At 40.1% G+C, this 115,343-nt stretch carries 102 protein-coding genes, 1 tRNA gene and 1 other RNA gene (2 of these 104 only partly in view); 63 read left to right on the top strand and 41 right to left on the bottom strand.

Translation table 11 applies throughout. From position 1 onward, the window contains the following. Together argS and BC659_RS01035 are read left to right on the top strand one after the other, a co-directional pair. On the top strand, nt 1–1,030 hold the 3' portion of the coding sequence (gene argS, locus BC659_RS01030; protein WP_133472725.1) for an arginine--tRNA ligase. 782 nt of this gene lie to the left of the window's left edge; the window shows 1,030 of its 1,812 coding nt (coding positions 783–1,812); the start codon falls outside the window, past its left edge; its stop codon occupies nt 1,028–1,030. A gap of 63 nt (nt 1,031–1,093) precedes the next feature. After that, nucleotides 1,094–1,182, top strand: a tRNA-Leu gene (locus tag BC659_RS01035). Between the two features lie 932 nt (nt 1,183–2,114). Here BC659_RS01035 and BC659_RS01040 read toward each other — a convergent pair. Further along, nucleotides 2,115–2,708 carry a hypothetical protein gene (locus BC659_RS01040; RefSeq protein WP_133472726.1) on the bottom strand — a complete coding sequence of 198 codons (594 nt, stop codon included), beginning with the start codon at nt 2,706–2,708 and terminating at the stop codon, nt 2,115–2,117. 49 nt (nt 2,709–2,757) lie between these two features. Further along, nucleotides 2,758–3,309 (bottom strand): hypothetical protein, encoded by a 552-nt coding sequence (locus tag BC659_RS01045; protein WP_133472727.1) that lies wholly within the window; start codon nt 3,307–3,309, stop codon nt 2,758–2,760. A 225-nt stretch (nt 3,310–3,534) separates the two neighbouring features. Between BC659_RS01045 and BC659_RS01050 the strand changes: the two genes are divergently transcribed. Together BC659_RS01050 and BC659_RS01055 are read left to right on the top strand one after the other, a co-directional pair. Continuing rightward, nucleotides 3,535–4,788: a DUF2130 domain-containing protein gene (locus tag BC659_RS01050; RefSeq protein WP_133472728.1), complete on the top strand. Its 1,254-nt coding sequence runs from the start codon at nt 3,535–3,537 to the stop codon at nt 4,786–4,788. Then, the gene (locus tag BC659_RS01055) at nt 4,781–5,887 is read left to right on the top strand and encodes a hypothetical protein (RefSeq protein ID WP_246027060.1); all 1,107 of its coding nucleotides are present in this window, start codon (nt 4,781–4,783) and stop codon (nt 5,885–5,887) included. The genes BC659_RS01050 and BC659_RS01055 overlap by 8 nt, the downstream gene beginning before the upstream one ends. An 87-nt stretch (nt 5,888–5,974) precedes the next feature. Here the strand turns inward: BC659_RS01055 and BC659_RS01060 are convergent, their stop codons facing one another. Beyond that, nucleotides 5,975–6,559, bottom strand: a complete 585-nt coding sequence (locus tag BC659_RS01060) for a 4'-phosphopantetheinyl transferase family protein (protein WP_246027061.1) — start codon at nt 6,557–6,559, stop codon at nt 5,975–5,977. A gap of 112 nt (nt 6,560–6,671) precedes the next feature. Between BC659_RS01060 and dcd the strand changes: the two genes are divergently transcribed. After that, the gene (gene dcd, locus BC659_RS01065; RefSeq protein WP_133472730.1) at nt 6,672–7,208 is read left to right on the top strand and encodes a dCTP deaminase; all 537 of its coding nucleotides are present in this window, start codon (nt 6,672–6,674) and stop codon (nt 7,206–7,208) included. Between the two features lie 70 nt (nt 7,209–7,278). On the opposite strand, the gene BC659_RS01070 is transcribed toward dcd, so the two are convergent. Together BC659_RS01070 and BC659_RS01075 are read right to left on the bottom strand one after the other, a co-directional pair. Continuing rightward, nucleotides 7,279–7,752, bottom strand: coding sequence for a TspO/MBR family protein (locus BC659_RS01070; protein WP_133472731.1), 474 nt, complete (start codon nt 7,750–7,752; stop codon nt 7,279–7,281). Further along, nucleotides 7,739–8,860, bottom strand: coding sequence for a DUF3810 domain-containing protein (locus BC659_RS01075; RefSeq protein WP_133472732.1), 1,122 nt, complete (start codon nt 8,858–8,860; stop codon nt 7,739–7,741). The genes BC659_RS01070 and BC659_RS01075 overlap by 14 nt, the downstream gene beginning before the upstream one ends. Nucleotides 8,861–8,984: 124 nt before the next feature. Between BC659_RS01075 and BC659_RS01080 the strand changes: the two genes are divergently transcribed. The 11 genes from BC659_RS01080 (at nt 8,985) to smpB (ending at nt 17,541) form a co-directional block, all read left to right on the top strand. Next, complete coding sequence (locus BC659_RS01080; RefSeq protein ID WP_133472733.1) at nt 8,985–9,530, top strand: YceD family protein; 546 nt, start codon at nt 8,985–8,987, stop codon at nt 9,528–9,530. 28 nt (nt 9,531–9,558) lie between these two features. Further along, on the top strand, nt 9,559–9,753 hold the full coding sequence (gene rpmF / locus BC659_RS01085) for a 50S ribosomal protein L32 (protein ID WP_078830450.1): 195 nt from the start codon (nt 9,559–9,561) through the stop codon (nt 9,751–9,753). A gap of 34 nt (nt 9,754–9,787) precedes the next feature. Continuing rightward, nucleotides 9,788–10,732, top strand: a complete 945-nt coding sequence (gene plsX, locus BC659_RS01090; protein ID WP_133472734.1) for a phosphate acyltransferase PlsX — start codon at nt 9,788–9,790, stop codon at nt 10,730–10,732. 299 nt (nt 10,733–11,031) lie between these two features. Further along, nucleotides 11,032–11,214 (top strand): hypothetical protein, encoded by a 183-nt coding sequence (locus BC659_RS01095; protein ID WP_133472735.1) that lies wholly within the window; start codon nt 11,032–11,034, stop codon nt 11,212–11,214. 140 nt (nt 11,215–11,354) lie between these two features. Next, nucleotides 11,355–12,737, top strand: a complete 1,383-nt coding sequence (locus BC659_RS01100) for a pyridoxal-phosphate dependent enzyme (protein WP_246027062.1) — start codon at nt 11,355–11,357, stop codon at nt 12,735–12,737. A gap of 97 nt (nt 12,738–12,834) precedes the next feature. Further along, the gene (locus tag BC659_RS01105; RefSeq protein ID WP_133472736.1) at nt 12,835–13,734 is read left to right on the top strand and encodes a LysR family transcriptional regulator; all 900 of its coding nucleotides are present in this window, start codon (nt 12,835–12,837) and stop codon (nt 13,732–13,734) included. 59 nt (nt 13,735–13,793) lie between these two features. Further along, nucleotides 13,794–13,985 (top strand): hypothetical protein, encoded by a 192-nt coding sequence (locus BC659_RS01110; protein ID WP_133472737.1) that lies wholly within the window; start codon nt 13,794–13,796, stop codon nt 13,983–13,985. Between the two features lie 32 nt (nt 13,986–14,017). Next, the gene (locus BC659_RS01115; RefSeq protein ID WP_133472738.1) at nt 14,018–14,836 is read left to right on the top strand and encodes an ABC transporter substrate-binding protein; all 819 of its coding nucleotides are present in this window, start codon (nt 14,018–14,020) and stop codon (nt 14,834–14,836) included. A 146-nt stretch (nt 14,837–14,982) separates the two neighbouring features. Further along, entirely contained in the window at nt 14,983–16,050 is a 1,068-nt protein-coding gene (fbaA, locus tag BC659_RS01120) for a class II fructose-bisphosphate aldolase (protein WP_133472739.1), read from the top strand. Nucleotides 16,051–16,151: 101 nt separating this feature from the next. Then, nucleotides 16,152–17,069 carry an acetyl-CoA carboxylase, carboxyltransferase subunit beta gene (accD, locus tag BC659_RS01125; protein ID WP_133472740.1) on the top strand — a complete coding sequence of 306 codons (918 nt, stop codon included), beginning with the start codon at nt 16,152–16,154 and terminating at the stop codon, nt 17,067–17,069. Nucleotides 17,070–17,100: 31 nt separating this feature from the next. Next, nucleotides 17,101–17,541: an SsrA-binding protein SmpB gene (smpB, locus tag BC659_RS01130; protein WP_133472741.1), complete on the top strand. Its 441-nt coding sequence runs from the start codon at nt 17,101–17,103 to the stop codon at nt 17,539–17,541. 96 nt (nt 17,542–17,637) lie between these two features. Here the strand turns inward: smpB and BC659_RS01135 are convergent, their stop codons facing one another. From BC659_RS01135 to BC659_RS01145, 3 genes are all read right to left on the bottom strand, one after another. After that, complete coding sequence (locus BC659_RS01135) at nt 17,638–18,870, bottom strand: NADP-dependent isocitrate dehydrogenase (RefSeq protein ID WP_133472742.1); 1,233 nt, start codon at nt 18,868–18,870, stop codon at nt 17,638–17,640. Nucleotides 18,871–18,960: 90 nt separating this feature from the next. After that, on the bottom strand, nt 18,961–20,844 hold the full coding sequence (locus tag BC659_RS01140) for an Nramp family divalent metal transporter (RefSeq protein WP_133472743.1): 1,884 nt from the start codon (nt 20,842–20,844) through the stop codon (nt 18,961–18,963). A gap of 1 nt (nt 20,845) precedes the next feature. Next, entirely contained in the window at nt 20,846–21,502 is a 657-nt protein-coding gene (locus BC659_RS01145) for a metal-dependent transcriptional regulator (RefSeq protein ID WP_133472744.1), read from the bottom strand. 107 nt (nt 21,503–21,609) lie between these two features. Here BC659_RS01145 and BC659_RS01150 point away from each other — a divergent pair, with 107 nt between their 5' ends. The 4 genes from BC659_RS01150 to BC659_RS01165 all read left to right on the top strand — a co-directional run bounded on the left by BC659_RS01150 (nt 21,610) and on the right by BC659_RS01165 (nt 26,067). Then, nucleotides 21,610–22,569 (top strand): hypothetical protein, encoded by a 960-nt coding sequence (locus BC659_RS01150; RefSeq protein WP_133472745.1) that lies wholly within the window; start codon nt 21,610–21,612, stop codon nt 22,567–22,569. A 187-nt stretch (nt 22,570–22,756) separates the two neighbouring features. Next, nucleotides 22,757–24,409, top strand: coding sequence for an alpha-glucan family phosphorylase (gene glgP / locus BC659_RS01155; RefSeq protein ID WP_133472746.1), 1,653 nt, complete (start codon nt 22,757–22,759; stop codon nt 24,407–24,409). Between the two features lie 125 nt (nt 24,410–24,534). After that, nucleotides 24,535–25,419 carry an HAEPLYID family protein gene (locus BC659_RS01160; RefSeq protein WP_133472747.1) on the top strand — a complete coding sequence of 295 codons (885 nt, stop codon included), beginning with the start codon at nt 24,535–24,537 and terminating at the stop codon, nt 25,417–25,419. A 69-nt stretch (nt 25,420–25,488) separates the two neighbouring features. Then, the gene (locus BC659_RS01165) at nt 25,489–26,067 is read left to right on the top strand and encodes a UbiX family flavin prenyltransferase (RefSeq protein ID WP_133472748.1); all 579 of its coding nucleotides are present in this window, start codon (nt 25,489–25,491) and stop codon (nt 26,065–26,067) included. Nucleotides 26,068–26,204: 137 nt separating this feature from the next. Here BC659_RS01165 and BC659_RS01170 read toward each other — a convergent pair whose 3' ends face one another. Continuing rightward, on the bottom strand, nt 26,205–28,760 hold the full coding sequence (locus tag BC659_RS01170) for an ATP-dependent Clp protease ATP-binding subunit (RefSeq protein ID WP_133472749.1): 2,556 nt from the start codon (nt 28,758–28,760) through the stop codon (nt 26,205–26,207). A gap of 92 nt (nt 28,761–28,852) precedes the next feature. Between BC659_RS01170 and BC659_RS01175 the strand changes: the two genes are divergently transcribed. Continuing rightward, nucleotides 28,853–29,251 (top strand): STAS domain-containing protein, encoded by a 399-nt coding sequence (locus tag BC659_RS01175; RefSeq protein ID WP_133472750.1) that lies wholly within the window; start codon nt 28,853–28,855, stop codon nt 29,249–29,251. Between the two features lie 78 nt (nt 29,252–29,329). After that, nucleotides 29,330–29,971 carry a J domain-containing protein gene (locus BC659_RS01180; protein WP_162847311.1) on the top strand — a complete coding sequence of 214 codons (642 nt, stop codon included), beginning with the start codon at nt 29,330–29,332 and terminating at the stop codon, nt 29,969–29,971. Here BC659_RS01180 and BC659_RS01185 read toward each other — a convergent pair. The 5 genes from BC659_RS01185 to BC659_RS01205 form a co-directional block, all read right to left on the bottom strand. Continuing rightward, nucleotides 29,968–32,466 (bottom strand): MG2 domain-containing protein, encoded by a 2,499-nt coding sequence (locus BC659_RS01185; protein ID WP_133472752.1) that lies wholly within the window; start codon nt 32,464–32,466, stop codon nt 29,968–29,970. The two genes, BC659_RS01180 and BC659_RS01185, sit on opposite strands and share 4 nt — an antisense overlap. A gap of 69 nt (nt 32,467–32,535) precedes the next feature. Beyond that, complete coding sequence (locus BC659_RS01190) at nt 32,536–33,303, bottom strand: DUF4397 domain-containing protein (protein ID WP_133472753.1); 768 nt, start codon at nt 33,301–33,303, stop codon at nt 32,536–32,538. Nucleotides 33,304–33,326: 23 nt separating this feature from the next. Beyond that, entirely contained in the window at nt 33,327–34,973 is a 1,647-nt protein-coding gene (locus BC659_RS01195) for a SusD/RagB family nutrient-binding outer membrane lipoprotein (RefSeq protein WP_133472754.1), read from the bottom strand. Nucleotides 34,974–34,994: 21 nt separating this feature from the next. Next, a complete protein-coding gene (locus BC659_RS01200) occupies nt 34,995–38,150 on the bottom strand; it encodes a SusC/RagA family TonB-linked outer membrane protein (protein ID WP_133472755.1) in 3,156 nt (1,051 codons plus the stop codon). Between the two features lie 313 nt (nt 38,151–38,463). Continuing rightward, nucleotides 38,464–39,210 (bottom strand): DeoR/GlpR family DNA-binding transcription regulator, encoded by a 747-nt coding sequence (locus BC659_RS01205; protein WP_133472756.1) that lies wholly within the window; start codon nt 39,208–39,210, stop codon nt 38,464–38,466. A 170-nt stretch (nt 39,211–39,380) separates the two neighbouring features. Here BC659_RS01205 and dnaG point away from each other — a divergent pair, with 170 nt between their 5' ends. Next, nucleotides 39,381–41,315 (top strand): DNA primase, encoded by a 1,935-nt coding sequence (gene dnaG, locus BC659_RS01210; RefSeq protein ID WP_133472757.1) that lies wholly within the window; start codon nt 39,381–39,383, stop codon nt 41,313–41,315. Nucleotides 41,316–41,421: 106 nt separating this feature from the next. On the opposite strand, the gene BC659_RS01215 is transcribed toward dnaG, so the two are convergent. Together BC659_RS01215 and BC659_RS01220 are read right to left on the bottom strand one after the other, a co-directional pair. After that, nucleotides 41,422–42,783, bottom strand: a complete 1,362-nt coding sequence (locus BC659_RS01215; protein WP_133472758.1) for a sensor histidine kinase — start codon at nt 42,781–42,783, stop codon at nt 41,422–41,424. 9 nt (nt 42,784–42,792) lie between these two features. Continuing rightward, a complete protein-coding gene (locus BC659_RS01220; RefSeq protein ID WP_133472759.1) occupies nt 42,793–44,157 on the bottom strand; it encodes a sigma-54-dependent transcriptional regulator in 1,365 nt (454 codons plus the stop codon). Between the two features lie 240 nt (nt 44,158–44,397). On the opposite strand from BC659_RS01220, the gene BC659_RS16770 reads away from it, so the two are divergent. The 8 genes from BC659_RS16770 to BC659_RS01255 all read left to right on the top strand — a co-directional run bounded on the left by BC659_RS16770 (nt 44,398) and on the right by BC659_RS01255 (nt 56,009). Next, nucleotides 44,398–44,550: a hypothetical protein gene (locus BC659_RS16770; RefSeq protein WP_162847312.1), complete on the top strand. Its 153-nt coding sequence runs from the start codon at nt 44,398–44,400 to the stop codon at nt 44,548–44,550. Between the two features lie 16 nt (nt 44,551–44,566). Beyond that, entirely contained in the window at nt 44,567–45,823 is a 1,257-nt protein-coding gene (locus BC659_RS01225; protein ID WP_133472760.1) for an efflux RND transporter periplasmic adaptor subunit, read from the top strand. A 94-nt stretch (nt 45,824–45,917) separates the two neighbouring features. After that, a complete protein-coding gene (locus BC659_RS01230; protein WP_133472761.1) occupies nt 45,918–46,595 on the top strand; it encodes an ABC transporter ATP-binding protein in 678 nt (225 codons plus the stop codon). A 53-nt stretch (nt 46,596–46,648) separates the two neighbouring features. Further along, a complete protein-coding gene (locus BC659_RS01235; protein ID WP_133472762.1) occupies nt 46,649–49,006 on the top strand; it encodes an ABC transporter permease in 2,358 nt (785 codons plus the stop codon). Between the two features lie 21 nt (nt 49,007–49,027). Next, nucleotides 49,028–51,457 carry an ABC transporter permease gene (locus BC659_RS01240; RefSeq protein WP_133472763.1) on the top strand — a complete coding sequence of 810 codons (2,430 nt, stop codon included), beginning with the start codon at nt 49,028–49,030 and terminating at the stop codon, nt 51,455–51,457. 22 nt (nt 51,458–51,479) lie between these two features. Beyond that, complete coding sequence (locus BC659_RS01245) at nt 51,480–53,870, top strand: ABC transporter permease (RefSeq protein ID WP_133472764.1); 2,391 nt, start codon at nt 51,480–51,482, stop codon at nt 53,868–53,870. A gap of 30 nt (nt 53,871–53,900) precedes the next feature. After that, nucleotides 53,901–54,569, top strand: coding sequence for an ABC transporter ATP-binding protein (locus BC659_RS01250; RefSeq protein WP_133472765.1), 669 nt, complete (start codon nt 53,901–53,903; stop codon nt 54,567–54,569). Nucleotides 54,570–54,587: 18 nt separating this feature from the next. Continuing rightward, complete coding sequence (locus BC659_RS01255; RefSeq protein WP_133472766.1) at nt 54,588–56,009, top strand: TolC family protein; 1,422 nt, start codon at nt 54,588–54,590, stop codon at nt 56,007–56,009. A 51-nt stretch (nt 56,010–56,060) separates the two neighbouring features. Here BC659_RS01255 and BC659_RS01260 read toward each other — a convergent pair whose 3' ends face one another. Together BC659_RS01260 and BC659_RS01265 are read right to left on the bottom strand one after the other, a co-directional pair. Next, the gene (locus tag BC659_RS01260; protein ID WP_162847313.1) at nt 56,061–56,516 is read right to left on the bottom strand and encodes a DinB family protein; all 456 of its coding nucleotides are present in this window, start codon (nt 56,514–56,516) and stop codon (nt 56,061–56,063) included. A 111-nt stretch (nt 56,517–56,627) separates the two neighbouring features. Continuing rightward, nucleotides 56,628–57,377: a zinc-dependent metalloprotease family protein gene (locus BC659_RS01265; RefSeq protein ID WP_133472768.1), complete on the bottom strand. Its 750-nt coding sequence runs from the start codon at nt 57,375–57,377 to the stop codon at nt 56,628–56,630. Between the two features lie 171 nt (nt 57,378–57,548). Here BC659_RS01265 and BC659_RS01270 point away from each other — a divergent pair, with 171 nt between their 5' ends. Next, nucleotides 57,549–57,995 (top strand): acyl-CoA thioesterase, encoded by a 447-nt coding sequence (locus BC659_RS01270; protein ID WP_133472769.1) that lies wholly within the window; start codon nt 57,549–57,551, stop codon nt 57,993–57,995. Between the two features lie 56 nt (nt 57,996–58,051). Here the strand turns inward: BC659_RS01270 and BC659_RS01275 are convergent, their stop codons facing one another. The 3 genes from BC659_RS01275 to BC659_RS01285 all read right to left on the bottom strand — a co-directional run bounded on the left by BC659_RS01275 (nt 58,052) and on the right by BC659_RS01285 (nt 60,269). Continuing rightward, on the bottom strand, nt 58,052–58,777 hold the full coding sequence (locus BC659_RS01275; RefSeq protein WP_162847314.1) for a TlpA family protein disulfide reductase: 726 nt from the start codon (nt 58,775–58,777) through the stop codon (nt 58,052–58,054). Nucleotides 58,778–58,876: 99 nt separating this feature from the next. Further along, complete coding sequence (locus BC659_RS01280) at nt 58,877–59,068, bottom strand: hypothetical protein (protein WP_211340683.1); 192 nt, start codon at nt 59,066–59,068, stop codon at nt 58,877–58,879. 202 nt (nt 59,069–59,270) lie between these two features. Beyond that, entirely contained in the window at nt 59,271–60,269 is a 999-nt protein-coding gene (locus BC659_RS01285; RefSeq protein ID WP_133472772.1) for a fatty acid desaturase, read from the bottom strand. A 156-nt stretch (nt 60,270–60,425) separates the two neighbouring features. Here BC659_RS01285 and BC659_RS01290 point away from each other — a divergent pair, with 156 nt between their 5' ends. Genes BC659_RS01290 through BC659_RS16775 form a run of 4 tightly spaced genes read left to right on the top strand, consistent with a single transcriptional unit; the run spans nt 60,426 to nt 62,052 of the window. Beyond that, the gene (locus BC659_RS01290) at nt 60,426–60,827 is read left to right on the top strand and encodes a DUF4878 domain-containing protein (RefSeq protein WP_133472773.1); all 402 of its coding nucleotides are present in this window, start codon (nt 60,426–60,428) and stop codon (nt 60,825–60,827) included. 34 nt (nt 60,828–60,861) lie between these two features. Continuing rightward, nucleotides 60,862–61,410 carry an inorganic diphosphatase gene (locus BC659_RS01295; protein WP_133472774.1) on the top strand — a complete coding sequence of 183 codons (549 nt, stop codon included), beginning with the start codon at nt 60,862–60,864 and terminating at the stop codon, nt 61,408–61,410. A gap of 5 nt (nt 61,411–61,415) precedes the next feature. Then, entirely contained in the window at nt 61,416–61,856 is a 441-nt protein-coding gene (locus tag BC659_RS01300; RefSeq protein WP_133472775.1) for a sulfite exporter TauE/SafE family protein, read from the top strand. Nucleotides 61,857–61,899: 43 nt separating this feature from the next. After that, the gene (locus tag BC659_RS16775; RefSeq protein ID WP_162847315.1) at nt 61,900–62,052 is read left to right on the top strand and encodes a hypothetical protein; all 153 of its coding nucleotides are present in this window, start codon (nt 61,900–61,902) and stop codon (nt 62,050–62,052) included. A gap of 51 nt (nt 62,053–62,103) precedes the next feature. Here the strand turns inward: BC659_RS16775 and BC659_RS01305 are convergent, their stop codons facing one another. Then, nucleotides 62,104–62,868 carry a C40 family peptidase gene (locus BC659_RS01305; RefSeq protein WP_133472776.1) on the bottom strand — a complete coding sequence of 255 codons (765 nt, stop codon included), beginning with the start codon at nt 62,866–62,868 and terminating at the stop codon, nt 62,104–62,106. 71 nt (nt 62,869–62,939) lie between these two features. On the opposite strand from BC659_RS01305, the gene BC659_RS01310 reads away from it, so the two are divergent. Together BC659_RS01310 and BC659_RS01315 are read left to right on the top strand one after the other, a co-directional pair. Next, nucleotides 62,940–63,503 (top strand): RNA polymerase sigma factor, encoded by a 564-nt coding sequence (locus BC659_RS01310; RefSeq protein WP_133472777.1) that lies wholly within the window; start codon nt 62,940–62,942, stop codon nt 63,501–63,503. Further along, the gene (locus tag BC659_RS01315; protein WP_133472778.1) at nt 63,503–63,862 is read left to right on the top strand and encodes a hypothetical protein; all 360 of its coding nucleotides are present in this window, start codon (nt 63,503–63,505) and stop codon (nt 63,860–63,862) included. The genes BC659_RS01310 and BC659_RS01315 overlap by 1 nt, the downstream gene beginning before the upstream one ends. Nucleotides 63,863–63,867: 5 nt before the next feature. On the opposite strand, the gene BC659_RS01320 is transcribed toward BC659_RS01315, so the two are convergent. Then, nucleotides 63,868–64,365, bottom strand: coding sequence for a cupin domain-containing protein (locus BC659_RS01320; protein WP_133472779.1), 498 nt, complete (start codon nt 64,363–64,365; stop codon nt 63,868–63,870). A gap of 9 nt (nt 64,366–64,374) precedes the next feature. Further along, nucleotides 64,375–64,806 (bottom strand): polymer-forming cytoskeletal protein, encoded by a 432-nt coding sequence (locus BC659_RS01325; RefSeq protein WP_162847316.1) that lies wholly within the window; start codon nt 64,804–64,806, stop codon nt 64,375–64,377. A gap of 212 nt (nt 64,807–65,018) precedes the next feature. Here BC659_RS01325 and BC659_RS01330 point away from each other — a divergent pair, with 212 nt between their 5' ends. The 3 genes from BC659_RS01330 to BC659_RS01340 all read left to right on the top strand — a co-directional run bounded on the left by BC659_RS01330 (nt 65,019) and on the right by BC659_RS01340 (nt 68,155). Further along, nucleotides 65,019–65,615 carry a bactofilin family protein gene (locus tag BC659_RS01330; RefSeq protein WP_133472781.1) on the top strand — a complete coding sequence of 199 codons (597 nt, stop codon included), beginning with the start codon at nt 65,019–65,021 and terminating at the stop codon, nt 65,613–65,615. 165 nt (nt 65,616–65,780) lie between these two features. Then, on the top strand, nt 65,781–67,223 hold the full coding sequence (locus tag BC659_RS01335; protein ID WP_133472782.1) for an MBOAT family O-acyltransferase: 1,443 nt from the start codon (nt 65,781–65,783) through the stop codon (nt 67,221–67,223). Between the two features lie 5 nt (nt 67,224–67,228). Beyond that, nucleotides 67,229–68,155 (top strand): hypothetical protein, encoded by a 927-nt coding sequence (locus BC659_RS01340; RefSeq protein WP_133472783.1) that lies wholly within the window; start codon nt 67,229–67,231, stop codon nt 68,153–68,155. Nucleotides 68,156–68,227: 72 nt separating this feature from the next. Here the strand turns inward: BC659_RS01340 and BC659_RS01345 are convergent, their stop codons facing one another. After that, entirely contained in the window at nt 68,228–68,869 is a 642-nt protein-coding gene (locus tag BC659_RS01345) for a PepSY-associated TM helix domain-containing protein (RefSeq protein ID WP_133472784.1), read from the bottom strand. Continuing rightward, complete coding sequence (locus BC659_RS01350) at nt 68,859–70,382, bottom strand: DUF2271 domain-containing protein (protein WP_133472785.1); 1,524 nt, start codon at nt 70,380–70,382, stop codon at nt 68,859–68,861. Before BC659_RS01350 ends, BC659_RS01345 begins: the two co-directional genes overlap by 11 nt. Nucleotides 70,383–70,624: 242 nt before the next feature. Here BC659_RS01350 and ssrA point away from each other — a divergent pair. The 4 genes from ssrA (at nt 70,625) to BC659_RS01370 (ending at nt 73,398) form a co-directional block, all read left to right on the top strand. Further along, nucleotides 70,625–70,997: a transfer-messenger RNA gene (gene ssrA, locus BC659_RS01355) on the top strand. A 136-nt stretch (nt 70,998–71,133) separates the two neighbouring features. Next, nucleotides 71,134–71,346, top strand: coding sequence for a hypothetical protein (locus tag BC659_RS01360; RefSeq protein WP_133472786.1), 213 nt, complete (start codon nt 71,134–71,136; stop codon nt 71,344–71,346). Nucleotides 71,347–71,351: 5 nt separating this feature from the next. Beyond that, nucleotides 71,352–72,152, top strand: a complete 801-nt coding sequence (locus BC659_RS01365) for a Fic family protein (protein WP_133472787.1) — start codon at nt 71,352–71,354, stop codon at nt 72,150–72,152. A 79-nt stretch (nt 72,153–72,231) separates the two neighbouring features. Then, nucleotides 72,232–73,398, top strand: coding sequence for a hypothetical protein (locus BC659_RS01370; RefSeq protein WP_133472788.1), 1,167 nt, complete (start codon nt 72,232–72,234; stop codon nt 73,396–73,398). A gap of 104 nt (nt 73,399–73,502) precedes the next feature. Here BC659_RS01370 and rseP read toward each other — a convergent pair whose 3' ends face one another. From rseP to BC659_RS01385, 3 genes are all read right to left on the bottom strand, one after another. Further along, entirely contained in the window at nt 73,503–74,855 is a 1,353-nt protein-coding gene (rseP, locus tag BC659_RS01375; RefSeq protein ID WP_133472789.1) for an RIP metalloprotease RseP, read from the bottom strand. A 70-nt stretch (nt 74,856–74,925) separates the two neighbouring features. Continuing rightward, nucleotides 74,926–76,083, bottom strand: a complete 1,158-nt coding sequence (locus BC659_RS01380) for a 1-deoxy-D-xylulose-5-phosphate reductoisomerase (protein ID WP_133472790.1) — start codon at nt 76,081–76,083, stop codon at nt 74,926–74,928. Between the two features lie 98 nt (nt 76,084–76,181). Continuing rightward, nucleotides 76,182–77,681, bottom strand: coding sequence for a GH3 auxin-responsive promoter family protein (locus tag BC659_RS01385; protein WP_133472791.1), 1,500 nt, complete (start codon nt 77,679–77,681; stop codon nt 76,182–76,184). Nucleotides 77,682–77,946: 265 nt separating this feature from the next. Here BC659_RS01385 and BC659_RS01390 point away from each other — a divergent pair, with 265 nt between their 5' ends. The 6 genes from BC659_RS01390 to BC659_RS01415 all read left to right on the top strand — a co-directional run bounded on the left by BC659_RS01390 (nt 77,947) and on the right by BC659_RS01415 (nt 84,371). Next, nucleotides 77,947–78,810, top strand: coding sequence for a GLPGLI family protein (locus BC659_RS01390; RefSeq protein WP_133472792.1), 864 nt, complete (start codon nt 77,947–77,949; stop codon nt 78,808–78,810). 4 nt (nt 78,811–78,814) lie between these two features. After that, the gene (locus tag BC659_RS01395) at nt 78,815–81,514 is read left to right on the top strand and encodes a TonB-dependent receptor (protein ID WP_162847317.1); all 2,700 of its coding nucleotides are present in this window, start codon (nt 78,815–78,817) and stop codon (nt 81,512–81,514) included. 190 nt (nt 81,515–81,704) lie between these two features. Then, nucleotides 81,705–82,010, top strand: coding sequence for a 50S ribosomal protein L21 (gene rplU / locus BC659_RS01400; protein WP_133472794.1), 306 nt, complete (start codon nt 81,705–81,707; stop codon nt 82,008–82,010). A 56-nt stretch (nt 82,011–82,066) separates the two neighbouring features. After that, on the top strand, nt 82,067–82,333 hold the full coding sequence (gene rpmA / locus BC659_RS01405; protein WP_133472795.1) for a 50S ribosomal protein L27: 267 nt from the start codon (nt 82,067–82,069) through the stop codon (nt 82,331–82,333). A gap of 73 nt (nt 82,334–82,406) precedes the next feature. Next, nucleotides 82,407–82,604, top strand: coding sequence for a hypothetical protein (locus tag BC659_RS01410; RefSeq protein WP_133472796.1), 198 nt, complete (start codon nt 82,407–82,409; stop codon nt 82,602–82,604). Nucleotides 82,605–82,697: 93 nt separating this feature from the next. Next, entirely contained in the window at nt 82,698–84,371 is a 1,674-nt protein-coding gene (locus BC659_RS01415; protein ID WP_133472797.1) for a DNA polymerase/3'-5' exonuclease PolX, read from the top strand. A gap of 10 nt (nt 84,372–84,381) precedes the next feature. On the opposite strand, the gene BC659_RS01420 is transcribed toward BC659_RS01415, so the two are convergent. From BC659_RS01420 to BC659_RS01430, 3 genes are read right to left on the bottom strand one after another with little or no spacing between them, the layout of a single operon-like run. Then, a complete protein-coding gene (locus tag BC659_RS01420) occupies nt 84,382–88,125 on the bottom strand; it encodes a sensor histidine kinase (protein ID WP_162847318.1) in 3,744 nt (1,247 codons plus the stop codon). Nucleotides 88,126–88,129: 4 nt separating this feature from the next. After that, nucleotides 88,130–88,897 carry a nucleoside triphosphate pyrophosphohydrolase gene (gene mazG, locus BC659_RS01425; RefSeq protein WP_133472799.1) on the bottom strand — a complete coding sequence of 256 codons (768 nt, stop codon included), beginning with the start codon at nt 88,895–88,897 and terminating at the stop codon, nt 88,130–88,132. Nucleotides 88,898–88,918: 21 nt separating this feature from the next. Continuing rightward, entirely contained in the window at nt 88,919–90,043 is a 1,125-nt protein-coding gene (locus BC659_RS01430; protein ID WP_133472800.1) for a DUF3667 domain-containing protein, read from the bottom strand. A gap of 99 nt (nt 90,044–90,142) precedes the next feature. Here BC659_RS01430 and BC659_RS01435 point away from each other — a divergent pair, with 99 nt between their 5' ends. Further along, the gene (locus BC659_RS01435; RefSeq protein WP_133472801.1) at nt 90,143–90,976 is read left to right on the top strand and encodes a hypothetical protein; all 834 of its coding nucleotides are present in this window, start codon (nt 90,143–90,145) and stop codon (nt 90,974–90,976) included. A gap of 2 nt (nt 90,977–90,978) precedes the next feature. Here the strand turns inward: BC659_RS01435 and BC659_RS01440 are convergent, their stop codons facing one another. Both BC659_RS01440 and smc read right to left on the bottom strand, forming a co-directional pair. Beyond that, nucleotides 90,979–91,416, bottom strand: coding sequence for a hypothetical protein (locus BC659_RS01440; protein WP_133472802.1), 438 nt, complete (start codon nt 91,414–91,416; stop codon nt 90,979–90,981). 102 nt (nt 91,417–91,518) lie between these two features. Beyond that, nucleotides 91,519–95,040, bottom strand: coding sequence for a chromosome segregation protein SMC (gene smc / locus BC659_RS01445; protein WP_133472803.1), 3,522 nt, complete (start codon nt 95,038–95,040; stop codon nt 91,519–91,521). A 236-nt stretch (nt 95,041–95,276) separates the two neighbouring features. On the opposite strand from smc, the gene BC659_RS01450 reads away from it, so the two are divergent. Both BC659_RS01450 and BC659_RS01455 read left to right on the top strand, forming a co-directional pair. Further along, on the top strand, nt 95,277–96,362 hold the full coding sequence (locus tag BC659_RS01450; protein ID WP_246027063.1) for a glycosyltransferase family 4 protein: 1,086 nt from the start codon (nt 95,277–95,279) through the stop codon (nt 96,360–96,362). After that, nucleotides 96,362–97,492 carry a glycosyltransferase family 4 protein gene (locus BC659_RS01455; protein WP_133472804.1) on the top strand — a complete coding sequence of 377 codons (1,131 nt, stop codon included), beginning with the start codon at nt 96,362–96,364 and terminating at the stop codon, nt 97,490–97,492. Before BC659_RS01450 ends, BC659_RS01455 begins: the two co-directional genes overlap by 1 nt. Nucleotides 97,493–97,617: 125 nt before the next feature. On the opposite strand, the gene BC659_RS01460 is transcribed toward BC659_RS01455, so the two are convergent. Continuing rightward, complete coding sequence (locus BC659_RS01460; protein ID WP_133472805.1) at nt 97,618–98,298, bottom strand: cell division ATP-binding protein FtsE; 681 nt, start codon at nt 98,296–98,298, stop codon at nt 97,618–97,620. A 73-nt stretch (nt 98,299–98,371) separates the two neighbouring features. Then, the gene (locus BC659_RS01465) at nt 98,372–99,550 is read right to left on the bottom strand and encodes an AIR synthase related protein (RefSeq protein WP_133472806.1); all 1,179 of its coding nucleotides are present in this window, start codon (nt 99,548–99,550) and stop codon (nt 98,372–98,374) included. A 174-nt stretch (nt 99,551–99,724) separates the two neighbouring features. Here BC659_RS01465 and BC659_RS01470 point away from each other — a divergent pair, with 174 nt between their 5' ends. Beyond that, entirely contained in the window at nt 99,725–100,657 is a 933-nt protein-coding gene (locus tag BC659_RS01470) for a bifunctional riboflavin kinase/FAD synthetase (RefSeq protein ID WP_133472807.1), read from the top strand. Nucleotides 100,658–100,718: 61 nt separating this feature from the next. On the opposite strand, the gene holA is transcribed toward BC659_RS01470, so the two are convergent. Next, nucleotides 100,719–101,717 (bottom strand): DNA polymerase III subunit delta, encoded by a 999-nt coding sequence (gene holA / locus BC659_RS01475; RefSeq protein ID WP_133472808.1) that lies wholly within the window; start codon nt 101,715–101,717, stop codon nt 100,719–100,721. Between the two features lie 136 nt (nt 101,718–101,853). Beyond that, a complete protein-coding gene (locus BC659_RS01480; protein ID WP_133472809.1) occupies nt 101,854–102,570 on the bottom strand; it encodes a ribonuclease H-like domain-containing protein in 717 nt (238 codons plus the stop codon). 42 nt (nt 102,571–102,612) lie between these two features. Here BC659_RS01480 and BC659_RS01485 point away from each other — a divergent pair, with 42 nt between their 5' ends. Further along, the gene (locus BC659_RS01485) at nt 102,613–103,587 is read left to right on the top strand and encodes a coiled-coil domain-containing protein (protein WP_133472810.1); all 975 of its coding nucleotides are present in this window, start codon (nt 102,613–102,615) and stop codon (nt 103,585–103,587) included. Nucleotides 103,588–103,775: 188 nt separating this feature from the next. After that, nucleotides 103,776–104,927, top strand: coding sequence for a sensor histidine kinase (locus BC659_RS01490; RefSeq protein WP_133472811.1), 1,152 nt, complete (start codon nt 103,776–103,778; stop codon nt 104,925–104,927). Here BC659_RS01490 and BC659_RS01495 read toward each other — a convergent pair. After that, nucleotides 104,905–105,198 (bottom strand): hypothetical protein, encoded by a 294-nt coding sequence (locus BC659_RS01495; RefSeq protein WP_133472812.1) that lies wholly within the window; start codon nt 105,196–105,198, stop codon nt 104,905–104,907. The two genes, BC659_RS01490 and BC659_RS01495, sit on opposite strands and share 23 nt — an antisense overlap. A 98-nt stretch (nt 105,199–105,296) precedes the next feature. Here BC659_RS01495 and BC659_RS01500 point away from each other — a divergent pair, with 98 nt between their 5' ends. The 3 genes from BC659_RS01500 (at nt 105,297) to BC659_RS01510 (ending at nt 107,672) form a co-directional block, all read left to right on the top strand. After that, nucleotides 105,297–105,818, top strand: a complete 522-nt coding sequence (locus BC659_RS01500) for a GNAT family N-acetyltransferase (RefSeq protein WP_133472813.1) — start codon at nt 105,297–105,299, stop codon at nt 105,816–105,818. A gap of 69 nt (nt 105,819–105,887) precedes the next feature. Continuing rightward, on the top strand, nt 105,888–106,838 hold the full coding sequence (locus BC659_RS01505) for a helix-turn-helix domain-containing protein (RefSeq protein ID WP_133472814.1): 951 nt from the start codon (nt 105,888–105,890) through the stop codon (nt 106,836–106,838). A 69-nt stretch (nt 106,839–106,907) separates the two neighbouring features. Continuing rightward, nucleotides 106,908–107,672 (top strand): SDR family NAD(P)-dependent oxidoreductase, encoded by a 765-nt coding sequence (locus BC659_RS01510; protein ID WP_133472815.1) that lies wholly within the window; start codon nt 106,908–106,910, stop codon nt 107,670–107,672. Nucleotides 107,673–107,799: 127 nt separating this feature from the next. Here BC659_RS01510 and BC659_RS01515 read toward each other — a convergent pair whose 3' ends face one another. Both BC659_RS01515 and glgB read right to left on the bottom strand, forming a co-directional pair. Continuing rightward, nucleotides 107,800–108,468, bottom strand: coding sequence for a head GIN domain-containing protein (locus tag BC659_RS01515; RefSeq protein WP_133472816.1), 669 nt, complete (start codon nt 108,466–108,468; stop codon nt 107,800–107,802). 105 nt (nt 108,469–108,573) lie between these two features. Further along, nucleotides 108,574–110,589 carry a 1,4-alpha-glucan branching protein GlgB gene (gene glgB, locus BC659_RS01520; protein WP_133472817.1) on the bottom strand — a complete coding sequence of 672 codons (2,016 nt, stop codon included), beginning with the start codon at nt 110,587–110,589 and terminating at the stop codon, nt 108,574–108,576. Nucleotides 110,590–110,719: 130 nt separating this feature from the next. Between glgB and BC659_RS01525 the strand changes: the two genes are divergently transcribed. The 3 genes from BC659_RS01525 to BC659_RS01535 all read left to right on the top strand — a co-directional run. Beyond that, the gene (locus BC659_RS01525) at nt 110,720–113,488 is read left to right on the top strand and encodes a TonB-dependent receptor (protein WP_162847319.1); all 2,769 of its coding nucleotides are present in this window, start codon (nt 110,720–110,722) and stop codon (nt 113,486–113,488) included. Beyond that, complete coding sequence (locus tag BC659_RS01530; protein WP_162847320.1) at nt 113,478–114,236, top strand: GLPGLI family protein; 759 nt, start codon at nt 113,478–113,480, stop codon at nt 114,234–114,236. Before BC659_RS01525 ends, BC659_RS01530 begins: the two co-directional genes overlap by 11 nt. Before the next feature lie 221 nt (nt 114,237–114,457). Beyond that, a protein-coding gene (locus BC659_RS01535) for an outer membrane beta-barrel family protein (protein WP_133472820.1) crosses the window boundary here: on the top strand, nt 114,458–115,343 show its 5' end (the start). 1,883 nt of this gene lie beyond the right edge of the window; 886 of the gene's 2,769 nt are visible here — the first part of the coding sequence; it begins with the start codon at nt 114,458–114,460; its stop codon lies beyond the right edge, outside the window.

Here is a 115,343-nt window from a genome sequence, read left to right on the forward strand (position 1 = left end):
TTTCAACGCCACTTATCAGCGAATTGGCAGCGACTTTGATAAAACTTATTACGAAAGCAATACCTACCTCCTGGGTAAAGACCTGGTGGAAACCGGTTTACAAAAAGGCGTGTTCTACCAGAAAGAAGATGGTAGCGTATGGATTGACCTCACGGCAGATGGACTGGATGAAAAACTGGTAAGAAGAAAGGACGGTACTTCTGTATACATAACACAGGACATTGGCCTGGCCGAACAAAAACAAAAAGAGTTCAATGCCAGTCAGAGTATTTATGTAGTGGGAGATGAACAGAATTATCATTTTAAAGTACTGAAACTGATCTGTCAGAAGCTTCAATTACCTTCTGCTGATGGTATTTATCATCTCAGCTATGGCATGGTTGAATTGCCATCCGGTAAAATGAAGAGCCGTGAAGGCACCGTGGTGGATGCGGATGATCTAGTGGAGGAAATGGTGAATATCGCACGCCAGAAAACAGAAGAACTCGGCAAGGTGAAAGATTTTACGGCAGAAGAACTCACCGATTTATATGACACCATTGGTTTGGGTGCGTTGAAGTTTTTCCTGTTACGGGTGGATCCCAAAAAGAAAATGATCTTTAACCCGGAAGAAAGTATCGATTTCCATGGATTTACAGGGCCCTTTATACAGTACACCCATGCAAGAATCAAAAGCATTCTGCGGAAGGCGGGCGTGAATGGAGAATGGTCAATGGTCAATAACAAGGAAAATTCACCATTGACCATTCATCATTCACCTCTCCTCCCTCTGGAAAAAGCCCTGCTCCTCACCCTTGAACAGTTTCCGGCTGTATTAAGGGAAGCGGCTGCAGAACATGATCCGTCTAAAGTGGCCATTTTTGTATTTAACCTGGCTAAGACCTTTAATTCATTTTATACAGAGCATTCGATTGCCAATGCAGAAACGGAGGAAAAGAAACAGCTTCGTTTACAACTGTCTCAGTTAACGGCACAGAGTCTGCATAATGGTATGTCAGTTTTGGGCATCAGGGTTCCGGAACGGATGTAAATAAAATCTTCGGAAGGCTTTGTATTAATTTCCTGAATACTGTACATTTGCCGTCCCAAAGATGCGGAGGTGGCGAAATTGGTAGACGCACTACTTTGAGGTGGTAGCGCCTTTTACCGGGCGTGGGAGTTCGAATCTCCTCTTCCGCACCAAACCCAGATATGTTTACATAGCTGGGTTTTTTATTGATATTATTCTACTTCGTTCGCTAATGATACAGTTTTAATAAAAACTACTTGTAGTGGTAGTCCCCACAGTACTGTGGGGATGGGAGTTCGAATCTCCTCTTCCGCACCAAACCCAGATATGTTTACTTAGCTGGGTTTTTTATTGATATTATTCTACTTCGTTCGCTAATGATACAGTTTTAATAAAAACTACTTGTAGTGGTAGTCCCCACAGTACTGTGGGGATGGGAGTTCGAATCTCCTCTTCCGCACCAAACCCAGATATGTTTACTTAGCTGGGTTTTTTATTGATATTATTCTACTTCGTTCGCTAATGATACAGTTTTAATAAAAACTACTTGTAGTGGTAGTCCCCACAGTACTGTGGGGATGGGAGTTCGAATCTCCTCTTCCGCACCAAACCCAGACATGTTTACATAGCTGGGTTTTTTATTGATATTATTCTACTTCATTCGATAATGATACAGTTTTAATAAAAACTACTTGTAGTGGTAGTCCCCACAGTACTGTGGGGATCGGAGTTCGAATCTCCTCTTCCCCACCAAACCCAGATATGTTTACATAGCTGGGTTTTTTATTGATATTATTCTACTTCATTCGATAATGATACAGTTTTAATAAAAACTACTTGTAGTGGTAGTCCCCACAGTACTGTGGGGATCGGAGTTCGAATCTCCTCTTCCCCACCAAACCCAGATATGTTTACATAGCTGGGTTTTTTATTGATATTATTCTACTTCATTCGATAATGATACAGTTTTAATAAAAACTACTTGTAGTGGTAGTCCCCACAGTACTGTGGGGATGGGAGTTCAAATCTCCTCTTCCGCACCAAACCCAGATTAGAATAAACGAAACCTGTGCACTGCAAAAGTGAACCTCAGTTCAGCCTGTAATTATTTCAATGTAACTTCCACTATCTCCCCATCCGCTTTAATTTCAACAAACTGTTCCAGCCGGTGATTTTTAGATTTACTGTATCGCTGCTTCTGGTAATATTTTGTGCCATAGGAATTGGTTCCCACTTCCACATCTGATGTATAGTTTTGTGTTGTAGTCATGAAAGTCTGGATAAAATATTTTCCTGGCTTTAGCTGACCGAATGTAAACCTGCCGTAAGCATCTGTTTTTGCTTCTATCCTGAACCTGGCGGCTATTTCTGATAAATACACTTTTGTTCTTTTATCTTCTCTTTTTTCTCTTAACTTATGCCAATCCATCAGGTAATTGGTTACAGGAAACAGCGTTACCACCACATTGGATCCATATTGCTTTCCGCCAACAAGTGCCAGCTTATTGGTTTTTACATATACCAGGCCTTTAATCGTTGCATTTCCATAAGCGATGAGTTTTTTTGCTGCAACCGAATCAAATACAGTTTCCGGGTAAACGATACGTTCCTGTTGTTTATTTGCCAGCCGATCTGCCTGCTTAATAGAATTACATGCCATCCCGGCCATCACTAAGCATAAAATGAAATAATTTTTCATAAAACTGATACTATCCGGTTATGAAATTTAATGACGTATTATCGGATTATTAGAACACTGATTTACAGGTAAAAGAGTAGCTGTTAAGTGCGCCGGCAACCCCGCCGTTTACATCCAGCTTTTTGTTTAAGGTTATGCCATTATCGATGGTAACCCTGTATTGATTATTCACTTTCGTAACCTGCGCCTTGGCAGTACCTGATGCATAATTATACAATGTACTTCCTGTAGAAGTGGCCGTACCAATAGAGCAATCTATAGAAAGGATTTTATTAGCCGCGTTGGCGGCAGTAAATGCGGTTTCAGATACCAGCGTATATTCACCCGGACCCTGATCAAAAAACTTAACGGTAAGTGCACTGCCGGAAAAAACACCCTGTGTAGGGGCACCGGCTGTTGTTGCCTGAATAATGTAGAGATTGGCGCCTGCTACATTCGAACTGCTCTGACTACTCGCTCCCCTGGCATAGGTATAAGTACCCATATTCCAACTGCTTTCAGGTGTTCCGGGTGTGGTTCCAGAACCTGAGTCTGATTTTGAACAGGACATCATCACTGCAAAAAGAGCACTAATGGCATACAATGTTTTTACGGTACGCATAGATATTGGTTTTAAATACTGAAATAATAATGCAGGGTAAAACTATACACTACCTATGCGATTTTTTCTTAATTTCAACCAGTTGATTTTATAGGTCTACAAACAACAGGTTTGGGGCTTTAGATGACATCCGAAAAAATTTGGCCAGTTAAAAAACAGGCTTGCTGATGCGAAACGAAGTTTTTTCTTCTCTATCCGAATAGTATTACTTTGTAAAAAAATTCCATGGCTGATTTTATTATACATTGTCCCAATTGCAACCACCAGTTTGAGCCCGGAGATTCCATCCGTGAAGAAGTGCAACGTGAACTGCGTGGACAAATGGTGGACTGGCAAAAAAAGAAAGACGAAGAATTCAGACAAAAAGAACAGGCTTTTCAACAACAGCTTCAATTAAAAGAAGAAGAAACCAGCAAAAAGATTGCGGCTGAAAAAAAGAAACTGGAAGAAGAATTAAAGGAATCGCTCCGTAAAAATATCAGTGCCGATTTTGAGAACCAGTTGAAAATGTTGCAGGAAGCCGATAAAGAAAAAGAAGAAAAACTAAAAGAAGCGCGCAAAAAAGAACTGGAATTTCTGCAGAAAGAACAGGCTCTCAAAACCAAAGAGGAAGAACTGGAATTGTCTTTGCAGCGACAACTCATAGAAGAAAGAGAAAAGCTGAAAGAACAATTGGCAAAAGAAGAAGCAGAAAAACTCAGCATCAAGGAACAGGAATACCAGTTGCGGATGAAAGAAATGGAAAAGCAGATTGAGGACCAGAAAAAACTGGTAGAAGAAATGCGCCGAAAATCTGAACAGGGCAGTATGCAGTTACAGGGTGAAGTGCAGGAATTGATGCTGGAAGCTTTATTACAAACCACTTTCCCTTTCGATAAGATTGAAGAAGTGGGCAAAGGTGTAAGAGGCGCCGACTGTATTCAAACCGTTCGCAACCAGTTTGGAAATGAATCAGGCAAGATCATTTATGAAAGTAAGCGAACCAAAGATTTTGCCAATGACTGGATCGAGAAACTCAAAACCGATATGCGTAACCTGGGTGCTGATGTAGCTGTGATCGTTACACAGGCATTACCAAAGGATATGGAACGTTTTGGAGAAAAGGATGGCGTATATATCTGCACATTCGCTGAAGTAAGAAGCGTTGCCTTATTGTTACGTAATGCATTACTGAAAATTGCAGATGCCAAAAAAAGCCAGGAAAACAAAGGCGATAAAATGGTGATGTTATACGATTACCTGATCGGCTCTGAATTCAGTGAGCAATGGAAAGCCATCCGCGAAGGATTTATGACCATGAAACTCAGTATACAGAAAGAAAGGGATGCTATGGAGAAACTCTGGAAAGCCAGGGAAAAACAACTGGAAAAAGTTTTACTGAATGCGGCCCATATCAAAGGATCTATTGAAGGTATTGCCGGCGCAGATGCCGTAAACCTGAACCTGCTGGAAGACAATGAACCCCTGATACTTGAGTAATGTATTCGGACATATCATTTCATCGGGCGAAGCTGAAAAACCTTCAAAAAAGAAGCCCATCTTTCCCGTTAATGATCAATTACGCAAGTACCTCTTACATTACAGCCGTGAAGTAAAGTTACCGGTGAGTTACCGCGACCTGCAACGATATACCTATTCTGTTCCATTGAAAGACAGACAGGGGAAAGAAACTTCCTGGGAAAAGGTTTCTTACGATATGCGTGAATGGGAATACCTGCGTGAAAACCTGGTACGCATTTATGCCATTCTGAAAACAGAAGGTGACATGAGTTTCATTAAACACCTCGATGTAGCCAGGATCGATTTTTGTTATTTCGGCAATAGTCAGCCTTTCCGCATTCGCATTGTCAATAAATTCAACGACAATTACGACCACTATTATATAAAACAGGCAGATGCCAGTCGTGTGTATGGCCTCGAACTGGAACACCTCCTCTCCCCTAACCGTATGACCTATTTTACGGATCGTGACACATTGATAGAGGAACATATACCCGGTATTCCGGGTGATATTTTTATTGCTGATCATCTCCATAGTTCCAATACCAACCTTATCCGTCTGGCGAAAGAATTCGTAAAATTCAATGAACGCTGTTTTGTACAGTTACTGGGCGATATGCGTTCCTATAATTTTGTGGTAAACATTATTCCCGATATAGAAGATTTCCAATACCGTATACGCGCGATAGACTTCGACCAGCAATCGTATGAAGGCAGAAAGAATTTATACCTGCCACAATTCTTCAAAGAAAATAAGGCCCTGGTGGATATTGTATTGCAACACCTCAATACCGCTTCCATTGCACAATACCAGGCAGAAGAAAGAACCATGATGACCTATCGTCTGGTATCATCACGCTACAGGGTAAAAGAGCTACTGGATATTATGAGTAAGGATACCATTTCTACCAAAGAAAAACTCGAACAACTCAAGCTGGAACTCGCTCAACATTTCAATGCATCCGCTTCTTTCAGCAAAGCCCGCACCATGGGACAGCTGGTAAAACGTCAACTCAAACAAACCCTTCAAAACAACCTGCTCCTGATACCAAAATCAAAAAGCAGGTTTGATGACTGAAGAAACAGAGAAATAAGGAATAAGAAATAAGGAAGTAAAACATCGTTCACTTTCACATTTCATATTTCATATTTCTTATTCCTTATTTCACCCCTCTCCTTTCGTCCAAACAAGCGTAAGGTTACCATGCAACTGATAGTGCAGTATGAGCGGATAGGTTTGTTCTTTTACAAAGCTGGTTTTCAGGGTTCCTTCCGGTTTATCGGGGAGCTCGTAAATGCGAAGAACTTCACTGAAATCTACATCGCCATTGCCCCACCATTTAAACATGGCTTCTTTGGCACTCCATAATAAGGTAAGTAATGTTATAGGGTCGACTGCTGATTGTTGTAACATCAGCAGTTCATCGGGATGCAGAAATTTATGTTTGATCTTTTCTACCCTTGGTGTGAGCAATTCAATATCAATGCCTACCCTGTCTGTCCGGCTTACAATTGCGGCTGCATAATCGCCACAATGTGAAATAGAAAAATGGTATTGTTCATCCGGCAGAAAAGGTTTTCGTGTATCGGCAATAGCAATGGCTTCTGAAGGAAAATCAGGAAAGAGGTAACCTAACAAATAACGGCCTGCCAGGTGCTGCAAACGTTTATGCGGATGGGTGATTTCTTTGGTGAGACTTACTGTTTCCAGAAAAAATGATGCCGGTTCAACAATCTTCCAGACTGCCAAACGGGTTTCTTCGTTGATATCTTGTTGATAAAACAGCGGCACCCTGAACGTTGAGCGTTTTAGATTGCAGATTTAAGATTTATTTGCATCCCAACCCAAAACAAATTCAGGAATGATTCTCACCGACAAGCGCATTTTAGAGGAAATGGACAAAGGCACCATTAAAATTGAACCGTATAACCGTGCCGATCTGGGTAGCAACAGCTATGATGTACACCTCGGTAAAACACTGGCTGTATATGTAGATAAGGTACTGGATGCAAAAAAGCATAACAAGATCGAATACTTCGATATACCTGATGAGGGTTTTATTTTGGAACCCGATAAATTTTACCTCGGTGTAACGCTTGAATACACCGAAACCCATGCGCATGTGCCTTTTCTGGAAGGAAAATCATCAACAGGTCGTTTGGGTATCGACATACATGCCACTGCCGGTAAAGGTGATGTAGGTTTCTGTGGCAACTGGACCCTTGAAATTTCCTGCAAACAGCCGGTACGTGTGTACCATGGTATGCCCATCGGACAACTCATCTACTTCCCCGTAGAAGGAGAAATAGAAGTAAAATACAACCAGAAATCCAACGCCAAATACAGCGGCCAACCCAATAAGCCGGTGGAGAGTATGATGTGGAAGAACAAGTTTTAAAAGTGAGTAGTGAGTAGTCAGTATTGAGTAAAACACCCCTGCTCACTACTGACTACTCACTACTCACTAACTAATTCAATCTCCAAATCGCCCCATTCAAAAGCATGGCGAAGCTTACCCAGGATATGTAGGGTACCAGCAGCCAGGCAGCTGTTTTGGAAAACCTGGCAAAGGAAAATATGGTGATGAGAATTGTGATCCACAAGAGTATCATTTCAGCCAGCGCCCATCCGGTCGCATGCATGCCGAAGAAAATAAAGGACCAGCAAAAGTTCAGTACAAACTGAATGATAAATACAGACAGGGCTCTGTTACGCTCAGGTGATGGTGGCTGTTTCCATACCAGGTAGTAACTGATACCCATTAAAATATACAGGGTTGTCCAAACCGGCCCAAACAGCCAGTTCGGTGGATTAAAAGAGGGCTTGGTTAATCCTGCATACCAGGTGGGTATTTCGGGTGCCGTTACCAGACCACCCACAGCACCTAACACCACTGTTACACTTACTGCTGAAATTAATTTTATCAGATCATTTCTTTTCATATTTCTTATTATAGGCGATTAACCAACCAATGACTTCGTCATAACTTTTCAATCCGGCTTCCTGATTATTGATGCGCAGGTACTGATCGTAAAGATTATTCAGTGTTGCAGAACTTTTATGCTGTCTTTGCTGAAAAAATTCACGCACTTCTTTCCTGTCTTTTCTTACCAGTGTATCCAATCTTTCCCGATTCAGTTGTATCACCTGCTGAAACCGGGTTGAATCTTTATCCATAGCCAATAGAAACAATTCCTCTCGTTGTGCATAACTGAACAGATCATTATAAGCCGAGTACCTGAAAAAAGGATCATCTGTTGCCAGCGATGCTATAAAGCCTACCATATTAGCTTCGCTTTCACTCGCATAACCCAGTTGATGCGCTATTTCGTGCGTTGCTACAAAAGGTAACACTAATCTGGGAACATCTGTTCGAACCTGCGCTTCTCCCGTAAATGGATTATAGTATCCGGTAAAACCCATCCAGTCGGCCAGGCCATTAAACAAACTGGGTTTAATGGATCGATGGGAATAATGCAGAAAGCTATACGTATCCCATGCACGGGCATAACCAATACCTGCCATCCTGAAAATACTGTCTACAGAAGGCTCTGGCAGCAGGGTATCTTTCAAACGTGCCCGGCAGGCATTCAGGCTGTCTATTAAACGATTGGTTAATTGTATCACTTCCTCGGTCTGGTAGCCTTTCTTCGAAAGCTTTAACTGATAGGCAATACCCAGCCGGTCGTAATTCAGTCCCCATAAAAGCCTGAATACAATGTAAATCCAAAGTATTTTACTAAAGAGATTCAGCAAGATCTGAACCAGTACAGCCCTGTTCCAGCCCGATTTGCGAAGTTGGATCAGGGATCTTACAAATGCAGCTATTAAACTGATAATGAACAAGATATACAAACAGTCTCCAATACTGAAAGGTGCCCATCTGGTTAATACCCTGAGCGTTGATGAAATGCCTTTATAGATACCGGTACTATACCAGTTTTCAATGATTTTCGGGAAATAACCCAACACATGCAGCACCAACGCCAGCAAAAGCAAAAAAGCGGGTCTGATAAACAAGAGAGGTGATAATTTCGTCACTGGTTTCATGGATACAAATATGCTAAATCCCCTTGATTCAGGTCTGTTGATAAGTTCAAAGGCCTAAAAACACAAGTTTCTCTTGGCATTTACGCCATTTTGGTCTACCTTTGCAAGCCCTTAAAAATCGGTTATGAGTCATCGGCGGGAATTTGAGATAGCTTTTGTGGGTTTGAAACCGGGGACTCATGTATATGAATACCGTATTGAGGATAAGTTCTTTGGTGGTTACGGAGAGCAGGATTTTAAAAACTGTAATGCCAATATAAAACTGAGTCTGGAGAAGAATAACAACTTCATGCAACTCAGGTTTGATATTGACGGATCAGTGGAAAGTACCTGCGACAGATGCGGAAACCAACTACCCATGCAGCTTTGGGATGAATTCAACATCATTGTTAAAATGGTGGATGACCCCGAAGTAATGAATGAGCAGGAAGAAGACCCGGATGTATATTATATAAGCCGTGGAGAGAGCCATCTGTACCTGAGTGACTGGATTTATGAATTCATAAACCTCAGTATACCATTACAGAAAATGTGTAAAGAAAGTGAGATGGGTGGCCCCCAGTGCAATAAAGAAGTACTGGAGAAGCTGAGGAAAATGGAAGAAGAAGCACAGAAAGACAACCATACCACTGTATGGAAGGGGTTGGAAAAATTTAAGGACCTGGAATAAACATTATTGATACTCTAAAATTCGAGATATGCCGAATCCTAAACGCAGACATTCACAGCAGCGCAGTGCTAAAAGAAGAACGCACTATGTGGCACAGGAAGTTACATTGAGCAAAGACAGCACAACAGGTGAAACCCACGTACGCCATCGTGCACACGTGAGCGAAGGTAAATTGTTCTATAAAGGTAAACTGGTAGCTGAAAAAGCACCTCTGAAAGCTTAATCCTTTTAGTTCAATTTAACGAAGCTTACGACGCATGAATATTGGCATAGACATGATGGGTGGAGATTTTGCACCGTTAGAAGCGGTGAAAGGACTGAAACTTTATCTGTCTGCCGGTACACCTGCTGCTTCACTATATTTAATAGGTGATGAAACCCTGGTGAATCCTTTACTGGAAGAGCATCAGGTTTCATCACCTAATTTGCATTTAATACATGCTCCCGAAGTCATCGGATACCACGAGCATCCTACCAAAGCATTAAAAGAAAAGCAACGCTCTTCCATTGCCATCGGATTTCACCTGCTGGCAACGGGAAAAATTGATGCTTTTATCAGTGCCGGTAATACAGGCGCTATGCTGGTGGGTGCCATGTATAGTATTAAACCCATTCCGGGTGTGGCCAGACCAACCATTGCCACGATCATTCCCAAACTCAATGGTGGAACGGGATTATTGGCAGACGTTGGACTCAATGCCGATTGCAAACCTGAACAACTGAATCAGTTTGCCTTATTGGGTAGCCTCTATGCCCAGCATATCCTCAATATTCAGCAACCCAGTGTTGGACTGATGAATGTGGGAGAAGAGGAAGGCAAAGGCAATATTCTGGCACAGGCCACTTATCCCCTGCTCAAAGAAAATTCACAAATACAATTTATCGGAAACATTGAGGGCCGCGACATTTTTGGCGACAAAGCCGATGTGATGGTCTGCGATGGTTTTACCGGTAATATTATCCTCAAAATGGCGGAATCTATCTATGATATCGCCCGCCAGCGCAACCTGGCTTCCGACAGTTATTTCAGCCGTTTCCATTACGAAAACTATGGTGGTACACCGGTGTTGGGTGTAGCCAAACCTGTTATTATTGGTCATGGCATCAGTAACGACAAAGCCTTCATGAACATGATTGGCCTGGCTGCAAAAATGATCGAAACCGATCTTTGCGGTAAGATGGCAGCTAGTTTCAGCGCATAATCAGCAACTATTTATTGCCACTAAATCACTGAATTACTCAGAAATACCCCCATGTTTCCCTTAGTGTAGGCTGTTTCAACCTCTTTTTCATCCCGTATTATTACCACTCATCACAAAGTGTAAAAATCCGCAATCGGCTGAAACTAAGTCTAACATTTTGATAATCAACAGCTAATAAGTTAAATAAGCTATTTTGCAACAGATATTACTATCTTAAAGATGGTACTATATATTGCATAGTACCAAAAGTTGACTTATCTTTGATTTATCAAATTAAAAAACAACAAAAAATAACTCACATGAAAAAGTTCATCAACAACCTCCAGATTCTCGCTATGATTGCCCTTGTTCCTGCTATGGTAATTGCCTACCTCGGTTCAGACAATGCCACTGCAGAAGAAAAAGAAAAAACGGAAGTAGTACGGAAATCCAGCAATATCATTGAAGTAGGTAATATGATTCAATTGGTAAAAAGTTTCTAATACCTCATTATGATTGATACCGTACATCGCTGCATATCAAGAGGCAGTGCTGTTCGAAAAGCGCAACACGCCTCTTTTCTCCATCGTTTTAAATAAGCGTATGTAAATCGCTGAAGCTGTTCAAGCGCAAAACTTTACCTTTGCTGCAAACAAACGTTAGTTTTAGCATGTGGCTGAATAATATCCTCGAAACGATCGGAAACACCCCCCTGATTAAGCTGAATAAAGTAGCAAAAGACATTCCTGCCACGGTGCTGGCAAAGGTTGATTATTTCAATCCCGGCAACTCCATCAAGGACCGTATGGCCCTGAAGATGGTGGAAGTAGCCGAAAAAGAAGGCAAACTCAAACCTGGTGGTACCATTATCGAAGGTACCAGTGGTAATACAGGTATGGGGCTGGCATTGGCTGCCTGTGTAAAAGGTTACAAATGTATTTTCGTAACCACCGATAAACAATCCAAAGAAAAAGTAGACATCCTCAAAGCAGTAGGTGCAGAAGTCATTGTTTGTCCTACCAACGTAATGCCCGAAGATCCCCGCAGTTATTATAGTGTAGCCAAAAGACTGGGTCAGGAGATTCCCAACTCCATGTACATGAACCAGTACGATAACCTGGCGAACCGCCAGGCGCATTATGAAACCACCGGACCTGAAATCTGGGAACAGACAGAAGGCAAGATTACGCATTTTGTATGTACGGCCGGAACCGGTGGCACCATCACGGGTACTGCTATGTACCTGAAAGAAAAAAATCCGAATATAAAAGTCTGGGCCGTTGACGTGTATGGTTCATTACTTACCAAATACTTTAAGACCGGTGAAATTGATATGAATGAAGTACACCCTTATATCTCAGAAGGCTTCGGGGAAGATTTTGTGCCGCAGAACTATGATATGAGCGTGATTGATGAGTTTGTACAGGTTACAGATAAAGATGGTGCCGTAATGGCGCGCCGCATTGCAAAAGAAGAAGGTCTCTTCTGCGGATATAGCGCAGGCAGCTGTTTACAGGGGCTTATGCAACTAAAAGCTACCTTAACAAAAGATGATGTAGTGGTTTGCGTTTTCCATGACCATGGCAGCCGTTATGTAGGTAAGGTCTACAACGACCAATGGATGATGGAACGAGGTTTCCTCGATGTGAAAACCTTTAAAGACATAGTAAATGGTCGTGGCGGACAAAAACTTATCACCGTGGCACCCGATCATACAGTAGCTGCTGCGGTAGAACTGATGAAGAAATACGATATCGAACAGATACCTGTATTAAAAGATGGTGAGCTGATTGGCTCATTGAGCGAAGGTGGCTTGTTCCAGAAAATATTCAGTAACCCTGAATTGAAAGACGCTTCTGTATCGAGTGTTCTCGAACATGCATATCCGGTGGTTGATTTCCTCACCCCTGTTGAAAAAATCGGGACACTGATTAATAAAGAAAATGGTGCCGTACTCGCCAAAGACGAAAAAGGCGATTACCATATCATCACCAAATATGATGTAATCCAGAGTCTCACTAAATAAAAATATATACGAAAGAAGCCCCGGCTGTTAAATAGCCGGGGCTTTTTCTTGCAGGAGTCATTTAAAGAATACCTTTATGCTACTTTAAATTGATCCGATGCTCTCCGTAAAGCATGAAGTTTTCCTGGAAGTTGCCAGACACAAAAGTTTTTCGAAAGCCAGTCAGTCATTGTTTATTACACAACCTGCCATCAGTAAGCATATCCGCAATCTTGAAGAGCAATATGCTACACAATTGTTTGAAAGAAAAGGTAGCGGTATCGAATTAACAGAAGCAGGTAAAATGCTGTATGAAAAATTAGCGGAAGTAAAAATGATTCAGGAACAGACAGCATTTGAAATATCAGCCATCAAAGATTTATTGCAGGTAAAGGGCACATTGCAATTAGGCGCGAGTACTACAGTGGCCTTGTATATTCTACCAAAAATATTATCTGCTTTTCAGGCCAGATATCCGCAGATCGTGATTTCATTACTCAACCGTAATACCGAAATTGTATTACAGGCTTTATTAAAGGGAGATATTAACCTTGGTATTGTAGAAGGACGTTCCAAACTTACACAGGTAAGTCACAGACCATTTATCACAGATAAGGTTATAGCTGTGTGCAGCAGAAAAAGTGCCATCACTAAAAAGAAACTGTATGATCTGGAAGAATTGAAACAGTTACCACTGGCCCTTCGTGAAATGGGTAGCGGCACTTTGGCTGCGCTGCGCACAGCACTTGAAAAGAAAAAAATAAAAATGAGCTCACTGCAGGTAAAAGCACGTTTAGGAGGAACGGAAGCACTAAAAAATTTTCTCGTAGAATCAGACCTCCTCGGTTTTCTTCCACAGCGTGCTATTATTAAAGAACTGGAACAGGGCGATCTCATTGAAATTCATTTCAATGGTCTGCACATCGAAAGAAACTTTTATTTTATTGAAAGAAAAGGTGAAAACAGTGAACTCAACCGTACACTGATCAGAATAGCCGAAAAGATGCATAACTTATAGTTATAGCCAATAACTATATCTGATAGATCAGGTTATATAGACATACGTAAGTTTGCGGTATGAAAAACATTGCAGATATCTCCGTTCCTGTTAGTACACAAACACTCGTAAAACTGGCAGAAACCCTTTCCGGTTATCTGGCTCCTGAGTGTTATGCACTTTTTGCAGGATGGAAAAAACTGACTGAAAAAGCCTATAGCTATTCAGACAGCAGCATTCCTTTTATGGTTCCTGACATAGCTGGCCGTTAATCTGTTTGTACAGAAGTTCTGTAATTTGCAGCATGGCATTGTTTACCGACCAGACTGGCTATACCATTTCACTCGACTATTTACCCAAACGAATTATTTCGCTGGTACCTTCGCAAACGGAATTATTATTTGATCTGGGGTTAGGGGAAGAAGTAGCAGGTATTACTAAGTTTTGTATTCATCCTGAAAAATGGTTCCGTACCAAAGCGCGTATCGGGGGCACGAAAGATGTAAAAACTGAACGTATTGCTGCCCTGCAACCTGATCTGATTATTGCCAACAAAGAAGAAAATGTAAAAGAACAGGTAGAAGCTTTGCGTGAAATAGCCCCTGTATGGACGAGTGATATAAACACACTGGAAGATGCTTATGTAATGATCGAACAGATAGGCATCCTTACACAAAAAGAAGCAAGCGCCAATCGTATTGTTCAAAATATAAAAGAGGGATTTGCTTTATTAACTACCCAGCTCAGCAATACAAAGCAAAAAACCTGTGTGTACCTGATCTGGAAAGATCCATATATGACCATCGGATCAGATACATTTATTCATGAGATGCTTGGCTATGGCAAGTTCACCAATCTCTTTGCTGCGGCCACAAGGTATCCGGAAACATCGATAACGCAATTACAGGAACTGGCACCTGAAATGCTACTGCTCTCATCTGAACCCTACCCTTTTGCAGAGAAACATATACAGGCATTACAGCAAAGTTTACCTGATACCCGTATAGAACTTGTAGACGGTGAAATGTTCAGCTGGTATGGCAGCCGTTTAATGCAGGCTCCTGCCTATTTCTGCGGTTTATCAGAAAGAATCAACAGTTCTTCCACAGCAGTAAAAAGCTAACACACGTTTGCAGCAAGTGAAGTATCTTGCCGCCGGACATTTGATGTCTGATGTGAATGGTGAATGGTGAATGGTGAAATTCATTTTACTCACTACTCACTACTCACTATTGACAATTCACAATTCACAACAAAACAAGAACAACTATGAAAAAGTACAGGGCCGGCGTTTTATTCGGTGAAGAACTGGAAGCATTGTATAATGATGCAAAAGATAATCAGTTTGCATTACCTGCGGTAAATACCATTGGTACCAACACCATAAATGCCACACTGGAAACAGCTGCCAAAGTAAATTCGCCTGTCATCATTCAATTTTCAAATGGTGGTGCACAATTTATAGCCGGTAAAGGAATGCCGAACGATAACCTGCAGGGTAATATTGCAGGTGGTATTTCAGGTGCTTTGCATATTCATAATGTAGCCAAATATTATGGCGTTCCTGTTGTATTACATACAGACCATGCTGCTAAAAAATGGCTGCCATGGGTAAGTGGGTTAATCGATGCCGGTGAACAATTCTATAAAGAAAAAGGTCAGCCACTGTTTAGTTCACATATGCTCGATTTGTCGGAAGAACCTATCGAAGAAAACATTCATACTTCTGTTGAATTCTACAAACGCATGGCTCCATTGGGCATGAGTATTGAAATTGAACTGGGTGTAACCGGTGGCGAAGAAGATGGTGTTGACAACAGTGGTATTGAAAATGACAAACTGTATACCCAGCCACAGCACGTAGCCTATGCATATACTGAATTAAGTAAAGTAGGTAAGCTGTTTACAGTAGCTGCCGCTTTTGGTAATGTTCATGGTGTGTACAGTCCGGGCAATGTGGAACTGCGTCCCGAAATCCTGAACAACAGCCAGTTGTATATTGAGCAGGAACTGAAAACCGGAAAAAAACCTGTATACTTTGTGTTCCATGGTGGTAGTGGTTCACCACAACACCAGATCAGGGAAGCGATTGGCTATGGTGCGATCAAAATGAATATCGATACCGACCTTCAGTGGGCTTTCTGGGAAGGTATTAAAGATTTTTATCAAAAGAATGAAGCCTATCTCCAGGGGCAACTGGGTAACCCTGAAGGTGCCGATAAACCCAATAAAAAATTCTACGATCCCCGTGTCTGGCTGCGTAAAGGCGAAGAAAACTTCGCAAAACGCCTCGAAGTAGCGTTTGAGGACCTGAATTGTATCAATAGAAACGCCTGATAGTCAGTAGTAAGTAGTCAGTAGTGAGCAGGATCTTTTACTCACTACTGACTACTCACTACTCAGTTTTCCCTATCTTAGCCCCCCAATTATTGCTCGTTATGAAAAAAGAACGTGAAGAAGATTTTGAAGCAAATTTGACAGGTGAAGAAATGCAGGGTGATGACGCCAAACCGCGCTGGTTCAAAAGAATCCGTAAAGGAATCCTCACATCGACTGCAGATAAAAAAGAAACGCCTGAAGGCCTCTGGAATAAGTGCCCGGAATGTAATTATATCTGTACCACCACAGAATTGAGTGAAAACCTGTATGTATGTCCGAAATGTAACCACCATCACCGGATTGGCAGTCAGGATTATTATGATTTTCTGTTCGACAACAAAGCATACACTGAACTCTTTGATCAGATCAGAAGTAAGGATGCCCTGGGTTTTACCGATCTGAAACCCTACCAGAAAAGACTGGATGAAATTCATGCCAAGACCGATCTGAAAGATTCGATGCGTGTAGCTACCGGAAAAGTGGATGGTGAAGGTTATGTAATTGCCTGTATGGATTTTGAGTTCATCGGTGGTTCACTCGGAAGTGTGATGGGTGAAAAGTTCAGTCGTGCAGTAGATTATTGTATCGAACATAAACTCCCCTACCTCGTAATCAGTAAAAGTGGTGGTGCCCGTATGATGGAAAGTGCATTTAGCCTGATGCAGCTTGCTAAAACCAGTGGTAAACTATCCCAACTGAGCGATGCAGGTCTTCCTTATATCTCATTACTCACCGACCCAACATTTGGTGGTATTTCTGCCAGCTTCGGTATGCTGGGCGATCTGAATATTGCTGAACCCGGCGCCCTGATTGGTTTTGCAGGACCACGTGTCATCAAAGAAACCATTAAAAAAGACCTGCCTGCAGGTTTTCAGCGTAGTGAATTCTTACTGGAACATGGTTTCCTTGATTTTATTGTAGACAGAAAAAACCTGAAACAAAAACTGGCGCAATTGTCGGTTCTTTTCAGAGGATAAATACTGTCGCATCTCTATTACCCCTACTGCCATGGCAAAGGAAATGAACAACAGGCAGGCTTATTACAATTACTACATTGAAGACAAATATGTAGCAGGTATTGTATTGCTGGGTACGGAAGTAAAATCGATACGCGATGGCAAAGTAAGTTTCAACGACGCATTCTGCCTTTTTGATGATGGAGAACTCTGGGTAAGAGGATTATACATCGCAGAATATTCTCACGGCACTGCCAATAACCATATAGCTGTTCACGACAGAAAATTATTACTGCAAAAAAGAGAACTCAAAAAAATACAAGCTAAACTGAAAGAGAAGGGTTACACCATTGTACCCCTGCGGGTTTTTCTGAATGAAAAGAACCTGGTAAAGGTTGAGATCGGTCTCGGAAAAGGAAAAAAACTGCACGATAAGCGCGAAACCATCAAAGACAGAGATGTGCAGAAGGAGATTAAAAGATACCTTAAGTAAGGTTTGATTTTTTGATCTTTGATTTCTGGATCTTCGATTTCTTGATTTGGCATTTGCTTACATCAAGAAATCAAAGATCAAAAAATCAAAAATTATCTACTGTCCCAGTTTTACTTTCAGGTTCTGATCCAGTGCTTCCAGGAACTCCTCAGTGTACAGATAATGTTCCCCATGATTCACTTTATTACCATGAATACATACCGCAAGGTCTTTGGTCATCTTACCGCTTTCCACAGTTTCAATACAAACCTGCTCTAAAGCCTGGCAGAAATTGATCAGTTCCTGGTTACCATCCAGTTTACCACGGAACTCCAAACCTCTTGTCCATGCAAAAATAGATGCGATCGGGTTGGTAGAAGTGGGCTTACCTTTCTGGTGCTCACGGTAGTGACGGGTTACGGTACCATGTGCAGCTTCCGCTTCCATTACTTTACCATCAGGTGTAACCAGCGTAGAAGTCATCAAACCCAATGAGCCAAAGCCCTGTGCTACCGTATCGCTTTGTACATCACCATCATAGTTCTTACAGGCCCATACAAAATTACCGTTCCATTTCAGGGCACTGGCAACCATGTCATCAATCAAACGGTGCTCATAAGTGATACCTGCTTCAGTGAAAGCAGTTTTGAATTCCTGCTGATAGATTTCTTCAAAAATATCTTTGAAACGACCATCGTATTTTTTCAGGATGGTGTTTTTAGTAGACAGGTATAAGGGCCATTTTTTGCTCAATGCCTGATTAAAGCAGGCACGTGCAAAACCTTTGATACTTTCATCGGTATTGTACATCGCCAACGCAACACCATCTCCCTTAAAGTTAAATACTTCAAATTCCTGCACCGTACCATCTTCACCTTCAAATTTGACAGTGAGTTTACCTTTCCCCTTGGTAACAAAATCTGTTGCACGGTACTGGTCACCAAAAGCGTGGCGGCCAATACAGATAGGTGCTGTCCAGTTAGGTACCAGACGGGGCACATTTTTACAAACAATCGGCTCACGAAAAACAGTACCATCAAGAATGTTACGGATGGTTCCGTTAGGGCTCTTCCACATTTGCTTGAGGTTGAACTCTTTTACACGCTCTTCATCAGGTGTAATAGTGGCACATTTGATACCTACACCATATTGTTTAATGGCATTTGCCGCATCAATGGTAACCTGGTCATTGGTTTCATCACGATACTCCATGCCCAGGTCATAATATTTAATATCTACTTCCAGGTATGGAAGGATCAGTTTTTCCTTGATAAATTTCCAGATGATCCTTGTCATCTCATCACCATCCAGTTCTACCACCGGATTTGCTACTTTGATTTTTTGCGCCATTGCGGTTGTTTTAAATGATAAACGGCGACAAAAGTAATGATTTCATAGCTTATGCGGCCTCAACTCAGGTTTGATTATCCAGAGTTTTTACTAAACGTTTACGATCAATACGGGTATTTGGAGAGCATGACGAACATCTTCAATGGTTTCGCCAAAAAGATAGTCTTTCCAGCCACTATGCCTGTGCGCCCCCATCACCACCATATCAGCATCCGCCTCTTTTACCATCCGGATAATTTCTGTTACACGATTTTTGTATCCAAGGATGGCAGTTGCCTGATAACCCTGTTTCTGTAACTGGACACAATAATGATCCAGTCGCTGCTGGTCGAGTCTGGTTTCCTCATCATCGCTGGCTGCCCCCAGGTATTTGGCCGATACACTTTCCACTACATGAATCAATACCAGTGACACATTTTTATTCCCCTGTGCCAGTGCATGGGCGATCAGCTTTTCATCGGCCTTGGTAAAATCCAATGCCACTGCAATTTTTCTGATATGACTCACGGAAAGATCCTGTAGCTGGGCCCATTCACCATGCATGGCGGCCTGCTGTTTTTGTTTGCGCTTTTTAAAGAAAGGCAGAAAAGTCATCACCAGAAATAACCATAAGAATACCAGGATCAAAACAGTCACGATTATTTTCGATAACCACTCCCCTTCTGCTACATATACCTGAATGGCTTCTTCTGCCACTAATTTTACATTCAGGAATACCAGTATGATGGCAATCAACCATGCCGCTATTTTCACCCAGGGTTTGATGGCAAAACTACCCATGGTTTCTTTGTCGCTTACAAAATGAATCAGTGGAATTACTGCAAAACCCAATTGCAGGCTCAATATCACCTGACTAAATACCAGCAGATCGTCTACTTTACTATCGCCATAAATACTGATGACAATCACTGCCGGCACAATGGCAATGAGGCGGGTTAATAAACGACGCAACCATGGGTTCAAACGCAGCCGCAGATAACCTTCCATTACAATTTGTCCGGCCAGCGTACCTGTAATGGTTGAGCTTTGTCCGGCGGCAATCAATGCCACTGCAAATAAAATGGGGGCCAGTTCTGTACCGAGTAAAGGTTGTAATAACTTATGTGCATCTTCAATTCTCGCTACTTCTGTATTGCCGGTTTTGAAAAAAACAGTTGCGGCCAGTACCAATATGGCAGCATTTACAAAGAATGCAGCATTGAGGGCCACCAGGCTATCGATAAAATTATATTTCAAAGCCCGTTTAATACTTCTCTGATCCGAACCTATTTTTCTGGTCTGCACCAGTGCAGAATGGAGGTATAAATTATGTGGCATAACAGTAGCACCAATGATACCTACCGCAATGTATAAGGACTCATGACTAAATGCAGTAGGTATAAATCCGGTAGCTACTTCAGCCAAATTTGGTTTAGCGATGAGTATCTCTATCAGAAATGAAACGCCAATCGTTGCTACCAGTGCCAGGATAAAAGCTTCCATTTTACGGATACCATACCGTTGCAACAACAAAAAAAGAAAGGTATCGAGTACGGTAATAGCCGTTCCCCAAATCAGGGGCAAGCCTGTTAAGAGATGAATACCAATTGCCATCCCTACTACTTCAGCCAGGTCGGTAGCTGCAATGGCCAGTTCTGCCAGTATGTACAGACAAAAATTTACCAGTGGCGGGTAGGTCTCCCTGTTGGCCTGTGCAAGGTCTCTTCTTCTTACAATACCCAGACGGGCACTCAGGCTTTGCAGTAACAATGCCATAAGGTTACTCATCAGCAAAACCCATATCAACTGATACCCGAATTTGGCCCCCCCCTGAAGATCAGTGGCCCAGTTACCGGGATCCATATACCCAACACTTACAAGGTAAGCAGGTCCGAGATAGGCCAGTATCCTGCGCCAACCCTTTCTGGGCAGGGTTGTATCAACGCTTGCATTGACTTCACTTAATGAAAGATGTTCTTCTCTTGGCTGCTTCATCTTAAACCTGTTTTACAAATAATACAGATGCGAGGTCGCGACTGATGGTGATAACCTGCTGGTTCCTGATTTTTAATTCAAGAGAACCATCAAATTCAAATATTTTTTTTATTTCCAAACGGGTGCCCATCTGCAGCCCTTTATGTTTCAATAATTCAAGCAGTTCAGTCGACTGGCTACCTACAGCCGTAATTTCTACTGTTTTATCAGGAGCTACACAAGACAGTTGTTCCTGTGTTTGTGCAGTAAAACGCCCCTTACTATCCGGGATGGGATCTCCATGTGGATCGAATTTTGGGAACCCCAGATAGGCATCCAGTTTATCGACCAACTTGGTACTGCTGATATGCTCCAGTTCTTCTGCCACTTCATGTACTTCATCCCACCCAAACTGAAGCTTGTCTACCAGAAAATATTCCCATAAGCGATGTTTACGGATAATAGCCAGTGCCACTTTTTTCCCCTCACCACTCAACTTTACACCCTGATAAGGTTCGTAGCTCACAATGCGTTTGGATTTCAGTTTTTTCAGCATGTCAGTAACCGATGCAGGTCTGGTCTGTAGCTCAGCCGATAAGGCATTCGTAGATACCATTTCCTGCTGCTGTTGCAGGTGATATACTGCTTTTATATAATTTTCTTCCGCTACTGTATACATTGGTTGCCTAAATTTATTTTTAGACAAACCTAAAAAATAAATAGATAATATCCAAGATATCTGTGGCACTTCGCCTGAAAACCCTATTTTTATTGCAAATTCTGCTCATGAAGCCCTTTCGCTATGTATTTATCTTCATGCTGTTCCTGGCCTGTAAAAATGAAAAAATTGATTTTTCGGGAGATGTGCCCTTAAAAGCAGAAGAATTCATCACTGCTTTCCCAAAAATTACCGGTTCATTCCTGATAGCGGATTCGAATATTGTAAAAAAAGCAGATTCAACCAGAATCGGATACAAAGCTTTAAAACAATTTGTTCCGGATAGTGCATTGGCTGCCTATTTCGGTAAAGACAAAAAAACAATTATTAAACCTGTGGGGATTATTGAAAAGGAAAAAGAGAACTATCTCCTTATCAATTTTACACGTCAGAAGAAAACCACCTGTGTGGTATTTGTTACGGATAAGAAATTACAATACCTGGCATCCAAAGAATTACTGACCAATCAGTCTTCCGGTGGTTATTACCGCTTTGTTTCTATCAACAAGGAGCCTACATTCATGATCAACCGTGAAAAAACTTCAGACAATACACTCAGGTTCACCAGATCGGGCTGGGTGTATAACGATGCCGGTATTTTCATGCTGGTGGTTACGGATAGCAATGAAGATCCCGAGAAAACAGCGGTCATTAATCCTATAGACACTTTACCACGTTTGAATAAGCTGAGTGGAGAATATGTAAAGAATGAAAAAAATTATCTATCTGTAAGAGATGGTAAAGATGCAAATCATTACTTATTCTTTATTCATTTTGAAAAAGACAATGCCACCTGTATAGGAGAGCTAAAAGGAGAATTCAAACTGAAATCAGGAGGCAATGCACAGTACTTACAAAATGGAGATCCTTGTATTATTGATTTTAAGTTTGAAGGCAATTATGCCACTGTAAAAGAACAGGGAAGTTGTGGCAATCACCGGGGCATCAAATGTTTTTTTGATGATAGCTTCCGTAAAAAACGTGAACCGAAAACAAAGAAAAAAAGAACGAATACTCCGGTAAAATAAACCATCAGATGATGATGTTCATCATTCGAAAACGTTTGCAAAAGCCTTTCAGCGTTGAATCCTAACGATTGTTTGTTCAATAATGCCTTTCTTCCCACTGATTACCCACATCATGGTTGTGTAAAAAGTACATTTTATTGAAATACCCCTATATTGCAAGCGCTATTTGATCACCAAACAAGCATTTATGAATTTTAGAAGCTATCATGTACCCTATCAAATTAATGAGCAGTATGCAAAGAAAGCTGCTTATTTCTCCATGGAATTTGCAATTCATCAACCCCTAAAAATATACAGTGGCGGATTAGGATTTCTGGCGGGTTCTCACTTACGCAGTGCGTATGAATTAAGACAAAATATGATCGGCATCGGTATTCTCTGGAAATACGGATACTATGATCAGGCTCGTAATCAGGATCAGACCTTACAGGTAACTTTCATGGAAAAGATTTACAGTTTTCTGGAAGATACCGGCATTAAATTCCAGATACTGATTCATGAACATCCGGTTTGGGTAAAAGCTTTTTACCTGAATCCCGAAACCTTTAACAGTGCACCTCTCTTCCTCCTAAGTACAGATTTGCCTGAAAACGATTATGTATCGCAAACTATTACACATCGTTTATATGATGCCAATGTTGCGACCAAAGTGGCGCAATTTATTCTTCTGGGTGTAGGCGGTGCAAAGCTGATTGATGAACTGGGCTTTAATCCGGATGTGTATCACCTGAATGAAGCACATGGTATTTCTTCTGCTTTTTATCTGTTGAATAAATTTAAAAGTGTTGAGAAAGTAAAAGAGCATCTTGTTTTCACTACACATACGCCTGAAGAAGCGGGTAATGAAAAGCATGATATTTATCTATGCCATAAAATGAGTTATTTCTGTGGTTTATCTATTGATGAAGTACGGAAAATCACTGGCATCAAGGATGATCAGTTTAACCATTCACTGGCTGCCTTACGCTTTGCACGCAAAGCAAATGGTGTATCTGCTTTACATGGCCATGTAAGCCGTGAAATGTGGAAAAACCATGAAGGCATATGTCCCATCACTTCCATCACCAATGCACAAAACTGGCGCTACTGGGCAGACAAACAGATGTATAAAGCCATGGAAGAAGGCAATGACTACTCTTTTGATGACCGTAAAAAATACCTGAAGAAAAGGGCTTTTGAAATTGTAGCAGACCAGACTGGCAAAGTATTTAATCCAAATGTTTTAACCATTGTTTGGGCCAGAAGATTTGCAGGTTATAAGCGTGCAGATATGCTGACCTATGATATGGAGCGTTTTGAAAAAATGCTCAACAATACCAAACATCCTGTTCAGATTATCTGGGCAGGCAAACCTTATCCGGTAGATTATCCTGCTATTTCGCAGTTTAATAACCTTGTTCACCTGAGCAAGAATTACAAAAATGTAGCAGTACTCATAGGCTATGAACTAGGATTAAGTAAACGGCTAAAACAGGCATCAGATGTATGGCTGAACAATCCACGCGTTCCCCGTGAAGCATCGGGCACCAGTGGTATGACAGCTGCCATGAACGGTGCTGTAAACTTTTCTACCGATGATGGATGGATTCCTGAATTCGTGAACCATGGCAATAACGGCTTTGTGGTTCCAAAAGCAGATTATGCTAACATGACGGTTCATGATCAGGATGAATACGATCTGAATAAGGTCTATGAAATTCTCGAGCAGCAGATCATTCCGATGTACTACGACAATTTTGATACATGGAGACAGATTACCAAGAATGGTATGCGTGATGTACGCTTCCAGTTCGATAGCAACCGGATGGCGCATGAATATTATGAAATCATGTACAAATAACGGAACGTCCTGAATTCAAAATTAAAAGTCAAAATTCAAAAGATTAATACAGCTTTTGAATTTTGACTTTTTAATTTTGAATTTTATTAACACCCCTCACTACCCGTTGCGATTACATTCGCAGCATGAAATACACATTATTGCTTATCGGATGTTTTAGCTTTTCAAAGCATTATGCCCAGACTGATAGTATCAGAGATCTCAAACACCGTTATGATAGTCTCTACATAAAAGAAGTGCAGGATAAAAGAAAACCTGATAAAGTATTACATGCAGAACCGCTGTTTATTGATCTGATCAGGGACCTGGGTGCCAGAAAAGGGGAAAGAGAATGGAACATTGGTCTTGGCCTTACCGACAACCATAAATATGATCTTTATACAGCCTTAGTAGAATATGAATTTGCGCCGGTTAACCGCTTAGGATTTGAAGTTGAATTACCCTTCTCCTTACATTCGCCGCTCGGAGGAATACACAAAGATTCTATCCCTGACAACAGGTTAAACGGACTGAAGTTGGCTACTCAATATTCATTCTTTGTGTCTGAGAAAATGAAGACATCCATGGCTATTGGTTATATACATGAATTCATGATGCCGGAATTCAGGAATATCAAAACCAGTAAACTTGTAAACGGACATATGTTTAACCCTTTCTTTATTGCAGCCAAAAGATGGGGCCATCATTTCCACACTTTACTTTATACGGGTCCACAAATAGAAAAGGACATGGTACATAAGCATACATATACCAACTGGCAGGTAAACACCAACTTTCACTATATGATTCCCGGAACCAGAAATTTTGTGGGCGTTGAATTCAATAAAGATTTCCGAAAAACCGATTTTGATATGGTTATCAGGCCGCAGATGCGGGTAAGTGTTGCAGATAATTTACTAATAGGTATTGTAGCAGGTGTGCCGGTAAAACGTGAAAACCAGCGTTTCAGTAGTTTTCTCCGACTGATATATGAACCTGGTCAGAAGCACCAAAGAGCTACTGGCTTATAATGACACTAATATACCCTCAAAATGATCTAACTTTTCTGAATTACATTTGTTATTCAAATAAAAGTTACCATGCGTAACAAAATAGCCATCGCCATTACAGGAGCCAGCGGATCTGTGTATGCAAAGCTCCTGCTTGATAAACTTGTTTTACTCAGTGATCAGTATGAGGAAGTAGGTATTGTAATGAGTAAAAATGCCAAAGAGGTCTGGAGAACAGAATTGGGTAATGAAGATTACAGCAACTACCCTTTCCGTTATTTCGAGAAATACGATTTTAATGCTCCTTTTGCCTCCGGTTCAGCCAAATATAATACCATGATTGTTGCCCCCTGTAGCATGGGCACATTGGGGCGTATAGCTGCCGGTGTTAGCGATGACCTGGTTACGCGTGCCGCAGACGTAATACTGAAAGAAAGAAGAAAGCTGATTTTAATGGTGCGCGAAACACCCTATAACCTTATCCATATTAAGAATATGGAAACCGTAACACTCGCAGGCGGTATCATTTGCCCTGCCACACCCTCTTTCTATAGCCGGCCACAAACCATCGAAGAAGTCGCATCCACTGTAGTCGACAGAATAGTAGACATCGCAGGTCTGCAGCAACCTTCCTTCAGATGGGGAAGCGGGGGGGAATTGGAAAAGTGAGTAGTCAGTAGTGAGTGAATGAATTGTTGTAACTTTATAAATGTCTCTTTATTGACTACTCACTACTCACTACTCACTACTCACAAAAAAGGCCCTGCCTTTCAGCAGAGCCTCTATAATTGAGTACTTACCCTTCTCTATACATTGGCGCTTTCGCCTTCTTCTACCCTTTTCTGAAAATCAAATTTCAGCTTGGCAGATTCTTTGTCGAGATCTGCAATGAGTACATCTCCCTGTTTGATATTCATATTGAGTATTTCTTCTGCCAATGGATCTTCCAGGTATTTCTGGATGGCCCTGTGTAAGGGTCTTGCCCCGAATTGTGAATCATATCCTTTTTCTGCAATAAACTCTTTGGCAGCTGCAGTAAGCTCAAGCGAGAAGCCAAGGTTTTGCAGGCGTTTTGATACACCTTTCATCAGAATATCAATGATATTGAAGATATTCTCCTGGTTCAGTGAATTAAACACTACCACATCATCAATTCGGTTCAGGAACTCTGGTGAGAAAGTACGTTTTAAAGCTTTTTCAATCACCGCTTTATTATTCTCTTCCGCATTCTGAATACGTGTTGCAGTAGCAAAACCCACACCATCACCAAACTCTTTTAACTGACGAACACCAATATTGGATGTCATAATGATCATGGTATTCTTAAAGTCTACCTTTCTACCTAATCCATCCGTTAACTGACCATCATCCAGTACCTGCAGGAGTATATTATAAATATCCGGATGCGCTTTTTCGATTTCATCCAACAGAATTACACAATAAGGTTTCCTTCTTACTTTTTCTGTAAGCTGTCCACCCTCTTCATATCCTACATAACCCGGAGGCGCACCAATTAAACGGCTAACGGTAAATTTTTCCATGTATTCACTCATATCAATTCTGATGAGTGAATCTTCTGAGTCGAACATATATCTGGCCAATGAACGTGCCAGCTCGGTTTTACCTACACCTGTGGGACCCAGAAATATAAAGGTGCCGATCGGTTTTTTAGGATCTTTCAAACCTACTCTGTTACGCTGAATGGCTTTTACTACTTTCTGAATGGCTTCATCCTGCCCTATCACCATACCCTTCATATCTTCACTCATCCTGCGCAACTTCTCTGTTTCTGCCTGTACCATTCTTTTTACCGGAATACCCGTCATCATACTCACTACTTCGGCAATATGCTCCTCTGTAATGGGGTAACGTTTGTGCTTGCTCTCTTCTTCCCACTGGTTTTTTGCCTTCTCCAGCTCTTCTCCGAGTCTTTTCTCAGTATCACGCAAAGCAGCCGCTTCTTCAAAACGCTGGCTTTTTACTACCTTATTTTTTTCGTTTTTAATATCTTCTATTTTCTTTTCGAGCTCAACAATTTCTTCAGGCACATTGATGTTTTTCAGATGCACCCTTGCACCCACTTCATCCAATACATCAATGGCTTTATCGGGTAATAACCTGTCGGTCATATACCTGTCGCTCAATTTCACACAGGCATCAATTGCATCTTCACCATAGCTAACATTATGGAAGTCTTCGTACTTCGACTTAATATTATTCAATATGATGATCGTATCTTCTACACTGGGTGGTTCTACAATTACTTTCTGAAAGCGTCTGTCTAAGGCGCCGTCCTTTTCAATGTACATACGATATTCATCCAATGTAGATGCACCTATGCACTGCAGTTCTCCTCTGGCAAGAGCTGGTTTAAATATATTGGAAGCATCGAGTGACCCACTGGCACCGCCGGCACCTACAATGGTATGTATTTCATCAATGAAGAGAATCACATCCCTGTTTTTCTCCAATTCATTCATGATTGCTTTCATTCTTTCTTCGAACTGACCACGGTATTTGGTACCGGCTACCAACGCAGCAAGGTCAAGAGAAATCACCCTTTTATCGAATAGTACCCTGCTCACTTTACGCTGAACAATGCGCAGCGCAAGTCCCTCTACAATCGCTGTTTTACCTACACCAGGTTCACCGATCAGAATCGGGTTATTCTTTTTCCGGCGACTCAGTATCTGACTTACCCTTTCAATTTCTTCTTCACGACCAACGATGGGGTCTAATGAACCGGCTTCTGCCAATTTGGTAATATCTCTGCCAAAATTGTCCAGAACAGGGGTTTTACTTTTGGCATTGCCGCCCGCTTTCCCGCCAGCTTTTTGTTGCTGATAACCTGAAGAACGTTTTTCTTCATCAAATTCATCTCCCTCTTCATCACTGAATTCAGCCCTTGGATTAGTAGGGTTCTCAGAACCTACCATACCCAGCTCATTACGGAACATATCATAATCGATATCAAACTGATTTAATATCTGCGTGGCAATATTTTCTTTGTTTTTCAGGATGCTAAGCATCAGGTGTTCGGTTTCTACCAGCGGACTTTTCAGTGCCTTTGCCTCCAGAACCGTTACCCTGATTACCTTTTCAGCCTGTTTGGTAAGGGGTAAACTATTGATATTGGCAATATTTTTACCGGTCTTATCCTTCACCGCCAGTTCTACTTCTTTCCGTAATTCGTAAAGGTCTACATTCAATTGTTTTAACGCTTTGATGGCTGTATTATCGCCATCACGGATCAAACCCAATAACAGGTGTTCTGTGCCAATGAAGTCGTTTCCGAGCCGCAAAGCCTCTTCCCTGCTGAAAGAAATGATCTCTTTAACCTGTGCTGAAAAATTATTATCCATAACCTAAATTGGATTTATACAATTATAACGAATATTTTTGAGCGAAGTTGTGCATCAGTTATACACAGTTGTTAACCTAACCCAGTCCTAATATGGAGGTCAAAATTGATACCAAAGAGAAATTCACCGTTGTAACACCGGTAATGCCGTTTATTTCTGCCAATATAGCAGCAACCCTGTCTGAAACCTGTTCCGGATTCCTTCAACAACCGGTTAAAAATATTGTTCTGAACCTGGAGCCTGTAACCGAAATAGAACCAGAAGCAGCCAGTGCCATTGCCGCCCTGCAACAGCATTTTTATGAAAACAGTGCCTCTTTTGTGCTCTGCAATATGAAAGAACCCTTAGAAGCCGTTTTTGAAAAAGAAGAGCTACTGGATTTCATGAACATCACACCTACCGAAAGCGAAGCATGGGATATCGTGCAAATGGAAGAAATTGAAAGAGAATTACTCGATGGGGATGATATGGAGTTTGAGAAACCCGAGTAAAAGATGTAGGATGTCTGATGGTGGATGTCGGATTTTTATATCCGACATCCACCATCAGACATCAAAAAATCTGCGTGCATGTTTGACAAAGACTACTACCAGCTTTTACAAATCGCTCCTTCTGCCAGTTCGGGTGATATCAGGAAAGCATACAGGCAATTAGCGTTGAAATTTCATCCGGATAAAAACAATACGCCCGATGCCGCCGCACAATTTTTATTGATCAATGAAGCCTATGCTGTTTTAAACGATCCTGCACAGCGAAAAAAATATGACAGTATTCGATTCGCTGGACAAGTCATGAACAGTATCATCGCAACTACTCCTGCAGAAATCAGGGAGATGAGTGAAGAACTCACAAGAAGAATCCAAAAGAGTAATCCCGACCGTATCAATCGTGACAAGTTGGTACAGGACCTGAATGCTATACTGTCTGTATATCATATCCAACTACTCGAAAATCATCCGGACAGCATTCATCTTTCATTGATCGTAACTGACTGTTTATTCTGTTTACAATATACAGATTGCAAAGATTGCATGGTGTTGCTGGACAGGCTCCAACATATCAAAGGACTGAATACGGAATCTGGTTTCCGCATTCAGTCCTTTCGAAAACAGTACCTGAAAAGTTATTATTGGAACCGTTATAAAATGCTGGTTGTACTGGCCATCACACTTGTATTTTGTTTGTTGCTTTACCTGAGCCGATCATTCTAAAATACCTTTTCTGCATAGATCAGTTCACCGTTAACGCCTATACCCTGTATCACCACTTTCACTTTTTTACTAAAATCGTTATTGTAAAAGCGGAATGGATACTTCCCATCTTTGCCAGGTTTTACATTACCATTCCAATATAAGGTTTCACTGCTGTCTAAAGCTTCCTCGGGTTGTTTAGCGCGCGTATACAAGGGCGCATAAAAAGATTTCACCAGTGAGTATCCGGTTCTTTCTATGGAAGAGAATTTTTTATCGTAGATATTTTTCCCTGTCACGGCTCCTTTTTTAGTGTATATAGCAATAGCCGGACCGGAAGCGCCTAATGCAGTTCCTTCAGCAGCATATACTTTAATCAAGGCAACATCAGATACATTAATGGTGGAAATCACATCCATAGAAACATTCATTTCATTAAGGAAATAAGTTACCCCATTTCGTTCCAGCATCATGGTGCCAAAATCATCTCCTCCTGATCCACTGGCATTCAGGTAAGATGCAGAATTGTTTTCACTCAGTGCATCCAATCCCTGAAAGCGGGTAAACCTCACTACAGGATTAATCATATCACCGGTTACACTGATACCAGGTACCGATCTTTGTATGATTTGCCAGATACTCGTTGCAAAGCCTGTTTCAGACGGATCGATCGATCTTCCCAGTTTAAATATATCCGATGCATAAGCTGCATTCAATGAATCTGCCGGAGATCGTTTTTTACGCACGCCTTTTACTGTAACATTGCCCAGATACTCCCCATTGCTGGTATCAATCGACTTTAACTTACCAAAGAGGAAACCCGCATAACCGGCTGCCCCTGCTTTAATAACGGCTGTGTCCAGGTTCACAGAAGGAATACCGAATGACTTTTGCAATGAATCGATATATGCTGGTGTAATATCTACATCAACGATATACGATTCTTTTTTCTTATTGGTGCCCTGGTAAAAGAATGTCGCCTTTTTTTGAAATGAAAGCCCATCCAACATAAACTCACCCTTATCTGTTAATTGAGCAGATGCCATGATGGTTGTAGAATCTTCCGTTTTGATTATAAATGAAACATGCCCTTCTCCCACAACCGCATTCCTGTCTGATTTTTTTACGAGCCCCCTGATCACAAGTGAAGACTCTACCGGATATTGCAGGTTAACGGATTGATCATTGATCATTTTCTTCCATTCAAATCTGCGCCATCCCTGTGTCATCATAAGAAGGTCGAGATGATCGAGCCTTTCTTTTGATTTATCCTTAAAATAATACGCAGGCTCATGAATATATCCTTTGATATCGGAGCTGAGCAGTACAGAAGACACGATATTTTCCGGCACTTTCATCGCAGTATCTATACTCGCATCTGTAACTGCTATCGCAATATTGGGCTGTTTGATACTAGGAAATTCAACAGTGAATTCATTCTTACCCCTCGCCTGTTTTGAAAGAACCGGTGTTTTGATATCAGCTTGAAGAATATTGTAATTAGCAATAAAAGCAATTCTTTCTGCCACCGGCAATCCGTCTTCCCTGAAAGCTGTGATCTGTAAGATTCCCGCAGGCAGGTTCTTTTTTGCAATGGGTAAGGCTGTTAATCCTTCATCAAAATTAAGCTCTGCGCTGGCTACCATTTGACCATTCATCTGAGCTACCAGTTTTATTTTGTTATATGCTTCCTTATTTTTCTCTGCCCTGAAAACCAATGCTGTAAGGCGGTTGGGATTACCATTCTCCACTCGCATGTTGATACCTTCTTTTTCTGCTACAGGCAAGGCATAATCCATACTTGCACCGTTGGCTAAAGGTATATTCAGCTTGTATTTATTTTCTGTGTTTGCCTCAATTTCAAAAAGGCCCATACCATTATGCTGGGTCTGTACTTCTTTGATGGCTTTACCGCTTTGGTCTGTAATACTACCCTTTATATTTACAGGCTGCCCGTTCTGATCTGTTACCAGAAAAGCAACGCGGGTGTTCACTCCCTCAAGCAGGTTACCGGCTTCCGGGAAAAACTGACAATTCAATTGTGGTTTTGCTGCTGTATTTTTTTTGTTCAGGTAATCGGCACCGTAAATAAAAATGGATTTTCTGAAAATAAAATCCGGGAAATTGAGCATCCACAAAGAGTAGGCATTGATAGAATAGGTACCGGAAGAAATAGCTGCCGGCAGATCCAAATCGGCCTGGGTAGAACTCAGCGAATCGAGTTTATACATTTTTTTAGCTACTACTTTCCCTTCTGCATTTACGAGATCAACATATAAAATATTACTCAGGAAAGTGGGTACGCCATCAAGTGTGCACCAGATTTTCATCCAGATCGTTTCACCTGACAAATAGGTTTCTTTATCAGTCTGTACAAATACTTTTTCCTGCGGATATAGGTTCCTGAATTTTTGCAGGGCAGAATCAGGCGACAGTTTAACAGGTGGAACAGTTGTTTGTGCCTGCGAACCCATGCATAAAAAAAGAGCGATAAGAAAAGAGAATAGGTTTTTCATAACGGTTTAGTACAGTTCAAAAAATAAGCCCCGCTGAAAGGCGGGGCTTATATTATAAAGATACAAATATTATCTGTTATAAATTAGTGAAATCCTTGCAGCTCTTGTTCCTGATGTACCGCTATAACCGGATGAAAATACGGTGAAAGAGCGTTGGTTAGGTACCGTCATAGAATAAGTGGCCAGTGCAGTGGTTGTTGAAGCCGCCCCTGCTGGTCTGATGGCCCATGAAGCTGCCGCGCCGGTAACCTGCACCGTAAACTCCGGACTACTACCCTGGTAAGCAATATTCGAAGCCACCTTCGCTGTACCATAATACAGATCAAGAGCTGTCTGATTGGGCAGGAGGTTTACATATTTAAACCTTGAGTACCCTGAATCAGGCAATGTAATATTGTCTGTGACAACAACACCTTTTGCATTGGCACCGGTATCGGTAAGGTGAATGGTATAATTGGTTCCAAAGAAAATAGCGTTTCCGGCAAAGCTCTGCGAAAACAATACAACTGAATCTTCGGACGTACCTACTTTGGGCCTTGACACCACCAGATCTATTTGTTTAGGATCCAGTGCCAGATAGTCTGGGTTACTTGAACCACCTGTGTTCAGTCCGCCACCCGGAAAAGGATAAGGGAATGTAAGGGTGGTACTTACACGATTACCGTTAATTTTCAGCTGTGCATTTGAGTTAACGGCATATGCCATAGCATAGTTAATCTTGATATAAGCTTTTCCGGTGGTTGGCACCAGATCCAGCTCCCGCTGAATATTTTTCTCACATGACATCAGACCTACTGCGGTAATGATGGCAATGATGGGTATGATCAATTTTTTCATTGTAAACTGTTTTACGTTCTTGGTTAAGGTTTACTGAACCACATTTCATAAGTATGGTAATCTGATTTATCACCACCGAATTTGCGCAGTTCATCCAGGTTCCATACATACTCCGAATTGTATCGGGGTCTTACACGGTAAACAGGTTTACCGAGGTTAACTGCGGCCAGTGTGGGCAGCGTAAAACCTTTGAATACCTGCTGACCGGTTAAAGGATCAATATCGGTGTAATGGAATCTTCTCAGATCTACCCAGGTTTCAACCCAGTTCCATGCCCAACCTGAAATATACTTTTGCAGCATAATATCTGTCATGGTTAAAGTGGCCGGAGTTTGCTGAACATTACGCGAAGCGAGGTATGTAGCACGTTGAGTAGCAGAGATAGGAGATCCATTGAAAATATTAGCCGCCCCTCTTAAGCCACTGTAATTCTTATTGATAAAATCAAAATGCGCATTGATACCAGCCAGATAGGCAGCATGTGCCCCGGCGAGGTTATTTTTTCTGAACTGAGCTTCTGCTTTAATAAACTGAATTTCCGAATAGGTCATCACCGGCATTACAGCCTTGTTTTTGAAAAGGTATTTACCATTATCCAGGAAAGTAGCAGCAGAAGGGTTACCAATGGTCGTATCTGCCCACAATACAGGCACTCTTCTTCTGAAGTTAACACCCGAAGTTGACGCACTCAAAGGATCTCCCAATCCCGGATCAACACCTCTGTACCCACCATTATTGGTGCCTGATGTATCAGCAGATGCAGATAGCATATGTGGTAAACGCGGGTCTCTGTTCTCAGCCCAGGTAGTACCGGCAAGTGTAGTTCCATCCAATAAACGCACCATGAAATTACTTTGTCTGAATAAAGTAAGGTTATCACGGTAAGGACCAAAGAAATTGGCATCATCGTTTTTAGAAGCATCAAATGGAATCACAAAATCATCTGCAACACTCGCCAAAGCGTTATCGCAGTATTTGATCACTGAATCAGCATTATAAGATGCTTTGTTTGATAAATGGTTCCAGTTACGGGCAAGAATACCATAAGTGAATCTTTTCCATTTAGTAACGTCACCATTATAAGAATAATCGCCCAGATTAAGTGTATTGGTAGATTTTACAGCTTCCGCCATTTCAAGGTACTTGATGGCTACTCTACACAATGAATCAACGCCTTTGTAAACTACATCCTGTGTATCATATTTGAAGTAGTAGGTATTTTCCTTAAACGCATCGTTAAAGATAATTTCACCATGATAATCTGTAGCTGTCTGGAACATATAGGCTTTGAGTGCAATAGCAGCTCCTACGTAATCGAAGCGGTTATCTCTCAAACCGGTTGTTATAATATAGTCCAGATTTTTACCCAAGCCATAATAGGTCTGGCGCCAGATATCGCCTGAAGCATCACTGTTGGCAATATAACTATGGGTATCCCATACGTCATTATTACCATTCGCCATGGTGAGCCAGTTCTGGATATACTTACCCACATAACGGGCATCAAATTGTGTACCACGTGGAATAGCAGCAAGCATGGCAGGAAAAACAGAACCCACAGAAGGAGCCTGCGTAGTATCAGGGTCAGAGTTAATATTGAGGTATTTCTTACAACCTGATGCTATCAGCATGGTTAATAAGAAACCTGCTATGTATATTCTTTGTTTCATAATAGTATGATTTATCAGGTTTTAGAATTGAACTTTTATACCAACATTGATACCGCGTGGTGTGGCAACAGAACCGAAATCAATTCCCTGTCCACCAAATCCACGTGCATTACCGGCATTGATACCGTTTACATTCGGATCAACACCTGAGTAATTGGTAATCATAAACAAATCAGTACCTGTAACAAAAATGGAAGCCTGTTTGAATACTTTCTGACGCTTCAATATAGAAGCAGGCAATCTGTAAGCCAATGTCAGGTCTCTCATTCTAACCCAGTTCACATTCTCAATAAATTCAGCTTCAGGTAATGTTGATACAGATGCCGAAGATGAATAAAAGTCATTTCTCAGGAATGGTGTTACTGCAATAGTGTTTACAGTTGGGTTAGCCGTATTCTGTAAACCATCGGCCAGCACACCTTTGATTACCCTTGGTGTTTCCCTGTCGAGTGTATTAACGCTGGTACCCTGTGTACGCATCATCATCTCATTGGCATTAAACACATCCCCACCTTTACGGATATCGAGGTTGAAACTTAACTGCCATGATTCACCAAAAGATAATTGGTTGATCAAACCGATTTTGAAGTCAGGATTTCTATCTCCGATCGGATCAAAGTTCGCCTGAATCAAGGGCAAACCTGTGGTTGGTGAAATCAGGATATCACCACGGTTGTTACGCTGATAAGTACTTCCCGAAATATTGGCCAGTGATGTACCCACTGATACCTGTGAACGGGCATTACCATATAACCATGTATCAGAATCGTAATAAGCAGGCAGATCAGCAGGCATTTTTTCAACAATAACCCTGCTCTTATCAAAGTTCACGGTTACATCCCATCCGAAGTTTTTACTTCTTACAGGTGTTGCTTTCAATTGAACTTCCCATCCTTTAGCAGACAATTCACCACCATTGATGTATTTCAGTACGAAACCGGTACCATAACTCAAACGGTTAGACACAATCTGCTTGGTAACTTTATTATTGAAATAAGCCACATCCACAGTAATTCTTCTTTTCAGGAAATTCAATTCCGCACCTACCTCAAAGTTTTTAGAAAACTCAGGCTGCAGATCGAAGTTGTTACCAAATACACCCAGTGCATATCCACCACCTGTTGTAATCTGGCTACCAAAACTGTAATCGATCACATAAGGTACATATGGTGCTTTACCACTGGTTGCATAAGAAGCACGCAGTTTACCATAATCCAACCATTCCATTTTTTTGAACAGTTGAAGATCAGAGAACACAAAGCTCGATGAAAGTGAACCATAATTAAAGAATGGCTGCTTATCATTATACTTTGAAGTAAGTGTTGATACACCTTCACGTGTAGCTGATGCGGTAATAAAGAAAAGGTTATTGAAACCAAAAGTATAATTACTGAAATACCTTACTTTACGGATCTGCTCCCTGGTAAGTCTCGCATCTCTTGAAAGTGGATCGGTATTGTTGATAGATACGAAATCAGGCTCATAAAATCTTTCGCCTCTTTGAGCATTGATCGATCTTTTAGCATCTTCAATATAAGCACCAAAGGTTAAACTGTTGGTGAACTTCTTGGCGATGGTTTTGGTGAAAGTAGTTCTGAAAGTACCATTCAGACCTCTGAAGTTCTGCTGATAGCTACTGAAATAACCTCTGGTAATAAAGCCCCATCTTGAATAAGGGTGTGTTACAAACATACCATCGGTAGAAAACTGATCCACACCCACGATCCAGTTCATGTTCCACCACTTATATGGAGTATAAGCAATATTCACGTTACCGGTAATACGGTCGTTTCTATCGTTTGATTTATTTTTATTGACATCCCAGAATGGGTTATCAGCCTCTGCTGCCAGGTTGCCTGCCAGGTTATTACGAAGCGGGCGTCTGGTACCATCAGGATTGATGTAAAGACGAATATCATCATTTAATGGCCAGTTAATGATATTCGGATAATATGAGTTCAGCCCTTTGGGTGCTTTATCGTTATTACTGATCGTATACATCCAGCTTGAGCTCATGGTTACTTTCTTACCCAGCTTTGCAGAACCCGTTAAACGGAAATTCATTCTTTCAAAACTGGTATTGGGAACGATACCTTCCTGTTTCAGGTAACCTGCAGAAAAACGGTAAGTAGCATCAGCAGTTCCGGCTTCAACACTTACGTTATGCTGCTGGGTTTTAGCTGTTCTGAAAAAATTACGCAGGTTATCATACAACTGCGTTCCTTTCGGATAAGCCGGACCAAACATTCTGAAACCATAGGTTGCATAAGAGTTAGGATCTGCCAACCCTGCGGCACCACGGCCGTATACAGTTTGTATCTGGGGAAAACGATATACTTTATCCCAGCGGAAAGAGTTATCGTAGTTAACCCTTGTGCGACCAGCTGTACCTTTACGTGTGGTAATGATAATGGCACCCGAAGTACCATCAGAACCATATAATGCAGTAGCTTCCGGGCCTTTCAGGATGGTAATATTTTCAATGTCGTCTGGATTCAGATCCGCAATACGGTTGGTATAATCACTGTTTCTGTTACCCATGGCAATACCATTGGGGTTAGATGCAGCCGGTAATGCCTCCTGATTCAGAGAACTGTTATCCAGGGGAACACCATCCACTACAAAAAGTGGCTGGTTATTACCCGCAATAGATGCACCACCACGCAGAATTACCTGGGCACTCGCACCTGGTAAACCTGATGTAGAGGTAACAGCCAGACCCGGTACGCGACCAGCGAGCGAGTTAAGGAAGTTTTCTCTTCTCGTCTGGGCAACATCATCACCTTTCACTACAGGTGCCTGATAAGCCAGTTCACGCTTGTTTCTTTGCTGACCGTAAGCGGTTACAACCACATTACCTAGCTCTTTATCGTTGGTTACCATTTTAATACTGATGGTTTTCTCATCAGCAACAGTCATGGTAACAGACGCATAACCTACATAAGCGAAAGTGAGGCGTTGACCTTTCTCAGCCGCAATAGAATAGTAGCCGGCTGTGTTGGTTTGTGTTCTTTTGTTCGTGCTCCCGTTTGTAACGGTAACACCAACCAGAGGCGTTCCATCCTCATCTGCCAGTACCGTTCCGGAAACGGTTGACTGACCCTGACTGAATGCAGGTAACGAGGAAATGAAAAATAGCAGCAGTGCCATTCTCATAACAGTTAGACATTTTCTCATTTTGGTATGTTTTCGATTTAAGGTTTAAGGCGTTTGCTCCTTATTCCATGACAGACAATCAAATCCCGCAAAACAATGCATCACCCCCGGCTTTTATTGCTGCAAAAAGCTGCAAAAAAATAAGGACAGATTATCGAAAAGCGGAATAATAAAGCAATGTTAAAATTTAACGTGCATATTTACGAATATATTTATCCATATTTTTTTTCACATCTAAAGGCAAATACCAGAGTATCCGCAAAAACCTGCATTTGATAGACCGAACTGCGGTTTTTAACGGTTTTAGAGGTAATCAGGTACCTAAATCGTAACTTTATAGAACGGTTATGCCCTTCTGAACATAAGGGACGAGTTTGGGGTCTGAGGGATCCAGTTCAGTAATTAATATGTCAATTTCCTCGGGTTTACATACCTGAAGTCGTTGTGTAGTATTTAATTTTTCTGAAATAGCCAACGAAACCGTCTTCTGGGCACAGTGCATCATGGCCCTTTTTACTTCAATAATTTCCCATTCCAGATCGGTGATACCATAATTGGCATCCATGCTATTGGTACCCAGAAAACAATAATCAGCCCTGATACCCGATAAACGCTGTATTACTTCGGCACCCACTGATATCTGGGCCGTTTTGGATAATTTATTGCCTAAGAAAATCACTTCACTACTCGGATGCTCCAGCAGTTCCAGTGCAATAGGCACACTTACGGTAATAAACGTGGCATTCAGTTCAGGGGGAAGAGCCTTAACCAGTTCCCGGATAGTAGTACCACCCGATAAAACCACAAACATGCCATCCTTAATAAGTTCTATTGCTTTATAGGCAATACTTTTCTTCTCAGGCAATGAGTAAATGGTACTGGTTTCAAGGGTAAAATGGAACGACTTTGATAAGGCACCGCCATGTACTTTGATCAGCTTCCCTTCATCAGCTAATTCCTGAAGATCACGGCGAACCGTATCTTCCGAAACATCCAATTGCACACTGAGGTCAGATGACAATACTTTATTATGAATATTGATTTGCTGAATGATATAAGCCTGGCGTTCTTTCTTAAGCATGGTTAAAAATAAGGAAATGATAGAATTGCCCAATTTCCTAAGACCCAAAATTGTATTTTCGCCTTTTCAGCGAAAAGAGTGAGTAGTCAGTAGTGAGTAGTGAGTAGTGAGTATATGAACAAAAAAACCTCTACTCACTACTCACTACTCACTACTCACCATTGACCATCATGATTTCAGAAAACACAAAACAACAGATCCTCAACCGTATTGATATCATAGATATCGTAGGGGAATTTGTGAAGCTGAAAAAAAGAGGTACGAATTATATCGGGAACTGCCCTTTTCACAACGAGAAGACCCCTTCTTTTACCGTATCGCCCACCAAAGAAATCTATAAATGCTTCGGTTGTGGCAAAAGCGGCAATTCCATCACTTTCCTGATGGAACATGAGAAATATAGTTTCCCTGAAGCACTTCGCTGGCTGGCGGCCCGATACAATATTGAAATTGAAGAAACCGAAGTAAGCCCGGAACAAAAACAACAGCAACTTACTTCTGAGAGCCTGTATGCCATCAATCATTTCGCCCAGAAATTCTTCTCTCAGCAATTACTCGAAACCGATGAAGGCAGAAATATTGCCCTCTCCTATTTAAAGGAACGGGGGTTTAGAGAGGATATCATTCATAAATTTCAAATTGGCTATAATCCCGAAGCCAGAGATACGCTTACTAAAGCACTACTTGCCAACCAGTTTAACCGTGAAATATTACCCAAAACAGGTTTGGTGGCATTACGTAACAATGATGAACTGGTAGACAATTACCGCAATCGTATCATATTCCCCATTCACGGTAATACTGGTAAAATCATTGGCTTTGGCGCCAGGGTAATCGGCAAAAGTGATCGTGGCCCTAAATACATCAACACACCGGAAAATGAGATTTATGTAAAGAGCAGGATTTTATACGGTGCCTATCAGGCAAGGATGGCTATTGATAAAGCAGATGAATGTTTACTGGTAGAAGGATATACAGATGTGGTAAGCTTACACCAGGCAGGTATTGAAAATGTGGTAGCCAGTGGTGGTACTTCTTTAACTACCGATCAGATACGCCTCATAAAAAAATATACCAGCAACCTCACCATTATTTATGATGGTGATAATGCAGGCGTAAAAGCAGCTTTACGCGGATTAGACATGGCCCTCGAAGAAGGACTGAATGTAAGACTTGTACTCATTCCCGATAACGAAGATCCGGACAGCTATGTAAACAAAGTGGGGGTCAGTGCTTTTAATGAGTTTGTAGCCAAATCAAAAAAAGATTTTATTCTCTTTCAGCTGGAAGTAATGCTGAAAGAAGCCGGTAATGATGTAAGCAGAAAAAGTGCGGTTGTAAACCAGATTGCTGAAACCCTCAGTAAAATCAACAAAGCAGAAGATTTTACCCGTCAACAGGATTATATCAGACAATGCGCGGGCCTACTGAGGATTGATGAAGCCGGACTGACCAATCTGGTTAATAAATACAAACGTGATAAAATTGCCAAGGAAGAAAAAAAACAAATTTCTTTTGACGATGTAAATAACCAGTTACAGGAAGGCGGTCAACCGGAAGATGTATTGGATGATACCAGTCGCTTATTTGCACAGGATGAGGCGCATGAAAGGAATATTCTCCGGGTACTGCTTGAATATGGTCTTAAGCCTTGGGATGAGACCAACAATATGGCCGATTATATTTTTCAGGAACTGGAACATTTTCATTTCGAAACACCGGCATTGGAAAAATTATATGAAGAATACAAATCATGGTATACGCAGGGACTTGAACCTACTACCAAAACCATGCTGTACCATAATAATGAAGAAATAAGAAACCTGGTGATCAGTATCTCTGTATTTCCATTTGAATTAAGTCAGAACTGGGACGAAGTATTGGAAGGCATGAACATTGTAAACCGAGATACCAGTAAGCAGGATGTAATGATGAGCGTGAACTATTATAAACTTCGCCGCATTAAAAAAATGATTGAAGAAAACCAGCGCGATATAGAAAATGCTCCATTAGAGAATTTCAAGCCATTACTCGAAGTACATAAATACCTCAAAGAAGCAGAAAGATCTATTACCAATCAGCTGGGAACGGTGATTATTAAGTGAGTAGTGAGTAGTGAGTAGTGAGTAGTGAAAAAAACGGGGTATAACATTCATTTATTATAAATAATTAAATAACACTTACTCACTGCTGACTACTCACTACTCACTGTCAGAATTGCAACGAAAACGCCGTCCCCTTTCCTTCTATTGACTGCACAGTAATATTTCCTTTGTGGAGCATCATGATTTGTTTACAAAGGCTCAGTCCGATACCACTGCCATTCTTTTTGGTACTGAAGAACGGAATAAAGATATTGTTCATCACTTCTTCGCTCATACCCGTTCCATTGTCTGTTACTTTAATCACTACTTTTTTATTGGGCATTTCAAGTGCTGAGAGTGTGATACGCGGATTTTCAGTTTCTTTCACTGCATCCATCGCATTCACAATAAGATTGATTAAAACCTGTTCAATTAGATTATGGTCCAGCTCTATAGACAACGCCGGATCCTTTAAAACGATATCCATCTCAATCTTTTTCTGATCAAGTGTTGGCTCCATGAGGTTATGCATATTTTCAAAAAGATCGCGTACATAAACATGCGTAAGATTAGGCTGGGTTACTTTATTCAGGTTTCTGTACACTTCTGCAAATTTCAATAACCCCTCACTTCTTTTTTTAATGGTATCGATACCTATGGTAAGATCTTCCGCCAGACCGATATCATGATGCAGGTTCATGGCAGATGATTGTAGCCGGTGATGAAGCGTATCGGCTAATGAAGAAATGGGGGCAACAGAATTCATGATTTCATGTGTCATAACACTTAATAACCGCTGCCAGGCTTTTGATTCTGTTTCATCAAGTGCCTCATTTACGTTTTGAAAAGCAATCAATTTGAATATTTTCTCATCAGTCTGAAAAGCGGTTGCAGAAATCAATACACGTAAATTATTTTTTTCCTGATGCACGGTTACCACAATACTATTACCAGGCTTTACACTTGCCAGCTGTTCATATAACACAGGGTCTCTTTTTTCAAGTGAATGAAGGGTCTTCAAATAGGGTGTAAGCAGCATTTTCTTGAGCGATTCATTCATCCATACTACTTCACCTGTTTCTACTTCATAAGAAAGAATACCTGTATCAACCAACTCAAGTATTTTCTGAAGGTATTGAAACTGGGTCTCCTTCTCTCTTGTAATCAATTTAAATGTTGAGTTAATATCATTAAAACCTTTTCGCAGTGGCTGTAACTCATGTGGTGCATTCTGCACATTAAAATTTCTGGAGAAATCCCTGTATTGTATCGATTCAACAAATTCTTTTACCTCTTCCTCTGCCAGTTTATGAAACCTGTAAAAATCATAAATCTGGTAAATGATAATCGGGAGCAGCACAATCGCATATACATATTTTTCACGTACCACCAGAAATGCCGTTGCTGTAAGTACGATAAAAAGGAAAGCTACCCTGATCAGGATATCCCAATGGAAAGAATTTTCTTTTTTATTTTTCTTTCTACTCATTTTTTCTTTTTAGAGTTCATACTTACTGAGTCTTCGATACAAGGCAGTTCTGGTAAGACCCAGTTCTTTAGCCGCTTTACTGATATTACCATTGTGCTTATCGATTACTTTCATAATCGTATTTTTTTCAAGCGTACTGAGTTTTAGCTCAGCAGTATCTTCTGTATCTGTAACCGGATTCTCCAATGGAGAAAACAAGAGATCTTTTGCTTCAATCAATTCCGACTCTGCCATGATAATAGCCCTTTCGATGGTATATTGCAGTTCACGCACATTCCCTGGAAATGAATACTGCTGTAGTTTTTCAATAGCCGAATCAGCCATACTGATATTGGGTTTAAAATATTTCGCCGCATACATTCTGGCAAAATGATTGGCAAGTAAGGGTATATCCTGTTTTCTTTTCCGAAGCGGAGGCACCACAATTTCAACCGTATTGATGCGGTAAATCAGGTCTTTTCTGAATTTATTCTCATTCGCCAGTTCCTGTAAGGGTAAATTGGTGGCACAGATCAACCTGATATCAACAGGAACCGCCTGATTGGTACCAAGCCTGGTTACCTGACGGTTTTGTAATACGGTTAATAATTTAGCCTGCTGCTGCAGGGTAATATTTCCGATTTCATCGAGAAACAAAGTGCCTTCATGTGCCGTTTCAAATCTACCTGCACGATCATCTCTTGCATCAGTAAACGCACCCTTTTTATGCCCGAAAAGTTCACTCTCAAACAAACTTTCCGTTAATGAACCAACATCTACTTTTACATAGGGCCCGTTTACACGCAAAGACTGCTTGTGAATAGCAGCGGCAATTAAATCTTTACCTGTTCCATTTTCTCCCAGTATCAGGATATTGGCATCCGTAGGAGCAATTTTCGATAACTTATAAAATATCTCCTGCATTACTTCACTTTCGCCCAACATCATATTACCCATTTTTCCAGAAGCGAAAGCCTTATTGTTGGGGTCGTTCCCCTTTACAGCCACAGATCCTTTCAAAACGGTAGCAATGGTATCCAATAACTTCTCATTGTGCCAGGGTTTTACCATAAAATCGGAAGCACCGTCTTTCAGTGAACGAACAGCCAGATCAATATCACCATATGCGGTAATCATGATAACGGCAATATTGGGTTTGATTTCCTTGATCCGTTTCAGCCAGAAAATACCTTCGTTTCCTGTGTTGATAGATGCATTGAAATTCATATCCAGCAAAACCAGGTCAAAATCACCGGCTCCCAGCAAGGCAGGCAACTGTTCCGGATTTTTTTCTGTTACTACTTCCTTTACTTCCGGACGTAATAGTAGCCGAACGGCTGTTAATACATCTGGATCATCATCTATAACCAGTATGCTCGCTTTTTTTAAACTCATGTAAGAATCTTTTTACCTGAATCATCCATCCGAATATTTCAGTCCATAAATATACCGGTTCACTAATAATCTGAGAACGAATAGATTATAATCCTTCATGCCTACCCACCTGTATCAAAAGCGGACAATAATTGTATCAAAACCGGACAGTATGCCTGAGACTAAAAATATAACTCACTGATTTTCAGTTACTCTAAAGATTGGCATCATCCTTTCAATAAAGCTGGTATATATAGAAAAATGAAAAAAATCATTAAAAATAAAACTACACTTACGGGAATCATACTATTTGCATTTACCGTGGGGCTTATCGCCTGCGTACTTTGTTTCTGTGATAATGAATCCAGACAGACCCTGGAAATTTCAACCATCAATTTCATACACCTTATTTAAAAGAAAATATCAGCACGTGGACAGAGTTATTCAAAAAAAGAAGTGGAATTCCAAAAGAATCATGACCCTTGCGGGTATAACAGGTATACTGTTATTAATTGCTGCCAGCTATTACTACACATCCGGAAAACCCAAATTAAATGTTGACCTGGAAAGAATTACGATCAGTGAGGTTAAAAAAGCAGCTTTTAAAGAGTTTATTCCGGTGAATGGAGTGGTGCTTCCACTTACCACTATTTATCTGGATGCATTAGAAGGCGGACGCGTAGAAGAAAAATACGTAGAAGATGGCGCCATCATGAAAAAGGGGCAGCCCATTATGCGCTTATCCAATACAGATCTTGCCTTAAATCTCGTAACACAAGAAACCCAGGTATTTAACCTCCTTACACAAATGCAGATCGCAAGAAACGCAGCTGAACAGAATACCGTTACCAGATTGAACCAAATGACAGATGTAGATAACCTGCTCAAAGAAGCAAAACGTGTATATGAGCTGAACAAACATCTGTATGAACAAAAAGCTATCGGAGCACAGGAGTTCAGACAATCTGAGAACAATTATAATTATCAACTGGAGAAAAAGAAACTGGCACAGAAAATACTGGGACAGGATTCTGTTTCAACAAAACAAAGTCTGGAACAGGCCAAACAGTTGTTTGAAGGATCAAGAAACGCTTTGCAACTTACAAGAAAAAAAGTAGGAGACCTTGTTGTACGTGCCCCTATTGATGGTCAGCTTACTTCACTCGACGCTGAAATTGGCCAGAATAAAAATAAAGGCGAAAGATTGGGTCAGATAGATGTACTCAATGGTTTTAAGGTTAGGGTCGACATTGATGAACATTATATCTCAAGGGTATTTATTGGTCTGAAAGGAGATTTCAGCTTTGCCAATAAAAAATACACCCTAAAAATTACCAAAGTATATACACAGGTTACCGGTGGCCGCTTTCAGGTAGACATGCAGTTTGAAGGTGAAATACCACAAGGCATCAGACGCGGACAAACATTACAGATTGGACTTGCCTTGAGCGATGAAACAGAAGCCATATTGATTCCAAGAGGAGGTTTTTACCAGCAAACAGGCGGCAACTGGATATTCAAATTAAGCGCTGATGGATCCAAAGCCTATCGTGTAGACATACAGTTGAACAGACAAAATCCTGATTTCTATGAAGTAGTACAAGGGCTTGTTCCGGGAGAGAAGGTAATCACTTCCAGTTATGAAAATTACGGAAATATGCAGGAACTGGTGTTGAAGAAACAATAAATTATGTGAATGGTCAATGGTGAATTCAGCTTCTATTGATCATTCACCATTGACCATTCACCTAACAATATTTTATACCATACAAATAACAATCATGATAAAAATTACCAACCTCGAAAAAGTTTACAGAACGGATGAAGTGGAAACCATTGCGCTGAACAAACTTTCTATGGAAATTAAAAAAGGAGAATTTGTTGCAGTGATGGGTCCGTCGGGTTGTGGAAAATCTACCCTTTTAAATATTCTGGGATTATTAGATGACCCTGATGCTGGAAGTTTCATTTTCAATGGTCAGGAAATAGCCGGTTTTAATGAAAGACAACGTGCTGATGTAAGAAAAAGAAATATTGGATTTGTTTTCCAGAGTTTTAACCTGATTGATGAGTTGACGGTTTTCGAAAATGTTGAGCTACCCCTGATTTACACAGGTGTAAAGGCTGCTGAGCGTAAGCAGAAAGTAGAAGAAGTACTGGAAAAAGTTCAAATTATGCACCGCCGTAATCACTACCCACAACAGTTATCAGGCGGACAGCAACAACGTGTTGCCGTAGCACGTGCGGTGGTAAATAATCCCAAACTGATTCTGGCAGATGAACCTACCGGAAACCTCGACTCTTCGAATGGTAATGAAGTAATGGAGCTATTAACCAATCTCAATGAACAGGGCACTACCATTGTAATGGTTACACACTCTGAACATGATGCCAGATATAGTCACAGAATTATACGTATGCTGGATGGCCAGACTGTTACTGAAAATATACTTGTATAGCCGGATTATTCAGTTGCACCTTCTATAAGCACTTCACCCTCAAATTATATAAAATGATACGAAATTTTTTCGTGATTGCCTGGAGAAACATAACTAAAAATAAAATTTTCTCTTTCATTAATATCGCAGGCCTTGGTATTGGTATGGCCTGTACCATCATGATCTTTCTTTGGGTGCAGTATGAAAAAAGTTGGAACAAAACCCAAAAAAACTACGATCAGGTTTTTGAGGGCTTTTCAACACGAAACTTCAATGGTGAATTATCTACCGGATCTGATCTGATGTTTCCATTACCCAAAGCGGCTAAAGAAAATTTTCCGGAAGTAGAAGGCTCCACTCTGGTATCCTACGGCGAAAACACTTTGTTTACCGTTAACGACAAGAAAATAAAACGCCCTACCATTCATGTCACCAATGATTTCTTTGATGTATTTACCTATGAATTTATACACGGCGATGAATCGGCCATCAAAGAACCCAATGGAATTGTAGTAACAGAAAGTACAGCCAGGGCTCTTTTCAACAATACAGACGTAATAGGAAAGATTGTTGAACTGAACCGATACAGAAGCGTAACCATCAGAGCAGTTGTTAAAGATGTTCCTCCTTCTTCTACCCTGCTCTTCGATGCCATTGTACCTTTTGATGCCTCGTCCGATTGGGTTAAACAGTCACTTACAGACTGGGTCAATTGTAATAACCGGGCATTTTTTAAAGTAAAGAAAGGCACCAGCATTGCTTCCCTTGAACAGAAATTACTGACGCTGATCAAAAAAAGTTCTCCCGCTGAAAATCCTACTACAAGAGGTGGGTTATTACTTCAACCGATGAGTAAATGGCGCCTGTATGAGGAATTCAGAAATGGCAAAAACACCGGAGGCCGTATACAATATGTAAATCTTTTTTCCTGGATCGCCATCATTATTCTGATTATTGCCTGTGTAAACTTTATGAATCTGTCTACGGCGCGTTCAGAAAAAAGAGCCCGGGAAGTAGGTATCCGTAAAACTTTGGGCTCCGAAAAAAAACAATTACTGTTACAGTTTATCTGTGAATCTATATTGGTTTCGATGCTTGCATTTCTACTGGCTGCAGCACTTATATATACAGGTTTACCATTTTTCAACCGACTGCTGAATCAACAAATCAGCATCCCCTATCAATCGCCGGTTTTCTGGCTTGGTATCTTAGGCATAATTATATTAACGGGTATTATCGCTGGTAGTTATCCTGCTTTTTATCTCTCAGCTATGAAACCCGTAAAGGTTTTAAAAGGAAGTTTTCTGCCAGGTAAACAGGCGCTGCTTCCACGCAGAATTTTGGTAACAGCACAGTTTGCAGTTTCCATTGTATTGATATCTGCCACCATCATTATTTACCAGCAGATCAGGCACGTACAAAACCGGGATCTGGGTTACGATACCAATAACCTTATTATGGTAAATGCTACTGGCGACATGGGTAAGAATTATGAAATTATGAGAAACTCTTTATTGCAGAGTGGCATGATAGAAGCTGTGAATACTACGAGTTTGCCGGTTAGCAATATTTTTGGATTTACATCGGGTGTAAGATGGGCAGGTGCTCCTGAAGACCCCAACCTGATTATTGGATTTCTGGGATCCGGTGAACACTTCGCAGACATCATGAAAGCCAGAATGCTCGATGGCCGAGACTTTAAAAAAGGTGATAGCAACTGTGTTATACTAAATAAAGAAGCCATTCGTGTCATGAAACTGAAAAATCCTGTAGGGTCTACTATTAACTGGGCAGGCAGAGAACGACGTATTACAGGAATTGTTGATGATCTTATCATGACTTCCCCTTACGCATTACCCATACCTCTTATGCTGGCTTATGATCCTAACTGGATCGGCAGTCTCAATATCAGGATCAAGCGAGGTGTCGAAGTAAAGAAAGCTTTACAGCTCATTGAAACAATATATAAAAAATATAATACAGAATACCCCTTTGAATACACTTTTGCCGACACTGCTTTCAATGAAAAATTTGCAAATGAAAAACTGATTGGGAATCTGGCATTCATTTTTGCCAGTCTGGCTATTTTTATTTGCTGCCTTGGATTATTTGGTCTGGTCTCATTCTCTATAGAAAGAAGAACCAAAGAAATCGGTATCAGAAAAATACTAGGTGCTTCTGTACAAAGTCTTCTCGCACTGATGTCGAAAGAATTCCTGCTTCTTGTATTCATTTCCTTTGCCATTGCCATTCCTTTTGCATGGTGGTTGATGAATACATGGCTGAGTAATTTCAGCTATCGTATTGATATCGGTATTGGCATTTTCTTCTTTGTTGGAATTATCACTTTATTGATCTGCTTAATCACTGTTGGATTAAATGCCTTTAAAACAGCTACAGCCAACCCGGTAAAAAGTTTAAGAACAGAATAACCCATACTAAAAAATACTGCTATGCTTAAAAGTTATTTCATCATCGCCATGAGAAACCTGTGGAGAAACAGAAGCTTCTCAATTCTGAATATTGCAGGGCTTACTATAGGCATAGCAGTATTTCTATTGATATTGGAGTATACAAGATTTGAAAAAAACAGCAACCGTTTTCATAAAAACTATAACAGTCTTTACCGGCTGGCAGTAAGCCAGCCCAAGGAAAACAATACTTCCTATTATATAGCACCGGGTTATGCGCCAGTTTTAAAAAACGGAATATCGGGTATCGATGCCTGTATACGTGTAGCCGAAGGTCTGGGAGCAGGTGTTATTCATCAGACTGGTAAAGAGATAGCCGGCAATAGTTTCAGGGGAGAAAATGTGATCTATGCTGACAATGGTTTTTTTGATGTTTTCAGTTTCCCCCTGATTGATGGTAATGGTTCTCTACAGGAACCCGCAACCATGGCAATAACAGAATCTCTGGCACTGAAAATTTTTAAAAGAAAAGATGTGGTTGGAGAAAGTGTGACCATGAATAATCAGTTTGGTAAAACGGATTATCGTATCACCGGTGTATTTAAAGATATCCCCGCTACCTCTGATATACGTACAGACATCGTACTATCACTCAACACATTGGCTTCCGCACAGAATCGGGATGGGAATGACTGGGCAGATCCTGCCACTCTCGAATCGGGCTTTACAACCATCTACCTTAAACTTAGCAATGCTGCATCTGAAGAGAATATTGCTACATCCATCACAACACTCTATAGAAAAACAAAAGCTGGAGAAGAACAAACAAACATATTGCTGCAACCATTTAAATACCTGCATCTGGCTCCATCTCTTGACTATCCTTTGCAAACCTATGGTAGTCTTGGATTTGTATGGGCCATTGGTGCGGTTGCTGCACTCATACTGATTATCGGATGGATCAATTATATTAATCTCTCTACTGCACTGGCACTGAAAAGAGCCAAAGAAACAGGTATTCGTAAAGTATTGGGGGCGAGTAAATGGCAATTGAGTATTCATTACCTTTCCGAAACACTGGTAATTACATTTTTATGTTCCTTATTGGCTTTATTGATTGTACAAATTATTCAACCATTCTTTAACAACATTACCGGCAAAGAACTATCTCTTGGCATTTTCCTGCAAGACTATAGCTGGACAACTGCTTTATCCATCATTTTGCTCGGTGCCTTGTGCGCAGGTGGTTATGTAGCTTTTTCATTAAGCCGATTCAAACCGATCGATATCCTGAACGGAAAAAAACTGGGTATAGCGGGAGGAAACAATCTGAGAAAGGTATTGGTGGTATTTCAATTTACAGTATCCGTACTACTTATCATTGGAACCATCGTAGTGATTAAACAGCTCAGTTTCATGAAATCGAAAGGCAATGGTATGAATATGTCACAATTACTGGTTATCAAAGGACCTACTGTTGCATCGGAAAACCAGGCCCAAAGGAACAGTGATTTTAAAAACACACTCAGTACGCTTCCGTATATCGGCAAGCACGCTGCCTCGAATAATGTACCGGGACGCGGATACAATTTTACAGCTGAGGGCATTACCAGCCAGCAACCATTAAAAGGCGACGAGAAGAAAGGATATGCCATGTTCATTACAGACAATCAATTTTTTGATACCTATGGCATACAGCTTTTACAGGGACGCTCCTACACAAGAGAAGAAGCTGATGCCGGATGGACAAATTCAAAAAAACTAATGCTGAATGAAACAGCCGCAAGACAGCTGGGTTTTAATACCAAAGAAAATATTGTTGGTAAAAAAGTAATCTGGGGCAGTGAGTATGAAGTGGTAGGACTGGTAAAAGATTATCATCACTTATCGTTAAGACAACAGATTGATCCAATGATTTTCTTACCGTCTGTATCTTTTGTATACTTCACGGTTCAAATCAACACAAGTGACATACAAAGTAAACTGTCTGATCTGAAAAATATCTATCAGTCAAGATTTCCAGGTAATCCCTTTGAATATTTTTTTGCTGATGAAAGTTATAACAGTCAATACACTGCCGAGCAAAACCTGGGAAAAGTATTTATTGCTGCTGCGTTGATTGCCATATTTATTGCCTGTCTCGGTTTATTTGGTCTTACCGCATTTGCAACCCAGCAACGTAATAAGGAAATCGGCATCAGAAAAGTACTGGGTGCCGGAAGCGGGCAACTGGTACTTATGCTTTCCACAGATTTTATGAAGCTTGTAATGATAGCCATGGCGATTGCGATACCACTTTCCTGGTGGCTTATGCAGCGATGGCTGGAAGATTTTGCATACCGAACCGATCTGGCTGCCTGGATATTTATACTAGCGGGTTTTATTGCCTTTACCATTGCCTTTGTTACTGTTTCTACCCAGGCTCTGAAAGCAGCAAATGCCAATCCTGTAAAAAGTTTAAGAACGGAATAATTAATCATTCATACTGCTGATTATGTTTAAAATCGCTTATCGCAACCTGATCAAACAGAAAAGGACATTGCTGATTAACCTTAGCGGGCTTTCTGTTGGTATGACCGTATCATTATTGATAATGGTTTGGGTTATTAATGAACTGAATTACGACAATTATCATACGAAATCTGATCAGATATACCGTGTCACCAATCACATTGAAGTATCACCCGGTGAAACCTGGGTATGGGAATCCTCCCCACTTCCCTATACTTCATTAATGAGTAAACAGGTACCTGAAATTAATAAGGTTACCAAAATGATGACGGGCACATGGGTACCACTGATATTTGAACACAAAGGCTCTTTATTGAAAGAAGCAAATATTGCTTATGTAGATAGTAACTGGTTTTCCATGTTTAGCTATACATTACTATCAGGAAGCCTTTCTGTTTTTTCTGAAAACCCATATGGGCTTGTATTAACAGAGAGCAAGGCTAAAAAGTATTTTGGTGCGGAAGAGGCAATTGGGAAAATTTTAAAAATGGACAGCCTCTATTACACAGTTAATGCAGTTGTTGCTGACAATCCCTCCAATTCAAGCTTCAAGTTTGATATACTCAGTAATATGGCCGGTTTGATGAAAAACGAAGCCCGAAAAAAAAATGATGAGAGCTGGGGCAACTTTAATTATATCTCCTTTATACGTTTGCATGAGAACAGTAATCAAAAGCTGGTCGAAAAGAAGATTACAGAAATCCTGAGAAAAAACAAAGATGATAATACCATCAGAAGTACGTTGGTTGGTTTAAAAGACATGCATTTTGAAACGGGTCTGCAGTATTACACTTTTAGTCATACCAACCAACAAATAGTAACCGTATTCCTGGTCATTGCTGTTCTGATATTATTAACTGCATCTATTAATTATGTAAACCTTAGTACTGCCAGAGCCAGCATCAGGGCGAAAGAAATCAGCATCAGAAAAATCAATGGCGCCAGTAATAAAAATCTTTTTTTGCAGCTGATGCTGGAATCCGGACTGGTCAGTTTTGCAGCTTTAGTGATTACAGTATTACTCATGAACCTTAGCCTGCCCTACTTTAATCAGTTCACAGAAAACAATTTCACCATTTCTTTGTCAGACTGGCCGGTTACAGCCCTGGTATTGGGTACGCTTACCCTTACTACTTTACTGAATGGTGTTTATCCGGCTATGATACTGACTTCTTTTAAACCCTTGCAGGTACTTAGGGGCAGTAGCTTACCCACTATCAAAGACAGTGTATTCCGGAAAGCACTGGTAGTAACGCAGTTTACCATTTCGGTTAGCTTGATTGCTGCTACCATCATTGCCTATTTACAAATGCAGCATATTCAGCATACCGACAGTAAGTATCAAAAAGATCAGATACTCAAAGTAACAGTTCCCTGGTATGTTACAAAAGGTAAAACCAATGAAGAGATTAGCTCCTTTACACAAACCATCCAGCAAACATTGATGCAGGTACCTGGCGTTAAGAGAACTTCACAGGCCAGTGGTTCAATCATTGATCACCAGAGTACATCATCAGGTTCTTTTGATTGGAACGGAAGAGCAAAAGACTTTAATCCCTCAATCTCGGTTTTATCTGCAGATGAAATATTTCCACAAATGTTTGGATTGGAAATGAAGGAAGGAAGATGGCTGAAAGACAGAAATCAGGCTGATCAACATTCATATGTATTAAATGAAACCGCTATTAAAGAGTTAGGCATTCATAAGCCTTATATCGGTCAACGTTTTAGCTGGGGTGGTGATACAGGCGCCATAATTGGTATTGTAAAAGATTTTCATTTCAGGAGTATGCATGAAAAAATCACTCCACTCATGGTACATGGGCAATCAAACTGGCGTAGTACCATTTTCATGCAGCTTACGCCGGGTAATATACCTGATCAATTATCTTCGATAGAAAATAAATGGAAAGTACTTTTTCCGAAAATTCCTTTTGATTATAGCTTTCTCGATCAGGATTTTAATAAACTCTATAAGTCTGACCAGCAGATGGCTACGCTGATGTTTTTCTTTGCCATCATTACTATTATAGTTGCAGCACTTGGGCTTTTTGGTCTGGCAGCATTTACCGCTGAAAGAAAAATCAAAGAAATAGGTATCCGAAAAGTACTGGGGGCTTCTAGTACGCATATTGTTCAATTGATTTCAAAAGAATTCATATTATTAGTTGGCGTGGGTATTTTGATTGCCACACCCCTTTCCTGGTGGGCCATGTCTGAGTGGTTGAATAATTATGCTTATAGAATTAACATTCAGATATGGATATTCCTGTTGGCAGGATTTAGCGCCACAGCTATTGCCCTTCTTACCATCAGTATACAGGCCATTAAAGCTGCCATGGAAAACCCGGTTAAAAATCTTAGATCAGAATAGAAAACTGTACCAGTATAAAACATATCAATTATGATTCAACTTCAGAATATATTCAAATGGATAAATACAGGTAGCAATCGTGTATTTATTTTAAAAGACATCAATCTTGAAATTTCCAAGGGTGATTTTGTATCCATCATGGGACCATCAGGTTCAGGAAAATCAACGCTACTCAATATAATAGGTATGCTGGATCAGGCTTCTGAGGGCAGCTATCTTTTTAACCAGACCGATGTATATGCCTTGAAAGAAAAACAACGCTCACAGCTATACAAAGAAAATATTGGTTTCGTTTTTCAGGCCTATCATCTGATTGACGAGTTGACTGTTTATGAAAACATTGAAACACCACTTCTCTATCATAATATCAAACAATCAGACAGACAGGCCATGGTGGCAGATATACTGGATCAATTCAACATTGTAGGAAAAAAAGATCTCTTTCCGTCACAGCTATCAGGCGGGCAGCAGCAGCTGGTAGGTATTGCGAGGGCCATTATTACAAAACCAACATTATTACTGGCCGATGAACCTACCGGTAACCTGAATTCATCGCAGGGCGAAGAAATCATGGAGTTATTCCGTAAGCTGAACGAAGAAAATGGAACCACTATTATACAGGTTACCCATTCCGAAAAAAATGCCGCCTATGGTAAACGCATTATTGAACTGCTGGATGGCAGAATTGAAAAAAAATAAAAGACAGTCAGGATTATTATGAAAAAAATCATTCCTATCATATCATTTATCTTGTCGCAGCAATTGATGGCTCAAAATCAGTCTGTTAAACTCAATCTGCGTAATTGTATAGAAACTGCCATTGCCTATAATCTACAGGTAAGACAAACGGCTTATCAGCTGGCAACTGATAAAGCAAGTCTGCAACAAGCAAAAGCATCACGGCTCCCCTCTCTTAATGGTAATATTGGTCATGGCATCAATCAAGGAAGGAGTATTGATCCTTTTACCAACAGTTATGTAAATAGTGAAATTGCACAGGCTAACTACGGTATTAATAGCAGTGTTACATTATGGAATGGATCAGCCATCAATCATTCTATCAAACAGAATGAACTGAATGTACAGGCCAGCGAAATGAGCTGGCAGCAGGAAAAAGACAATGTTACAATTAATGTTATACTGGCTTATCTGCAGGTATTGAGCAATAAAGAACAACTAAGCATTGCAGAAAAACAGGTTGCCATTACAAAAGGACAAGTTGAAAGATTGATAGTGCTTAACAATAGTGGCGCGATTGCTCCCGCTACTTTATACGATTTGCAGGGACAGTTGGGTTCGGATCAACTTTCATTACTCAGTATCAAGAACAGTCTGGAGACAGCCAAAATCAGTTTGGCACAACTCATGAACCAGGCTTATTCTCCTGATATGGATCTTGAGCCACTGGAAACAAATGGTAATGCTGTTTTATACGATGCTGGCGCAGATGAGATTTTCAAAACAGCTACACAGCAATTAGCGATGATTAAAGCAGCTGAATTCAGACAAAAAAGCGCTCAGAAAAGTGTATTAACCGCACGTGCACTCCTGCTTCCAACCCTTAGTTTAAACGGAGGCCTGGGCACCAACTATTCCAGTGTGGCCAGCAGACAATTATTTCTGGGAAGTTCTGATGTAGCTACTGCTCAGTATGTAACTGTGAATAATACTAAAATACCGGTATTCGCCCCCCAAAGTAATTTTAGTTCACAAAAAATAAGCTATGGTGATCAATGGAAAAACAATTTTAATTCATCGATCAGTATCAATCTTCAGATACCGATCCTAAACAGGTTACAGGGTAAAACAAGAATTAAACAGGCACAGATAACAGAACAGCGTGCAGCATTTGAAACAGAGAGCATAAAAACACAGGTTCATCGTGCAGTTGATCAGGCTTATATCAATATGCAAACTTCCCTTGAAAGGTATAAGACGCTGGAAAAACAGGTTGCCGATTTTACCGCATCCTTTAAAGCTGCTGAAGTTCGTTTTAATGCGGGTGTGAATACAGTAGTAGAATATATGCTGGCTAAGAATAATGTAGACAGGGCCAATGCCAATTTTATCGCTGCCAAATACGACTATATTCTCCGAATGAAGTTGTTGGATTTCTATCAGGGTAAAGCACTTTGGTAAAAAGCAAATTGCTGATGTCGGATCGCTAATATCGGATATCGAAGGTCATATTTACAACATCTTTTTTAGTAGTATAATTTGCCCCATATGATAGGCATCATGTTGCAGACATCCGGTTAGCAACTGATAATAGGTTTGACTTTTCATGGGAGATGGTTCATCCATTTTTTCTTCGGGAAATTGCCGGATCACTTTCACAAGTTCTTCCTGTACATCTCTAAACTGAGCCAATACTTCTTCCCATGCTTGCCTATCAGTATGCGCTGGCTGATAAAAATCAGACATAGATGGAGTTCCTAAAACACCCACTAACCGTATTAAGACTGTTTTTCTCCAATAAATAAGATGGCTTACCAACTGCCAGATAGAATTGTGGCCTTCTCCCAAACTTTTTGCAGCAAGATTTTCATTGACACCCTCAATAGCCTGTTTGAAATTAAGTCCGATCCAGCAGTCTCCTCCATAAAAGGCCTCAAAGAGTGCAGCTATTTTTTCTTTTTCCTTCATATTATTTTCTACTCCCCAGACCATCGCTGGTTTGCAAAGAGGGGAAATCCTTGAATAAATTTACAGAATTTTTATTTGAAGTACTTCGATTCAGAATGTAGGATCTGGGATTCATTTTCCTCCATTCGCTTTTAAATCTGCCAGACAATTCGCATCAAGTACCGGTACACTATTGTTCAGCATATTCATCAGACCTGTTGTTTCAATACTGTGATACATTAAACAATTACTGTTATTGCAATGTGCTTTATTAGCAGTATCCTCATGCGGTGTTGTCATAACAGTACCATTATTCGTAAGTCCGAGTAAATGTCCGATTTCATGCAAGAGTACACCTGTTTCTACTTTTACCCTACTCGCCTGGTTAATGCCACCACTATTTGCCTGAATGGTTTTCTCAAATACACAAATAGCTGTATTACGATAGGCCACCCCTACTACCCCACTGGTAGCATAATCAGCGTCTGCAAAAACGATGTATAGGGTAATCTGGTTACCATCGGTATAGGCAGTACGGTATTGGTCTGTATAGTTTGTAATATCTGCAATAGAAACTATTGACTTGCCGAAGGATGCAGTTTGTTTGCTGTTGACAAGAACACCTCCGGGTTTATTCAGTCTTTCAGCCAGAAAATTGGAAAGGTTCGTCAAGGTTTGCGTTTGGGGTTGCATGCCGGGTGCGTATTGCAGCTCTACCCGTAAAGACATATATGTATCAGCCGACAGAAAAGCTGCTGCTGAGCTACCCGTTGAGGCCTTATCTGTATTGGAAGATGGCCCACTGATAAAAGTACTGGTGGTTTCTTTTTTACAGCCTGTTACAGCCAGTACAAACAGGCAAAAGATGGCTATTTTTTTCATACAGTGTGCATTTAGAAACAGGTTTCATCTGACTGTATGAAAAAATGATGCCAAAGTGAATGGATGATCTCTGATGGCTGATGCCGGATATGCTCTTCGGTGAGATAGCATTAAAAATTTCTATACTTTTTGGTGGTAATTACTGCTATTTTTAATGTACAATTACGGTATATGTCTCAACCATCCTATACTAAACAGGTAGAAGTTCGCTGGAGTGATCTTGACCCTAATTTCCATCTGCGTCATTCAGTGTATTACGATTGGGGTGCTTTTGTTCGTATGTCTTTTATGACAGAGAGAGGCATTACACCATCCCTCCTCATCCAATTACACACAGGCCCCATCCTGTTCAGGGAAGAATGTATTTTTAAAAGAGAAATCGGCTTTGATGATACAGTTGAACTGAATTTAACACTTACCAAAGCCTCCCATGATATGGGGCGTTGGAGTATGAAACATGAAATCTGGAAAAACAGGGATACGCTGAGTGCCATCCTGCATATTGATGGCGCATGGCTCGATACGAAAACCCGTAAACTCACGGTCCCACCTGCTTCGTTCAGGGAAGTGTTTGATTCCTTACCTAAATCAAATGATTTTAGCTGGATAGAAAAATAATGATTGTCGCCGGACTAAAGTCCGGAGCAAGGGACTATAAATTTTTTGATTTGATATTACTCTGTTCCTAACGCTTGGGGGCCCAAGGCCGCATCAATGGATTTTTTAAGCCAGGGTACTGTACCTGCGCCATAGCCCATGGTATGAAAAGTTATTTTGCCTTCTTTATCCAGTACCACATGTGTGGGGAATGCCTTCACACCATATTGCTCAGCTATATATCCTCCACCATCTACGATACCATAATTGAATGGCAGCTCTTTCAGAAATTCTTTTAGTTCATAGGATTGATCGAGAGCAATAGCCAGAAAAACAATATCCTCACGGTTTTTATACCCATCCGTCATTTTATTCAGGTGTGGAATCTCCATTCTGCAGGGTGGGCAATTGATAAACCAAAAATTCAAAACGACTACTTTACCCGTGAGTTCTTTGAGGTTGTATTTCTTACCATCCATGGTAACCATTTTCACGCTCCGGAGTGTATTACCCGTACGAAAAAAAGTACTTTCTCTTGGTTTCGGCATACTGGCTTCCCTGACCTTCATCTGTTCTTCACTAAACCTGTAAAGCAGAAATTCCTGCGGATCGGATGCCGCATTCAGCAGTCTGATACCATACTCACCTGTCTGATACAATCTTTGCCAGATGGCATAGGGATATATCATTCCCGATGAATCTTTTACAAGCGATTTATCATTCAAAGTAGCTTTTGTACCGGATGTTTGTGCCTGAACGGATAATATACAGAAGCAGGCAATAATGAGTATGATTGGTTTCATAGCAGGATTTGTTCCTGTTAAATTACAACAAATCATAACATAAAAAAAGTCCTTTGCGAGCCAACGCAAGGACTTTTTAAACGAAATGGTGGGAAGGTACTAATACTCCCAGTGGAAAGATGCACGCGCAGTTCTTACCGTTCTGCGGATTTTCCAGAGGTCAATTGCTCCGAACGGAGTACTTGACGTTTCTTTATTCTTTGTGTTGATTACATCAACAGCAACAGTTTCTTTTACCTCTCTAACCAGTTCTTTCAGTTCTTCAGCTTCTAATTGGACAATAGAAGGCATTACATTACTCTTCATAATATTTCATTTTAATCTTTACACTATGTTTCAGTGAGCAGTATCAGGGGGAAATAAAGTCAATCGTTGGTGCAGAAAGCAAAGCGAACCCGCGAGATGTTATTACCTGCTCATTTTCAGGGTGCAAAAGTACTACATAACAGGTTCATAAAAAAATAAAACTGTAAAATAGTTGTTAATTCGGCCATTAGCTGGTTTGAGTGGCGATATCAGGTGTTGATTGGTCGCATAATGGAACGGCGCCTCTGTTTTTTCGGATAATACGTGAGTAAAGACTGATTTCCTTATCGAATAAAAAACGGAAAAAGAGTTTTGTCCATGAAGTGTGGTAAGACAATGAATTATAAAAAGAGGGTGCTGTATTTCTAATTTGTGGCAATCTGTTCCAGGGTATTGAAGGAAAATCGTGGTGCTCATTGTGATAACCCACATTAAAAGCTACGTGGTTCAATATACCATAATAACTGTAGGTTTCCTGTTCTCCATGGGTAAGATAATGCTCCTGTATCCATCTTGCTCCCAAAGGATGTAACCCTACTGAAAAGAAAAAACTAAGTATCATAAAAACCAATGCTTTGGGGCCGATAAAAAAAGAAACAGCTGTAACAAATGCAATTTGTACCAGCCAATTGAGGGCAATCCATTTATCAAAAGGTTTTATTTCTTTTAAACGCGATATGCGGAACAATTGAAAAAAAGGATAAAATAATAACCAGATTACCTTACCGATAAAATAGTTATCGATCAGTTTGGCTTCCCAGTGATTGGGTAAATCACCATCAAGCTCATGTACACCCTGAAATGAATGATGCTTTATATGGTATCTTTCAAAAGATACTGAGCTAGGGAATATCAGTGGCATATTAGCAAATATGCCAGCTAGCCTGTTGGCTACAGGCGATTTAAAAATAAGTTTGTGTGAACACTCATGTATCATTACAAATAATGCGTGATCTGCAAATGCACCCAGGAGATAGGCTGCTCCAAAAACGATCCACCAGGATTCCCCCTCAACAGCCCAACCTGCCAGTGTCTGAAAAAGTACCAGCCCAATAATAGCGAGTATGGTGAGTGGGTTCTTACCGATCAGGTTACGGATCTGAGGATGTGCTTTTAAAATGGTTTTAGTACGATGACGATGGGGCTCTGATTCGTTAGAGTAGATAAAGCTTTTTTTCTGGTGCATATGCTTCCAATATATGGGTATTTTCACAGAATTCGGGATTTTGTTTGAAGATCAGCACGATATAATCCATAAAAATTAAAGACTTCAGTAAATGCATGTATGCTGGAAATATCCTTTCGTTTGACCGGAGGATAGTACCTTTATCAAAAAAAGAGTTTGAAATACCTGATTGTATCGTTACTGGTATTGTTAATGGCCTGTGGTCAGAAACCCAATACCTATACAGCTGCCGAAAATGCATTGGATGCGGGTCGTGAATTTATTGATGCCTGCCTGAAGGGGGATTTTACCAAAGCCAAATGGTATATGATTGAGGACAGCACCAATCTGGGGCACCTGGAAAGAGCCGAAACAAAGTACAGGACTTATGATAAAGAAGGTCGTCAGCAATTGAGAACAGCATCGATTAATATCAGCGAAGTAAGTGATATTGATACGGCCACTTCCATCATTTATTACAGCAATTCATTTGATCAACAGCCCTTAAAAGTAAAAGTGGTAAAGCAGCAGGGAAAATGGCTGGTTGATTTCAAATTCACCTTCAATCCAAACCTATAACTATCCAGTTGATTAAATTATAAAGCAAGTAATTATGCAATCAAACGTTCTTCACCCCTGGCATGGTGTTCACTATGGTGAACAGGCACCCCGTGTTGTAAATGCCGTAATAGAAATTCCACAAGGTTCCCGTTGTAAATATGAAATCGATAAACCTACCGGGTTATTAAAGCTTGACAGGGTTATTTTTTCTTCTTTTTACTATCCTATTAACTATGGTTTTATACCACAGACATATGGGGGTGATAAAGATCCGTTAGATATTCTCGTGATCACTTCTCTATCCGTTCAGCCCCTTACGCTGATGGATGCCAAGGTGATTGGTGTTATGCAGATGATTGATGGGGGCGATCCGGATGATAAAATTATTGCAGTAGCTGCTACAGATCCGGGTGTGAACCACTATAACAATATAGAGGAATTACCCAAACATTTCTTTGATGAACTCAGGCATTTCTTTGAGGAGTACAAAAAACTGGAAAATAAATCAGTGGTTGTTGAAGATTTTGGTGATAAAGCCAAAGCACTAACGATTGTTCAGGAAGCTATTGATTTTTACAAAGAAACTTTCGGTAACAAATAAATACCATGAATAGTACTACTATCATTTTACTGATACTAATTGGCCTTGCCGCAGGTTTTCTAAGCGGACTTGTAGGTATCGGTGGGGGCATCATTATTGTTCCTGCACTGGTATTACTGCTTGGCTTTACCCAAAAACAGGCCCAGGGAACATCATTGGGCATTATGCTGCTTCCTATTGGCATTCTTGCAGTGATGCAATACTACAAACAGGGATATATCAATGTAAACTATGTTTTGATTGTAGCTGCAGCTTTTGTAGCTGGTGGTTTTCTGGGCAGTAAGCTATCACTTTCTTTGAGCGATGAAAAAATGAAAAAAGTATTCGCGGTTATTTTGTTCCTTATTTCGGTAAAAATGTTGTTTTTTGACCGTTCTACCGAAAAAAAAGAACAGGCCCGCCATACCACCATTCAGGCAGCTGAAAAAAACCATGAAAAAGGCTGATGCCGATTCAATTCATACCCTATCTTTGCCAAAATTCTAAAAAATGGAAGCGAAAAAATCCACTGCCAAATATTGGGCTCTTTTCTTTTTCTGGTTTGCAGCACTGATCGTTTTATTGTTTGTTTACCGTGAGTTTTTCTGGCTGGCTTTACCGGGTACTGTTACTTATTTTGCCAAGGGCATGGATATTATGTAAAAATTCTAATGCTGTTTATAGAAAAAGCAACCTATCAGGGTTGCTTTTTTATTAGGCATATCTTTTTATAATTCTTAGCTGGTGCGTTCTCTTGCCTGTCTGCGCATGAACGATACCCATATTGTCTATCGGATCAATCCGTACCTGTCCAGCTGCATGGATAATGGTTGCAGGAGATAACATAATACCTACATGTGTAATCCTGCCTTCAGGGTTATCAAAAAAAGCAAGATCGCCACAACGGGCTTCCTGTAAAAAACCAATCGTTTCGCCAAGTGCCGCCTGCTGGTATGAATCTCGTGGCAAACGGATCCCAAAATGACGGAATACCTGTTGCGCAAAACCACTACAGTCTATTCCGAAAACAGAACGCCCTCCCCATAAATAAGCCGTATTCAGGTATTTCTTTGCCTGGTGGGTAACTTGTTCTTCTTCAAAAAGGGCTTTTCCAGTGTCCCAATAAGATCCGGTATAAGTAATATCAAAACCGGGAAGAGACAGCATATTTCCTGTAAAAAAATCAAGTGGTGTTCCTGCGCCGACCATCATGGTTTCTCCATTCACCATGACAGCTGCCGACCATTCCTCAGTCAGTCTGCTATTTTGAAAAACGGGTGCTTCGTCCAGCATCACCAGCTGTGAGCGCTGGCACCACCCTTCATACTCATCATAGCTGCTATGTATACGAATAAAATCGCCTGATTGTTCTTCTACCCTTGCCAGTTCACCAAATAATAACTGACTCACCATTTCTGAACGATGCGCCGCCTCTTTACGCATGGGGCAAACAGGTACCACCGGCATTACAAATGACATAAATAGATTTTGTGTTCAAGATATGGAATTTTAGAGGTTGGGCATCTAATAAGAAATGGCTATTTTAAAGCGTGCTTTCTGAGAAATATTCACATATCAGCGATAAAGAATTACTCGAGCATTTTTATGCTGACAGTAATAATGAATGGCTGGGTATTTTACTCGAGCGTTATACTTTTCTGCTGCTGGGTGTTTGCATGAAGTACCTAAAAAGTGAAGAAGAAGCAAAAGATGCCGTACAGCAGATATTTTTGAAAGCCATCACCGAACTTGGAAAATATAAGGTTGATTATATTAAAAGCTGGCTTTATATGGTGGCCAAAAACCACTGCTTGATGAAGCTCCGCGATAAACATATCATTGTTTCAGCCGACGAGCAGAGAGACCTTACTGCGCAGGAATCAGACAAACAATCGATCATAGAAAAGGAAGCAACCCTTACCTATCTGGAAATGGCTCTGGAAGAATTGAATCAGGAGCAAAAAACATGTGTAACTTTATTCTACCTGCAAAAAAGAAGCTACCAGGAAATTGCAGACCATACCGGCTATTCGCTTTTACAAGTAAAAAGCCATATACAGAACGGAAAAAGAAACCTGAAAATGTTGGTTGAAAAGAAAATGAAACAAGCCTGATGACCGATTTGAAAGACATATTACATGATGATGAAAGTCTGAAAAATGAAGACCTGCTTCGTTATCTTGAAGGTAATGCCTCTGATGAAGAGCGTTTTGCCATTGAGAAACAGATGGCAGATTCAGACTTTATCAATGATGCTGTCGAAGGCTTACAGGTTTTTCAGGACAGACAAAAACTGCAACAATATGCGGCCCAGCTAAACCTGCAGTTACGCAAACAAACCACTCAGGAACGCAAAAGAAAACGCAGAAGAACCCTTAACAGTCAGCAATGGACACTCATTACAATTGTTACCATTCTATTGCTTTGCGTGCTGGCATACTGGGTAATCAGAATCTATCAACATCAGACTTAAAAACTTTACCGGCACAAACGACGGATCAGTGTTGCGTGTTGGGGATATTCTCCGGATAGCAATTCAGCCTCGGCCAGTTCAAAATCAGCAAAATCGAATGCGGGTGCTACTGTACAACCCACAAATGAAAAACTGCCTCCGGGCGCTAGTTCTGATGCAAACCAATACCCTGCCGGTACTACATACTGGTATACCGTGTTAGGCTTGTTTCCAAGTTGAATGGTAGTGGCAATGCCTTCAGGTGAAATCATGTGTACCAAAAGTGTATCACCGGCATAAAAATGCCAGCACTCATCACTTTGTATACGATGAAAAGCCGAGAAATTCCCCAGCTCCAGTAAGAAATAAATAGCGGATGAATAATACCTGGCATCTTTAAATCGGCGAGGCAATGATTCCCGGGATATGTGTTCAGAGGAACGATAGGTTTCTTTATAATAGCCGCCTTCCGGATGTGGCAATAAATCAAATTGCTGAATCAATTGTGCTACGATGGTATGCATACACAAAGATCAGGTGATCAGAATTAATTTTTGTGGCAATGAGAAATATTCATTCTTAATTTTTTCGAGGTTCTCCTTTTTATTGAAGAGTTCATAGTACTCATCAATATTAATATTGCTGTTTTCCTTGTTTACATAAACAGGTCCGGAAACGGAACTATTGGTTTCATTTTCAAAAAGTGCCGTCCTCACCACACCATTTACAATCGCATCTTCATGCAAAAGACACTTGTTTTTACAGATTACATTACCTTCTATCAAACCACCTACCACAATTTCATGGCAAAGAATATCGCCGCTAACGGTAGCTTTCTGATCAACAATAACTTTATTATTACAAAAAATAATGCCTTTGAAATCACCTTCAATACGGATGGGTGAAATGGTGCGGATGATGCCAAAATAAAAGCCTCCCGATACTACCTGCACTGCAGGCAACATAGGCTCTGATTTGTTTTTTTTGAGAAAAAACATAGGATTGGTGTGGTTTTATGAATATTCGGGGATTTAAGATAACTAAAATATGTGGTTTTATCCCCATTATTGACCCGCCTTTAAATGTTTACAAATAAATAATAATTTGTATCTTGATCTTTCAACAGCCGGGAGGATGTAGTTTTACATCTTTCCTCCTGCTTCAAAAAAACCAAAACATGAACAAGTTCAGGGAACAATTACTGCATGACCCCAATGCCGGATTCGGGAACCAGTCTTTTCCGGAAGACAAACAATTAGTGATTACGAAGTCTACCAATGTCTCAGGTATACTGGATTCAGAGAACGATATTATTCTCGACGGAAACTTCAATGGTGTATTATACAGTAAGAAAACAGTTCATATAACGCCTACCGGGGTTATGACAGGTGTGATCATCTGTAACGACATTAAAGTGGAGGGTGAGTTTGAAGGTTCCGTATATGGTTTAAGAGTCAATCTCTGCAAGGATTCTGTACTGAAGGGCATTATTCATTGTACCATCATCAATACAGAAATGAACCAGTATGTGGATGCCAATATCAAGCTCATCAGTCTTGAAACCACGGCTTTTGAAACAAGCTCTACTGATCTGTTCTCTCACCTGAAAGAAGTGTTTGGGAAAAACAATAAAGACAATAATTACCTGAATATTTTTAATGAAAAAATGAACCAGGTAAAGCCATCTAATAAGTTTTATCATCAAACTATTTATGTAGCACCGAGTGTTCCACCCAAAGACGAAACATTAAATCAAGATGATTACACTGACTAAATAGAACTAATATCTGAGGTTATCGATTATTCATTTTTTCTTTCTATAAAATTAATAAGTGAAATATAATCCTAATATACATTATGTATATTAGGATTATATTTCCATTTACGCATAACACTTCATTTTGAGTTTAACTAGCTAACTGGGTAAAATCTAATTATAATGCTTTTTAATTCAATAAATTTTATTGTTTTTTTAATCGTCGTTTTTTCACTATACTGGTTTCTTTATAAAAAGCCAAATGCACAAAAATTATTATTACTTATTTCAAGCAATATTTTTTATGCATTTTGGGATTATAGATTTTTAGCTTTATTAAATCTCACAATATTCATCGACTATTATTGTGGCAAGAAAATACAACTATCGACATTCACACACATCAAAAAAAGATACCTGATATTCAGCATTACATCCTGCTTAAGTATTCTTTTTATATTCAAATATTTTAACTTTTTTATTGATTCTTTTCGAAATTTTTTCTCAATAGACATCAACTCTTCTTTTCTTCCATTTGCAAATATTATTTTACCAGTAGGCATATCATTTTATACATTTCATGGCATATCATATGTGGTAGATATCTACAACAATAAAATAACTGCTGAAAAAAAAATCGTCAATTATGCATTATTTGTAAGCTTTTTTCCTTTGTTGGTTGCCGGGCCAATAGAAAGAGCTAGAAATTTGCTTAGTCAAATAACTGAAAAAGTGATATACTTCGATTATGCCTTAGCATCAAATGGCCTTAGACTTATACTTATTGGGTTTGTAAAAAAAATTGTCCTAGCCGATAATGCTGCTGTTTTTGCTAATGAAATATTCGGCTTCAGCGATCAATATAATGGTGCCACCATGTTATTAGGCGGATTTTTTTTTGCAATACAAATTTATTTTGATTTTTCTGGCTACAGTGACATTGCAATAGGAACCTCGAAACTTTTCGGATATGAGTTAATTAGAAATTTCGACTACCCTTATTTCTCTAAAAATCTAATTGTTTTTTGGCAAAAATGGCATATCTCTCTTTCAAGTTTTTTTAGAGATTACCTATACATTCCGTTAGGTGGAGATAGAGTTAACAGCACCTTGTTATATATAAGGAATATAATGGTAGTATTTGTCTTAAGTGGTCTTTGGCACGGAGCCAACTATACATTTTTACTTTGGGGGCTTTTCCATGGCAGCATTGTCATTATTACCAAGTTTACATTTAAGATAAAATACTTGAAAGAACAACTAACGAAAATTCCACTTTTGATCTCTTATGCATTTACATTTTTAATAGTTATACTCGGGTGGATAATATTTAGATCTGAAAATATTGATCAGGTAAAAAGTATTTATTCGAAAATATTCTCATCTTCTACTTTTCAAAAACCATATTTTGAAAACGGATCAATGTCGTATAAAATTTTATTTCTTATTGCATGTTATTTCATTATAGAATTCATCAGTTATAAGAAAAAGCTAGCATCCCCTTCAGAATTATTACTAATAATAAAAAACAAAAAAATCAGATATATTATATACATATTAATAACCTTAGCTATTCTCTCATTGGGTAATTTTTCTGAAAACTCATTTATCTACTTTCAATTTTAAACTCGATGTTGAAATTTTTAAAAGACTTATCAGTTATAACTGTATCCCTTCTCATTATCTTAACCACTCTGGTTTTTTTTCCACCAAGTAAAGATAATCAATCGTATATCAGCTCTCAATTTGATAAACTAGAAAGACTTAAAAAACATTCAAAACCCTCAATAATTTTTATTGGGGGATCAAATTTAGCGTTTGGATTAGATAGTGAATTACTTGCAGATTCTCTAAAGTATAATATCATTAATATGGGATTACAAGGGAGTCTTGGATTCGCATATCAACTTGAAACTGTGATTCCTCATCTTCAAAAAGATGACATTGTAATATTAGTAGCAGAATACTTTCAGTATCTGGATAAAAATTGTTTTGGGAATGGTGCCACTCCAGCAAAAGTTATAGAAACCACCGATCCTTATTTTATTTTCAACTTGTCATATAATAATATTAAACAGATTCTACCATATCTGGTAAATGCCAGTTTTATGAAGGTTCTTAATTATATCCAAAGAGATGATCCTGCAGATCAACAAAGAGTTTTTTTTAATAAATATGGTGATTTTACAGGTCACCTACTACTCCCTAACAGAACTCCGAAAAACTTAAAAAAATATCAACTCGATGGTAGTATCAACCAAGATGTTTTTTTATTAATTAAAAAATATAAAGCTGAAATCGAGCAAAAAAATGCATCTTTTTATATCAGCTACCCCCCATATCCTTTAGATGTGGCTAAAATGAATAGAAAATTCATTTCATCAATTAACAGACATTTTCTAGAGAGCGGATTACCGATCTTAAATTCGCCTGAAGCTTATTTCTTTCGCTCCCCGCTTTTTTTTGAATATGCAGACCACTTAAATGCTACAGGCAGAAAAATTCGTACAATTAAATTAGCCAATGATATTAAAAATGGCCTTTTAAAAATTCAATAGGGGTAATATAATTGTATTGATTCTTTAAAAAAATACAGACTTGCTTGAAATCTTACATCATTACCCCTCTTTTCAGGCTATCCAGATTTTATAGATCAGATAACAGAGGATCCCGCCTAACAAGGCAATCAGTACCCCATTCACCCTTTTCTTTTTCAGGAAAAACAACATAACGAGTCCGCTGAGCGAGACAATAATTAAAAATACTGCTGAGGCATCAATCACCCATTTCCATGCATTTCCACTATCTCTGCCTTTATGTAAATCGTTCATGATAGCGATGGCACCGAGTTTGAGTTCGGTAAGCTGCATGGTACCATCCTGCCGGTTAATGAAAGCATCGGCACTATACCCCGGCCCCCTGAATGATACCAGACATCGGTCTTCCTGTATCATAAAATCGCTTACATAGCCTTTGATGGCATATTGCTTGCGAATGAATTCAACGACTTCCAGCTTCTTGATTTTAACCGTATCTGCTGCATTTACCCAATCAGCGGGGATATTCCCATTGATCTTATTTTCCTTTTCGATTGATTCATCAAACCATTCAAGATGATTAAGGGTGATGCCTGTTACAGAGAAAAAAAGTACAATCAAAAAGCTGAACATTGATAGGTAGATATGCAGCCAGCGTGAATAGCGTGCCGTTAATTTCTTCCACTCTGTTTGTTTCTTTCCGGTTGTTTGTTTGGCAGCCTGCTTAATTTCCATTCGCTTTCTTTTGATAGTCGAGTGAGGCTGAACTTACTTCAGGATTACCAGCAATATCAATATGTTGTGCTTTACCGATTTTTATTTCCTGACGCATCAGTTGGTAGGTTCCATGTTCGCGTGCTGCTTCAATAAATACGGTATAAGTGCCTTGCTTTACGAGATTGCCACTATCATCTTTACCATCCCATTTCAATGTGTATTTGCCGGGACTGCGTGTGGCACTGCTGGTTGAGCTGATACTGTTTTGTCCTGCTGAGAATTGTCCGTAATAAGTGGCATACCATGAACGCATATCGTTGAGCCATTTGGGTTTGTTGAACCAGAGCGCGAGTAAACGAACAGGTTTTTTATCTTCATCTGTTACCCATACGGCTACAAAGGGGCGACGTATCCTTGTACCTTCTATGGTTGCCAGTTCCAGGTTTATAGCCAATTCATATTTAGTATCCCAATCTTTTGCCTTTGCATTTACTGCGTTATTGCGAACAGGAACTGGCGGCAACAGCGGAGCGGTTTCATTTTTCCATCCATCACTTTCCATTCTTTTACCATCAGATGTAATCAGCATGTATTCGGCACCGGGAACAGAGGCCACCAAAGCTGCTGCCTCATTTGCGTTTACCACATTCAATGCGGTAGCCAGTGCCCCGGCATCTGTAGCATTATCGGCGACTACAGTGGCACTGATGATGTTACCGGAAGGATAACCGGTTCTGGGGTCTACTATATGTGAATACCATTTACCATCAATCATCACACCTCTGCGATAATTGCCGCTGGTTGCCACTGTTTTGTTTGCTACCTTTATTTGAGCTAGCGGTAAATCATTTTCTGCATCTGCTTTCGGATCAGCAATCCAAACCTGTTCTGTATGATCACCTTTTATGAGGATATCGCCACCTATATTTACTACTACCCCTGCTACACCTGATACTTCCATGGCTGCTTCTGCCGCTTTGTTGAGGATATAGGTTTTTGCGAACGAATTCAACATCAGGGCCGTATGCGTCTTATGTATAGCGGTTCTTTCTGTTACATTCAGTTCATAATGCTGTTGCTGAATGGTATTCTTTACTTCTTTGATTTCTGTAGCAGATGGTGTTCTCTTTTCTTTTGCCGCATTGCGCCATAGTTTACCAATGGCTTCTGCTGAAGCATCGAGTGCGCCATTGGTTTTGGTGCGCCATTGTTCAAATAATGACAGCACTTCAAATAGCTCTGCTGAAACATGCACAGGAATATTCGCTGTTTTGACCCATTGACTGAATTCACTGGAGGCATCATACCCACTGAGGATTTTATTAAGTCTGTCAATTTCTGCCAAAGCTACACTTTCTGCTTTCCCGGCTACCTGCTCGTTATCAGTTACAATTTTAATTTCCATAGATGTACCGAGTACATTCTCATAGTCTGAAACGAATATTTTTACTTTTTTACCGGGTTTGGGTGTTGCGCTGCTGAAAAAAGTGAGCAGCAATAGTAAAAAGGAAAGTCTGCCGATTGTTTGCATGTAATAAGGGGTTGTTTATCGATGTATCTTATTTGCCTCTTTATTGAAAGATTTCGCGATTAAAAGTAAAAGCATTCTGCCGGATCAATTTACCAGATCGGTAAAAAGGTACCAAATATCGATTTACTGTTTTTGCTTGACTTTCAGTGGGTTTGATGGGTTTTTCCGGGTTGGGTTTAATCAATCTGGTATCGAAATCGGTAGAAATCTCCCCTGAAATTTCGTATCTTTACAGGCTCACTGGGGTCGTACTGGTTTTGACAGCATATGGTACGGTTGGTGTAAGCATGCAGTGCGTTGGATAATTAGCACTTTAATCTGAATATTCAAACTTCAAATGGCAATACACAGTATGCCATGGCTGCCTAATCAGTGATTAGATAGTCATTTGGGCCGCCGCACAGGTTGATCTGTTACCAGGTGCCGCCGCCGACTCAAAATAAACACAGGTTGCTGTAACAGAAGGCTGTGACTGTTACCTAAGACCATCCAGCTAAGTGTATTGTTGGTTTGTTCATGTCCGGCAGTACACCGACAAATAATCATGAAATAAGCATGTAGAAAGCTAATGGTAGCGATGTTTGGACAGGGGTTCGACTCCCCTCGACTCCACAAAAAGGAACCTGAATGACAGGTTCCTTTTTAATTCATATACAATAAATGCCATGTACTTCCCCCTCATAATCATAATATCACGGAGGTTTATGGTATTTTAGTTATTCATTCAGGTAAAAAATATAATTTTGTTATAATGTTCATCCGAAGATCAGATATTGATGCGTTAAAGGCTTTATCATCCACCAGTGATATGGTGAATGTTGGAAGTATACCGGAAACGTTTAAAGACGAATTCGACAAGTATTTTTTTGGCAAAACACTTGTAAAGAAACAGGATGCATTGTTTGCCTATCCAAATGATATCAGGCAATGGGTAATCTACATAGTTAACAGGTATAATGCTTAACTAAAATGCTTCCTCATTATTTAGAAGCATTCAATATTGCACTACAACAGTTTAAGGAAAGATTTCCAGCAAGTAAATGGGATAATGCTCTTAGGCTATCACTAGTAAATGATTTTACTTTTTTCTCTTCACGGGTTGAAGACGATAAATTAAAGTATGGGGATACAATAAGGTTTCTGAATAATGAAATCACACATGCCGCCAATTTGGTGTCATTAATGAATGTGTCGAGTCATCAGGAAGTTTTAAAATCTTTATTGGAGCATTTACATAGTTTTCAGTTAACCGAGGATACCATTAAAGGCATTCATAAAGCTCTTATGAACTTCCCATTCGCATGGGAACGCCCATTCAATCCAGATTTGGTAGGTGAATATAGAAATGAATCCGTGGTGGGTTGGCGTGAACCTTTTGAGGAAAACAAAGAATATGTTCCGCATTATAACCTGAAAGTAATTATGCCAACCTTTGTAGATCAATTTTGTCACAAGTTGGAAGATATTGATAATAAAATCGAAGAAAAACATCTTATTGTAAGATTGGCCGAGTTTCACAATCTATTCCTGAATACCTATCACCCATTTGCAGATGGCAATGGCAGGGTATGCAGGATATTACTCGGAGCAGTCATGATGAAACATGATTGCCCGCCTGTATTTCCTAAAATCATTGAGCAAGGAGATAAGTTCAGGTATATCAATACGATCATTGAATGTGAAAAAACAAAAAGCAATAGCCCTTTAGTCCAATATTTTGCCGAAGAGATGACAAGATACCTTGAAACCAGAAATGCGAGCATTCTTTAAATGAATAGAAAGCACAAGTAAAAAAACCTCCCCTATTCTACTCAAACAGAAAGCATAAAACCATGTATTTTTACAGGAGATGCGATATACAATCATCATTCTGTTTCTCACCTTTACATCTACGCTAAGAGCTAATGACAGTATTGTTGTTTCCAGGTTATTGGCTCGTATTGATGCATTACAGGTGAAAAAGAATGGTATATTTCCGAAAGGCAGCATTCCCTCTTACCGGAAATATGCGCTGAACCAACATAGATGGAAAGCCGATATCAACCCTTTTTTTACAGGGTTGGTTGCTTTTACCCTGAATGATATAAAAAAAGAACTCTCTCCATCGCAACAACAACTGGCAGAGAATATTATTACCCGGACTTTTTCTACCTATCCGAAATTTCAAAACAGAAAAAAAAACAGAGACACCTATAATTTCTGGCCCACAGATAGCCCTCAGATATTTCCGCATGCAGGCTGGCTCAACCTGTTTAATAAAAGCAGGGCCCTGCCCGATGATCTGGATGATACAGTTATTATACTAATGGCACAAAGCTGCAGTGACTCCATTGCCAGAGCGATGCATGAGTTTATGCAGGGATACACCAATCATGAAAACAAAAGAGTGACCAATACTTTTCCCGAATACCAAAAACTGGGTGCTTATTCTACATGGTTCGGAGAAAAAATGCCGGTCGATTTTGATATCAGTGTACTGTCGAATGTGTTGTATTTCGTTCAATATCATAACCTCCCATGGACAGCTGCCGATTCTGCCAGCCTGTACCTGATTGAGGATATCATTAAAACAGGAAAACACAGCAGGTATGCCAACTATGTGTCACCCCATTATGCCACTTTACCCAATATATTGTACCATATTTCAAGACTGATGGCGCTAAAACCCATTGCCTCACTCGAAAAACTGAAGCCTCAGTTAATTGAGGAAGCAAAAAAAGAATTAGCGTCTGCTGCCGGTTTTATGGACAAAGTAATTCTGAGCACTTCTTTACTCCGATGGAATGTGATACCACCTGATATTATCGAGGAAAAAACAAATAATCTGATTGATTTAATTGAAGATGATCAGTTCTACTTTTTTATTGCAAGTATGGCTTCCATGTTACCCGATAACTGGAAAAAAAGAATGACCCGTCTTAAGCTGGGTACTTTTTATTATTACGCTCCGGGGTATAATCATACGTTGTTGCTTGAAAATATGGTGTGGCGCAAAAGAAGGGAATTGAGCAGGTGATTTGTTAAGAATATTCACCGGTATTGCAGGGGTTTACACAGAGGTATAAGTAAAAAAGAATACCCGGTGAAGTGTATCATCGGGTATTCTTTTTTACTTATTTTTTATTTGAATAATCTCCAGAAATCCAGTCCTAATGCATAGGCCATCAATCCCAATAAAAGTATCATGCCTGCCATTTGTGCATACTCCATAAATTTATCGCCCGGCTTACGACCGGTGATCATTTCGATTAAAGTAAAGAGTGCGTGGCCACCATCAAGGGCCGGTATGGGCAGAATATTCATAAATGCCAATACAATGGAGAAAATACCTGTGAGTGTCCAGAAACGCTGCCAGTCCCACTCTCCGGGGAATGTATTACCAATACTGATTACACTACCGAGAGAATCATTTACATCCTGCTTACCCGTAAACAATTGTTTCAATCCTGTAACATAGCGATCGAGTGTTTCCCAACAACGGCTGAAGCCTTCCGGTACTGCCTGTGCCAGGGTATATTTCTTCTCTACTGTACCAAATTGAATTAATGGCGATACCGCAAAAAAGCCCACTTTACCTTTTTCATTCACCAATAATTTTATATGTGCTGTATCTTTCCCACGCAACACGGTCAGTGTAACGATTGAATCTGTAAAGTTTTTTACCAATTGCTGGTATTCATGATAATAAGTAAAAGGAGTTCCATTCAATGCAATGAGCGTATCGCCTTTTACCAATTTTCCGGATGTAAAGACAGCATCTTTGATGGAAACGCTATCTACTATCGCCGGATAACGTGGCAGTGCCATACCTCCGGTTTTTCTGTTCTTAACGAGCTTTTTGGTAAAACCTTCAGGCACTACAATACCCTTTACGGTTCCATTACGTTCTACCTGTAATGTCTGCGCATCATTTAATACCATTTCAGATTCGAGTGTGGCAAAGTTTTCAAGTGGCTTACCATTAACGCCTACAATTTTATCCCCATCCTGAATACCAATCGATTTGGCAAGTGAATCGGCGTGTATACCATATTTCAGATTTTTTACGGGTAAATATTCATCACCCCATACCCAGGTAATACCAATAAAAATTACGATGGCCAGCAATACATTTACCACTACCCCACCAATCATAATAATGAGTCTTTGCCAGGCTGGTTTTGCGCGGAACTCCCATGGTTGCGGAGGCAGTTTCATCTGCTCTTTGTCCATACTCTCATCTATCATACCGGCTATTTTTACATAACCACCAAAAGGTACCCAGCCAAGTCCGTATTCGGTTTCTCCTTTCTTCTTTTTCCAGAGACTAAACCATGGATTAAAGAAAAGATAAAACTTATCTACCCTACACTTAAACCATCTTGCTGGCAAAAAATGTCCGAGTTCATGTAAGATAACCAGGATTGAAAATGATAAAATAAATTGTCCGGCTTTTACTGCCACACTACCCCAGTCTATTGCTAATAATGTCATACAGGTTTACTGATTTTTTTAAATAAATACCTCTTTACGTGCAGTATATTGTTGTGAAAATAGGTAAAGATTACATGTGAATCAAGGATGCGGCAAAGTTACGGGCCTCTCCATCGCTTTCAAAATACTCTTCCAGCGTAGGTTTTTCGATAAAATGCGTTTTTTGCATGGTTTGCTCAACTACTTCTGTCATATCCAGAAAACCGATTCGGTTTCGCAAAAAAGCAAATACCGCTATTTCATTGGCTGCATTCAGGATACAAGGCATATTACCTCCTTTATACAAGGCATCAGTTGCCAGTGCAAGATTCCTGAAAGTTTTGGTATCCGGTTCTTCAAATGTGAGGGTATTGGGTTTCCTGAAATCGTAACGAGGAAAATTGTTCGGTATTCTTTCGGGGAAAGCCATGGCATACTGTATAGGCAGCTTCATATCGGGTAAACCCATCTGAGCCTTAAGACTGCCATCCTCAAACTGTACCATACTATGAATAATACTCTGGGCATGTACCAGTACCTCGATTTGTTCGGGGCGCAGATTAAATAACCATTTCGCTTCAATCATTTCCAGACCCTTATTCATCAGTGTGGCAGAGTCGATACTAATTTTTGCCCCCATGCTCCAGTTGGGATGCTGAAGGGCATGATCCCTTTTCACATTCACCAGAAAATTGGGTTTTTTACCCAGAAAAGGACCACCACTTGCTGTAAGGATAATCTTTTCAATTTTATTTCTCCCCTCACCTACCAGACATTGAAAAATGGCTGAGTGTTCGCTATCGACAGGTATAATCGGCACTTTTTTCTCCATTGCCATATTCACCACGATGTCGCCGGCCACAACCAGCGTCTCTTTATTGGCAAGACCAATGGCTTTACCATTCGAGATGGCCATTAATGTAGGCTTCAAGCCTGCATAACCTACAATAGCTGCCAGCATCATATCGTAACAGTCCATTGCAGCAGCTTCAATCAATGCTTTTTCTCCTGCAAATACTTTTACATCTGTATGCGCCAGTGCTTCCTTTACGGTATTGTATTTTCTTTCATCGCCAATTACCACCACATTCGGGTTAAATGTGAGCGCCTGTTTAATCAACAGTTCGTCATTGGTTTGTGCAGTAAGTATTTCAGCTGAAAACAGGTCGGGATTAGCGGCAATTACATCCAATGCCTGTGTTCCGATTGATCCTGTTGATCCAAATATGGCGATCCTTTTCTGATTCATAATATCGTTCCCGTAACAACGGGCTTAGTTACACAAGATAAGTTAAAATAAAAGCATTTAGACAGCCCCTGCTGATTTAAACATTTTCTTATAGCAGCTTATCCGTCTATAATAAATGTACTCAATGCATCCGCCAGTTTCCTGTCGTTACTCAATCTGGGTACTTTGTTTTGTCCGCCCAGTTTGCCAACAGATCGCATATAATCAATGAACCCATTTTTGCGCACTTTACGCACCTGAAGTGTTTGCAGAATATTACCTCTGATCAGATCATCATAATACACATTTTTATTCCGAAGGTAGGCTTCAGTTTTGCCGATAAAGTCCTGAAAATTTTCGGGTTCCTTTTCAAACTCTACAAACCATTCATGATAACTTTTCCCCTGGCCCTGCTCTATCATGGGTGCTACTGTAAATTCAGTGATATGTGCACCTGTTTCTGCAGCGGCTTTTAACAAAGCATATTCCACTTCTTCTCCGATTACATGTTCACCGAAAGCTGAAATAAAGTGTTTGGTTCTTCCACTTACGATCAGCCTGTAGGGGTCTGTACTTAAGAATTTTACGGTATCACCAATATTATATCCCCAAAGACCTGCATTGCTGTTAATGACCAGTGCATAGTTCTCTCCTACTTTCACATCTTTCAGACTTAACCTGGTTGGATTTTCATTAAAGATTTCTGATGCTGGTATGAATTCATAATAAATACCACTATTCGTATTCAGCAATAGACCTTCTGTTTCCTGCTGATCCTGAAAGGCAAAAAAACCTTCACTTGCAGGAAAGAGTTCAATGCTGTCTACTTTCCGCCCGATGCTTTCAAATAATTTAGCCCTGTAAGGTTCAAAATTTACCCCCCCCTGCACCATCACACTGAAATTCGGAAAAAGATCACCTACTTTTTTACCGCTCTTTTCAATCAGTCTGTCAAAGTACATCTGCATCCATGGTGGTATGCCACTGATTAGTGTCATGTCTTTATGGATGGTTTCATCAACAATTTTATCGAGTTTGGTTTCCCAGTCTTCAATACAGTTGGTTTCATATCCCGGTAGCTGATTGGAACGCAGGTAACTGGGTACATGGTGGTTTACAATACCACTCAAACGACCGGTAGGAATACCACCTACTCTTTCCAGAACAGGCGAGCCACTCAGAAAGATCATTTTGCCGCCTGCAAAAGCACTGTTGCCTGTTTCTGCCATATAACAAAGCAAGGCATTACGGGCTGTATTAATATGGTTGGGAATAGAGTCTTTTGTAATAGGTATATATTTCACACCACTGGTGGTGCCGCTTGTTTTGGCGAAATAAATGGGTTTCCCTTTCCAAAGCACATTTTCTTTTCCTTCTTTGATCTGCTCTATAAATGGTTTGAATGCTTCATAATCGCGAAGAGGAACCGCCTGCTGAAAGCCATGGTGGTCCTGTATTTCATGAAACCTGTGTTCTTTGCCAAAAATGGTGCCCCTGCCCGTTTTGAGTAACTGTTTCAGGATGGCTTCCTGATCTGACAGGGCATGTGAACTGTTTCTTTTGATCTGTTTATGGATATATTGGGCAAACGGTTTTGCCAGCAAGGATTTCAGGTTCATATCGTTAGAAAGTCTTTACGACCTCGCGGGCAAAAATAGACAGAAGTTCGGGGTTTGGGGATAGTTTTGGCTTTTTTAAAAAACAATTACCGATTTCTTATATAAATCAACAAACATTCAGAATAATTCCTATATTAGCGTAGACATATATGTCTTTTGTGAGATGCACGCCACCGCATCAGGAAAATCCCCCTTCCCGAGCTGTTGCCATAATGTAGTAGAAACAGGTAACAAGATCATTTTTTATTTAACGTAAACTTTTAACATGCAACCAAAGAAAAACTTGGCATTTCTAACACTATTACTATGTGCAGTGTACAGCATACAGGCACAAAGTCCTGATCCGGTAAAAGTTACGGTATGGTACAAGTTCAGGTTTATGAACGATACTACCGCAAGAACTGAGTTCACCAATGAAAGTATGATTTTACAGATCGGTGAAAAACTGAGTGCCTATCAGAGTTATAACGGGTATAAAATGGACTCCAGTTTTAATGCAAGATCATCATCAGGTCAGAATATAGTTGTTAGCGGTGGTACTATCAGTGGAGGATCCATTGTGAGTGCCGGCCCTATTACAACCGAAAAACAATTTACCATACTCGCCAAAAATCAGCTCTGGTCGCTGAACCGTGTCTTCATCACCCAATACCTGGTTGATGAGTCGGTGAAAAGACCCGAATGGACAATTACCGGTGAAACAAAAGAAATTGGTGGTATTGCCTGTCAGAAAGCAACTGCACGGGTAAAGGGCAGGGATTATGCAGCCTGGTTTGCACCTGAACTTCCCTATAGTCTTGGGCCATGGAAACTGAACAATTTACCCGGACTTATTCTGGAAGCGAGTGACAGCAAAGGAGAAGTACATTTTGAACTTGAAAAGATCAGTACAGCCCCCACCAATGCTACGATTGAATTACCCTCCAAGCCTTCGCAGGTTACGTTGGCAGAATACCTGAAAGTGAAAGCAGCATATGATGCTGATCCCGAAGGATTCAGACGTGCGAATGCTCCTCCTCCTCCTCCAGGCATGTCGATTTCCAATATCACTGTTTCAGGAAGTCCGATGAGAGGTGCCAGCACTGTGAAACCCATAGTTTTCAATAATAAACTCGAAAAAGAAAACTAATCCTTTGCGACTACTTTATTATTGCTTTGCACTTATTTGCACGCTTATCTTATCTGCACCCGTTGCCGCTCAGATAAAGTTATCCGGCACCGTAAAAGATGCTGCTAAAAAGCCATTATCATCGGCCAGTATTACGCTTACCAAAAAAGGCAAGCCTGTCATTCTTGCTTTTGCTATTACCAATAGTTCCGGCAGTTTCAGTTTACAGTATAATGGCAGCTTTCAGCCCGATAGTTTTCTGGTGAATGTATCTGCCATCAACTTTAAAAAACAGCAGGTAGCACTAAAGAGTGCTGATGAAACATTTAATTTCAGCATGGAAACAACGGTCAGTGAATTACCTACTGTTACCGTTCAGAATAAGAAGCCATTAGTAAGGTTGGAGGGAGATACGCTACACTACGATGTAGCTTCCTTTGCGGATAAAAGCGACCGGGTTATTGGTGATGTCATCAAAAAACTTCCTGGCGTGGAAATGGATGAGACTGGTAAAATTACCTACCTCGGAAAGCCGATTACACACTTATATATAGACGGAGACAATTTACTGGATGGCCGTTATAATATAGCTACCCGTACCATTCCGTCTGATATGGTAAGTAAGATTGAGGTCCTGGAAAATCATCAGGCAGTAAAATCATTGAAAGGAATTGTTCCCAGCGATAATCCAGCCATGAACCTGGTACTGAAAGATAAGGCGCGGATACGCTTAATCGGCGATGGTAATATCGCTGTTGGCACCCCTTCACTGGTAGACGGCTCAATGAATCTGATGCTGTTTAAAAAGGAAGTGAAGTTTATCAATTACTACAAATACAATAATACCGGCGTTGATCTGGAAACAGATTTGGTTTCTCATTCGATTGGGTTTTCATCGTTCCGTAACAATGATAATTCGGTTTCTCCTAATTTATTATCGATGGCAACAGCAGGCACACCGGATCTGAGCAGGCGGCGTTATCTCTTTAATAATACAGGCTTATTAAACATCAATAAAATGCTCAGAATAAGCCCGGAAGCTACCTTACGCATCAATGGTTTTTTCCTGCATGATGTGCGTAACCAGTCTTACCGTTACAATGCCACTTACTTTCTACCCGGCGATACTATCCGGTACAGTGAATTTCAGGATAACCGTAACACACCCCTTACCTATGTAACGCAGTTGAACCTGAATGTAAACAAAAGCAACTATTTCCTGAATAACACCCTTTTGCTGGAACATGCCATTACTGATGGGTATGCCCGTATGCAAACCAATGTACAGCCATTGCTTACGCAGCAATTAAAGATGAATACCACCACATTCAGCAATGATCTTCGATATAATAAAGTAATCAATGGGAAACATGTGGTTGAAATAGGTTCCTATATCAGTAACAGGAATAATCCGCAGGATCTTACCATGGTTCCGGGATTGTATAATAATCTTCTGAACAATAGCATTCCTTATGATCAGTTGAAACAGTCTGCTACAGAACCTGTTTTTTACACGGATAACTTTTTAATGTACAGAAGAAAAATAGGAGCTTTTGCACAAAGTTTACGCGCCGGTTTTAACTGGCAGTCTGTTCAGATGCAGTCTGTACTTCAAACAGTGCAAACAAGTGGTGTCATAACAGCTGCTCCCGATAGTTTTTACAATAATTTATCATGGAACAGGTACAAGGTTTATGTTGAAGCAGGTAGTGAATGGAACACCAAGAACTGGAATATTTCGGTGAACCTGCCGTTCAGTTATCAGGAATTCCGATATAAAAACCAGCTTACCAAACCTTCTGCTGACAATATCAGGTTTATTCCTTTTACACCGAGTTTCCGGGCATTATGGAAAATGAACAATGACAATGAGGTTTCTGCTTATTATTATCAGACAAATAGCCGTGGTAATGTGAATGAGGCATTTGAGGGCTATCTGTTACAGAACTACCGGAACTTTATTCGGAATGATGCCACATTGTCTACCAGTATTACAAAAGGAAGCTCTTTATACTATGCCTACAGAAATGCCATAAAACTATTTTTTCTGAATGCGGGTATTGGCTATATCGTTAATAATGGCAATTCAGGCAATGATGCATTTCTGAGTGATGAGGTACAGATTGCAAAACGTATTTTATTTGATTATGAAACCCGGAACCTGAATGCTAACCTGCGGTTAAGTAAATACCTTTTTAAGCTGAGAACCACCATTGGTGCAGCCATTATGTGGCAGAAAGGGAATAACATACAATTACAAAACGGTAACAGACTCGATTATGAAAGCAGGAATACCGGTTTCACGTTAACGCTCAATTCAAAACTGAGTAACTGGATGAACCTGGGTTATCAGGGATCGCTGAATCTGATGAGTAACCAGCAAAAGGGGCTTCCGGCCAGTGCAGTGAATCAGCAGTTAAAGATCCGTCAGCTAAGGCAGAATGCCGAAGTAAATGTTACCCCGGGGAACAAGATGGTGATACGTTTTAAAATTGAGGACTATTTTAATGAAACCAAGAATGTGCCTTCGATGCATACCCTGTTTCTGGATGCTGCCATTACTTTCAAATTCAAAAAATTGAAATCTGATATTGAATTATCCTGCTTTAACCTGGCGGGTAATGATAGTTACGTATTAAGCCGGCTATCGGTAAATAGCCTGGTAGAAAGTAGTTATCCAATACGGCCGAGGATGTTTCTGCTAAAGACCTATTTCCGGTTTTAGACAGCGTCGAAGAATATAAAAGACTGAAAATCATTATTTTGCTAAAAAAAGCAGGTGTTCTTTTCATATGGGAACACTTGCCGAGGGCTTTCTTATATACTTATCTGGGTTGTGAATAAGATTTATTTCAAAAATCTTTGCAAAATCTGCACCCAAATCCCTACCTTTGCCGTCCTAATTTTGGATAGCTATGTTAGCAGTTGTAAAAATCGCAGGTCAGCAATTTAAGGTACAGGAAGGACAAAGCCTGTATGTTCCTCACCTGCAGGGTAAAACCGGAGATAAAGTTGAGTTCACCGATGTATTGTTTACGGACAATGCCGGTACTGTTGCTTCAGGCAGTAGTGTAAAAGCTACTGTAAAAGCTGAAATCATCAGTGACCTGGTACAGGGTGACAAAGTGATCGCCTTTAAAATGAAAAGAAGAAAGGGCTTCCGCAAGAAGCATGGTCACAGAACGCATTATACGCGTATCAAAATCGAAAGCATCGCTTAAGTAAAAAACATACCCGGTTCCAATTTGAGTTGGTCCCGGTTTAAAAACAAATAACCATGGCACACAAAAAAGGTGAAGGTAGTGTAAAGAACGGCCGCGACTCTCAGAGCAAACGTCTCGGTGTTAAGATATATGGTGGTCAGCCTGCTATCGCCGGTAACATCATCGTTCGTCAGAGAGGAACTGTTTATCATCCTGGTAAGAATGTAGGTGTTGGTTCTGACTATACTTTGTTCGCATTATCTGATGGTATCGTTGAATTCAAGAAAGGAAAAAATGATAAAACTACCGTATCGGTAGCGCCGGTTGCAGAGACCGCATAAAAATTTTTTTTTGTAGTTACAAATAAGTTTTTATTTTTAATGTATTATTTACTAACCATTAAATCTAAAAAACATGGCAACTGCAAAAAAAGCTGCTAAGAAAGCTGCACCAAAGAAAGCCGCTAAGAAAGCTGCTCCTAAAAAAGCTGCAAAGAAAGCTGCTCCTAAAAAGGCTGCAAAGAAAGCTGCTCCTAAAAAAGCCGCTAAAAAAGCTGCTCCTAAAAAAGCTGCTAAAAAAGCTGCTCCTAAGAAAGCTGCTAAAAAGAAGTAATCTTAGTTTAGCTTTAGCTAAAATAGATTTGAGAGTCCCGCCACATGGCGGGACTTTTTTTATGCTAACTTCACCACTCGCTTATTTTCTACTATGACCAACGAAGCCATCGCCGGGAATTTTTCTCTTCTGTCAAAACTCATGGATATCCATGGGGATAACGCTTTCAAGGCAAAATCATATGCCAGTGCAGCTTTTAGTATCGATAAACTGCCTGTAGAACTTTCTACCATGCCCCATGATAAAATATTTATCCAAAAGGGCATTGGGGAGAGTACCGGAAAGAGAATTATTGAACAATTAGAAACCGGCCGGTTGGCTGTGTTGGATGAATACATTTCAAAAACACCGGAAGGCATTATTGAAATGTTACACATTAAGGGACTCGGTCCGAAAAAAATTGCGACGATCTGGAAAGAGTTAGAGATAGAAACATTGGGAGAACTTTTATACGCGTGTAATGAAAATCGCCTAACACTTTACAAAGGCTTTGGAGAAAAAACACAGAACAATATCCGGGAATCCATTGAATTTTATTTCGGTTCACTGGGCAGTTATCTGTTTCAGCAAATGGAAGATTTTGCCCAAAAAGCATCTGAAAAGCTCCAGGAAAGCTTCCCGGGTACACTCTTTTTATCCACAGGTTCATACCGAAAACAGGATGAAATTGTGCATATCCTCGAATGGGTTACGAACTGTTCAACAGATCAACTGACCCGTTTTTTTACAGCACAACAATTTGAGCTGATTCGTGTAACAGAAGATTATGTAGCTGTAAAATCAGTTGATAATGTAAGTTTAGGTTTCTACTGTACGCATACAGATCAGTGCTTCTCAAAACTTTTCGAAACCAGTTGCAGTGAAGTTTTCCTGAATGCCTGGAAAACATATTTCGGATGGCACCCAGAAAAGGCTTATCCAAGTGAAGAAGCTCTTTTTGAAGAAGCAGGTATTACATACATTCCCCCTTACCTGAGAGAAAAAGAAGGGATCATTGAAGAGGCCCGCAAGAACCAACTGCCGGTAGTAATCCAGTCAACGGATATTAAAGGGATCATTCACAGTCATAGTAAATGGAGCGATGGTAGTAATACACTGGAAGAAATGGCTGCCGCGGCCATTGAAAGAGGATTCGAATACCTTGTTATCAGCGACCACTCCCGTTCTGCTTTTTATGCCAGCGGTCTGGATATTGACCGCGTATATGCACAACACCAACAGATTGAGGAACTGAATGCAAAACTCGCACCTTTCCGCATTTATAAGAGTATTGAGAGTGATATTCTGAATGATGGCAGCCTGGATTATCCTGATGAGGTACTTGCAGATTTTGATCTGGTTATTGCCTCTATACATTCCAACTTGAAAATGCCCGAAGAAAAAGCCATGATGCGGCTTATCAATGCCATAGAAAATCCATTTACCAGCATACTCGGACATATGACAGGCCGATTACTTTTAAGTAGAAATGGCTATCCGGTTGATCATGCCAGAATCATTGACGCCTGTGCGGCCAATGATGTTGTGATTGAACTGAATGCACACCCAAGAAGACTGGACATTGACTGGAGATGGATAGATCGAGCATTGGAAAAAGGAGTACTTATTTCAATTGATCCCGATGCTCACCACATTGAAGGCTATGATGATTGCAGGTATGGCGTAATGGCTGCACAGAAAGCGGGGTTAACCAAAGAAAATAACCTCAGCAGCTTCTCCAGAGAAGATTTTGAAGACTTTCTGGTGCAGCAGCATGCCAAACGTTAAGCGTTACTCATCAGGATTGTACCGGCAGGGCGATGAAGAAACTGGTACCCTCCCCTTCTGTTGTTTCAAACCAGATGGTTCCATTTGCTTTTTCAACAATGCCTTTACATATTGCCAGTCCCAAACCCGTACCCGAAGATTTGGTAGTAAAATTCGGAACAAAAATATTGACCTGCATGGATTCAGGTATTCCTCCTGCATCATCCTGAACAACAAGGAGTATGTTCCCCTCTTTTTGTTCAAGCAGGATATTTACTTGTACTTTTTGTGATTTATCCATCCCTGCTTCTACTGCATTCTGTAATAAGTTGGTCAAAAGCCGATTCATCTGTACCCTATCTGCGATAACCGTTGCAGTTGACAGTGTATTATTGAAACTGATTTCCAACTCGGGGTGGGTTGCATATAAGCGTATGACCGATTCGATCACTTCCCGCAAATCTATTTTTTCAAGTTTGGCATTACCGATATTAGCAAACTGCGAAAACTCACTGGCTATTTTTGACAACTGATCAATTTGTTCTACCAGTGTCTGCGCCATATTCGAAGTGAGCTCTTTTACATCCGGAGAGCCTTTCATGATTGCATTTTGCAGGTATTGAATACTGAGCTTCATCGGGGTGAGCGGATTCTTGATTTCATGCGCCACCTGCCGGGCCATTTCGCGCCAGGCTCCTTCCCGTTCGCTTCTGGCCAATGCAAGGGCACTTTGCTCCAGCTTACGAACCATTTTATTGTATTCTCCAACCAGCATACCAATTTCATCATTTCGCGACCACACAATCTCCTGATTGCTTTTGCCAATATTCATCTGTCGCATTTTTTCACCGATCAGACTAAATGAAGCGGTAATTCTGCTGGTTAGAAAAAAAGCAATGGCACCCGCCACAAGGAAGATAAATGCATTCAGGTTGATCAATGTTGCGAGAAAGCCAGATATTTCCTGGTTTAATTCGTTTTGTGAGTTGAGATAGGGAATATTGAGATACGCATAGTTCTCACCCATTTCATCAGATAATGGTACATAAATACTCAGGTATTCAAAATCACCTACCCTTTCAGACTGTATATACCTGATACTGTTATCGTAATGCAACTGCTGGAAAGCTTTAGGCTCCATCTGCGTACTGAGCAGGTGCTTATTATAAATATAGGGCTGTGTAGATGTAAGCAGACTACCATTGATATCATAAAAATTCACATCCACATTATGCAAATCAGAAATGGCAGCAATATCCTGCTCCAGTTCACGGGAAAGACCCACATTTTTAAAAGTCAGTACATCATCAAAACTAAACTGGGAACTAAGTTTGCTATTGATCTCGTTCGACATTACCTGTATAGACTTTGATAGTCTTTCCTCATTACTCCTGTTAAAGCGTATAATAAAAAAGGAAATAGTGGCGATACCAATTACCAAAAAGGAAAAGACACTCAGAAATATAATGGTTGCCTGGATCTGGGTACGGATATTAAAGCGGAAAAGTTTCTTAATTTCTTTCCATTTAAACCTTGCCTTTAATAATTGACTACCCAGATGAAAAACAAAAATGATCAGCAAAAAGGAACAAAACAGATAAGCGAATAAAGTGAGAAATTCAACTACCCAGGTATTTCTTTTCACAACTACTACCTGCTTATCGTTTCCCCCGTTAAACCACAACTCACTATACTCTCCCGAAAGTTTATAAGTAAATTCAAATTGATTGATTTGTTCTTTTTTCAAACGGGAAGGAAAATGATAGGTATTAAAATGATTAATCAGCTTTCCTTTATTATAAATACCATATGCATAATTGGTATTCAGATCGGATGAAAGGTTTTGCACCTGGTTAAATAACTCAGGATATAGCGCTTCGCTTTTGTAACGTTTTGATTTGATGATAACAAAAAGATACCCAAGGGTTCCGCCTTTTTGTGTTACTTCTTTCTGGTATAAATAGCTAAACCCTTCCGATGTATTATCATAACTGTATAAATCAGGAATAATGGTTGGTCTGGCCTGGTTAAGAATAATGGTCTTGATGGCAGCATAATCTGTGGAATCTTCATTGTATAAAGGATGATACAAACTATCAAAAGTGTATATCCGCGTATCATATTTATTGAGATAGCCTGAAAAATTCTGGTTGATCAGACTGTCTTTGATGTATTTGTTTTCAAATTCATTCTGGAAACGATCAAAATTTTTTAAAAGAAACTGATCATCAAAATTTGTGGCAGCGATATTCAAGAGGTTTTCCCCGGACGGATCAATTTGCAGGGCCAGTTTTTCAGCGATGCGTTTTCTCTGTTCAAATTCTGTAACCCTGTTCTCGTATAGTACCATCCCCGCTATTGAGAATGTAAAGAACATAACCCAGAAAATGAAAAATGTAGACCGGAGCAGTGGAAGATCCAGGTCTTTTTTTCGGTAATTAATGATCAGCAGGAATAACAATAACCATAAAAGAATAACCAACCCCGCCGGAATTTCACTATTGGAAAAGAATAATAGCAGGCAAATAAAACTGCTAACCACTATTGTAACCGTTTGTTCAAGAAGGGGAAAATTCCGGTCTATCAACGGCTTTAACAGGATCTGGGAAAGTCCGAAGAAGCTCAATACCAAAAAACAAAGAATCACAAAACTTACCACACTATAAATATCCAGGCTGAAAAAATTAGTAACATCAGTTGATATTTTCGAATCGTGTACCAGACTTTGAACAATACCTGCTATACCAAAACCAATCAGGCTAAGTATAAAAATATTCCCGTAATTCCTGATTTTTAAAGGTAAGGGCTTAGGTAGCCATGTTTTACCATCGGTATGATTTTTATACACTCCAATTAACCAGAATAACAAAATAGCATTTACCAATAGATCTCCTAAGGAAGGATGAATGATATTAGAGGCATAAATAGATGGGTTGTATAAAGGTAGCTTGCTATAATCGAAAGGAAAATTAAACTGATAAGCAGTTAACCGAAGCAGCAAAACAATACCCGTTAAGATGATAAATCCGGTTTTAAAACCATGTATCAGCATCAGATCCGTTGTAACCGAATTCAGAAATATCAATAAAAAAACAATTGACAGGATACGTAAAAGAATCGTAAAACTATCGTAAGAAATAAAAGACTTGCCTGGCTTAAGCTTTATACCAAACAATTCTTTCCCGGCACTATTGAATATCGGTAATACATCGTTACCCGCAAGGGTGGTGAGTTCATATTGATCATCCAATCCTTCGAAACCTGCAAAATCACTATGCAAATATTTGTTTTCAATAAAGTACGACCATCTTATTGGAATCATTCCAATAACAAGTAAGTGTCCATTTTTAATAGGGACACTTGATTTCAGTATTTCAAATTCACCATTTCTTTTGACAGAGAACCATGCACTATCCTGCCGGTAAAGATCATCCGGCACAAGATAATAACGGTTAGCATTCCAGTATAAGAGTGTGGGCGTGCTTTTTTCAGTAACAGCATATACAAAGAGACCAAATGGTTCTTTTGTAGCTTCTTCCTTTACCTTGTTATTGGTTGATGCAATGAGTGCGTGCAGAGAAGCCGTATCATTAACCAGCTCAGCATAACGATTCTCCAGCTTGCTGATATGCTGCTCGAGTTTGGATTTTACTTTCTGTGGTGATGCATTATAACTCCAGTAATTGATAAATATAAATGAAAAGGTATAAAGCCAGGCAGCAGTTATGGCCAGGTAACCATGTTTGTAAGCAGCTTTTTTAAGTGTTCCGATCAAAGGTTTATGTTTTTCGTTTGATCTCGTTCCACAGCGCATCCATTTCAGCCAGGGACATATTTACCAAATTAAGTCCCTTTTCGGCTGCCATAGCTTCCATTGCCTGAAAACGATAGATGAATTTTTTATTGGTCTGCTCCAGCGCAGCTTCCGCATCTACCTGCAAAAACCGTGCGTAATTGATCAGACTGAAGAGCAGGTCGCCAAATTCCTCCTTTATGTCTTCCTGTTTGTTATCCCCTATTGCATCTTTTAGCTCCTGCATCTCCTCTTCTACCTTTTTCCATACATCTTCTCTATTATCCCATTCAAACCCCACCTGTTTGGCTTTTTCCTGAATCCGGGCAGCTTTTAACACTGCCGGTAATGACTGAGGAACACCCTGCAATACCGACTTTTTGCCTTCTTTCATCTTAATCTGCTCCCAGTTTCTTTTTACATCTTCTTCATTATCCACTTTTACATCACCATAAATATGAGGGTGGCGGGTTATCAGTTTCTGGGCAATCCCATCGATCACTTCTTTCAGCACAAACTGTTTTTGCTCTGTTCCTATTTTTGTATAAAACAGTATATGTAATAAAAGATCACCTAATTCTTCTTTAATTCCTTTCCAGTCTGCCTGATCAATCGCATCTGCCAGTTCATAGGTTTCCTCTAATGTCATAGAACGCAAACTCTGTATGGTTTGTTTTTTATCCCATGGGCACTGCTCCCTTAATTCATCCATAATCGTTACCAGTGCCAGAAAACTATCTGCGGTTTCTTTCATCTTTAATTTTTCAATTTACATTTATACAACAAAAGCTGAGAAAAGGAAAAATACAGTAAACAGAAGGATCATTGCCAACATAGAAGCAAATAACAGCAATATATACTTCAGGATTGTTTTCGCCCTTCGCTGTCCATAAAAATTCCTCATGGACTTATACAGGTAGAAAAAGCCTGCGAATGTAAAAACAGTGCCTATCCAATCCTGTTCTGCATGCGTAATTTTTGCTGCAATGCTATTAAGCCATAGTCCAGACAGTATAACGATAAAAATGGCACAATAAAGATGTATAGAATAGATAATATGGTTTACATAATAAAATTGCCTTCTTCTGGCATACATAAGCTGCAGGATTAAAGCAAAAAGCGGCAGGGACACGAATAACATCTGAGGGAAGAAATGAATAAACTTATTGGTAATCGCTTTCAGACTAGCTTTTGAATCTCCTTTATATTTTTCCCTGAGATGGAGGTTTTGCCTTATGAAAGCCTTTGCAATAAAACCATCCCTGTCTTTTTTAGGTAGTAAAGCCTGCAATGAATCGTATTCTTTTACTGTGGCCAAAGTTTTATTAATCGGATTTCTATTGAATGACATTAAGGTAAAGCCCCCCTGGGGTAAACTTTTAACACTGTCGGCCATTGTACTATCACGCTTCACCATGGCGATATCAGCATCTGTTTGCTTTATCTTGTCTCTAATTTGTGCTGAAGCAAAAGAAGCCGCCGGTATTTGTAAGGATTTTTTCAGCTGTCTTTTCTGTGTTTCAAGCTTCTCTAAAACTTCACTGGCTGTATCCTTGTTTTCTTTTATCTGGATTTCATCTTCTTTCTGATAGAAACTGAAGAAAATAAGAAAGAAAAATGCCGATGTGAATACATACATCCTTATGGGGTGAAGATAATCGGCCCTTCTGCCTCTCAGGTATTCGTGGGATAAAAAACCGGGACGAAACAAAAGATATTTGAGTGTACTGAAAAACTTTCCATCAAAATGTATAATATCATATACAAAATGGGTAACCAAGTGCCAGAAGCTATCTTTTGGCGCTATATTCTCCTGTCCGCAATAATGACAAAAACGCCCGTGCAGAGCGGCTCCGCAGTTGAGACATATCTTTTCCTTTCTTTCCGGTAAATGAGACACTTGTTAACGTTTGATTAAAAATACACAACTAATCCATTGCCACAACTGTCGTGGGTTGAATGTTGAAAAATGAACGGGAGGATTGAGTAATTTTACATTATGATGAAAGCAGCGCTCAGTTTCCTGTTTATCGGCTTTACAGGATTTATCAATGCTCAATATTATTTCAATGATATTGTTTCTATCCGTCAGGGAAATGAACAATATAAGGTATGGAGGGCTCAGAAAATCGCCGCCATCAAAACCATTTCTTACGAACCCGATAATTCCATTACAGAAGGGCTGACTGTAAATCAGGAAATCAGCCGCGATGGTAAAAAAGTTACCATAACCACGGTAAATAATAACCAAACCAGCGTTACTGTAAATACTTATGACCTGGGGGTTTTAAAACGTACCCAAACCAATAATAAAAATATTAGTAACAAAACAGATTATACCTATGATGCACAAGGACGTATCAGTAAAGTCAGTCTATCTACCATAGATACATTTATGAACAGCACGCAGGCCGAAATACATGAATGGACCTATGATGAATTTGGCGCTCCGGTATCTATGCTGAAAATTAAAAATCAATCCGATACCGTTATGGTTCAATTTATAAAAGATGAACAGGGAAATATAGGCGAGGAAAGATGGCAGAAAAAAGGGCGTACGATCGAAAGTTATTATTACTATTACAATACCAACAGACAGCTTACTGATATAGTCAGGTATAACAGTAAACTTAAAAAACTCTTACCTGACTTTATCTACGAGTACAATACAGCCGGTCAACCTTCACAAATGACCCAATTTTCACTTGGCAGCAATAATTATTTCGTCTGGAAGTATACTTACAACGACAAAGGCCTTAAAACACAGGAAATTTGCAGTGATAAAAGTAAAATGCAGGTTGGCAGGATTGAATACCAGTATACTATTCAGTAAGCCTAATCCAGGTATTTCTTTTTCTTTTCTTCCTTGTATTCAAGTTGCTCTACCAATGCTTCGGGATTGGGGTTACTGGTAACTGATATAGCTACCTGAAAAAGCAAAAAACAGAGTATTGAAGATACGACCAATTCATCCCAACGCCACCAATAACCCCATCCACTATACAATTGCCCCATTGATGGGTTACCGGTTTCATAAATGACAGTTACCTGCTGACCCGCTTTTATGGTTCGCAGTGGATAATGCGGATTTATTGCAAACTCCTTTGTTCCAGTATTGAAAACAGCCTTTAATACTGAATCTCCACTGGAAGCGTCGATTTCCATTTGAATGGTTGCCGGTACTTTTACCCCATCAAAATAATCAGGCTGGCGCGTAAACAAAATATAGCAACCAAAACAAACCACATAAAGTATGAAGATTGACTTATACATGATGAATGGGGGGAAGAAAGTGAGTAGTCAGTAGTGAGTAAAAAGATCTAACTCCATAAGTTAACTACTGACTACTCACTACTCACTAATACACTGCTTATCTTAGTTCGATAGACTTCTAAAATCTACGGGAACCAGTTTACTCACGCCGGGTTCCTGCATGGTTACACCATAGATCACATCTACAGCACCCATGGTTTGTTTATTATGGGTTACTATAATGAATTGTGAGTTATCGCTGAACTTCTTGATCATCTGTGTGAATTTGCCTACGTTGGCATCATCCAGTGGTGCATCCACCTCATCGAGGATACAGAAAGGTGCCGGTTTAATAAGGTAGATGGAAAACAGTAAAGCAGTTGCTGTAAGTGTTTTCTCTCCCCCGCTCAATTGTGTAATGGACGAAGGACGTTTTCCTTTAGGCTTGGCTATGATTTCTATTCCTGTTTCTGCCAGATTGGTAGGATCTACGAGTACCATATCTGCCGTATCTTCTTCTGTAAACAAGGCTTTAAAAACTTTCTGGAAGTTCTCACGTACCTGATTAAAGGTATCGAGGAATTGCTGGTTAGCGGTTGCTTCCACTTCCTGAATGGTTTGCAGCAGGCTTTCTTTCGCTGAAACAAGGTCATTCTTTTGTTCCAGAATGAACTCGTAACGCTTTTTCATTTCCATGAAGGCCTCTATAGCTGTTGGGTTTACTTCACCCATATTTTCCAATCGCTTCTTCATACGATCGCTGGTAGCCTGCAATTCCTCCAGTGATGTTTCGGTAGTGCGTGCCTGATCCAGAATTTCATCCAATTCCACTTTGAACTCTACACTCAGCCTTTCTTTCATACCTGCCAGCTGCAGTTTCAGTTCATTCAACCTGTCTTTGATCTCTGTGACGAGATGGTCAATCATTTCCTTGCTCTTCACTTTCAGCCTTAACTCACTTTCTTTTTCCTGCAGGGCGTTGCGAAGGTTATAGTATGCCTGATCGGCTTCATTGAGCTTTTTCTCTTCTTCTTCTTTTTTACGCATCAATTCAATCAACAGCTCTTCCGATCCAATTAAGGCTTTCTCCCCTTCTTCAATATTTCCGCTCGCTTCAGATAGCTGTGAGGTATTGCTTTCGATCTGCTGGTGTAATTCACTCAGCTGATTTTCTTTGAACACCATTTCCTGCTTAAGAGCCGTAATCTTGCTCTGCTGACGGGTTAACTGAAGATTGGTTTCATTATATTGTACCGATGCATAATTGTATTCCTGTTCAGCAAGTTGATAATCCTGCTCTACCAGTTTCATCTGCTCACCTGTCTGTAATAACTGATCGTTCAGTTCATGTAATGCCTCTCTGGTAGTAGCAATGGCATCCTGCTCATCCTGAAGGCGGGCTTCAATATCAGCTAAACGTTGAAAAGCATTTTGTTGTGCTGCCTGCAGGTTCTCAATACGATTTTTAGTAGCAAATAACTGATTGGTAAGCTGGTTAATTTCCTGCTCGGTCTGCTTGATGGCGTTTTCCTTCAACTGCTCATTAAATGCAATGACCTCATTGTGTTTTGCCTGAATATCGGCTTTGAGCAGACTTACCACTGATTCTTGATCCTGAATTTCTTCAGCCAGTTTTTCCAGGTTTTTGGCACGACCAATTTTCTTTCCTTCAAATAAACCTACACTGCCGCCTGTCAGGGTATACTTTCCTTTCACATATTTACCTGTCTTCTCCAATACCACTGCACCATTGCTGTTTGCGATAGCTTCCTCGTTTTCTGCGATGTATACATTACCCAACAGGTATTCTGCCAGTTTGCGGAATTGCTCGTCTACCTCAATTACATCCATCGCACGGATGGTATTTGATGGCTGGTGTGTTTCCACACGGAGGTCTGCGAATTTCTCCAGCATAAAGAAATTGGCTTTCCCTTTGCTGTTGGCATCCAGTAAATGTACTGCCTGTAATCCTTCCTGCAGGTTATTTACCACATAATAGTTCAGGTATGGTTCCAGTACATTTTCAACTGCTGCTCTGAATTCTTCTTTTACATATATAATATCAGAAAGTATGGGTGCTGAATGGTTCCAATCCGGATTCTTGTGCAGGAACTTGATGCTCTCGGGGTATCCTTCCATGGAATCTATCAGACTTTTCAACAGATTGTACTCATTACGCTTGGCATCGAGCTTACGGTTTTCTTCTGCCAGTTCATTGCGCAATACTTCCAGTTGTGCCTGCGTTTCAAAAATATTTTCGCGGGTACGCTCATGCTGCTCCTGCAATTGCTGAAGGTCTATACGGCGCGCTTCGAGACTTTCTTCTTTTTCAGCGAGTTCTTTTTGTAATTGCTCAAGCTGCAATTCACGGTTCTGTTTTTCCTCATTTAACTGCGCCTGTGCCCTTTGCAGGTTCTGGATAGAAGTATCTGCTACGGCCACTTTCTTTTCCGCATCAAACTGGTTACGCTGGATCTGCTGGTACTGGTTACGTAAAGTATCCACACCACTTCTACGTTCGTCGAAAAGACGGCGCTTATCTTCTATATCCAGTTTGGCTGTTTCTACCCTATCCTGCAGTTCTATCAATTTAGTCTCTTCTTCGCCAACCTGCATCTGCGTGTATTCGATTGAGTCGCCGATGGTTTTCAACTGACCAGATGCTTTTTCCAGAAAATCTTTTAAGCTGGTTTCCTTTTCTTTCAGGTAATGTAACTTCTGGGTAGCCAGGTTTCTTTCATTTTCTTTGCTTCGCAGGTTCTGCAACAGGTCATTAAACTCATGCTGCATACTTTGTAAAGCCCTTTCTTTTTCAATAAAACCTACTTTCTCCTGTTCAATAGCGGCTTCCTCAACTGCAATCTCCGCATCGAGCTGTACTTTTTTATTGATCTCCAGTTCCTGCTGCTCATTCAGTTCTTTATAGGTAATATTAAAACCTTCCAGTGCTGCTTTTGCCAGTTCAACAGATACTTCTTTGTATTCTTTCTTGATTTCGTAATATTTCTCTGCCTTTTTCGCCTGGTTCTCCAGTGTTTTTAACTGGTTATTGATTTCAAACAGTAAATCTTCAATACGCGCAAGATCCTGTTCAGTTGCATCGAGTTTGTTCTTGGCTTCTTTCTTTCTGGTTTTATAGATGGTGATACCAGCTGCCTGCTCTAGCATACGACGACGGCTGTTCTCTTTATCTTTAATAATATCATCCACCATACCCAGTTCAATGATGGCATAACTATCAGTACTTACACCGGTATCGAGAAAGAGATTATGAATATCCTTCAAACGGCAGGTAACATCGTTCAGGCGATATTCGCTTTCTCCGTTTTTATAAAAGCGACGGGTTACTGTTACCGTACTGAATTCTGTAGGGAGCAGATTCTTTGTGTTTTCAAAAGTGAGACTTACTTCTGCCAGTCCGCTTGGACTTCTTGTCTTACTTCCGTTGAAAACCAGTGCTTCCAGGTTTTCACTTCTCAGAGCAGATATTTTTTGTTCACCTATTACCCAGCGAATACTATCGATGATATTACTCTTACCGCAACCGTTCGGACCGATGATGCCGGTTATACCTTCATCAAAACTCACTACAGTTTTATCAGCAAAACTTTTGAACCCTTTGATTTCTAATGATTTTAATCTCACTTTTCCTCTGTTTAGTACCTGCGAACATACAGGAAAAGGGCTGTATTTTCAGGAAAGATTATGGGGTTGTGTATAATAGGTGGAGAAAAAGGATCCGTGAAAAAAAAATCAACGATAAAAATACTGTAATTTATTGACATTCAGCATTTTAAAGAAGTCAAATCGACTAAAATAACGCACCAATAAACACCGTTGCTACCGTTTATTCAAACAGTATATTTGTTGGATTAGAAGCTATGTTGAAGCGGATCATTTTTACAGTTACCAACGACCTCTCCTACGACCAGCGGATGCAACGCATTTGTGACACACTGGCCAGCAACGGCTATCAGGTATTACTGGTAGGCAGAAAGCGAAAAGACGCGATTCCTTTAACCAAACAGGCTTTTGATCAGCGGCGGATTTTCTGCTTTTGGAACAAAGGCCCCTTGTTTTACGTGGAGTACAATATACGCCTGCTGCTATTTTTACTGACTAACAGGGCCGATATTGTTTGTGCCATTGACCTGGATACCGTATTGCCCTGTTATTTCTCTTCCATCATCAAAAAGCAAATAAGGGTATACGATGCGCATGAATTGTTTACAGAACAATTTGAAGTTGTCAGGCGCCCAGGTATCCACCGCATATGGTTATGGATTGAAAAGTTTGCCGTAAAAAGATTTAAGTACGGTTATACAGTCAATGAGTTTATATCTAACTGGCTTCAACAACAATATGATATTCAGTATGATATTATAAGAAATTTACCAGTTGAATACTCATTGACAGATGTTGAAAAAAACAAGTTTATATTATACCAGGGGTCTGTAAATGAAGGACGTTGTTTTGATACCCTGGTACCTGCCATGCGTGATGTCATTGCTCCATTGGTTATTTGTGGTAAAGGCAACTATTTTGAAGAGACCCAAAAACTGATAAAGCATTATCATCTGGAAAATAAAATCGAATGCAAAGGATATCTTACCCCCCTTGCACTCCGGGAAACTACACAGCAGGCTTATATTGGACTGACACTTTTCGACCAAAAGGGACTCAATCAATACCAGTCGCTTGCCAACCGCTTTTTTGACTATATGATGGCAGGAATCCCTCAAATCTGCGTAAACTATCCTGAATATAAGCGCATCAATGATGAATTTGGCTTTGCCCTTATGATCGACAATACCGATAGCCAATCAATTGCAGCAGCTCTGAACAATCTACTGGCCGACAGTGTATTATATGAAAAATTACAACAAAACGCCCTGAAAGCACGTTCTGTATTGAACTGGGAACAGGAATCGCAAAAGCTGATCCGTTTTTACAACTCATTACCCTAATGGAAAAACATCTTCACATTATTTCTTATACCGTTCCCTTTCCCGTGAACCAGGGAGGTATCTATGATGTTTTCTATAAGCTGAAGGCATTACATGCACAGGGTATTCATATTCACCTGCATTGTTTTGACTATGGCCGGGGCGAACAACCTGAGTTAAATCAGTATTGCAGTTCGGTTTATTATTATCAGCGTTTTACAGGGCATAAAGGTATTTCTACCTCTCTGCCCTATATCGTTGCATCCAGAAAAAATGAAGAACTGTTACAAAACCTCTTAAAAGATCAGTACCCGATTTTGATGGAAGGCGTACATAGCACTTACCCCATTATGGATGAGCGTTTTAAAAACCGGGGACTTTTTGTAAGACTTCATAATGTAGAATATCAGTATTACCAGGAACTCTGTCAGCATGCCGGTTCAGCATTCAGGAAACTTTATTATAAAAGAGAAAGCCTCATGCTGAAAGCCTATGAAAGAAAAATTGCCTCCAAAGGTATTTTCTGGGGTATGACGGAGGCTGATGATGAAGTATATAGAAAGGAACTTGGCGCTGATATAGAACACTTACCTCTTTATATTCCCGATAACTGGGTAATAGAAGAAAAAAAGGGCATGGGTACTTATTGTCTTTATCATGGCGACCTAAGTGTTGATACGAATGAAAAAGCTGCCACCTGGTTACTGGAGAAAGTTTTCAGCAAGGCGCAAATTCCATTTGTGATTGCCGGGCAAAATCCATCCCGAAAGCTGGAAGAACTGGCCCACAGTATGGGACACACCTGTTTGGTTGCCAACCCTTCAGAAAGAGAAATGCAGGATATGATTGCCAAAGCGCAGGTTAATATTTTACCGTCTTATACAAATACAGGTATTAAAATAAAACTGGTAAATGCCATTTTTAATGGCAGACACTGTCTCGTAAACAAAGCCACGGTTAACCATTCCGGTCTTGAGCCAGTCTGTCATGTTGCTGAAAGCGCCGATGAATTTATTACGCAAACAGAAAGTCTGTTCTCTACTCCTTTCAGCAAAGAAGCGACTGCACTAAGAAAAGATATTACATCCCGCCTTTTTAATAATGAAAGAAATGCCAGGAAACAGGTGGGGTGGATTTGGGGGAATACCTAATTTTCAAATTTGGAAATTTGAAAATTTGAAGATGAGGGAATGTCTTTCAAGTTCGGTCACTAAAAGTATTGGGGTTACGCTAATAAAGAGAATTGGGGTTATCTGATTTCTGCTATTGAATGGGTTTATACAGCGGCGCTGTCCATTACTTTTCCTTTTTCAGTTTTCAGGATACGTGATGGATAACGGTTGATGACAATGAAATCATGGGTAGCCATAATAACAGCGGTACCATAATCACGGGCAATCTGAATAAGTAGTTGCATGATTTCATCACTTGTTTCCGGGTCGAGGTTGCCGGTAGGCTCGTCGGCAAGTATAAGTTTAGGTGAATTCAACAGGGCCCGGGCAATATCTACACGCTGTTGCTCTCCACCACTCATTTCAAAAGGCATTTTGAAACCCTTGCTTTTCAGTCCTACTTTGTCAAGAACATCATTGATTTTTTCTTCAATCAGTTTCTCGTCCTGCCAGCCGGTCGCTTTTAATACAAAGCGCAGGTTCTCGTGTACATTTCTGTCTGTCAGCAGCTGAAAATCCTGGAATACGACACCCAGGTTCCTCCGGAGAAAAGGTACTTTTTTCCAATCCATATCTCGAAGGTTAAAACCAACCACAGAAGCACTGCCTTCCGTTAGTGGAAGTTCACCGTATAAAGTTTTTAACAGACTACTTTTACCAGTACCTGTTTTTCCTACGAGGTATACAAATTCGCCTTTATTTACCGAGAAATTTACATCATCTAATATGAGACTACCTCCCTGATAAATTTTGGCATTATGGATGGATACGACTGTTTCTGACATGGTTCTAAATTACAATTTCTAAAACGACTTTCTGGTCTAACTCAAAAATAAGGATCAACAGGTTTTGATCCTGTTAATATTCATAAATGATTTCTCCTGCGGATGTATGTAAATGCAGGCTGGCTTTTTCGGCTGCTTCCACCCTGCCTACTATCTTGGCTTCGATACCCAGTTTTGCGGCTATTTCAATCATAGATGTGGCGGTAACCGCATTTGTAAAGATTTCGAGACGATGGCCCATGTTGAAAACCTGATACATTTCACGCATATCGGCACCTGAATTTTGCTGTATCAGTTGAAAGATCGGCGGAGCTTCAAATAAGTTGTCTTTCACAATTTTATATGCCTGTGGCAGGTATTTCATACATTTTGTCTGCCCCCCGCCGCTGCAATGTATCATTCCATGTATCTGATGAAAATACTGATCGAGCAATTGTTTCACCAACGGAGCATAGGTTCGGGTTGGGCTCAGGAGTAGCTTTCCTACCTGCAAATCTCCAAAACCGGGCACCTCAATGGTTTCTGTCATTTTATTTCTACCGATATACACAACTGCTTCAGAGAGTGATGTTTCAAATGTTTCCGGATATTTTTCTGCGTATTCTTTCGACAAAACATCGTGGCGGGCACTGGTTAATCCGTTACTACCCAGGCCACTATTGTATTCATGTTCATATAAAGCTTTACCGGCGCTTGCAAAACCAACGATTACGTCGCCTGATGCAATTTTCTCATTGGTAATCAGTTTTTCCTTGGGCCATCTGCTGGTCATGGTACCATTCACAGCGATGGTTCTCACAACATCTCCCACATCAGCCGTTTCACCACCCAGGTAATGAATATTAACGCCATAGGTTTTTAGCTGATCAAAGAAAGCCTGTGTACCATTGATTACGGCCTGTAATACCTCACCGGGTATGCGTAATTTATTTCTATCGATGGTGGACGAAAATAATAACTGATCTGTTACTCCTATACATAACAGATCATCCAGATTCATGGCCACAGCATCTCGGGCAATACCTTCCCAAATGGTAATATCTCCTGTTTCTTTCCAGTAGAGATAAGCCAATATACTTTTGGTACCTGCACCATCGGCATGCATAATATTTACATAAGCATCATCATTACAAAGAAAATCAGGATATATTTTGCAGAAAGCATGTGCATACAAGCCCTGATCGAGTTTTTGTATGGCAGCATGTACTTCTTCTTTTTGTGCCGAAACACCACGTTGGGAATAGAGCGACATTGCGAATTTGAAAATTTGGAAATTTGGAAATTTGGAAATGAACGCAGTGGTTCCATTTCTGATAGGCACAAAGGTAAGGTTTGGTGAGGATTTGAGGATTAGGTTTACCACTGCTTATCCGGAGAACTTCAGCCCGGAGCTTACATTGTAGTTTTTCCTACCTTTACAGTTGTTATGAAAGTACATCGTGAGCTGGCGGGTTCCTTACCTGAATTTAGAAATGCAGTGATTACCATTGGTACTTTTGATGGTGTACACAAAGGACACCAGCAGATATTAAGCCAGTTAAAAGAAGAAGCAACCAAAATAGGTGGAGAAACGGTTATTGTTACTTTTCATCCCCATCCACGTAAAATTGTTTCTTCGGTTCCGGGTGACGTTAAGCTACTGAATACCCAGGCTGAAAAAAAATTTCTTTTGGAGAAGGCGGGTATTGATCATTTAGTAGTAGTACCATTTGACCACCATTTTGCCAATCAGTCTGCCGAAGAATACATTGTCGATTTTTTATATAAATACTTCAACCCTCATACCATCATTATCGGCTACGACCATCGGTTTGGTAAAGGCAGAACAGGTGATTATCATTTGCTGGAAAAATATGGTCAGGAACTTGGGTTTGCCGTAAAAGAAATTCCGGAGCAACTCTTACATGAGATTGCCGTTAGTTCTACAAGGATCAGAAAGGCCATTATTGAAAATGATATTGCTACAGCCAATGCAGCACTGGGCTATCCATATTTTTTTGAAGGTCTGGTGGTGGAAGGTAATCAGCTCGGACGCACCATTGGTTACCCTACTGCCAATCTTCATATTGGGAGCGAGGAAAAACTCATCCCAGGAAATGGCGTATATGCGGTACAGGTTCAAATAACAGATAAAACCTATGGTGGCATGATGAATATTGGATTACGCCCCACTGTAGACGGTAAAAAAAGAGTAATTGAGGTAAATATCTTTGATTTTAACGACAATATCTACGGCGAACAGCTACGTATCCATGTACGGCAACAGTTAAGAAACGAAATTAAATTCGACGGGCTGGAAGCGCTAAAAGCACAACTAGGCAGGGATAAAGCCGATGCAGTTGCTTTACTGAGACTGTGAGTGAGTAGTGAGTGGTTTTCTTTACTCAGTACTCACTACTGACTACTCACTACTGACTCTATCAGTTCATCATTTTCACTACCATTTCTTTCATAAGCCCCGCATCCGAAGTACCAGAATCATAAACGCCAACACTACGGAGATTGTACTGATGAAGTAGCAATAACACGCGTTCAACGCCTGTATACTCATACTTACGTGCAGAGCTGAGGTAATCTTTAATAAAATATGGATTTACACCAATTGTAGTGGCAGCCGTCTTTTCGTCGGGATTCTGTAAGCCAAACAGCATATAAACTTTGCTGAAATAATTGTACAGGGCAGGCAATACCTGCTGTATAGGTGCAGCTTTGGGGTTGGCCTCAAAATATTGAATGATGCGAATGGTTTTTGAAAGATCCTTTCGGCCGATAGCTTCCTGCAATTCAAAAACATTAAACTCTTTACTAATACCGATATACTTTTCAATATCGTCTTCGGTTATATTGGTTCTGCCTGCAAGATTTACGGCTAATTTTTCAATTTCATTTTCAATACGGCTTAAGTCATTACCAACATGGTCTACCAGTAACATCAATGCTTTCTGGTGAATGGTAAGCCCATGGTTCTTCACAATACCCATTGTCCATTCAGGCAACTGACTTTCATACATTTTTTTGGTTGTCAGCATTTCCCCTTTTGCCTTCAGGGTTTTGGCGAGTTTTGAACGACCGTCAACCTTTTTATCTTTATAGCTTACCACAAAAACCGTTGAAGTCAACGGGTTTTCAATATAAGGTTCCAGCTTATCAATATCCCTCATCTGCTGTCCTTCCTTCAGGATAACCACCTGTCTTTCTGCAAACATCGGATAGCGTCTGCAGGCATTTACAACTGCAGTCCAATCAGCATCTTTCCCATAAAAAACGGTAAGGTTAAATCCGGCCTCAGACTCGGGAAGTATTTTGTGCTCGGCATAATTTACCACCTGATCAATAAAGTATGATTCTTCTCCTTCCAACCAGTAAATAGGCTTGAAATTTCCTTTTTTCCACTCTGATATGATCTTTTCGGCCGACATGGGTGCAAAGATGATGGTTGATGAAGGATTTAAAAAAAGATTGAGGGTTTAGTTATGAACATTGGTGAATCGTGAATGGCCAATGGTAATAGGGCTTTGTTGTATTTACAACGAAGATTTTTCACTTAAATTGTTATTAGCTAGTTACCACTACAATATTTTCCTGCTTTAACAGGGGTTGGTGCAGAAATCTGAGTATAATATTTGCCGTTACGATCACATCTCTTTCGCAGTACTGTACGATACGTTTGATATCCCTGTCAATATAATATACATCCTGCACCATGCTGCCATCCATATCAGTTTTAGAACTGGGAATGTCGAGCACATGTGCCAGCAGATCGAGCGAAACATAGTTTTTATGGTCGCCGAATTTCCACCAGTTGAGTGTATCAAACATTTTTACCTCCCATGGTTTGCGGTCCTGAATTTGAAAACAGGTGGGTAAATACATATGATTTATCAACATGCGACGGCCAATAAATGGAATATCGAACTCGCGGATATTATGACCGGCAAACTGAAAATGGGGAGCCGACTGTTGCATTTTTTCGCATAATTGGGTAAAAATCTTCAGTATTTCTACCTCATCATCCCCATAAATACTCTTAATTTTCAGGCAGTAGGCTCCTGATTCGTTCTTGTAAAAAAAAGCGGTTGATATGCAAATGACACGTCCGAATTCTGCCAGTATACCTGCTTTTTTTCGGTAAGATTCTTCAGGTTCCGTACCTTCTGGCACGGTTTTAGATATTTTGTCGCAGAATAGACGTTGCCATACAGGATCCATGCCAGCAAAGGATGGCAGCATCGGCACCGTTTCAATATCAAGTAATAATACATCCTTGAGCATAGGAAAAGTTTAAAAAATCCGTTAACTGAAAAATTCATTTTTATGAGTAGCTTCAACACACCAGATCCAAACGCTGCACCACAGCAAAAAGACAACCGTAAAGTAATATACGGTATCCTGATTTTCGCCCTTCTCGGTACATGGGCCTATATATTCTACGATAAGAGTCAGACCAAAGAAACCATTGGTCAATTGGAAACAAAAATTACCAATGTTGACAGTGCCCGTAATGCTATTCAGCAGGAGTTTCTGGAAGTATCTGCTAAAGCAGATTCACTTACCCAGAATAATATCCAGCTACAGGGAGCTTTGGCAGACCGTGGTTCTGAAATCCAGAAAATGAAAAGCAGCATCAGCAATATTTTAAAACGCAAGAATGCTTCTGATGCTGAATTGGCTCAGGCCAAACAAATGATCAGCGAACTGAATGGCAAGATCGACGGACTCTTTGCAGAAATCGAGAAACTGCAGGGGGAGAATAAGCAGCTTACAGCTGCTAATGAACAACTGAATACAGAAAAAACACAGTTAACTTCTGATAAAGAGAACCTTCAGCAGAACCTTACGGCTACTAAAAAAGAGCTGGATGAAAAAGTGGACGTAGCTTCTACGCTTCATGCTTCCAATATTGGCATCACTGCCATTGATGTACGCAACGGTGGTAAAGAGAAAGCAACCACCACTTCAAAACGCGCAGACCTGATGCGCATTTCATTTGTTCTTGACCCTAACCGTATTGCCCCAAGTGGTAGTAAAGACATATATGTTTGTGTAACTGCGCCAGACGGAAAAGTAATTTCTGAGGGTGCAAGATTTGTAACCCGCGAAGAAGGTGAAAAAGCCTATACCAGCAAGGTAACTGTTAACTATGAGCAGGGCAAAGTAACACCGGTAAGCTTCGACTGGAAACAGTCTGATAAATACCAGACAGGCAATTATAAAATTGAGATCTATAATAATGGTTTCAAAATTGGCGAAGGTGTAAAAACACTGAAGAAAGGCGGCTTATTCAGCTAAGTTTCAAATAAAAATTTTCATAAGCAAGCAATCAATACAAGGGCTCCGCAAGGGGCCCTTTTTGTGAATGGTGAATGGTCAATGGTGAATAGTTTTTTATGGTATTTTTTTCGACTATCCATATTGACAATTCACCATTGACCATTCACCATCCCTCCTTTTCCTTATCTTCAACACAAAAATCATCCATGCGCATAAACTGGCGGATCATATTGGTTGCTATCGCCATCATATTGGTGAGCGGTACCATTTTTTATTCGCAGTATGTTGCAGGTAAAATTGCCACAGAAGAAAGAAAATATGTGACTGTTTGGGCCGAGGCCCAGCGAACCATTTTAAACACGCCAGACACTGCCAGCCTGAACCTGGCTACATTTATTTCTTTTGAAAACAAAGAAATACCCATTCTTGAAACCACTGAAAAAGATAGTATTACAGGAAATTACCTGAATCTCGACAGTAGTTTAGTGGAATCTGATCCAGGTTATTTACAAAAAAAACTACATGAATTTAGGCGGTATAATAATAAACCAATTGTACTCGTAATTAAGGACAGCCCATACACAGCCAATCATTATTATTACGGACAAAGCAAGCTATTGAAAGAGGTAAAATTATACCCGCTGATACAACTGGTTATCGTTGCTCTTTTTATCGCCATTGCTATCATGGCTGTACAGTCACATTACCGGGGTGCACAAAATCAATTATGGGCCTCTATGGCGAGAGAAACCGCACACCAGTTGGGCACACCAGTTTCCAGTCTCGAAGGGTGGCTGGAAATATTAAAGCAAAAAAAAGAAAATGAAGCCATTATTCCAGAAATAACAAAAGATGTTAACCGCCTGTTATTGATCACAGATCGTTTTGGGAAAATAGGAAGTCAACCGAAACTTGAACCAGGGAATCCCTATGATCAGATTGAGCAAATGATCCTTTACATGAAAAAACGTTCCGGCGCGCAGGTACAGTTCGAATTTTCGCCGGAACCGCTATCAGTTAATCCTTTACTGAGCGCCCCCTTGTTTGACTGGGTGATAGAAAACCTGATAAAAAATGCATTGGATGCAATGGAGGGAAAAGGCTTGATCCGTATCGAATCTCATATTACCAATGACGGATTGATAATTGATGTAACGGATAGCGGAAAAGGCATTCAAAGTACTCATTTAAATAAAGTTTTTAAACCCGGCTTTACCACCAAAAAAAGAGGATGGGGTCTTGGCTTGCCTTTGAGTAAACGCATCATGGAAGAGTACCACAATGGCAAATTGTTTGTAAAATGGAGCGAACACGGCAAGGGTACCTGTTTCCGGATCATTCTGCCTCTTCCAGGATAGACATAACCGGCTCTCCAAAACAACTCATGGCAGCATACCATTGATGCAAAGATTGCGGTGTAGCGGTTTCAATAAAAAGATTAGCTTCCCGGCAATAATTTAATAATTCTTTTTCAACTGAACGTTTTTCTGCTGCCACAAGGGGCTGCATCAGTTTGTGCAGACAACTGCTCATCCGCACAAGTTTCTCATCAGTTAAATGATCAAATGCATGCTGTTGCAGGAGTTGCCCTGCTGCATTCATCAGCAGACGATATGGTTTTGTTTCCATACAATAATTTATTGCAATTGACTACAACTGAATAACCCTTAAATGATTAAATTGTAAAGGAATTGTTACGCCATTTTTTTGTGCATAAACTGTGAAATGTGGAAACGCTATACACCTGCAAAATCTGGGAATCCAATGACCTTCCACACTTGTTATCGTATTTAGACCATCTGGATACTGAAGCCCGTTCACGTTTCGGACCTCATGCATTTACTGCCGAGACGCTCTTACAACTCTATCATTCATCAGCCTACAAAGGTTTTTTACTGATCGAAAACAGGAGTACTTATATTATAGGTTATGCGATTATCAGGCTGGGGTATTTTGAACATGATCTCCTGCGATTCCATAGTTATTCGTATTACCCAGATTATAACAGTACTGCCATGTATGCCCCATCGCTGGCCAGTGAATGGCGGAATAAAGGGTTAGGGAAAACACTTTGGTATAGCGTCGAAGATTATCTGAAACAGCTGCAGGTAAAAAAAGTGTTGTTATGGGGCGGTGTTCAGGAAAATAACCTGACAGCGGTTCATTATTACAAAAAGCTGGGATTTGAAACACTCGGTCGTTTCGAAATGAACAGTATGTGGAACCTGGATATGTGCCGATCTTTATGAAAAGAATAACCTGCCTGAAAGCTCAACAAATTACCTACCTTGCATATTATTTGAATTTCGCAACATCACATGGAACCCATTACCATTAAAACATTTTACAAGGACATATTTGGAGGAGTATGCCCGGAGATCGATAAAATGCTGGATGCGGATCAGGGAAAAGATATCGGCCTTTTTAATGTTTTCGATATCAGTCAACTTCAGCCTACCTGTGCCGCAAAAGCCAAAATGCCTTATAACCGCCGCACTTATTATAAAATCAGCCTGATTAAAGGAAAAAACAAAGTTGAATATGCCGATCGTGTGGTTGAGATTCAGGAGCATGCCATTCTTTTTGCCACGCCCAAATTACCTTACAGCTATACACCTTACGATACGCATCAGGCTGGTCATTTTTGTGTGTTTACACGCGAGTTTCTGACCAAATCTAATTCAGGCATACTCCTGGATGAAATACCCATTTTTAAGCCGGGGAGTGATTTTGTGTATGAATTATCAGCTCATCAGGCCAATGATTTTGAATTGATTTTCAATAAGATGCATCAGGAAATCGGATCAGATTATCCTTTTAAATATGATTTACTGAGAAATTATGTAATCGAATTGATCCATAACGGTCAAAAATTAAAACCCCTTACAGCTTCCAGCAACCATATCAATGCCGCCAGCCGTATCTCATCTCTTTTTATCGAATTGCTAGAACGCCAGTTCCCCATCGAAACACAGAGCCAGGTGCTTAGTCTGAGAACCGCAAAAGACTATGCGGATACTTTACAGGTACATGTAAATCATCTCAATAAGGTGCTAAAAGAGTTCACAGGCAGAACAACCAGTGAAATTATATCAAGCCGTATTGCACAGGAGGCTAAACTTCTTTTACGCCAGACCAACTGGAACATTTCTGAAATTGCTATGAGTCTGGGATTTGAAGAAGTGGCCCATTTCTCCAATTTTTTCAAAAAGCATAGTAATATGTCTCCCCTGCATTATCGGGATCAATTATTTGATATTTACAAATAATACGCTGATAATCGCAACAACAGATCGCTGAACCGGGGTCAATTTTGTGTTGTATTTAAAACAACAAAAATGACTCCTACAACAAAAATCGCCCTGGTTACCGGTGGTAGCCGTGGATTGGGCAAAAGCATGGCGATTGAACTGGCCAAAAAAGGACTGGATCTGATCATCACTTACCAACAACAAAAAACAGAAGCTGAAAAAGTGGTTGCCGACATTGCTGCAACCGGAAGAAAAGCAGTTGCAGTAGCACTGGATGTTGCAAAAGCTGAAACTTTCGCAGGATTTACCACCACCATTCAGCAAACATTATTAGCCGAATTTCAAACAGACCGGTTCGATTTTTTGGTGAACAATGCCGGATCTGGTGTTCATGCTGATTTCGCACAGACTACAGAAGAACAATTCGACAGCATGATGAATATTCACCTCAAAGCCCCCTTCTTTCTAACACAGCATTTGCTGCCACTCATGAATGATGGAGGTGGTATTGTGAATATTTCTTCAGGTCTCACCAGGTTTACTTACACCGGATATGATGCTTATTCCACAATGAAAGGCGGTGTAGAAACCCTGACAAAATACCAGGCCAAATTCCTTGGCAACAGAAAGATAAGGGTGAATGTAGTAGCTCCCGGGGCTATTGAGACCGATTTTGGTGGAGGTGCTGTAAGAGATAACCAGGAACTGAAAGACTATCTATCATCCCTCACTTCACTTGGCCGTGTAGGTGTGCCGGATGATGTTGGAACAGTAGTTGCTTTTCTTTGTTCAGATGATGCTAAATGGGTTAACGCTCAGCGCATTGAAGTAGCAGGTGGTATTCATATTTAGCGTATAGCTTATGGGGTATAGCTGCTAGTAAATAGCAGATAGTTCATGGGTAATAGTCTTTGATCTGGGACAGGAATATTATGCGCTCCCTCGATCAACCATTAGCCATGAACTATTTGCCATAAGCTTACTTATCGCTCTGTCTTTTAACTGAACCTCCGCTGCTTACATTGATATTGCGTATCAGACCATCTCCTTTAAAACGAACATAGCCTCCACTGCTGGCTTCTGCAGAAATTTCTTTGTTTACAGTTACCTGTACGCCAGCACCACTGCTCACATCGGCTTTACAATTGGTAACAGCCAGGTCATATCCACGGAAAATGCCCCCGCTACTACCATCTACAGACAATGCATTTGCAGAACCTGATAATGTAATAGTACCGCCACTGCTAACATCTGCCGTAAGTTTATCGAGGCTCACAGACTTAGCCTGAATAGAACCACCACTACTCGCTTCCAGACCATCTAACTGGGTATAGGAAACATATACAACCACTTTCCAGTTTCTTCTTTTCTCCCAGAAGCGCCAGTTATCATTTTCACGGGTGATACGAAGTACCCCATTACTTACCACTGTTTTGATTTTATCAACCAAATCTGCGTCACTTGCCGTTACCGCCAGTTCTTCTTTACTTCCTTTTGTAAGAATTACCTGAATACCAGCGGAGGTTTTTACCGCATGAAATGATCCTATATTTCTTTTTTGCGTATTCTCACCAGATACCACTTCCTGCCCGAGTGCAAAGGAACATAGCATGGTAAGTGCGAATAAACTACTGAATAGCTGTTTCATAATAAGTTTTTTGGTATAACGGCAATCAAATTCAAAAGTTACACCGAAGAAAAAATACAAGTTGCAGATTTCAGGATACAGTTCAAATTCAATACCCTTTACCCCTTATTTGAGAACCACCGCACCCAAGGCCGGGAGATGCACTTTCAACCTGTAATATTTTGCCTTTTTATCGACTAATAAAGAAGGAATGTCCGGATTGAATACATCACCCGTTCCCCAGAATTCTTTACTGTCGCTATTAAAAATTTCCGACCATTTTTCTTTACCCTGCACATCAACTTCCCAATCTCTTCTAACGACAGGAGTTACATTCAATATTACCAGTACATCATCTTTGGCTTTCTTGCCCTTTCGTTTATATACCATAACCGATTCACTCCGATGGTTCAGATCCACCCATTCAAATCCATCATCAGAAAATTGGTTCTCGTATAATGCGGGTTCTGACCGGTATAGTTCATTCAGTTTCTGTACACAATATTTCATACCCCCATGACTAACAAACTGGAGCAGTTCCCATGGCAACTCGCTTTTATAGTTCCATTCACTGGTTGCGGCAAATTCATTACCCATAAAGAGAAGTTTGGCACCCGGGTGGGTAAACATATAAGTATATAATATGCGCAGATTGGCAAATTTCTGCCATTCATCACCGGGCATTTTATATAACATTGGGCTTTTACCGTGTACTACTTCATCATGACTCAGGGGCAGCATAAAGTTTTCATCATAGAAATACATCATGCTGAATGAAAATTTATCCTGATGAAACTGACGGTAAATAGGATCCATTTTAAAATAATCAAGTGTATCATGCATCCAGCCCATCATCCACTTCATACCAAAGCCAAGACCACCTTCAAAAGTGGGTCTGCTGATTTTGGGCCAGTCGGTAGCTTCTTCCGCAATGGTTTGAATATCCGGGAAATCGCGGTAGAGTGTTTCATTCAGGTCTTTGATAAAGGCAATCGCTTCCAGATTACCATTGCCGCCGAATTCATTGGGTTCCCATTGTCCTTTGTTCCGGCTATAATCCAACCGTAACATTGAACTCACGGCATCTACCCTTAGCCCATCCGTATGAAAACGGTCGCACCAGAAACGTGCGCTACTGATCAGAAAAGATTTTACTTCTCCTCGTTTATAATTGAAAATATATGAATTCCAGTCTGGGTGATAGCCCTTACGCATATCAGCATACTCATAGGTATGCGTACCATCAAACATAAAAAGTCCATGTGCATCATAAGGAAAATGTGAAGGAACCCAATCAAGAATCACACCTATTCCGGCCTGATGAAAGGCATCTACCATTGCAGCATATTCCTGCGGGGAACCGAAACGGGATGTAGGGGCAAAATAACCGGTACCCTGGTATCCCCAGCTTCCATCAAAGGGATGTTCCATTACGGGCATTAGCTCTACATGGGTAAACCCCATTTCTTTTATATAGGGGACCAGTCTTTCAGTGATTTGCTGATAGGTATTGTATACTTCCTCATTGTTTTTATCGGGCCGCATCCAGCTCGCCAGATGCACTTCATATACTGACCATGGGGCATTGAGTGAGTTGTGTTTTGACCTTTTTTTCATCCATTCATCATCCTGCCATGGGTAATCGGTTTGCCATGTGATCGAAGCGGTGTAAGGTCTTTTCTCCCAATAATGCGCATAAGGGTCTCCTTTATCAAGCTTAATACCTTTATATCCATGAATATGATATTTATACGCTTCCCCTTGTTGAATACCGGGTATAAAACCTTCCCAGATCCCGGAATTATCGAGCCGAACTTTTAAAGGGTGCGATGATTTGTTCCATTCATTGAAATAACCGGTTACACTTACAAATGTGGCATTGGGTGCCCAAACGGCGAAATATGTACCATGGGTATTCAGTACTGCAAGCTGCTTGTTACCAAAAAAATCATATAGCCTGTAATGAGTGCCGTTTTGAAAATTTCGAATGTCTTCATCAGTAAATAAAGAATAGTTCCAAACAGACTGGTTGGTATCAACAAAATGCAATTCTTCATATTTATTACCCTCCGGCTTATCCGTTCCGGATGTATTATTCGCTTTATTAGTAATAGCCCCATTACTGTTCTTCGGCTTATTCATTTCATCGCTCATAAGACATTCATAATCAAATTATAAAAAATATTAACATTATTTTTCAACTAAAATATTAGTTATTAAGATTTTTTTATGCATTTTTATATTACATGCATCTATAATGCAATTCACTTCAATGCGAAAACTGACTGCCCTTTTAGTTGTAATCGGTTTATTGACCATTACAGACTCTTTTGCACAAAACGTCTCCCTTAAAGGTAAGGTTGTTGACACTACCAATAAAGTAAATCTGCGGGATGCTGTTATTACCCTACTTGACCGCAAAGACAGCAGTCTTGTAAAGTTTGTACGCACAGTAGCAGATGGTGCATTTACCATGAAAGATCTGCTGCCCGGCAGATATATTATTATGGTTAGCTACCCCGGCTATGTGGAAATGATGGATACCCTCCTGTTAAAAACCAATGATGATATAGATTTTAATCAGATCACCTTAAACACACGTGCCCATATTTTACAGGAGGTAATTGTAAAACAAACAATCGCCCCTATTCGCTTCAAGGGCGATACCCTGATTTTTACTGCAGATAGTTTTAAGGTTAAACCGGGTGCAACGGTTGAAGATTTACTTAAAATATTACCGGGCTTTACAGTTAACAGCAAGGGCGAAATAACGGCTCAGGGGCAACAGGTTCAGAAAGTATATGTAGATGGCGAAGAGTTTTTTGGAGACGATCCTACTATGGCCACTCAAAACCTGAACAAGAAAGATGTGGCCCAGATTCAGCTATTTGATAAAAAATCAGATCAGGCTACTTTAACCGGTATTGATGATGGTGAAAAACAGAAAGCCATCAATATTGTATTGAAAGATGATGCCAAAAAAGGATATTTCGGGCGGATAGAAGGCGGTTCTGATTTCAACAAATATTATCAGGGCAAAGCCACTGCCAACCGGTTTACCAGTACCATGAAAGCAGGTGGATATATTGGAATTGATAGAACCGGTCGCAACTCCATGACCTGGGAAGACATGGAAAATTTCGGAGGATTTTCACCCGTGGAAGAAAATGGCCAGACCTATTTAATGTTCGAAAACGATAGCTACAATTTCTTCAACTCACAGGGTATTCCGGAAAACTTACAGTCTGCTTTCATGCTAAATAAAAAATTTGGCCGGTTTAAAAATAGCACAGCCAACAATTACAGTTTCAACAGACAGTTTATTGCAGGTAACAGTTACAATAATTCTCAATATATTTTACCTGATACACTTTATTACTATAACCAATTTAACAGTAACAGAAGTACCAGATCAAAACATGGTTTTAGTACCAGGAATGAAATTAACCTTGATTCTTTTAATACCATCACCATTAACGCCAGAGCCGGTTTTACCAAAAGCAGTGGATCTTCATTTGGCACTACGGAATATTTATCTGAAGAAAAAACTTTAGTGAATAACAGTGCCCGGAGTAATAATACCGATGGAACCAACAACCAGACAAGTGCAGATATTTTTTATAAACGAAAATTGAATAAAACAGGAACTAAAGTACTTACCATTAATGGAGGATATTCGAACACAATTAATGATAATACCGGTTATTTAAAAAACACCATCAACTATTACAGTAATGGACTTTTCGATTCAAGTCAGATCATTGACCAGTTGAAACTTAACAATAACACCAGTACTTCTTATAAGGGATTGATCAGTTATGTTCATCCGTTTAATACCAAAAGTTCTCTGAACATTAATTATACGCTAAATGCTTCTACCAGTGACCAGAATATCAGAACACTGGAAAAGATGAGTACTGGCAAATACGATTCTCTCAATACACGTTTCAGTAATCATTTTGCTTTTAAAAGTAGTTCGCATCGTGGAGGTCTTACCTATACTTACAATACCAAGAAGATATATCTCAGGGCAGGATTAGCTATTCAGGATCTTTCATTAAAACAAACCAATCTTATTAATGATTCATCCTATGCACGCGATTTTGTCAACTTTTTTCCCAGTTCGAATCTAAGGTGGAAATTTTCCCAATCAGGCAGTTTCTCCTTTAGCTATAGTGGCAATACGCAACAACCACAACTTGCCCAATTACAACCCATCCTGAATAATGCCGATCCTTTAAATCTTACTATCGGTAATCAAAATCTGAAACCTGCTTTTACACATTCTTTCAATTTCGATTTAAGTGATTACAAAGTATTAACCGGTGCCAGCAAGTCTGTTTGGGCTTATTTGAACTTTACTGAAAATGCTTTTAGCTCAAAAACAGTAGTGGACAATAAAGGTGTAAGAACTACCCAGACCGTGAACGTAAATGGCAACTATAATTATTACCTGAGTATGGGCTTTGGAAGAAAGATAAAGGCTTTGGACATGACTTACCGTCTGTCTCCCAGAATCAGCGGAAGCAGGTTCAAGAGCTTTGTAAACGGCAGTGAGAACACGACCCATACTCTTTCCCTGACACCTGCCGTAAGTTTTTCGAAAAATATTGAAAAGAAAATGGATGTATATCTGAGCTATAATCCAACTTTTACCAGGTCTAACTCTACGATCAACCGGGGGCAGCGAACCCAATACTGGATACAAAGTATTTATCTTGATTTCAGTTACACCATTATGCAGGGTTTTCAGTTCAACAATAATATTCAGGCTAATTACAGACAGAAGCTTTCTCCCAATGACAGAAGTACCAATGCTTTTATATGGAACATCAGTCTTGAGAAAAAAATGTCCAAAAAACAGGATATTACCGCACTGGTATCTGTCAATGATCTATTAAATCAGCAGATTGGATTTAACAGAAATGTGAGCAGTAATTTTATTTCAGAAAGTACATATGATATGGTTCAACGATATACTATGTTCTCTCTCAGGTGGAAATTCAGTAAAAACAGAAAACAAAACAGCGATGAAGAATAAACAGATCTTACAAATTGGTTTTTTAAGTATCTGCTTATTATTCCTCGGTATACAAACCCGGGGGCAGGTGCAATTTCCCCGTCAGGGGAAAATTGAGTTTGAGAAAAAACTTAACATCCATAAGGAAATAGAAGGAGATAGCTTCTATGACAGTTTTAAGGATAAGATATCCAAATTTCAGACAACTTATTTCAATCTTTATTTTAAGGATGGAAAAACCTTGTATGAAAAAGGAAAAGACCTGAATGAGAAAATCATGTTCTGGAGTGATGATGAAACAACAGATGATATTGTGTATTCAGATTTAGATAATGGCACATTTGTAAAAAAACAAAAAGTTTTTGAGGAAACATTTCTCATCAGTGATTCTATTCGTTTTATCAAATGGCAGATTACCAGTGAAACAAGAGATATCGCAGGTTTTAATTGCCGAAAAGCTACCGGTATCATTCTGGATTCAGTTTACGTTATCGCATTTTATACAGATCAGATACCTGTTAGTGGAGGCCCCCTCTCCTATGCAAAACTACCCGGTATGATTATGGGAATCGCTATACCCAGAATGAATCTTACAATTATGGCTACAAAACTCGAAATGATTGAACCCAAACCGGAAAAACTGGTTCCCCCCGCTCCCGGCAGGGCCAAAAAAGCCAACTATGCGGGCGTCATTGATCAATTGAGAAAATCTTCGCTATCAGGCTGGGGTAGTTATGGACGGAAATACCTGCTTAAATCACTTTTGTAAAATGATTTCTATCCGGCTTTCCAACCTTTCTTCATCTTATCTCTCCTTTGATAGGATATACAGATTTGACGTTTTTTGACTTATTAATTTTATCCATATTTAGAAATTTCTCGACTCAGATTAGGAAAAAATTTAACATTAATTTTCAACTAATCACTTAGTTATTAAAATTTTTTTATGGATTTTTCCATAACAGGCATCAAATAAGGCAACCGAACAAAATGAAAAAACTGACTGCGTTTCTATTGTTAATGGGGATTTTCTCTGTTACCCAGATTTTTGCACAAAACACTTCCTTGAAAGGTACTGTTACCGACACTACCAATAAAGTAAACCTCCAGCATGCTGTAGTTTCACTTTTGAGACCTAAAGATTCGGTTTTGGTAAAATTTGTAAGAACCGATCAACAGGGTCAATTTAGTTTTACCAACCTCCCTCCTGCAAAATATATCATGATCATTTCATATCCTGATTATGCAGATTTTGTGGATGATATCGATCTGGTTGCACAACCACAAAAAAATCTTGGCAATGTATCTGTTACTACGAAGGCACACTTACTTGAAGAAGTAATCGTTAAACAACGCATTGCCGCCATTCGTATGAAGGGCGATACTACCGAATACCGCGCCGATAGTTTTTATGTTGGACCAAATGCCAATGTGCAGGATCTGCTGAAGAGAATGCCGGGCATACAGGTTAATTCCAAAGGAGAAATCAGTGCCCAGGGACAAAAAGTAGAAAAAATACTGGTGGATGGCGAAGAGTTTTTTAGTGACGACCCTGCTGTGGTAACACAGAATCTACGTGCCGATGCGGTAGATAAAGTGCAGGTATTTGATAAAAAAAGTGATCAGGCTGTGTTTACTGGTATTGACGATGGTAAAACAGCAAAAACCATCAATCTTCAGCTAAAAGAAGACGCTAAAAAGGGGTACTTCGGAAAACTGGAAGCAGGATCAGACTTTGATCGTTATAAATACGGGAAGGGCATGCTGAATGCTTTTAAGGGAAAGAGGAAGCTTGCTGCATATATAACGAATGATAATACAAAATTTGAATCTTTAAACTGGAATGAAAGAAATAACTATGGCTCTAATAATGATA

The organism is Sediminibacterium goheungense (assembly GCF_004361915.1).
Taxonomy (GTDB): domain Bacteria; phylum Bacteroidota; class Bacteroidia; order Chitinophagales; family Chitinophagaceae; genus Sediminibacterium; species Sediminibacterium goheungense.

Bases quoted from the DNA above. Each gene is read 5' to 3' on its own strand.
- BC659_RS01385 (WP_133472791.1), bottom strand. From the start codon at position 77,681: ATGAACCTGAAATCCTTGCTGGCAAAACCGTTTGCCCAATATATCCAT.
- mazG (WP_133472799.1), bottom strand. From the start codon at position 88,897: ATGAAAGAAACCGCAGATAGTTTTCTGGCACTGGTAACGATTATGGAT.
- BC659_RS01480 (WP_133472809.1), bottom strand. From the start codon at position 102,570: ATGCTCAAGGATGTATTATTACTTGATATTGAAACGGTGCCGATGCTG.
- BC659_RS16770 (WP_162847312.1), top strand. From the start codon at position 44,398: ATGAAAAAAATCATTAAAAATAAAACTACACTTACGGGAATCATACTA.
- BC659_RS01045 (WP_133472727.1), bottom strand. From the start codon at position 3,309: ATGCGTACCGTAAAAACATTGTATGCCATTAGTGCTCTTTTTGCAGTG.
- BC659_RS01260 (WP_162847313.1), bottom strand. From the start codon at position 56,516: ATGAAGGAAAAAGAAAAAATAGCTGCACTCTTTGAGGCCTTTTATGGA.
- BC659_RS01230 (WP_133472761.1), top strand. From the start codon at position 45,918: ATGATAAAAATTACCAACCTCGAAAAAGTTTACAGAACGGATGAAGTG.
- BC659_RS01455 (WP_133472804.1), top strand. From the start codon at position 96,362: ATGGAAAAACATCTTCACATTATTTCTTATACCGTTCCCTTTCCCGTG.
- BC659_RS01465 (WP_133472806.1), bottom strand. From the start codon at position 99,550: ATGTCGCTCTATTCCCAACGTGGTGTTTCGGCACAAAAAGAAGAAGTA.
- BC659_RS01285 (WP_133472772.1), bottom strand. From the start codon at position 60,269: ATGCACCAGAAAAAAAGCTTTATCTACTCTAACGAATCAGAGCCCCAT.
- BC659_RS01145 (WP_133472744.1), bottom strand. From the start codon at position 21,502: ATGTATACAGTAGCGGAAGAAAATTATATAAAAGCAGTATATCACCTG.
- BC659_RS01305 (WP_133472776.1), bottom strand. From the start codon at position 62,868: ATGTCATTTGTAATGCCGGTGGTACCTGTTTGCCCCATGCGTAAAGAG.
- BC659_RS01530 (WP_162847320.1), top strand. From the start codon at position 113,478: ATGAAGAATAAACAGATCTTACAAATTGGTTTTTTAAGTATCTGCTTA.
- BC659_RS01370 (WP_133472788.1), top strand. From the start codon at position 72,232: ATGCGATATACAATCATCATTCTGTTTCTCACCTTTACATCTACGCTA.
- BC659_RS01220 (WP_133472759.1), bottom strand. From the start codon at position 44,157: ATGAGTTTAAAAAAAGCGAGCATACTGGTTATAGATGATGATCCAGAT.
- BC659_RS01255 (WP_133472766.1), top strand. From the start codon at position 54,588: ATGAAAAAAATCATTCCTATCATATCATTTATCTTGTCGCAGCAATTG.
- accD (WP_133472740.1), top strand. From the start codon at position 16,152: ATGAAAAAAGAACGTGAAGAAGATTTTGAAGCAAATTTGACAGGTGAA.
- BC659_RS01505 (WP_133472814.1), top strand. From the start codon at position 105,888: ATGGAACCCATTACCATTAAAACATTTTACAAGGACATATTTGGAGGA.
- BC659_RS01410 (WP_133472796.1), top strand. From the start codon at position 82,407: ATGGCAACTGCAAAAAAAGCTGCTAAGAAAGCTGCACCAAAGAAAGCC.
- BC659_RS01175 (WP_133472750.1), top strand. From the start codon at position 28,853: ATGGAGGTCAAAATTGATACCAAAGAGAAATTCACCGTTGTAACACCG.
- BC659_RS01115 (WP_133472738.1), top strand. From the start codon at position 14,018: ATGGCATTGTTTACCGACCAGACTGGCTATACCATTTCACTCGACTAT.
- BC659_RS01350 (WP_133472785.1), bottom strand. From the start codon at position 70,382: ATGCAAACAATCGGCAGACTTTCCTTTTTACTATTGCTGCTCACTTTT.
- BC659_RS01040 (WP_133472726.1), bottom strand. From the start codon at position 2,708: ATGAAAAATTATTTCATTTTATGCTTAGTGATGGCCGGGATGGCATGT.
- BC659_RS01340 (WP_133472783.1), top strand. From the start codon at position 67,229: ATGTTGAAATTTTTAAAAGACTTATCAGTTATAACTGTATCCCTTCTC.
- BC659_RS01275 (WP_162847314.1), bottom strand. From the start codon at position 58,777: ATGAAACCAATCATACTCATTATTGCCTGCTTCTGTATATTATCCGTT.
- BC659_RS01070 (WP_133472731.1), bottom strand. From the start codon at position 7,752: ATGAAAAGAAATGATCTGATAAAATTAATTTCAGCAGTAAGTGTAACA.
- BC659_RS01415 (WP_133472797.1), top strand. From the start codon at position 82,698: ATGACCAACGAAGCCATCGCCGGGAATTTTTCTCTTCTGTCAAAACTC.
- BC659_RS01170 (WP_133472749.1), bottom strand. From the start codon at position 28,760: ATGGATAATAATTTTTCAGCACAGGTTAAAGAGATCATTTCTTTCAGC.
- BC659_RS01515 (WP_133472816.1), bottom strand. From the start codon at position 108,468: ATGAAACAGCTATTCAGTAGTTTATTCGCACTTACCATGCTATGTTCC.
- BC659_RS01150 (WP_133472745.1), top strand. From the start codon at position 21,610: ATGAAGCCCTTTCGCTATGTATTTATCTTCATGCTGTTCCTGGCCTGT.
- dnaG (WP_133472757.1), top strand. From the start codon at position 39,381: ATGATTTCAGAAAACACAAAACAACAGATCCTCAACCGTATTGATATC.
- BC659_RS16775 (WP_162847315.1), top strand. From the start codon at position 61,900: ATGGAAGCGAAAAAATCCACTGCCAAATATTGGGCTCTTTTCTTTTTC.
- BC659_RS01135 (WP_133472742.1), bottom strand. From the start codon at position 18,870: ATGGCGCAAAAAATCAAAGTAGCAAATCCGGTGGTAGAACTGGATGGT.
- BC659_RS01485 (WP_133472810.1), top strand. From the start codon at position 102,613: ATGAGTAGCTTCAACACACCAGATCCAAACGCTGCACCACAGCAAAAA.
- BC659_RS01510 (WP_133472815.1), top strand. From the start codon at position 106,908: ATGACTCCTACAACAAAAATCGCCCTGGTTACCGGTGGTAGCCGTGGA.
- BC659_RS01435 (WP_133472801.1), top strand. From the start codon at position 90,143: ATGATGAAAGCAGCGCTCAGTTTCCTGTTTATCGGCTTTACAGGATTT.
- BC659_RS01450 (WP_246027063.1), top strand. From the start codon at position 95,277: ATGTTGAAGCGGATCATTTTTACAGTTACCAACGACCTCTCCTACGAC.
- rpmA (WP_133472795.1), top strand. From the start codon at position 82,067: ATGGCACACAAAAAAGGTGAAGGTAGTGTAAAGAACGGCCGCGACTCT.
- BC659_RS01280 (WP_211340683.1), bottom strand. From the start codon at position 59,068: ATGCCTTCTATTGTCCAATTAGAAGCTGAAGAACTGAAAGAACTGGTT.
- BC659_RS01320 (WP_133472779.1), bottom strand. From the start codon at position 64,365: ATGCATACCATCGTAGCACAATTGATTCAGCAATTTGATTTATTGCCA.
- BC659_RS01245 (WP_133472764.1), top strand. From the start codon at position 51,480: ATGTTTAAAATCGCTTATCGCAACCTGATCAAACAGAAAAGGACATTG.
- BC659_RS01440 (WP_133472802.1), bottom strand. From the start codon at position 91,416: ATGTATAAGTCAATCTTCATACTTTATGTGGTTTGTTTTGGTTGCTAT.
- rpmF (WP_078830450.1), top strand. From the start codon at position 9,559: ATGCCGAATCCTAAACGCAGACATTCACAGCAGCGCAGTGCTAAAAGA.
- BC659_RS01095 (WP_133472735.1), top strand. From the start codon at position 11,032: ATGAAAAAGTTCATCAACAACCTCCAGATTCTCGCTATGATTGCCCTT.
- BC659_RS01050 (WP_133472728.1), top strand. From the start codon at position 3,535: ATGGCTGATTTTATTATACATTGTCCCAATTGCAACCACCAGTTTGAG.
- BC659_RS01325 (WP_162847316.1), bottom strand. From the start codon at position 64,806: ATGTTGCCTGCAGTGCAGGTAGTATCGGGAGGCTTTTATTTTGGCATC.
- BC659_RS01180 (WP_162847311.1), top strand. From the start codon at position 29,330: ATGTTTGACAAAGACTACTACCAGCTTTTACAAATCGCTCCTTCTGCC.
- glgP (WP_133472746.1), top strand. From the start codon at position 22,757: ATGAATTTTAGAAGCTATCATGTACCCTATCAAATTAATGAGCAGTAT.
- BC659_RS01490 (WP_133472811.1), top strand. From the start codon at position 103,776: ATGCGCATAAACTGGCGGATCATATTGGTTGCTATCGCCATCATATTG.
- BC659_RS01495 (WP_133472812.1), bottom strand. From the start codon at position 105,198: ATGGAAACAAAACCATATCGTCTGCTGATGAATGCAGCAGGGCAACTC.
- BC659_RS01240 (WP_133472763.1), top strand. From the start codon at position 49,028: ATGCTTAAAAGTTATTTCATCATCGCCATGAGAAACCTGTGGAGAAAC.
- BC659_RS01110 (WP_133472737.1), top strand. From the start codon at position 13,794: ATGAAAAACATTGCAGATATCTCCGTTCCTGTTAGTACACAAACACTC.
- BC659_RS01075 (WP_133472732.1), bottom strand. From the start codon at position 8,860: ATGAAACCAGTGACGAAATTATCACCTCTCTTGTTTATCAGACCCGCT.
- BC659_RS01265 (WP_133472768.1), bottom strand. From the start codon at position 57,377: ATGAAAAAAATAGCCATCTTTTGCCTGTTTGTACTGGCTGTAACAGGC.
- BC659_RS01315 (WP_133472778.1), top strand. From the start codon at position 63,503: ATGACCGATTTGAAAGACATATTACATGATGATGAAAGTCTGAAAAAT.
- rplU (WP_133472794.1), top strand. From the start codon at position 81,705: ATGTTAGCAGTTGTAAAAATCGCAGGTCAGCAATTTAAGGTACAGGAA.
- BC659_RS01470 (WP_133472807.1), top strand. From the start codon at position 99,725: ATGAAAGTACATCGTGAGCTGGCGGGTTCCTTACCTGAATTTAGAAAT.
- BC659_RS01195 (WP_133472754.1), bottom strand. From the start codon at position 34,973: ATGAAACAAAGAATATACATAGCAGGTTTCTTATTAACCATGCTGATA.
- BC659_RS01335 (WP_133472782.1), top strand. From the start codon at position 65,781: ATGCTTTTTAATTCAATAAATTTTATTGTTTTTTTAATCGTCGTTTTT.
- BC659_RS01205 (WP_133472756.1), bottom strand. From the start codon at position 39,210: ATGCTTAAGAAAGAACGCCAGGCTTATATCATTCAGCAAATCAATATT.
- BC659_RS01380 (WP_133472790.1), bottom strand. From the start codon at position 76,083: ATGAATCAGAAAAGGATCGCCATATTTGGATCAACAGGATCAATCGGA.
- BC659_RS01460 (WP_133472805.1), bottom strand. From the start codon at position 98,298: ATGTCAGAAACAGTCGTATCCATCCATAATGCCAAAATTTATCAGGGA.
- BC659_RS01295 (WP_133472774.1), top strand. From the start codon at position 60,862: ATGCAATCAAACGTTCTTCACCCCTGGCATGGTGTTCACTATGGTGAA.
- BC659_RS01525 (WP_162847319.1), top strand. From the start codon at position 110,720: ATGCGAAAACTGACTGCCCTTTTAGTTGTAATCGGTTTATTGACCATT.
- fbaA (WP_133472739.1), top strand. From the start codon at position 14,983: ATGAAAAAGTACAGGGCCGGCGTTTTATTCGGTGAAGAACTGGAAGCA.
- BC659_RS01365 (WP_133472787.1), top strand. From the start codon at position 71,352: ATGCTTCCTCATTATTTAGAAGCATTCAATATTGCACTACAACAGTTT.
- BC659_RS01160 (WP_133472747.1), top strand. From the start codon at position 24,535: ATGAAATACACATTATTGCTTATCGGATGTTTTAGCTTTTCAAAGCAT.
- holA (WP_133472808.1), bottom strand. From the start codon at position 101,717: ATGTCGGCCGAAAAGATCATATCAGAGTGGAAAAAAGGAAATTTCAAG.
- BC659_RS01330 (WP_133472781.1), top strand. From the start codon at position 65,019: ATGAACAAGTTCAGGGAACAATTACTGCATGACCCCAATGCCGGATTC.
- BC659_RS01390 (WP_133472792.1), top strand. From the start codon at position 77,947: ATGCAACCAAAGAAAAACTTGGCATTTCTAACACTATTACTATGTGCA.
- BC659_RS01200 (WP_133472755.1), bottom strand. From the start codon at position 38,150: ATGAGAAAATGTCTAACTGTTATGAGAATGGCACTGCTGCTATTTTTC.
- dcd (WP_133472730.1), top strand. From the start codon at position 6,672: ATGATTCTCACCGACAAGCGCATTTTAGAGGAAATGGACAAAGGCACC.
- BC659_RS01270 (WP_133472769.1), top strand. From the start codon at position 57,549: ATGTCTCAACCATCCTATACTAAACAGGTAGAAGTTCGCTGGAGTGAT.
- BC659_RS01235 (WP_133472762.1), top strand. From the start codon at position 46,649: ATGATACGAAATTTTTTCGTGATTGCCTGGAGAAACATAACTAAAAAT.
- smpB (WP_133472741.1), top strand. From the start codon at position 17,101: ATGGCAAAGGAAATGAACAACAGGCAGGCTTATTACAATTACTACATT.
- BC659_RS01185 (WP_133472752.1), bottom strand. From the start codon at position 32,466: ATGAAAAACCTATTCTCTTTTCTTATCGCTCTTTTTTTATGCATGGGT.
- BC659_RS01140 (WP_133472743.1), bottom strand. From the start codon at position 20,844: ATGAAGCAGCCAAGAGAAGAACATCTTTCATTAAGTGAAGTCAATGCA.
- BC659_RS01300 (WP_133472775.1), top strand. From the start codon at position 61,416: ATGAATAGTACTACTATCATTTTACTGATACTAATTGGCCTTGCCGCA.
- BC659_RS01165 (WP_133472748.1), top strand. From the start codon at position 25,489: ATGCGTAACAAAATAGCCATCGCCATTACAGGAGCCAGCGGATCTGTG.
- BC659_RS01105 (WP_133472736.1), top strand. From the start codon at position 12,835: ATGCTCTCCGTAAAGCATGAAGTTTTCCTGGAAGTTGCCAGACACAAA.
- BC659_RS01250 (WP_133472765.1), top strand. From the start codon at position 53,901: ATGATTCAACTTCAGAATATATTCAAATGGATAAATACAGGTAGCAAT.
- plsX (WP_133472734.1), top strand. From the start codon at position 9,788: ATGAATATTGGCATAGACATGATGGGTGGAGATTTTGCACCGTTAGAA.
- glgB (WP_133472817.1), bottom strand. From the start codon at position 110,589: ATGAATAAGCCGAAGAACAGTAATGGGGCTATTACTAATAAAGCGAAT.
- BC659_RS01345 (WP_133472784.1), bottom strand. From the start codon at position 68,869: ATGGAAATTAAGCAGGCTGCCAAACAAACAACCGGAAAGAAACAAACA.
- rseP (WP_133472789.1), bottom strand. From the start codon at position 74,855: ATGACATTATTAGCAATAGACTGGGGTAGTGTGGCAGTAAAAGCCGGA.
- BC659_RS01080 (WP_133472733.1), top strand. From the start codon at position 8,985: ATGAGTCATCGGCGGGAATTTGAGATAGCTTTTGTGGGTTTGAAACCG.
- BC659_RS01190 (WP_133472753.1), bottom strand. From the start codon at position 33,303: ATGAAAAAATTGATCATACCCATCATTGCCATCATTACCGCAGTAGGT.
- BC659_RS01360 (WP_133472786.1), top strand. From the start codon at position 71,134: ATGTTCATCCGAAGATCAGATATTGATGCGTTAAAGGCTTTATCATCC.
- BC659_RS01215 (WP_133472758.1), bottom strand. From the start codon at position 42,783: ATGAGTAGAAAGAAAAATAAAAAAGAAAATTCTTTCCATTGGGATATC.